This is a genomic window from Gordonia malaquae NBRC 108250 (assembly GCF_000344135.1).
Lineage (GTDB): Bacteria > Actinomycetota > Actinomycetes > Mycobacteriales > Mycobacteriaceae > Gordonia > Gordonia malaquae.
In genome coordinates this window covers 56,898-172,240 of record NZ_BAOP01000002.1, presented here as the reverse complement: position 1 = coordinate 172,240, position 115,343 = coordinate 56,898, and the positions used below count along the sequence as shown (strand labels likewise).

At 67.2% G+C, this 115,343-nt stretch carries 91 protein-coding genes (2 of these 91 cut by a window edge); 64 read left to right on the top strand and 27 right to left on the bottom strand.

Translation table 11 applies throughout. The features are described from left to right. The 8 genes from GM1_RS01455 to GM1_RS01420 all read left to right on the top strand — a co-directional run. Positions 1-24,910 carry the 3' portion of a non-ribosomal peptide synthase/polyketide synthase gene (locus GM1_RS01455; RefSeq protein ID WP_040519235.1) on the top strand. It extends 14,969 nt beyond the left edge of the window, so 24,910 of the gene's 39,879 nt are visible here — the last part of the coding sequence; its start codon lies off the left edge, out of view; its stop codon occupies positions 24,908-24,910. Positions 24,911-24,924: 14 nt separating this feature from the next. Continuing rightward, positions 24,925-38,460: a non-ribosomal peptide synthetase gene (locus GM1_RS01450; RefSeq protein WP_008375991.1), complete on the top strand. Its 13,536-nt coding sequence runs from the start codon at positions 24,925-24,927 to the stop codon at positions 38,458-38,460. Between the two features lie 109 nt (positions 38,461-38,569). After that, positions 38,570-38,791 (top strand): MbtH family protein, encoded by a 222-nt coding sequence (locus GM1_RS01445; protein ID WP_008375990.1) that lies wholly within the window; start codon positions 38,570-38,572, stop codon positions 38,789-38,791. A gap of 263 nt (positions 38,792-39,054) precedes the next feature. After that, positions 39,055-39,402 carry a hypothetical protein gene (locus GM1_RS01440; RefSeq protein ID WP_008375989.1) on the top strand — a complete coding sequence of 116 codons (348 nt, stop codon included), beginning with the start codon at positions 39,055-39,057 and terminating at the stop codon, positions 39,400-39,402. Between the two features lie 55 nt (positions 39,403-39,457). Next, entirely contained in the window at positions 39,458-40,696 is a 1,239-nt protein-coding gene (locus tag GM1_RS01435; RefSeq protein ID WP_157435718.1) for a sensor histidine kinase, read from the top strand. After that, positions 40,693-41,748 (top strand): hypothetical protein, encoded by a 1,056-nt coding sequence (locus GM1_RS01430; RefSeq protein WP_008375987.1) that lies wholly within the window; start codon positions 40,693-40,695, stop codon positions 41,746-41,748. Before GM1_RS01435 ends, GM1_RS01430 begins: the two co-directional genes overlap by 4 nt. After that, positions 41,745-42,911, top strand: coding sequence for a sensor histidine kinase (locus GM1_RS01425; RefSeq protein WP_008375986.1), 1,167 nt, complete (start codon positions 41,745-41,747; stop codon positions 42,909-42,911). Before GM1_RS01430 ends, GM1_RS01425 begins: the two co-directional genes overlap by 4 nt. Further along, a complete protein-coding gene (locus GM1_RS01420; RefSeq protein ID WP_040519233.1) occupies positions 42,896-43,975 on the top strand; it encodes a DUF8320 family protein in 1,080 nt (359 codons plus the stop codon). Before GM1_RS01425 ends, GM1_RS01420 begins: the two co-directional genes overlap by 16 nt. Positions 43,976-44,064: 89 nt before the next feature. Here GM1_RS01420 and GM1_RS01415 read toward each other — a convergent pair whose 3' ends face one another. Beyond that, a complete protein-coding gene (locus tag GM1_RS01415) occupies positions 44,065-44,547 on the bottom strand; it encodes an Rv0361 family membrane protein (protein WP_008375984.1) in 483 nt (160 codons plus the stop codon). 62 nt (positions 44,548-44,609) lie between these two features. Beyond that, a complete protein-coding gene (locus GM1_RS01410; RefSeq protein WP_008375983.1) occupies positions 44,610-45,365 on the bottom strand; it encodes an acetoacetate decarboxylase family protein in 756 nt (251 codons plus the stop codon). 211 nt (positions 45,366-45,576) lie between these two features. Here GM1_RS01410 and GM1_RS01405 point away from each other — a divergent pair, with 211 nt between their 5' ends. The 3 genes from GM1_RS01405 to GM1_RS01395 all read left to right on the top strand — a co-directional run bounded on the left by GM1_RS01405 (position 45,577) and on the right by GM1_RS01395 (position 48,565). After that, positions 45,577-46,227 carry a response regulator gene (locus GM1_RS01405; protein ID WP_040519232.1) on the top strand — a complete coding sequence of 217 codons (651 nt, stop codon included), beginning with the start codon at positions 45,577-45,579 and terminating at the stop codon, positions 46,225-46,227. A gap of 77 nt (positions 46,228-46,304) precedes the next feature. Next, a complete protein-coding gene (locus GM1_RS01400; RefSeq protein WP_008375980.1) occupies positions 46,305-47,489 on the top strand; it encodes a sensor histidine kinase in 1,185 nt (394 codons plus the stop codon). Further along, the gene (locus tag GM1_RS01395; RefSeq protein ID WP_008375979.1) at positions 47,486-48,565 is read left to right on the top strand and encodes a DUF8320 family protein; all 1,080 of its coding nucleotides are present in this window, start codon (positions 47,486-47,488) and stop codon (positions 48,563-48,565) included. The genes GM1_RS01400 and GM1_RS01395 overlap by 4 nt, the downstream gene beginning before the upstream one ends. Here the strand turns inward: GM1_RS01395 and GM1_RS01390 are convergent. Next, positions 48,540-48,995, bottom strand: coding sequence for an SRPBCC family protein (locus GM1_RS01390; RefSeq protein WP_040519288.1), 456 nt, complete (start codon positions 48,993-48,995; stop codon positions 48,540-48,542). The genes GM1_RS01395 and GM1_RS01390 overlap by 26 nt on opposite strands. 227 nt (positions 48,996-49,222) lie before the next feature. Between GM1_RS01390 and GM1_RS01385 the strand changes: the two genes are divergently transcribed. The 9 genes from GM1_RS01385 to GM1_RS01345 all read left to right on the top strand — a co-directional run bounded on the left by GM1_RS01385 (position 49,223) and on the right by GM1_RS01345 (position 55,549). Beyond that, positions 49,223-49,504, top strand: coding sequence for a response regulator transcription factor (locus GM1_RS01385; protein ID WP_223291449.1), 282 nt, complete (start codon positions 49,223-49,225; stop codon positions 49,502-49,504). Positions 49,505-49,520: 16 nt separating this feature from the next. Further along, positions 49,521-50,753 carry a sensor histidine kinase gene (locus GM1_RS01380; RefSeq protein ID WP_157435716.1) on the top strand — a complete coding sequence of 411 codons (1,233 nt, stop codon included), beginning with the start codon at positions 49,521-49,523 and terminating at the stop codon, positions 50,751-50,753. Continuing rightward, positions 50,738-51,802, top strand: coding sequence for a DUF8320 family protein (locus tag GM1_RS01375; protein ID WP_008375975.1), 1,065 nt, complete (start codon positions 50,738-50,740; stop codon positions 51,800-51,802). The genes GM1_RS01380 and GM1_RS01375 overlap by 16 nt, the downstream gene beginning before the upstream one ends. Before the next feature lie 210 nt (positions 51,803-52,012). Continuing rightward, the gene (gene rplN / locus GM1_RS01370; RefSeq protein WP_008375974.1) at positions 52,013-52,381 is read left to right on the top strand and encodes a 50S ribosomal protein L14; all 369 of its coding nucleotides are present in this window, start codon (positions 52,013-52,015) and stop codon (positions 52,379-52,381) included. Positions 52,382-52,384: 3 nt separating this feature from the next. Further along, on the top strand, positions 52,385-52,702 hold the full coding sequence (rplX, locus tag GM1_RS01365; RefSeq protein WP_008375973.1) for a 50S ribosomal protein L24: 318 nt from the start codon (positions 52,385-52,387) through the stop codon (positions 52,700-52,702). A 2-nt stretch (positions 52,703-52,704) separates the two neighbouring features. Next, a complete protein-coding gene (gene rplE / locus GM1_RS01360; protein WP_008375972.1) occupies positions 52,705-53,283 on the top strand; it encodes a 50S ribosomal protein L5 in 579 nt (192 codons plus the stop codon). 1 nt (position 53,284) lies between these two features. Beyond that, a complete protein-coding gene (locus GM1_RS01355) occupies positions 53,285-53,470 on the top strand; it encodes a type Z 30S ribosomal protein S14 (protein ID WP_008375971.1) in 186 nt (61 codons plus the stop codon). 107 nt (positions 53,471-53,577) lie between these two features. Beyond that, positions 53,578-54,489: a LysR family transcriptional regulator gene (locus tag GM1_RS01350; RefSeq protein WP_008375970.1), complete on the top strand. Its 912-nt coding sequence runs from the start codon at positions 53,578-53,580 to the stop codon at positions 54,487-54,489. A gap of 103 nt (positions 54,490-54,592) precedes the next feature. Next, on the top strand, positions 54,593-55,549 hold the full coding sequence (locus tag GM1_RS01345; protein ID WP_008375969.1) for a glycosyltransferase family 2 protein: 957 nt from the start codon (positions 54,593-54,595) through the stop codon (positions 55,547-55,549). Positions 55,550-55,560: 11 nt separating this feature from the next. On the opposite strand, the gene GM1_RS01340 is transcribed toward GM1_RS01345, so the two are convergent. Then, entirely contained in the window at positions 55,561-56,781 is a 1,221-nt protein-coding gene (locus GM1_RS01340) for a pyridoxal phosphate-dependent aminotransferase (protein WP_040519231.1), read from the bottom strand. A gap of 95 nt (positions 56,782-56,876) precedes the next feature. Here GM1_RS01340 and GM1_RS01335 point away from each other — a divergent pair, with 95 nt between their 5' ends. Further along, entirely contained in the window at positions 56,877-58,343 is a 1,467-nt protein-coding gene (locus GM1_RS01335) for an aminotransferase-like domain-containing protein (RefSeq protein ID WP_052005268.1), read from the top strand. Here the strand turns inward: GM1_RS01335 and GM1_RS01330 are convergent. Together GM1_RS01330 and GM1_RS01325 are read right to left on the bottom strand one after the other, a co-directional pair. Continuing rightward, the gene (locus tag GM1_RS01330; RefSeq protein WP_085950650.1) at positions 58,295-59,665 is read right to left on the bottom strand and encodes an AIM24 family protein; all 1,371 of its coding nucleotides are present in this window, start codon (positions 59,663-59,665) and stop codon (positions 58,295-58,297) included. The genes GM1_RS01335 and GM1_RS01330 overlap by 49 nt on opposite strands. Beyond that, entirely contained in the window at positions 59,662-59,901 is a 240-nt protein-coding gene (locus tag GM1_RS01325) for a hypothetical protein (protein WP_008375965.1), read from the bottom strand. Before GM1_RS01325 ends, GM1_RS01330 begins: the two co-directional genes overlap by 4 nt. 93 nt (positions 59,902-59,994) lie before the next feature. Here GM1_RS01325 and GM1_RS01320 point away from each other — a divergent pair, with 93 nt between their 5' ends. Beyond that, positions 59,995-60,690, top strand: a complete 696-nt coding sequence (locus tag GM1_RS01320) for a trimeric intracellular cation channel family protein (protein ID WP_008375963.1) — start codon at positions 59,995-59,997, stop codon at positions 60,688-60,690. Between the two features lie 10 nt (positions 60,691-60,700). Here GM1_RS01320 and GM1_RS23105 read toward each other — a convergent pair whose 3' ends face one another. The 7 genes from GM1_RS23105 to GM1_RS01290 all read right to left on the bottom strand — a co-directional run bounded on the left by GM1_RS23105 (position 60,701) and on the right by GM1_RS01290 (position 69,291). Further along, a complete protein-coding gene (locus tag GM1_RS23105) occupies positions 60,701-60,832 on the bottom strand; it encodes a hypothetical protein (protein WP_263053701.1) in 132 nt (43 codons plus the stop codon). Positions 60,833-60,980: 148 nt separating this feature from the next. Further along, positions 60,981-61,313 (bottom strand): cupin domain-containing protein, encoded by a 333-nt coding sequence (locus GM1_RS01315; protein ID WP_008375962.1) that lies wholly within the window; start codon positions 61,311-61,313, stop codon positions 60,981-60,983. Continuing rightward, positions 61,310-62,524, bottom strand: a complete 1,215-nt coding sequence (locus GM1_RS01310; RefSeq protein ID WP_008375961.1) for an MFS transporter — start codon at positions 62,522-62,524, stop codon at positions 61,310-61,312. The genes GM1_RS01315 and GM1_RS01310 overlap by 4 nt, the downstream gene beginning before the upstream one ends. Further along, positions 62,521-63,270, bottom strand: coding sequence for a respiratory nitrate reductase subunit gamma (gene narI, locus GM1_RS01305; protein ID WP_008375960.1), 750 nt, complete (start codon positions 63,268-63,270; stop codon positions 62,521-62,523). Before narI ends, GM1_RS01310 begins: the two co-directional genes overlap by 4 nt. Beyond that, entirely contained in the window at positions 63,267-63,929 is a 663-nt protein-coding gene (gene narJ / locus GM1_RS01300; RefSeq protein ID WP_008375959.1) for a nitrate reductase molybdenum cofactor assembly chaperone, read from the bottom strand. The genes narI and narJ overlap by 4 nt, the downstream gene beginning before the upstream one ends. After that, a complete protein-coding gene (gene narH / locus GM1_RS01295; protein ID WP_008375958.1) occupies positions 63,926-65,587 on the bottom strand; it encodes a nitrate reductase subunit beta in 1,662 nt (553 codons plus the stop codon). Before narH ends, narJ begins: the two co-directional genes overlap by 4 nt. Next, a complete protein-coding gene (locus GM1_RS01290; protein ID WP_008375956.1) occupies positions 65,587-69,291 on the bottom strand; it encodes a nitrate reductase subunit alpha in 3,705 nt (1,234 codons plus the stop codon). The genes narH and GM1_RS01290 overlap by 1 nt, the downstream gene beginning before the upstream one ends. Before the next feature lie 154 nt (positions 69,292-69,445). Between GM1_RS01290 and GM1_RS01285 the strand changes: the two genes are divergently transcribed. The 8 genes from GM1_RS01285 to GM1_RS01250 all read left to right on the top strand — a co-directional run bounded on the left by GM1_RS01285 (position 69,446) and on the right by GM1_RS01250 (position 76,536). Next, on the top strand, positions 69,446-69,748 hold the full coding sequence (locus GM1_RS01285) for an urease subunit gamma (protein WP_008375955.1): 303 nt from the start codon (positions 69,446-69,448) through the stop codon (positions 69,746-69,748). 10 nt (positions 69,749-69,758) lie between these two features. Beyond that, positions 69,759-70,097 (top strand): urease subunit beta, encoded by a 339-nt coding sequence (gene ureB, locus GM1_RS01280; protein ID WP_008375954.1) that lies wholly within the window; start codon positions 69,759-69,761, stop codon positions 70,095-70,097. Next, positions 70,097-71,806 (top strand): urease subunit alpha, encoded by a 1,710-nt coding sequence (locus GM1_RS01275; RefSeq protein ID WP_008375953.1) that lies wholly within the window; start codon positions 70,097-70,099, stop codon positions 71,804-71,806. Before ureB ends, GM1_RS01275 begins: the two co-directional genes overlap by 1 nt. Further along, positions 71,806-72,474, top strand: a complete 669-nt coding sequence (locus GM1_RS01270) for an urease accessory protein UreF (protein WP_008375952.1) — start codon at positions 71,806-71,808, stop codon at positions 72,472-72,474. Before GM1_RS01275 ends, GM1_RS01270 begins: the two co-directional genes overlap by 1 nt. Next, entirely contained in the window at positions 72,467-73,207 is a 741-nt protein-coding gene (locus GM1_RS01265; protein WP_008375951.1) for an urease accessory protein UreD, read from the top strand. Before GM1_RS01270 ends, GM1_RS01265 begins: the two co-directional genes overlap by 8 nt. Beyond that, a complete protein-coding gene (locus GM1_RS01260) occupies positions 73,204-74,217 on the top strand; it encodes a HoxN/HupN/NixA family nickel/cobalt transporter (RefSeq protein ID WP_008375950.1) in 1,014 nt (337 codons plus the stop codon). The genes GM1_RS01265 and GM1_RS01260 overlap by 4 nt, the downstream gene beginning before the upstream one ends. Positions 74,218-74,239: 22 nt before the next feature. Continuing rightward, complete coding sequence (locus GM1_RS01255) at positions 74,240-74,725, top strand: Fic family protein (RefSeq protein ID WP_008375949.1); 486 nt, start codon at positions 74,240-74,242, stop codon at positions 74,723-74,725. Positions 74,726-74,859: 134 nt separating this feature from the next. Beyond that, on the top strand, positions 74,860-76,536 hold the full coding sequence (locus tag GM1_RS01250; RefSeq protein ID WP_008375948.1) for a purine-cytosine permease family protein: 1,677 nt from the start codon (positions 74,860-74,862) through the stop codon (positions 76,534-76,536). A 61-nt stretch (positions 76,537-76,597) separates the two neighbouring features. Here GM1_RS01250 and GM1_RS21470 read toward each other — a convergent pair whose 3' ends face one another. Beyond that, entirely contained in the window at positions 76,598-78,856 is a 2,259-nt protein-coding gene (locus tag GM1_RS21470) for a serine/threonine-protein kinase (RefSeq protein ID WP_008375946.1), read from the bottom strand. An 85-nt stretch (positions 78,857-78,941) separates the two neighbouring features. Continuing rightward, positions 78,942-79,160, bottom strand: a complete 219-nt coding sequence (locus GM1_RS01240; protein ID WP_075052015.1) for a hypothetical protein — start codon at positions 79,158-79,160, stop codon at positions 78,942-78,944. Between the two features lie 755 nt (positions 79,161-79,915). On the opposite strand from GM1_RS01240, the gene rpsH reads away from it, so the two are divergent. The 11 genes from rpsH to GM1_RS01185 all read left to right on the top strand — a co-directional run bounded on the left by rpsH (position 79,916) and on the right by GM1_RS01185 (position 86,602). Further along, positions 79,916-80,314 (top strand): 30S ribosomal protein S8, encoded by a 399-nt coding sequence (gene rpsH, locus GM1_RS01235; protein ID WP_008375945.1) that lies wholly within the window; start codon positions 79,916-79,918, stop codon positions 80,312-80,314. A gap of 15 nt (positions 80,315-80,329) precedes the next feature. After that, complete coding sequence (gene rplF, locus GM1_RS01230; protein WP_008375943.1) at positions 80,330-80,866, top strand: 50S ribosomal protein L6; 537 nt, start codon at positions 80,330-80,332, stop codon at positions 80,864-80,866. 3 nt (positions 80,867-80,869) lie between these two features. After that, positions 80,870-81,265: a 50S ribosomal protein L18 gene (rplR, locus tag GM1_RS01225; protein WP_008375942.1), complete on the top strand. Its 396-nt coding sequence runs from the start codon at positions 80,870-80,872 to the stop codon at positions 81,263-81,265. Between the two features lie 43 nt (positions 81,266-81,308). Continuing rightward, on the top strand, positions 81,309-81,965 hold the full coding sequence (rpsE, locus tag GM1_RS01220; protein ID WP_008375941.1) for a 30S ribosomal protein S5: 657 nt from the start codon (positions 81,309-81,311) through the stop codon (positions 81,963-81,965). A gap of 2 nt (positions 81,966-81,967) precedes the next feature. Beyond that, positions 81,968-82,147, top strand: coding sequence for a 50S ribosomal protein L30 (rpmD, locus tag GM1_RS01215; protein WP_006895590.1), 180 nt, complete (start codon positions 81,968-81,970; stop codon positions 82,145-82,147). 3 nt (positions 82,148-82,150) lie between these two features. Further along, on the top strand, positions 82,151-82,591 hold the full coding sequence (gene rplO / locus GM1_RS01210; RefSeq protein WP_008375939.1) for a 50S ribosomal protein L15: 441 nt from the start codon (positions 82,151-82,153) through the stop codon (positions 82,589-82,591). Positions 82,592-82,809: 218 nt separating this feature from the next. Beyond that, positions 82,810-84,141, top strand: coding sequence for a preprotein translocase subunit SecY (gene secY, locus GM1_RS01205; protein WP_008375938.1), 1,332 nt, complete (start codon positions 82,810-82,812; stop codon positions 84,139-84,141). Then, complete coding sequence (locus tag GM1_RS01200) at positions 84,138-84,686, top strand: adenylate kinase (protein WP_008375937.1); 549 nt, start codon at positions 84,138-84,140, stop codon at positions 84,684-84,686. Before secY ends, GM1_RS01200 begins: the two co-directional genes overlap by 4 nt. 10 nt (positions 84,687-84,696) lie before the next feature. Next, entirely contained in the window at positions 84,697-85,491 is a 795-nt protein-coding gene (gene map / locus GM1_RS01195) for a type I methionyl aminopeptidase (protein WP_008375936.1), read from the top strand. A gap of 101 nt (positions 85,492-85,592) precedes the next feature. Further along, positions 85,593-86,195, top strand: coding sequence for a hypothetical protein (locus tag GM1_RS01190; RefSeq protein ID WP_008375935.1), 603 nt, complete (start codon positions 85,593-85,595; stop codon positions 86,193-86,195). After that, the gene (locus GM1_RS01185) at positions 86,180-86,602 is read left to right on the top strand and encodes a hypothetical protein (protein WP_157435714.1); all 423 of its coding nucleotides are present in this window, start codon (positions 86,180-86,182) and stop codon (positions 86,600-86,602) included. Before GM1_RS01190 ends, GM1_RS01185 begins: the two co-directional genes overlap by 16 nt. On the opposite strand, the gene GM1_RS01180 is transcribed toward GM1_RS01185, so the two are convergent. The 5 genes from GM1_RS01180 to GM1_RS22710 are packed head-to-tail and all read right to left on the bottom strand — an operon-like array spanning position 86,588 to position 89,913. Then, positions 86,588-87,823 (bottom strand): glycosyltransferase 87 family protein, encoded by a 1,236-nt coding sequence (locus GM1_RS01180; RefSeq protein WP_223291406.1) that lies wholly within the window; start codon positions 87,821-87,823, stop codon positions 86,588-86,590. The genes GM1_RS01185 and GM1_RS01180 overlap by 15 nt on opposite strands. A 53-nt stretch (positions 87,824-87,876) precedes the next feature. Further along, on the bottom strand, positions 87,877-88,329 hold the full coding sequence (gene dtd / locus GM1_RS01175; RefSeq protein WP_008375932.1) for a D-aminoacyl-tRNA deacylase: 453 nt from the start codon (positions 88,327-88,329) through the stop codon (positions 87,877-87,879). A gap of 1 nt (position 88,330) precedes the next feature. Further along, the gene (locus GM1_RS01170; protein ID WP_008375931.1) at positions 88,331-88,960 is read right to left on the bottom strand and encodes an SIMPL domain-containing protein; all 630 of its coding nucleotides are present in this window, start codon (positions 88,958-88,960) and stop codon (positions 88,331-88,333) included. Next, positions 88,957-89,364, bottom strand: a complete 408-nt coding sequence (locus GM1_RS01165; protein ID WP_008375930.1) for a phage holin family protein — start codon at positions 89,362-89,364, stop codon at positions 88,957-88,959. The genes GM1_RS01170 and GM1_RS01165 overlap by 4 nt, the downstream gene beginning before the upstream one ends. Before the next feature lie 39 nt (positions 89,365-89,403). Next, positions 89,404-89,913, bottom strand: coding sequence for a hypothetical protein (locus tag GM1_RS22710; protein WP_040519227.1), 510 nt, complete (start codon positions 89,911-89,913; stop codon positions 89,404-89,406). A 306-nt stretch (positions 89,914-90,219) separates the two neighbouring features. On the opposite strand from GM1_RS22710, the gene infA reads away from it, so the two are divergent. From infA to GM1_RS01115, 9 genes are all read left to right on the top strand, one after another. Beyond that, positions 90,220-90,441, top strand: a complete 222-nt coding sequence (gene infA / locus GM1_RS01155; RefSeq protein WP_007616247.1) for a translation initiation factor IF-1 — start codon at positions 90,220-90,222, stop codon at positions 90,439-90,441. A 30-nt stretch (positions 90,442-90,471) separates the two neighbouring features. Further along, positions 90,472-90,585, top strand: a complete 114-nt coding sequence (gene rpmJ, locus GM1_RS01150) for a 50S ribosomal protein L36 (RefSeq protein WP_024332746.1) — start codon at positions 90,472-90,474, stop codon at positions 90,583-90,585. Positions 90,586-90,758: 173 nt separating this feature from the next. Continuing rightward, positions 90,759-91,127: a 30S ribosomal protein S13 gene (gene rpsM, locus GM1_RS01145; protein ID WP_008375925.1), complete on the top strand. Its 369-nt coding sequence runs from the start codon at positions 90,759-90,761 to the stop codon at positions 91,125-91,127. Next, complete coding sequence (gene rpsK / locus GM1_RS01140; RefSeq protein ID WP_006895581.1) at positions 91,127-91,534, top strand: 30S ribosomal protein S11; 408 nt, start codon at positions 91,127-91,129, stop codon at positions 91,532-91,534. Before rpsM ends, rpsK begins: the two co-directional genes overlap by 1 nt. Before the next feature lie 21 nt (positions 91,535-91,555). Further along, on the top strand, positions 91,556-92,161 hold the full coding sequence (gene rpsD / locus GM1_RS01135; RefSeq protein WP_008375923.1) for a 30S ribosomal protein S4: 606 nt from the start codon (positions 91,556-91,558) through the stop codon (positions 92,159-92,161). 74 nt (positions 92,162-92,235) lie between these two features. Next, positions 92,236-93,288, top strand: coding sequence for a DNA-directed RNA polymerase subunit alpha (locus GM1_RS01130; RefSeq protein ID WP_008375922.1), 1,053 nt, complete (start codon positions 92,236-92,238; stop codon positions 93,286-93,288). A 65-nt stretch (positions 93,289-93,353) separates the two neighbouring features. Then, positions 93,354-94,025 (top strand): 50S ribosomal protein L17, sunset domain variant, encoded by a 672-nt coding sequence (gene rplQ / locus GM1_RS01125; RefSeq protein WP_008375921.1) that lies wholly within the window; start codon positions 93,354-93,356, stop codon positions 94,023-94,025. 62 nt (positions 94,026-94,087) lie between these two features. After that, positions 94,088-94,921 (top strand): tRNA pseudouridine(38-40) synthase TruA, encoded by an 834-nt coding sequence (gene truA / locus GM1_RS01120; protein ID WP_008375920.1) that lies wholly within the window; start codon positions 94,088-94,090, stop codon positions 94,919-94,921. 228 nt (positions 94,922-95,149) lie between these two features. Continuing rightward, the gene (locus tag GM1_RS01115; protein WP_008375919.1) at positions 95,150-95,740 is read left to right on the top strand and encodes a TetR/AcrR family transcriptional regulator; all 591 of its coding nucleotides are present in this window, start codon (positions 95,150-95,152) and stop codon (positions 95,738-95,740) included. An 18-nt stretch (positions 95,741-95,758) separates the two neighbouring features. Here GM1_RS01115 and GM1_RS01110 read toward each other — a convergent pair whose 3' ends face one another. The 3 genes from GM1_RS01110 to GM1_RS01100 all read right to left on the bottom strand — a co-directional run bounded on the left by GM1_RS01110 (position 95,759) and on the right by GM1_RS01100 (position 98,955). Further along, positions 95,759-96,313 carry a hypothetical protein gene (locus GM1_RS01110; protein WP_008375918.1) on the bottom strand — a complete coding sequence of 185 codons (555 nt, stop codon included), beginning with the start codon at positions 96,311-96,313 and terminating at the stop codon, positions 95,759-95,761. Between the two features lie 36 nt (positions 96,314-96,349). After that, a complete protein-coding gene (locus GM1_RS01105) occupies positions 96,350-97,984 on the bottom strand; it encodes an AMP-binding protein (RefSeq protein WP_008375916.1) in 1,635 nt (544 codons plus the stop codon). A gap of 104 nt (positions 97,985-98,088) precedes the next feature. Continuing rightward, entirely contained in the window at positions 98,089-98,955 is an 867-nt protein-coding gene (locus GM1_RS01100) for a LysR family transcriptional regulator (RefSeq protein ID WP_008375915.1), read from the bottom strand. A 124-nt stretch (positions 98,956-99,079) separates the two neighbouring features. Here GM1_RS01100 and GM1_RS01095 point away from each other — a divergent pair, with 124 nt between their 5' ends. Beyond that, entirely contained in the window at positions 99,080-100,333 is a 1,254-nt protein-coding gene (locus GM1_RS01095) for an NAD(P)/FAD-dependent oxidoreductase (RefSeq protein WP_008375914.1), read from the top strand. 13 nt (positions 100,334-100,346) lie between these two features. Here GM1_RS01095 and GM1_RS01090 read toward each other — a convergent pair whose 3' ends face one another. Next, on the bottom strand, positions 100,347-101,531 hold the full coding sequence (locus GM1_RS01090) for a MinD/ParA family ATP-binding protein (RefSeq protein WP_008375913.1): 1,185 nt from the start codon (positions 101,529-101,531) through the stop codon (positions 100,347-100,349). A gap of 117 nt (positions 101,532-101,648) precedes the next feature. Here GM1_RS01090 and GM1_RS01085 point away from each other — a divergent pair, with 117 nt between their 5' ends. From GM1_RS01085 to GM1_RS01060, 6 genes are read left to right on the top strand one after another with little or no spacing between them, the layout of a single operon-like run. Continuing rightward, positions 101,649-101,978, top strand: a complete 330-nt coding sequence (locus GM1_RS01085; RefSeq protein ID WP_075052013.1) for a hypothetical protein — start codon at positions 101,649-101,651, stop codon at positions 101,976-101,978. Positions 101,979-101,983: 5 nt separating this feature from the next. Next, positions 101,984-102,364, top strand: a complete 381-nt coding sequence (locus GM1_RS01080; protein WP_008375910.1) for a YbaB/EbfC family nucleoid-associated protein — start codon at positions 101,984-101,986, stop codon at positions 102,362-102,364. Next, positions 102,361-102,666, top strand: a complete 306-nt coding sequence (locus tag GM1_RS01075) for a type VII secretion target (protein ID WP_008375909.1) — start codon at positions 102,361-102,363, stop codon at positions 102,664-102,666. The genes GM1_RS01080 and GM1_RS01075 overlap by 4 nt, the downstream gene beginning before the upstream one ends. Next, positions 102,663-104,027 (top strand): hypothetical protein, encoded by a 1,365-nt coding sequence (locus GM1_RS01070; RefSeq protein WP_008375908.1) that lies wholly within the window; start codon positions 102,663-102,665, stop codon positions 104,025-104,027. The genes GM1_RS01075 and GM1_RS01070 overlap by 4 nt, the downstream gene beginning before the upstream one ends. Before the next feature lie 25 nt (positions 104,028-104,052). Further along, positions 104,053-104,370 (top strand): WXG100 family type VII secretion target, encoded by a 318-nt coding sequence (locus tag GM1_RS01065; RefSeq protein WP_008375907.1) that lies wholly within the window; start codon positions 104,053-104,055, stop codon positions 104,368-104,370. Positions 104,371-104,403: 33 nt separating this feature from the next. Continuing rightward, entirely contained in the window at positions 104,404-104,703 is a 300-nt protein-coding gene (locus tag GM1_RS01060) for a WXG100 family type VII secretion target (protein WP_008375905.1), read from the top strand. Positions 104,704-104,772: 69 nt separating this feature from the next. Here the strand turns inward: GM1_RS01060 and GM1_RS01055 are convergent, their stop codons facing one another. Next, positions 104,773-105,429 carry a CE1759 family FMN reductase gene (locus GM1_RS01055; RefSeq protein WP_008375904.1) on the bottom strand — a complete coding sequence of 219 codons (657 nt, stop codon included), beginning with the start codon at positions 105,427-105,429 and terminating at the stop codon, positions 104,773-104,775. After that, complete coding sequence (locus GM1_RS01050) at positions 105,426-106,559, bottom strand: LLM class flavin-dependent oxidoreductase (RefSeq protein ID WP_008375903.1); 1,134 nt, start codon at positions 106,557-106,559, stop codon at positions 105,426-105,428. Before GM1_RS01050 ends, GM1_RS01055 begins: the two co-directional genes overlap by 4 nt. Positions 106,560-106,782: 223 nt before the next feature. Here GM1_RS01050 and GM1_RS01045 point away from each other — a divergent pair, with 223 nt between their 5' ends. From GM1_RS01045 to ahcY, 4 genes are all read left to right on the top strand, one after another. After that, positions 106,783-108,351 (top strand): sodium-dependent transporter, encoded by a 1,569-nt coding sequence (locus tag GM1_RS01045; RefSeq protein ID WP_008375902.1) that lies wholly within the window; start codon positions 106,783-106,785, stop codon positions 108,349-108,351. Beyond that, a complete protein-coding gene (locus tag GM1_RS21825) occupies positions 108,348-108,521 on the top strand; it encodes a methionine/alanine import family NSS transporter small subunit (RefSeq protein WP_008375901.1) in 174 nt (57 codons plus the stop codon). Before GM1_RS01045 ends, GM1_RS21825 begins: the two co-directional genes overlap by 4 nt. 77 nt (positions 108,522-108,598) lie before the next feature. Next, a complete protein-coding gene (locus tag GM1_RS01040) occupies positions 108,599-110,179 on the top strand; it encodes an amino acid permease (RefSeq protein WP_081604215.1) in 1,581 nt (526 codons plus the stop codon). Positions 110,180-110,280: 101 nt separating this feature from the next. Next, positions 110,281-111,753, top strand: coding sequence for an adenosylhomocysteinase (ahcY, locus tag GM1_RS01035; protein ID WP_008375899.1), 1,473 nt, complete (start codon positions 110,281-110,283; stop codon positions 111,751-111,753). Positions 111,754-111,830: 77 nt separating this feature from the next. Here ahcY and GM1_RS01030 read toward each other — a convergent pair whose 3' ends face one another. Then, positions 111,831-112,466 carry a dTMP kinase gene (locus GM1_RS01030; protein WP_008375898.1) on the bottom strand — a complete coding sequence of 212 codons (636 nt, stop codon included), beginning with the start codon at positions 112,464-112,466 and terminating at the stop codon, positions 111,831-111,833. A 111-nt stretch (positions 112,467-112,577) separates the two neighbouring features. Here GM1_RS01030 and mtrA point away from each other — a divergent pair, with 111 nt between their 5' ends. The 3 genes in view from mtrA to GM1_RS01015 are tightly spaced (each overlapping or abutting the next) and all read left to right on the top strand, a layout consistent with a single transcriptional unit that may run on beyond the window. Further along, a complete protein-coding gene (mtrA, locus tag GM1_RS01025) occupies positions 112,578-113,255 on the top strand; it encodes an MtrAB system response regulator MtrA (RefSeq protein WP_040519223.1) in 678 nt (225 codons plus the stop codon). Next, the gene (mtrB, locus tag GM1_RS01020; RefSeq protein ID WP_008375896.1) at positions 113,252-114,862 is read left to right on the top strand and encodes an MtrAB system histidine kinase MtrB; all 1,611 of its coding nucleotides are present in this window, start codon (positions 113,252-113,254) and stop codon (positions 114,860-114,862) included. The genes mtrA and mtrB overlap by 4 nt, the downstream gene beginning before the upstream one ends. Further along, on the top strand, positions 114,859-115,343 hold the start of the coding sequence (locus GM1_RS01015; RefSeq protein WP_008375895.1) for an LpqB family beta-propeller domain-containing protein. Its footprint extends 1,243 nt past the window's final position; 485 of the gene's 1,728 nt are visible here — the first part of the coding sequence; it begins with the start codon at positions 114,859-114,861; its stop codon lies beyond the right edge, outside the window. The genes mtrB and GM1_RS01015 overlap by 4 nt, the downstream gene beginning before the upstream one ends.

Genomic DNA, 115,343 nt, shown 5'->3' with positions numbered 1-115,343 from the left:
GGTCACGGATGTCGAGCGGATCGCCCCGATCCGCCCCGACTCGGCCATGTACACGCTCTTCACCTCGGGCTCCACCGGGCGCCCGAAGGGCGTCACGGTGACGCACCGAGCGGCGCTGAACCGCCTCGTGTGGATGCGCGACGACTACCCGATCGACCACAACAGCGTGTTCCTGCAGAAGACACCGATCACGTTCGACGTGTCAGTGTGGGAGCTGTTCCTGCCCGCGATGGTGGGCGCACAACTCGTGATCGCCGAGCCGGGGCGACACGGTGAACCCGACTACGTCGCCGAACTGATCCGGTCGACGGGCACCTCGGTGGTCCACTTCGTTCCGTCCATGCTGTCGGCGTTCAACGACGTCGTCGGACAATCGCTGAGCACGTTGGAGTCGCTGCGCCTGGTGTTCACCTCGGGTGAAGCGTTGACGGCTGCGGCCGCGGCACCGCTGTTCGCGGCGTTGCCGGAGGTGGAACTTCACAACCTCTACGGCCCGACCGAAGCCGCCGTCGACGTGACGGCGCACCGGGTGGCACCGTCGGACGACGTGGTGCCGATCGGCCGGCCCGTCGCGAACACCACCACATGGGTCCTGGACCACCGTCTTCAGGCGGTCCCCGAAGGCGTTCCGGGAGAGCTGTATCTCGGCGGCGTCCAACTCGCGCGCGCCTACGCTGCACGCGCCGACCTCACCGCCGAGCGGTTCGTCGCGAATCCGTTCAGCGAGGACGGCGACCGTCTCTACCGCACCGGCGACCTGGTGCGGTGGGACGCGGGCCGTATCGAATACCTGGGCCGTACCGACTTCCAGGTGAAGCTGCGCGGCCAGCGCCTCGAACTCGGCGAAGTCGAGGCCGTCGTCGCATCGGCTCCGGGTGTCGTCCACGCCGCGGCGACCGTCGTCAACACCGGTGCAGGACAGGTGCTCGTCGGCTACATCGCACCGTCGACAGTTGATCTCGACGCGGTGATCGCCACCGTCGACCAGGCGCTTCCCGAGTACATGCGCCCGACGCACTGGGTGAGCATCGACGCGATGCCGCTCAACTCGGCAGGCAAGGTCGCACGCCGGGAACTGCCCGAACCCGAGTTCGGGACCGTCGACGCCGTCGAGCCCGCCACTGCGGACGAGGCGACCATCGCGCAGGTGTTCGCCGAGATCCTCGGCCTCGAGACCGTGTCGGTCACCGCGTCGTTCTTCGATCTCGGCGGCAACTCGCTCGCCGCGACTCGGATCGCCGCGCGGGTGGGGGAGGCGCTCGGCGTCGACGTCTCCGTCCGTGACGTGTTCGATGCGCCGTCGGTCAGAGAACTGGCCACCGCTGTCGCGGGCCTGGCGCCCGCACTTCCACCGGTCACCGCCGTGTCGCCGCGTCCCGCGCACATCCCGCTGTCGTTCGCCCAGCAGCGCATGTGGTTCATCAACCAGTTCGACCCGGACGTCGCGACATACAACATCCCGTCGGTGATGCGGCTGCGAGGGCGCCTCGACGACGCGGCATTGCGTGCCGCGTTCGTGGCGCTGGTCGAACGCCACGAGATCCTGCGCACCACGTTCCCGTCCGTCGACGGAACACCCGCCCAGGTGATCCACCCGGTCGGCGACATCGCCGCGAAGCTCGATTTCGAGGTCGTCGCGAGCCTCGCGGAGCTCGAGGCCGCTGTGGGAACCGGATTCGACGTCACCGTCGACTGGCCGCTGCGTGTCCGCATCTGGCACGTCTCCGCCGACGAGTGCGTGCTCGCCGTCGTCGCACACCACATCGCGGCAGACGGTGAATCGACCACACCGCTGATCACCGACGTCCTCACCGCGTACGCGGGTGCGCCGTTCACGCCGCTGGACGTGCAGTTCGCCGACTACGCGATCTGGCAGCACGAGTCGCTCGGCGACCCGTCCGACACCACGAGCGTCGCCGGACGACAACTCGACTACTGGCGGACACAGCTCGCGGGACTTCCGGACGTCCTTGATCTGCCTGCGGACCGTCCACGCCCGCAGACCGCGTCGCAGTCGGGCGCTCATTCGTCGTTCACTGTGCCCGCGGAGCTCGCGTCGCGCATCGAGTCGATCGCGTCGACGACGGGGACAACCCCGTTCATGGTGCTGCACGCAGCGCTCAGCGTGCTCCTCTCGCGTCTCACCGCGACCGACGACATCGCCGTCGCCACCCCTGTCGCCGGTCGTGGACAAGCTGCTGTCGATCCGCTGATCGGCATGTTCGTGAACACGTTGGTTCTGCGGTCCCGTATCGACCCGACTGCGTCGTTCACTGAGCTTCTCGCACAGGTCCGAGTCACCGATCTCGATGCGTTCGGCAACGCCGACGTGCCGTTCGAAGTGATCGTCGACGCCGCCGACCCCGTCAGAAGCGAGGCGTTCGCGCCGCTGGCCCAGGTGATGCTCGGTCTCGACCAGCAGCGCGCCGGCGACGTCATCGAGGCGCCCGGCGGCCTGACCGTGGAACCTGTCGACCCGCCGTCGATCGCGGCACAGCTGGACCTCGCCGTCCACGTCGCCGCGGCTCCCGAGTCCGACTGGGTCGGAACTCTGGTCTACGCCACAGATCTCTTCGACGCCGCCACGATGGACCGGTTCGGCAGTCGGTTCGTCCGACTCCTCGACGGACTCTGCGCCGATCCCGATGCGGCGATCGCCGATGCGCCGATCATCGACGACGCAGATCGGGCGACCGCCGTCGCCGGCGGCGTCGGACCGGCAGTGGGTGTCGCGGACTCGACACTCGCCGACGCCGTCGCAGCCCAGATCGAACGGACACCGGACGCGACGGCCGTCGAGTTCGAGGGGCGGAGTGTCTCGTACGCCGAACTCGGCTCACGAGTGTCGACTCTGGCCCGGGACCTCATCAAGGCAGGGGTCGGACCGGACACCGCCGTCGCGATCTGCATCGACCGCGGCGTCGAGATGATGGTCGCGATCCACGCGGTGATCGCGGCGGGCGGCCAGTACGTGCCCGTCGACACCGCCGCGCCGACCGACCGCGCCCGGTACATGATCGAGACGTCACAGGCCCGGGTCCTCCTCGTCGCGGCAGACAACCCGGTCACCGACGTCGTCTTCGCCGCGGCGGAGTCGGGCGCACGCCTGATCAGGGTGGACACGCGAGGTCCCGTCGACGATTCGACGCCACCGGTCTCAGACTCCGAACGCGTGTCGGCGCTGCGGCCCGACAACGCGGCGTACACGCTGTTCACCTCCGGCTCCACGGGCCGTCCGAAGGGCGTCACCGTGTCCCACCGGGCAATCCTCAACCGACTCCGTTGGGGACTGGCCGAGTTCCCGTGGGGACCGTCGGACCGGGTGATCCAGAAGACGCCGTACACGTTCGACGTGTCGGTGCCCGAACTGTTCGGACCGCTGGTCGCCGGCGCGACGGTGATCGTCGCCCGCCCAGGCGGGCACACCGATCCCGACTACATCACCGACCTGCTCGAGCAGTCCGCGGCGACGTCCGTGCACTTCGTGCCGTCGATGCTGGCCGTGTACCTCGACGTGACCGCACAGGAGCGGCTCGACCGCCTCACGTCGCTGAAATGGCTGTTCGCCTCCGGTGAGGCACTGCCTCCGGCCGTTGTTGCTCGCGCACATCGCGCGCTGCCGAACGTCGGCATCCACAACCTGTTCGGACCGACAGAAGCCGCAGTCGAGGTCACCTGGGCGGACGTCACCGACGCGCCCGAGCTCGTCATGATCGGTCGGCCGGTGTGGAACACGTCCGCCCACGTCCTCGACGCGCGTCTGCGGCCTGTGCCCGAAGGCGTCCCCGGTGAGCTGTACCTCGGCGGAGTCCAGGTGGCGCGCGGCTACGCCGCGCAGCCGGGACTGTCCGCCGAACGCTTCGTCGCAGATCCGCTCGGCGAGCCCGGCTCGCGCCTGTACCGAACCGGCGACCTGGTGCGCAGGACATCCGGCGGCGATATCGAGTACCTCGGACGCACCGACTTCCAGGTGAAATTGCGTGGTCAGCGCATCGAGCTCGGGGAGATCGAATCCGTGCTGGCGGCTGCGCCCGGCGTGGTCCACGCTGCGGCCACCGTTGCGACGGCGCCGACCGGTGCGGAGCACCTCGTCGCCTACATCTCGCCGGCCACCGTCGACCTCGATGCGGTACGCGACGCCGTCGCGCATCGTCTGCCCGAGTACATGCGGCCGTCTGTCTGGACGGTTCTGGAGGACATCGCTCTCAACTCGGCGGGCAAGATCGACCGCCGCGCTCTGCCGCAGCCCGACTTCACGGTCGACGAGGCCGAACACGTCGCTCCGGTCGGCGATGTCGAGACACGTCTCGCCGCGGTTGTCGCAGGCGTCATGGGACTCGAGAAGGTCAGTGTCACCGAGAGCTTCTTCGCGCTCGGCGGCGACTCGATCATGTCGATTCAGTTGGCGTCCGCCGCGCGTGCCGCGGGACTCGACCTCTCGCCCCGCGAGATCTTCGAGCACCGTACCGTCCGCGACATGGCGGTGGCAGTCGGCGCCGGCGCAGCAGTGGCCCCGATGCTTCCGGAACTGCCCGGTGCGGGCCGCGGCGCTGCCGTGATCCCACCCGTCGTGTCGTGGATGATCGAACACGCCGAGACTCCGAGCGACTTCGCGGACTTCTCTCAGACCGCCGTCGTCACCGCACCCGAGAATCTGGATCGGGCCGATCTCGAACGACTCCTCGATGCGGTCGTGACCGCACATCCGATGTTGTCTGCGCAGCTCAGCGATGCCTCCGGTATGTGGGAGCTGACAGCGGGCACTGAGTTCGACCCGTCCGCAGCGGTGACGCAGCAACGGGTCGACGCGGTGGTCGGCACGGCCGACTACAACGCAGAGCTCCTGCGGGCGCACGCGGGAGCAGCCGGGCGACTGGACCCGGCGGCCGGCGCACTCGTGCAGGCCGTCCACGTCGTGGATCCGAGCGGTGCGGGCCGGGTGGTCCTGGTGATCCACCACCTGGGCGTCGACGCCGTGTCGTGGCAGTCCGTCATCGAAGATCTCGTCACCGGGTGGGCGCAGTTCACCGAGACGGGGTCGATCGATCTCCGCCCGGAGGGCACCTCCGCCCGTGCGTGGTCCGCGGCTCTCGCCGACCAGGCCCATGACCGGAACTCCGAGGTGGAGTACTGGCTCGATCGAGTGCCCACTGCGCCGACCTCGTTCGGAAGTCCGCTCGATCGGACGCGCGACCGCGAGGCGACCGCCGAGAACGTCCTTCACACCCTGCCTGTCGAGCTCACCGAGAAGATCCTCGGCGCAGTGCCAGAGGCCCTCGGCGGCAGCGTCGACGACGTTCTGCTCGGTGCGCTCGCGCGTGCCGTCCGCGGATGGCAGAACGACCGCGGAATCGCCGACCACGGGCCCGTCGGAGTGCTTCGCGAAGCGCACGGTCGTACCGAGGAACTCCTCGCGACCGGGCCGCGGCCCCATCGCGCCGACCTGTCACGCACCGTCGGCTGGTTCACGACGATCGCGCCGATGATCGTCGACCCGTCCACCGACGTCGTCCACGCGATGAAGGCGGCCAAGGAGGAACGCCTCGGAAGGCCCGACGCCGGAGTCGGGTTCGGTCTGCTCCGCTATCTCGCCGACACCGACCTCGCACAGCGTCCACTGCCGTCGATCCTGTTCAACTTCCTCGGCGCGGGCACAGCAGGCTCTCCCGCGCCTGCGGTCGAACTGCCTTTCATGAGCACCGACTCGCCTGCCTTCCCCGCGACTGTCAGCGGCGGCATGGTGTCACTGGCCGCGTTGACGATCAATGCGGGCACGTCGTCGAGCGCGGACGGTCGTGCCGTCTGGGCCGACTTCCGCTTCCCGAACGCGGTGCTCGACGCGGACGACGTACGCAACATCGCACGCCGCTGGGAGAACGAACTCGCCGCGGCCGCCGGCATCGTCGACGGCGGCACCGAACTCGGCCTGTCGCCGTCCGACGTTCCGGGCGCGCGACTGACCCAACACGACCTCGATGTGCTCTCCGCCGCCCACCCCGGCGCGGACATCTGGTCGCTTGCGCCCCTGCAGCGTGGCCTGTACTTCCAATCGCAGTTCACCAGTGATGATGCCGTCGACGTGTACGTCGTGCAGACCGTCCTCGAACTCGGCGGTCGGATCGACACCGACAGGCTCCACGACGCGGCCCGTGCGCTGCTCGCACGTCATCGAGTTCTTCGATCCGGCTACGTGCCGGTCCCGAGCGGTGAAGTCGTGGCCGTGGTCGATCCGATCGTCGAGCCGGGATGGACCGAGATCGACCTCGGCGAGGCCGCACCCGAATCGGTCGCCGCAGCCATCGACGAGATCCGGGACGCCGAACGTCTTCGGCCGTTCGACCTCGCATCACCGCCTCTCCTGCGTGTTGTGCTCGTGCGTCACGGCGGCGTCGCGACGCTTGTCGTCACCAATCACCACATCCTGCTCGACGGCTGGTCGGGCCCGCTCGCCATGGCGGATCTGCTCGCCCTCTACGCCACCGGGGACACGTTCACAGCTCAGCAGTCGGTCGGGACGGTTGGCGACTTCGCGGACTTCCTGGCACTGCTCGCCGAGCGAGACCGGGCGGCAGGCGTCCAGGCCTGGCGGGAGCTCCTCAGCGCGGTCGAGGGGCCGACACTCGTCACCACCGACGCCGAAGTCACGGCAGACAGTCAGCCGGAGGAGGTCGGAGTTGTTCTCGACGCCGAGGCCTCCGGTGCCGTCGAGGCGGCGGCCCGTGAGCACGGTGTCACGTTCGCGACAGTTCTCCAGTTCGCCTGGGGCGTCCTGCTGTCACGGCTCACCGGAAACCAGGTCGTCACCTTCGGTGAGACGGTGTCAGGCCGGCCGAGTGACTTGGCCGGTGTCGATTCGATGCTCGGACTGTTCATCAACACGCTTCCAGTCGTCGTGGACCTCGATCCGTCGAAGTCGATCGGCGACGCACTCGCGGCCTTGCAGCACGACAAGGTGTCGGTGCTCGATCACCAGCACCTGGGACTTCCGGAGATTGTGGCTGCAGCCGACGCCGTGATCGGATTCGACACTCTCACCGTCCACGAGTCGTACCCCGTCGACGCCGACTCGCTGTCGACGGCCGATGCGGCGCTGACCGGCGGACTGGATATCCGCCATGCACAGTTCAGCGACGCGACGCACTACCCGCTGACGATGTTGACGGCGCCCTACGAGGACGGGTACGTCGTCAAGATCAAGTACCTTCCGTCCGCGTTCGACCGCGACCAGGCTCAGACGTTGGTCGATGCAGTGGTCCGTGTGCTGCACCATGTTGCCGCAGACCCGCACGCGGACCTCGTCGATATCGATCTCACCACCGCGGATGAGAAGGATGCGTTGATCGCCGCGGCGAGCGGCTCGGTCGTCGACATCGTTGAGGAGTCGGTTGCCGACGCCGTCGCAGCTCAGATCGTCGAGACTCCCGACGCGACCGCGGTGATGTTCGAAGAGCGGGAAGTCTCGTACGCCGAACTCGGCGACCGCGTCAACAGCCTCGCCCGCGACCTCATCGCCCTAGGCGTGGGACCCGACGTCGCAGTCGGCGTGTGCATGGACAGGAGCGTCGAGATGATCGTCGCCGTGCATGCGGTCGTCACGGCGGGTGGACAGTACGTGCCGATCGACACCCAAGCACCGACCGACCGTGTGCGGTTCATGCTCGAAACGTCCGCTGCGCGAGTGCTCCTGGTCGACTCGACCGCGTCACCGGTCGATGCGGTCTCCGCCGCTGCTGAACTGGGCATCCGGATGGTCCGCGTCGACTCGTCGGGCCCCGTCCTCACGTCGAGTCCCGTCACAGCCTCCGAGCGCCGCGGAACGATCATGCCGGACACGGCGCTCTACACTCTCTTCACCTCGGGTTCCACGGGGCAGCCCAAGGGCGTGACGGTCTCCCACAGTGCCGTGCTCAACCGACTGCGCTGGGGTCTGTCCGCGTTCGCGTGGACGGCGGGAGATCGGATCGTTCAGAAGACGCCGTACACGTTCGACGTGTCCGTGCCCGAGCTCTTCGGTCCGCTCATGGCAGGCTCGGCCGTGGTGGTCGCGTCGCCGGGCGGTCACGCTGACCCGAGGTACATCGCGTCGCTCATCGCGACGTCGTCGGCCACATCTGTTCATTTCGTGCCGTCGATGCTGTCGGTGTTCCTCGACGTCGTCGACGCGGAGACGCTCGGTTCGCTGACCTCACTCAAGTGGCTCTTCGCTTCCGGAGAAGCGCTTCCCCCGGCGACGGTCGCCGCCGCACACCGACTTCTTCCGCATGTCGAGATCCACAACCTGTTTGGCCCCACTGAGGCTGCGGTCGAGGTGAGCTGGGACGACGTATCCGATGCGCCGGCACTCGTCACCATCGGCAACCCCGTGTGGAACACCTCCCTGCTGGTGCTCGACGCGCGACTTCGGCCGGTCCCGCAGGGTGTGCCAGGCGAGCTGTACCTGGGCGGACGCCAGCTTGCTCGCGCATACGCGGGCCGCCCGGACCTCACCGCGGAACGGTTCGTCGCCGACCCGTTCGGCGAACCGGGCGATCGCCTCTACCGCACGGGTGACCTCGTGCGTCGTACGAGCGACGGCAAGGTGGAGTACCTCGGGCGAACCGACTTCCAAGTCAAACTCCGCGGCCAGCGGATCGAACTCGGCGAGATCGAGTCGGTCATCGCGGGAGCGGACGGCGTGGTGCACGCTGCGGCGACAGTCGCCAGCGCGCCGGGCGGCGGTGAACACCTGGTCGCGTACGCGTCGCCGTCGACCGTCGACCTCCAGGCGGTCCAGGCGGAGATCGCTGCGGCACTACCCGAATACATGCGTCCCACCGTGTGGATGCTGATCGACGACGTGGTCCTCAACTCCGCGGGCAAACTCGACCGCCGTGCTCTGCCGGAGCCGGTCTTCGCCGCGACAGCCGATGAGATGGTCGCCCCGTCGACCGACGCCGAACGCAAGGTCGCGAGACTGTTCGAGGAGATCCTCGGACTCTCCGAGATCAGCGTGACGTCGTCCTTCTTCGAACTCGGTGGCAACTCGCTTTCGGCGACCCGGATCGCCGCGCGTGTCGAGGAGGTGCTCGACGTCGAGGTCTCCGTCCGTGACGTGTTCGACACACCGACGGTGCGGGACCTCGTGAACGCACTCGCCGGTCGCACCGCAGCGTTGCCGCCGGTGACCGCGGTGGTCCCGCGGCCGGATGTGATTCCGTTGTCGTTCGCGCAGACTCGCATGTGGTTCATCAACCGCCTCGAACCCGAGTCGCCGGTGTACAACCTGCCGGCCGTGCTGCGCATTCGCGGAGCACTGGACGTCGACGCGCTGTACGCAGCGGTGATCGACGTCGTCGGCCGACACGAGGTGCTGCGCACGACTTTCCCCGATGTCGACGGAGTTCCACGTCAGGACATTGCACGCAAGTCGGCGGTCGCCGCGCGCTTGGACTGGGCGATCGTCGACTCGCAGGCCGAGATCCAGGCTGCGGCGATGGAGGGCTTCGACCTCGTCGCACAGTGGCCGGTCCGTGTCCGGGTGTGGGAGATCTCGTCGAGCGAATTCGTTCTCGCCGTCATCACCCACCACATCGCGTCTGACGGCGAGTCGCAGTTGCCACTCGTCAGCGACCTGTTGACCGCGTACATGGCACGCGTCGACGACGAGGCCCCGGCATTCACGCCGCTGCCCGTCCAATACGCCGACGTCGCCCTGTGGCAGCACGACGTCCTCGGATCACCTGAGGACGGCGACTCGGTGGTCCACCGTCAACTCGACTACTGGCGTGATCGCCTGGCCGGCCTGCCCGACGTACTGGACCTGCCCACAGATAGGGCCCGGCCGCAGATCGCGACCCACGACGGGCGCAGCCTTCGGTTCGAGATCCCCGGGGAGATCGGTGATCGACTGGAAGCGGTGGCGAAGGCTCGTGGTGCGACGCCGTTCATGGTCCTGCACGCAGCGTTGGCGGTAGTTCTGGCGCGGCTGTCGGCGACCGACGACATCGCCGTCGCGACACCCGTCGCCGGACGCGGTCAGCGTGAACTCGACGCGCTCGTCGGGATGTTCATCAACACTCTCGTGTTGCGTGCGACAGTCGACCCCGGGATGTCGTTCGACGAACTCGTCGATCAGGTTCGGGCGTCCGACCTCGATGCATTCGCCCACTCCGACGTCCCGTTCGAATCGGTCGTCGACGCGGTCGACCCGGTCCGCAGCGAGGCGTTCGCGCCGCTCGCACAGGTGATCCTGTCGTTCGCTCCGGGAGCATCCGTCACCGATGTGGATCTGTCGGTCGCGGGCCTGGACATCGAACCGGTCGAGACCGAGCACCTGCCGGCGCAGGTCGACCTGTACATCACGGTCTCGCCTCGCGACGGCGGTGACTGGGCCGGATCGATCACCTTTGCAACGGACCTGTTCGACACTTCCACGGTCGAGCAGTTCAATCGGCGCTTCGTCGCCGCACTCGACGGCTTGACCGCCGCACCGGCCGCGGCCGTGGGCGACGTGTCGCTGCTGACCGAGGCGGATCTGGCTGCGGAGGCGGCGCTGGAGTGGGGTTCGGAGAGGGGACTGCCCGCGATCGCGTCGATTCCGGAGGCGGTTGCGGCGCAGATCGCGCGGACCCCGGACGCCACCGCGCTGGTGTTCGGCGACCGCGAGGTGACGTACCGCGAGTTCGGCGACCGAGTGAACTCTTTGGCGGCGGAGCTTGTGGCGGCGGGCGTCGGCCCGGATGTGGCGGTCGCGCTGTGCATTCCGCGTTCGGTGGAGATGATGGTCGCCATTCACGCGATCCTCGCGGCGGGCGGCCAGTACGTGCCGGTCGACACGGCGGTGCCGGGTGATCGTGCCGAGTACATGCTGACCACTGCCGACGCCAAGCTGCTGCTCGTCGCCGATCCGGTCGACGTGTCGGACGTCGTGTTCGCTGCGGCGTCGAGCGGCGTGCGCCTGGTGCGGGTGGACGCTTCGGGGCCGGTGGATGCGTCGACGCCACCGGTCTCTCGATCGGTCGGTGGTGATTCCGCTGCGTACACGTTGTTCACGTCGGGTTCGACGGGTATGCCGAAGGGTGTGACCTTGTCGCACGAGGCAGTGTTGAACCGCCTGTGGTGGGGACTCGACGAGCTGCCGATCGACGAGACCGATCGGATTCTGCAGAAGACGCCGTACACGTTCGACTGTTCGGTTCCGGAGCTGTTCGCGCCGTTGATCGCCGGCTCGACGCTGGTGGTGTTGAAGGCCGGGGGCCATCTGGAACCGCAGTACGTGGCGTCGGAGATCGCTCGCACGCGGGCGACGATGGCGCATTTTGTTCCGTCGATGCTGTCGGTGTTCCTCGAGGTTGTCGGAGCCGAGCGGATTCGTGAGTTGGATTCGGTGCGGATCGTCTCCTGCACGGGTGAGGCGTTGCCTCCGTCGATGGCGGCGCAGGTTCGTGAGATCTGGCCGGACATCGACTTCTACAACCTGTACGGGCCGACCGAGGCAGCCGTGGAGATCACGTACGAGAAGATCGGTGCGATCTCGGCGGACGACCCGACGGTGCCGATCGGTGTGCCGATGTGGAACTCGTCTGCGGTCGTGCTGGACTCGCGTCTGCGGCGGGTGCCGACGGGTGTTCCGGGAGAGTTGTATCTCGGAGGCGTCCAGTTGGCCCGCGGGTACGCTGCGCGTGGTGGGTTGACTGCGGAGCGTTTTGTCGCCGACCCGTTCGGTGAGCCGGGTGCACGCCTGTACCGCACGGGCGACCTCGTGCGCCGGTTGGCAGACGGTGGGCTCGAGTACCTGGGCCGTACGGACTTCCAGGTGAAGCTGCGGGGTCAGCGCATCGAGCTCGGGGAGATCGAGGCCGTGGTGGCCAGTGCGCCGGGAGTGGTGCACGCGGCGGTGACGGTCGCGGCGGCTCCGGGCGGAGGTGAGCATCTCGTCGCGTACGTCGCGGGTGCTCAGGGCCAGCATGTTTACGTCGACGGAGTCAAGGCCACGGCGGCGAAGGCACTGCCTGCGTACATGGTGCCGACAGTGTGGATGGTGCTTGACGACATCACGTTGAACACGGCCGGCAAGATCGACCGCAAGGCGTTGCCTGCACCCGAGTTCGGGTCGTTGGACGCGGAGTATGTCGCCCCTGCATCGGAGGTGGAGGCTGCGGTCGCGCAGGCGTTCGCCGATGTCCTCGGTGTGGACAAGGTGTCGGTGACGGACGACTTCTTCGACGTCGGCGGTAACTCGTTGTCGGCGATGCGTCTGGTGGCGCGCGCAGGCGCGGCACTCGGCGTGGAACTGTCGGTGCGTGATCTGTTCGACGCCCCGTCGGTGCGTGAACTGGTCGAAGCGTCGGGCGGCAAGTCGGCTGCACTGGCGCCGATCGTCGCGGTGGACCCGCGACCGGACGTGATCCCGCTGTCGTTCGCGCAACGCCGGATGTGGTTCATCAACCAGCTCGACACCGACTCGCCCGCCTACAACCTGCCGTCCGTGCTGCGCGTGCGCGGGGAGTTCGACCCCGACACGTTGCACGTCGCAGTCCTCGACCTGGTGGCGCGGCACGAGTCGTTGCGGACCACCTTCCCGGCAGTCGACGGCGAGCCGCGACAGAAGATCGCCAGGGCGTCGGCGGTAGCCGCGCGTCTGGACTGGGGCATCGTCGACTCGCTCGCCGAGATCGAAGAGGCGGCGGCCACCGGCTTCGACGTGACACGCCAGTTCCCGATTCGCGTGAGGGTGTCGGAGATCGCTCCGGATGAGCACGTGCTCGCACTGATCACTCACCACATCGCCTCCGACGGCGAGTCGATGACCCCGATGATCACCGACCTGGTGACCGCCTACCTGGCACGCGTCGAGGACGCCGAACCGCAGTTCGCTCCGTTGACCATCCAGTACGCGGATTACGCGCTCTGGCAACAGGATCAGCTCGGCTCACCCGACGATCCGAACTCGGTCGTCGGGCAGCAGCTCGCACACTGGCAGGGACGCCTCGCGGGCCTGCCCGACCTGGTGGAGCTGCCCGCGGACCGGCCACGTCCGGCGGTGGCCAGCCGCCGCGGCGACAACGTCCGATTCGAGATTCCGGCGGACGTCGCCGCGAGGATCGCTGAACGTGCCCACGAGCACGGGGCGACGCCGTTCATGGTGGTGCACGCCGCACTCGCTGCGATGGTCGCCCGGCTGACCGCGCAGGACGACATCGCGATCGGGACACCGATCGCCGGTCGCGGCCACGCCGAACTCGACCCGCTGATCGGCATGTTCGTCAACACCTTGGTGCTGCGCACACTCGTCGAAGGCAACGGCAGCTTCGCCGAGTTGCTCTCGGCGGCGAAGAACGCCGACCTGGACGCGTTCGCGAACGCCGACGTCCCGTTCGAGACGATCGTCGACGCTGTGAACCCCGCGCGGTCGGACGCCTTCGCGGCGTTCAGCCAGGTGTGGCTCACCTTCGACCAGTCGACCCTGCCGGAGATGGCGGGAGCGAACCTCGCAGCCGGTGAGATCGGCGGCCTCGCCGTCGAACCGGTCGACACCGGGGTGAACCCGGCCCGCGTCGACCTCCTGGTTTCGATTGCACAGGGCGCCGACGGCGAGGGATGGCAGGGCGCGATGCGCTATGCCACCGACCTGTACTACGCGTCGACCGTTCAGCGGTTCGCCGACTATCTGGTGAGCATCCTCGACGCGGCACTGGCCGACCCGAGTCTTCCGGTCGGCGATCTGCCACTGGTGGAACTCGACCGCGGCGCCGTGCCGTCCGCCGTCACGCCGGTCGCGGCGAACCCGGGGCGCGAGTACCGGGTGACCGATCCGCTCGACGGCGCACCGGGCGCCCCGAACGGCGCCACGGGGCCGATGGTCGTCAGCGGCCTCTCCACCGAGCCGGTTCTGCTCCGCGACATGTTCGCGCGTGCAGCAGCCGAGTTCGCGTCGCGACAGGCCGTCGTGGACGCGACGGGGATGGTGCTCACCTACTCCGATCTTGATGCACGATCGAACCAGCTCGCACGATGGCTGATCGGCAAGGGCGTCGGCACCGAATCGCTCGTGGCACTCGCCATCTCGCGGTCCGTCGACCTGCTGACCGCCATCTGGGCGGTCGCCAAGACCGGCGGCGGTTACGTTCCCGTCGATCCGACCTATCCGGCCGATCGTGTGCAGGCGATGATCGAGGATTCCGGCGCGATGCTCGGGCTCGCAGTCGCCGCGTCCGGCGACCTTCCGGACGAGGGCTTCGACTGGCTGCGCCTCGACTCCACCGAGGTCGTGGACGCGATCGACAGCGCGTCCACGGCATCGATCACCGACGCGGAGACCATCGCGCCGGTTCGGATTCACAACACCGCCTACGTGATCTACACATCGGGATCCACGGGCCGCCCGAAGGGCGTCGCCGTGACCCACGCGGGCCTGGCGAACTTCGCAGAAGAGGAGCGTCGCCGCTCGAGCGCCGACGAATACGCACGAGTCCTCGGCTTCGCGTCGCCGAGCTTCGACGCGTCGGTCCTCGAGTACCTGCTCGCCACCGTCTCCGGAGGTGTGCTGATCTATCGGCCCGACGACGCCGTCGGCGGACCGGTCCTGCAGGACTTCATGATGAGGCAGGCCGTCACACACACGTTCCTGACCCCGACGGTCCTCTCGACCCTGGAATCGGCGGGCCTGCCCGCGCTGCGCGTCGTGTACGCCGGCGGTGAAGCCGTCCCGGCCGCGCTGCGCGACGAATGGTCGCAGATGCGTCGGATCCAGAACCTGTACGGGCCCACCGAGACCACCATCGGTGTCACCATCAGCGAACCGATGCAGCCGGGCACACCGGTCTACCTCGGCGGCCCGATCAACGGTGTGGGTCTGCTGATCCTCGACAACCGCCTCAAGCCGGTCCCGGTCGGGGTACCCGGCGAGCTGTACGTGGTCGGCAACGCGGTGTCACGCGGCTACCTGGACCATCCGGGCCTCACCGCGGTCCGGTTCGTCGCCAACCCCTACGGCGTTCCCGGCGACCGGATGTACCGCACGGGCGACGTGGTCCGGTGGCGCAAGGGTGACACCGGCCAGATGGTCATCGAGTACTCGGGCCGCAGCGACGACCAGGTGAAGCTGCGCGGTCTGCGCATCGAGCTCGGCGAGATCGAGGCCGTCATGGCCTCGCATCAGGCCGTCGACTCCGCAGTAGTCGTCGGAGTAGGAGGCTCGGTCGCGACCGCACTCGCCGGGTACGTCGTCCCCCGAACGTCGAGTGCAGTCGAGACGATTGATGTCGCGGAGCTGAAGGACTTCCTGTCCGAACGACTCCCGTCGCACATGGTGCCCGCATCGATCACGGTCCTCGACGCACTGCCGTTGACGCCGGTCGGAAAGCTCGACAAGCGGGCGCTGCCCGCGCCGGTGATCGAGGCGGCCGTCTACGTAGCACCCGCGACCGACGCCGAACGGGCGGTCGCCGCCGTGTACGCCGACCTCCTCGGCACCGACCAGGTGTCGGTCACGGAGAGCTTCTTCGACCTCGGCGGCAACTCACTGTCGGCCACGCGAGTCGCGGCTCGCGTCTCCGACGCCCTCGACGTCGAGGTGTCGATCCGCGACGTGTTCGACGCACCGAGCGCTCGTGAACTCGCCGCAGCCGTCGCAGGTCACGGTTCCGCATTGCCGCCGGTGACAGTCGTCGACCCGCGACCGGAACAGGTACCCCTGTCGTACGCGCAGCAGCGCATGTGGTTCATCAACCAGTTCGACCCGAGCCTGCCGACGTACAACGTTCCGATCGCCCTCCGACTGTCCGGACCACTCGACGTCGATGCACTGCACGCGGCGTTCACCGACGTCGTCGATCGTCACGAGGTGTTGCGGACTACCTTCCCGGCCCTCGACGGTGTGCCGTACCAGCAGATTCACCCCGCCGGTGCGGGTCTCGACTGGGCCGTCGTCGACGGTCGTGACGGCATCGAGGCGGCTGTCTCGACGGGATTCGACGTGTCTGTCGACCTGCCGCTGAGGGCACGGATCTGGGCGGCTGCGGAGAACGAGCACGTCCTCGCAGTGGTCGCCCACCACATCGCGGCCGACGGCGAGTCGATGGCGCCGTTGATCACCGATGCCGTGATCGCCTACCTCGCACGGGTGGGCGGCCGTGCCCCCGAATTCGCGCCGTTGCAGGTGCAGTTCGCCGACTACGCGATCTGGCAGCGTGAAGTCCTCGGCTCCACCGCCGACGCGGACTCGGTGCTCGGCCGTCAGCTCGCGTACTGGACTGAGCGTCTCGCCGGGCTGCCGGACGTGCTCGAACTACCGTCCGACCGTCCGCGTCCGGCGGTGGCGTCGGAACAGGGCGGCAGCGTCGAGTTCACCGTGCCGGCCGAGGTCGCCGACCGAGTGTTCGACCTGTCCGCGACCACCGGGGCCACCGCCTTCATGGTGGTGCACTCGGCTCTCGCCGCTTTCCTCGCCCGGATGACCGACACCGAGGACATCGCGGTGTCGACACCTGTCGCCGGCCGCGGGCACGCGGCGCTCGACCCGCTCGTGGGCATGTTCGTCAACACCCTCGTACTGCGATCGGTGGTCGACCAACGACAGTCATTCAGCGAGCTGCTCGAACAAGTCCGCGTCGGTGACCTCGACGCCTTCGGAAACGCCGACGTCCCGTTCGAGACGATCGTCGAAGCGATCGATCCGGTGCGCAGCGAGGCGTTCGCGCCCCTCGCACAGGTGATGCTGACGTTCGCCCAGGGCAGCGGCCCGTCGTTCGACGACACCGACGGCGCCCTCGGCGGACTGAGCATCGCGCCGGTCGAAGACATCGTCCCGCCGGCGAAACTCGACCTCGCCGTGAATCTGGCCGTCGCCGAAGACGGTGAGGACTGGGCGGCGTCGTTCACATATGCCACCGATCTGTTCGACGAGTCCACCATGGAGGAGCTCGCGACCCGATTCGTCGCACTGCTCACCGAACTGACCGCCGATCCGGAGTCGCCGATCGGCGACGCCCCGCTGATCCCGCTCGACGAGCAGCGCGCCATCGCCGACGCGTCGTGGGGTGAGATCGTCGACGTCCCGGCGTTCGCGACGATCGGCGACGCCGTCGCCGCGCAGATCGCGGCGACACAGGACGCCGTCGCGCTCGCCTTCGACGGACGTGAGGTCTCGTACGGGGAGTTCGGCGCCCGCGTGAACACCCTGGCGCGGGAACTGACCGCGGCCGGAGTCGGCCCCGACGTCGCCGTGGGCGTGTGCCTGCCGCGGTCGATCGAGATGGTCGTCGCCGTCCACGCGGTGATCGCCGCGGGCGGACAGTACGTGCCCATCGACACGGCAGCCCCCGCCGATCGGGTCGAGTACATGATGTCGACTGCAGGCGCCGCGCTTGTCCTCACCTCGACGGGAGAGGCGCCCGCACCGGTCGCTGGTCTGGCGGGCGTGCCCGTGATCTGCGTCGACGCCTCCGGCCCTGTTCCCGCTGATCCGGGTCCGATCACCGAGTCGTGCGCCGCAGACGACGCCGCGTACACACTCTTCACGTCCGGTTCGACAGGACGGCCGAAGGGCGTGACCGTGTCGCACCGCGCCGTTCTCAACCGTCTGTGGTGGGGCCTCGACGCGTTCCCATGGGCCGGCACGTCCGACACCTCGGGCGGCGACCGGGTGATCCAGAAGACGCCGTACACCTTCGACGTGTCGGTGCCGGAACTGTTCGGACCGCTCCTGACCGGCGCCACCGTGGTCATCGCGAAGCCGGGCGGTCACACCGACCCCGAGTACATCGCCGATCTCATCGAGGAGACGGCCGCGACGTCGGTGCACTTCGTCCCGTCGATGCTGTCGGTGTTCCTCGACGTCGTCGATTCCGACCGACTGTCCCGACTCACGTCGCTGAAGTGGGTGTTCGCATCGGGTGAGGCGCTGCCGCCCGCGGCGGTCGCCGCAGCCAACGCCGTGTGGCCGCACGTGCAGATCCACAACCTGTTCGGCCCCACCGAAGCGGCCGTCGAGGTCGGCTGGGCCGACGTGTCCGACGTCCCTGCGCTGGTGACGATCGGTCGACCCGCGTGGAACACGTCGATGGTGATCCTCGACTCCCGCCTGCAGCAGGTACCGGTGGGTGTGCCCGGCGAGCTGTACCTCGGCGGCGTTCAGGTGGCGCGCGGCTACGCGGCGCAAGCCGGCCTGACCGCTGAACGCTTCGTCGCCGATCCGTCCGGAGCGCCGGGCTCTCGCCTCTACCGCACCGGCGACCTCGTGCGGCGAGGCCTCGACGGGAACATCGAATACCTCGGCCGTACCGACTTCCAGGTGAAGCTGCGCGGTCAGCGCATCGAGCTGGGTGAGATCGAGTCCGTGCTGGCGAGTGCACCAGGAGTGGTTCACGCAGCCGCGACTGTCGCCACCGCGCCGGGCGGCGGTGAGCATCTCGTCGGGTACCTGTCTCCGTCGACGGTCGACCTCGACGCCGTCCGCGACGTCGTCGACGCGGCACTGCCGGAATACATGCGTCCGTCGGTGTGGTCGCTCATCGACGACGTCGTTCTCGGCTCGGCGGGCAAGCTCGACCGCAAGGCGCTGCCCGAGCCCGACTTCACGACCACGGTCTCCGACTACGTGCCACCCGCGACCACGATCGAAGAGACGCTGGCGTCGATCGTCGGCGGTGTGCTCGGGCTGGAGCGGGTGAGCGTCACCGAGAGCTTCTTCGCACTCGGCGGCGACTCGATCATGTCGATCCAGCTGGCGTCGGCCGCACGCGGTGCGGGCCTGGAGCTGTCGCCACGTGAGATCTTCGAGAACCGCACCGTCCGGGCGATGGCGGCAGCAGTCGCCGACGACTCCGCGCGGCTGCCCGTGCTCGCGGAACTGCCGGGTGGCGGTGCGGGCGACTCGGCGATCCCGTCTGTCGTCTCGTGGATGATCGAGCTCACGGGCGGCACGTCGAGCGCGGTCTCCGCGTACGCCGACCTCTCGCAATCGGCCACGTTGACCGCACCGAAGGGTCTGGACCGCGACGGTCTCGCCGAGGTCGTCGACGCGGTCGTGGCCGCGCACCCGATGCTGGCGGCGCGCCTCACCCCGGCGTGGACGCTCACCGCGGGAGCGGGTGCGGCCTTCACCGACCTCGTCTCCGTCGACCACGCTGTCGGATCGGACGAGTACACCAGTGCTCTGCACGATGCGTTCGCCGCGGCGTCGCGGCGACTCGACCCGACGAGCGGATCGCTCGTGTCGGCGATCGCCGTGATGGACCCGACCGGCGACGGTCGAGTGGTCGTGGTGATCCACCATCTCGGCGTCGACGCCGTCTCGTGGCCGATTCTGATCGAAGACTTCGTGACCGCCTGGGCGCAGCGGGCATCCGGCGTTCCGATCGCGCTGCGTCCAGAGGTGACGTCGGGCCGTGCGTGGTTCGGTGCGATCGCCGCACAGAAGACCGAACGGCTCGTCGAGGCCGATTACTGGCTCGACCGACTCCCGGAGACCGCCACCGACCTCGGGGGCGTCCTCGACCCGGAACGCGACACGATGGGCACCGAACAGTCGGTGATCCACAGGGTGTCGCCGGCCGTCAGTGAAGCGCTGCTGACCACTGTTCCCGAAGCCTTCGGGACTCCCGGCGCACAGGGCAGCGCCAACGATGCGATGCTCGGTGCACTGGCCCGCGCGGTCCGGTCGTGGCAGGCCGACCGCGGCATCGTCGACGACGCGCCCGTCGGGTTCCTCGTCGAGACTCACGGACGCGACGAGGCGATCGTCGCACGCAGCAGCGATCCGCATCGCGCCGACCTGACGCGAACCGCCGGCTGGTTCACCACGATCGCGCCGATCTCGGTCGATCCCGGCGCCGATGCGGCGCACGCGGTGAAGGCGGCGAAGGAGGAACGTCTCGGACAGCCGGACGCCGGAGTCGGATTCGGTCTGCTGCGCTACACCGAGGGCTCTGAACTGGGCGCGCGGCCGTTGCCGAGCATCGGGTTCAACTTCTTCGGCGCAGGCCGCGCCGGATCGTCGTCTGACGAGACACCCGAACCGCTGGCGTTCTCGGGAGCAGTCGACGCGCCGTCGTTCCCGCCGTCCGCGACCGGGACCATGCCCGTCCTGAACGCACTCAGTGTGAACGTCGGGACCGCGGTGGTCTCGGATCCGAGCGGGAATCAGCGAGTGCTCTCGGCGAACTTCTCGTTCCCGTCGGCTCTGCTCGACACCGATGCCGTCGCCGATCTCGCCCGACGCTGGGAGCACGAGCTCGCCGCAGTCGTCGACACGGCTGAGTCCGGTCCCGGACTGTCGCCGTCGGACGTTCCCGGCGTGGCCGTGACACAGGCGGACCTCGACACTCTCGACCTCCGGTTCCCCGGGGCGGCCGTGTGGCCGCTGACGCCGCTGCAACGCGGTTTGGCATTCCAGTCCGAGCTCACCTCTTCGCAGGTCGACGTCTACGTGACGCAAGCGGTCCTGACGCTGGGCGGAAGCTTGGACGTCGAGAAGCTGCGACGTGCTGCGACCGACCTGCTCGCTCACCACCAGGTGCTGCGGACGGGATACGTTCGCACGGAGTCGGGGGAGACCGTCGCCGTCGTCCCCGATCACGTGGACCTGCCGTGGTCGGTGATCGACCTCGACGAGAAGTCGGCCGAGGCCACAGCCGAGCGCGTGAAGGACATCGCGCGCAGACAGCGTCTGCTCCCGTTCGACCTCGAGGCGCCGCCGCTCATCCGGTTCGTCGTGGTCCGTCAGGCAGAAAGCTACAGCTTGGTGGTCACGAACCACCACATCCTGCTCGACGGATGGTCCGGACCCCTGGTCCTCGCCGACGTGCTGGCCTTGTACGTGACCGGGTCGCCGTTCACCGCAGCGGCCGGAACCCCGTCGGATGGTCAGCGGACCGGCTTCGGCGACTACCTCCGGTACATCGCGGACACCGACGAGGAAGCCGGACTCGCGGCCTGGGCGCAGGTCGTCGCACCGCTCGACGACGCGACCCTCGTCGCGGTGGGCGCCGAAGCGTCGTCGGACGCGATGCCTCGCGACCTCACCGCCACCCTCGACGCGGAGGCGACCAAGGCAGTTGAACACTTGGCGCGCGCTCAGGGCGTCACCTTGTCGACGGTGCTGCAGGCGGCCTGGGCCGTTCTGCTGTCGCGGCTCACCGGCAACCGTGTCGTCGCCTTCGGCGAGACGGTGTCGGGTCGTCCGGCGGACCTCGACGGCGTGGAGTCGATCGTCGGCCTGTTCATCAACACATTGCCTGCCGTGGTCGACGTGGATCCGCACGCGAGCGTCGCCCAGGTGCTCGGGCGACTCCAGCAGGCGAAGGTGTCGGTGCTCGACTACCAGCACCTCGGCCTCCCGCAGATCACGGCGCTCACAGGCATGCCGACGCTGTTCAACACGCTCACCGTCCACGAGTCGTACCCGGTGGACAACGAGTCGCTGTCGACCGCAGACGCATCGATGACCGGGGGACTCGAGATCCTCGGCGTCGATGCGACCGATGCGACGCATTACCCGCTGAACCTCGCGACGATGATGTCCGGCGATCTGCTCGCGCTGAAGCTCAAGTACCTGCCGTCGGCGTTCGACGACGAGCAGGCGGCGATGCTGTCGGCCGCAATCGTTCGGATCCTCACGTCGATGGTCGCCGACCCGCAGGCGCTGACATCGTCGATCAGCTTGCTGACCGACGAGCAGGCCGCAGGTCTCACGCCGGTCGGCGGAGGCGACGGCACCGAGCCGGTCCTGTTGGCCGACATGTTCTCCGGGGCGGCCGCAGCCCATCCGGCCCGGGTCGCGGTGACGGACGCCGACGGTGGATCGCTCACCTACGCTCAACTCGACGAACGCTCGAACCGGCTGGCCCGAGCGCTGATCAGCCAGGGTGCGGGCGCGGAGACACTGATCGCACTGGCCATTCCGCGGTCTGTTGAACTGTTCACCGCGGTATGGGCGGTCGCGAAGACCGGCGGCGGGTACGTGCCCATCGACCCGGACTATCCGGCCGACCGCGTCCGCGCGATGGTCGAGGACTCCGGCGCCACGTTCGGTCTGCGGACACCGGCGTCGGGGCAGTTGCCGTCGACGGGCTTCGACTGGTTCGACCTGTCGGGCTTCGACCTCACGGAGCTCGGCGGAGACCCGATCGACTCGAGTGAACTGCTGCGACCGGTCCGGACCGCGAACACCGCGTACGTCATCTACACCTCCGGCTCCACCGGCAGGCCCAAGGGCGTGTCGGTGACGCACTCCGGTCTCGCGAACTTCGGCGCCCAGGAGTCGGTCCGCCTGCGCGCAGGCGATGCACCGGTGGTGCTCGGCTTCGCATCACCGAGTTTCGATGCGTCCGTCCTCGAGTACCTCCTCGCGGTGCGGAACGGCGGCACCCTCGTGTACCGCCCCGCAGACGCCGTAGGCGGTCCCGCGCTCGGCGAGTTCATGGCGGCGCAGAAGATCACGCACACGTTCCTCACACCGACGGTCCTGTCGACCGTCGACGCGTCGACGCTGCCCGATCTGGTGTCGCTCGCGGCCGGTGGTGAAGCGGTCCCGGACGGCGTCGTCGAACAGTGGTCGGCGCACACCGACATCCGCAACCTGTACGGACCCACCGAGACCACGATCGGCATCACGATCAGCGAGCCGATGGCCGCGGGCCGGCCGGTGCGCCTCGGACCTCCGATCGGCGGTGTCGGCCTGCTGGTGCTGGACGCCAACCTGCGTCCGGCGCCCGTCGGCGTGTCCGGCGAACTGTATGTCGCCGGATGTGCGCTGTCGCGCGGTTACCTCGATCGCCCGGGCCTCACCGCCGAACGGTTCGTCGCGAACCCGTTCGGCGAGCCCGGCGACCGCATGTACCGCACCGGTGACGTGGTCCGGTGGGTCGTCGATCGTGCGGGCGCCCTCGTGGTCGAGTACTCGGGTCGCAGCGACGATCAGGTCAAACTGCGTGGTCTGCGTATCGAACTCGGCGAGATCGAAGCGGTCCTGGCGTCGCATCCGTCGGTCGAGACGGCGATCGTCGTCAGCACGGGCGGTTCGGTCGCGACGGCATTGGCGGGCTATGTCGTGGCCTCCACTGACGTCACCGTCGCCGACCTGCGAGACCACCTCGCGACCCGACTGCCCGCCTACATGGTGCCGTCGACGATCACGCTGCTCGACGAGCTGCCCCTCACTCCGGTCGGCAAGCTGGACAAGCGCGCCCTGCCCGAGCCGGAAGTCGTCGTCGAGGAGTCCGTCGCCGCGGCGAACGACACGGAAGCAGCGATCGCCGCGGTGTTCGCCGACGTGCTCGGGATCGACGGTGTGAGTGTCACCGCATCGTTCTTCGATCTCGGCGGCAACTCCCTGTCGGCGACCCGCGTGGCGGGCCGCGTCGGGGAGGCCCTCGGCGTGGACGTGTCGGTGCGCGAAGTGTTCGAGGCGCCGTCGGCCCGCGACCTCGCCGCCGCGGTGGCCGATCGGGCCGCCGCACTCGCCCCGGTCACCGCGATCGTCGACCGACCCGACCGGATTCCGCTGTCGTTCGCGCAGTCGAGGATCTGGTTCATCAGTCAACTCGAACCCGAGGCGCCGACCTACAACATCCCGATCGGCTTGAAACTGACAGGAGACCTGGACGTCGACGCATTGCGCACCGCGATCGGCGACGTCGTGGCGCGACACGAGGTGCTCCGCACGTCGTTCCCGGCACACGAGGGCGAACCGTACCAACGGATCCATCCGGTCGATTCGTCTGCCGCTGTTCCCGACATCGCGATCGTCGACACCCACGAGGAGCTCCTCGCGGCCGCCACCACCGGTTTCGACGTGTCCGGGTCGGTGCCGTTCCGCGTCCGCCTGCAGTCCACGAACGGGGAGTGGATCCTCCTCGCGGTGCTTCATCACCTTCTCGGTGACGGTGAATCCATGCGGCCCCTGGTCACCGACATGGTGACCGCGTACCTCTCGCGCAGTCGAGGTGAGACGCCGCAGTTCACGGACCTGCCCGTCCAGTTCGCCGACTTCGCGATGTGGCAGCACCGGGTACTCGGCGACCCGTCCGACACGGGGTCGGTGATCGGCCGTCAACTCGAGCAGTGGGCGGACCGCCTCGCAGGGGTTCCCGACGTGATCGACCTGCCTGCCGACCGGCCGCGGCCCGCGGTGGCATCCGGGCGAGGGGAGATGGTGAGCGTCGACATCTCCGCGCCCATCGGTGCGAAGGTCGCCGACGTCGCACGCGATCACGGTGTCACCCCGTTCATGGTGGTGCACGCCGCGCTCGCAGTGCTGATGTCCAGGTTGTCGGCAACCGACGACATCACCGTCGCCACGCCGATCGCCGGTCGCGGCCAATCGGTGCTCGACGATCTCGTCGGCATGTTCGCCGGGACGCTGGTGCTCCGCACCGGAGTCGAGCCGGGCATGTCGTTCGCCGACCTGCTCGATGAGGTCCGTGACGTCGACCTGGAAGCGTTCGCGCACGCCGACGTGCCGTTCGAGGCCGTCGTGGAGAGGGTGAACCCGACGAGGTCCCAGGCGTTCTCGCCACTGGCCCAGGTGATGCTGACGATGGTTCAACCGGGCCCCACCGGCCCCGTGTTCAGCGGGGACATCGAGGTGACCCCTCTCGAACCGCTCGCCGTCGCCGCGCAACTCGACCTGCAGTTCGCGGTGGCAGCCGTACCAGGAGGAGACTGGCGGCTGAACCTGGTCTACGCGACCGACCTGTACGACGAGGTCACCGTCACGGCAACCGCCCGACGGTTCGTGGCGCTGCTCGACGCGTTGACCGCGTCGCCGTACGCCCCGGTGGGCGCGGCGCCGCTCCTCGCCGACGGTGAGGCGGACGAACTCGTCGACTGGTCGACGGGAGCACCGTCGCGGGCACGGCCGGAGGTCACCCTCGCCACGATGATCGACCCCCGCCTGACAGACAACCGACCGACCGAGACCGACAAGTGAAGGAGACAGAGCAGGTGCCGAACGTGGTAGGGCTCGCAGCAACGTCGTCGAACCGGACGGCGTTGGTCTTCGGCGATCGGCGACTGTCGCAACGCGAGTTCGCCGGACGTGTCAGCGTGCTCGCCCGTCAGCTGATCACCGAGGGCGTCGGGCCCGACGTGGCCGTCGCCGTCGTGATGCCTCGTTCAGTGGAACTCCTCGTCGCCATCCACGCGGTCACCGCGGCAGGCGGCCACTACATGCCGGTCGACACCGACGCGCCGGCTGACCGCGTGGAGTACCTGCTGTCCACATCTGCGGCGAAGATCGCCCTGGTCAAAGCGGGCGCCGTGCTCCCCGCGGGCCTCGGGGCGGTGCAACTCGTCGAGGTGGATGCCGACACGGCCGTCGACCTCGACTCGGCGACCGCCGCACCGGTCACCGACGCCGACCGCATCAGCCCTCTGCGTGGTGATCACGCCGCGTACACCCTGTTCACCTCGGGATCGACGGGACGTCCCAAGGGCGTGACGGTCTCGCATCGCGCGATCGTCAACCGCCTCGAATGGATGCGCGACTGGTACTCCCTCGACGCGACCGACGTGTTCCTGCAGAAGACACCGGTCACGTTCGACGTGTCGGTGTGGGAGCTGTTCCTGCCGTTCACCGTCGGCGCGACACTGGTGGTAGCCGAACCCGACCGCCACGGCGATCCCTCGTACATCGCGGACGTGATCGAGTCGAAGAGTGTCACCGCGATTCACTTCGTGCCGTCGATGCTCTCGGCATTCGCCGATGTGCTCGGCGAGAGGCTGACCGACCTCACGTCTCTTCGGGTCCTGTTCACCTCGGGAGAAGCCCTCACCACAGCCGTCTCCAGGGCCGTGCTGACGGCCCTCCCGCAGCTCGAACTGCACAACCTGTACGGGCCGACCGAGGCCGCCGTCGACGTGACCGCACAGCAGGTCACCGTCGACGACCCGACCGTCCCCATCGGCGTTCCCGTTCCGCACACCAGCACATTCGTCCTCGACCCGCGGCTCCAGCTGGTGCCGCGCGGTGTCCCCGGTGAGCTGTACCTCGGCGGAGTGCAGCTCGCACGTGGTTACGCGGCACGACCCGACCTCACCGCCGAACGGTTCGTCGCCGACCCGTTCGGCGAGCCGGGCGACCGCCTGTACCGAACCGGCGATCTGGTCCGCTGGAACTCCGCGGGACGGATCGAATACCTCGGCCGCACCGACTTCCAGGTGAAACTTCGCGGCCAGCGACTCGAACTCGGCGAGATCGAGGCCGTCGTGTCGTCCGCGCCCGGGGTGGTGCACGCCGCAGCGTCTGTCGCGAAACTGCCCGCGGGCGACCAACTCGTCGCGTACCTCGCTCCGCGAACCGTCGACGTCGACGCGGTCAAGGCCGTCGTCGCCGCGCGACTGCCCGAGTACATGCGTCCCACCGTCTGGATGACCCTCGACGAGATGCCACTGGGCAGCGCGGGCAAGGTCAACCGCCGGAAGCTGCCCGCACCCGAGCTGGTCGCCGCTGAACACGTCGAACCGGCCGAGGGTGTCGAGACACAGATCGCCCTCGTGTACGCGGCGGTGCTCGGCGCGGATCGAGTCAGCGCAGCCGAATCGTTCTTCGACCTCGGCGGAAACTCGCTCGCCGCCACTCGACTCGCAGCACGGATAGCAGCCGCTCTGGACGTCGATGTGACCGTCCGCGACGTCTTCGACGCACCGAGCGTCCGCGAGCTGGCAGCGGCGCTCTCCGGTCGCGGGCGCAGCGTGGAGGCACTGACCTCCCGCGAACGCCCACAACGGCTACCGCTGTCGACGGCGCAGCAGCGCATGTGGTTCATCAACCAGTTCGACACCGACTCCGCCGCCTACAACATCCCGATGGGACTCGCACTGAGCGGAGAGATCGATCTCCCCGCTCTCGGTGACGCACTCGGCGACGTGCTGGAGCGCCACGAGGTGTTGCGCACGATCTACCCGTCCGACACCGATGGACCGTTCCAACAGGTGCTCGGCGCAGATCAGGCGCGCGCCGCATTCGTGTGGGCGGAGTCCGCAGACCTCGACGGGCTCGTCGAATCGGCGTCACGCGGTTTCGACGTCAGTGCCGACCTCCCGATCCGCGGCGCCTTCCGGCAAACCGAGACCGGCGCCGACTTGGTGATCACGGCGCACCACATCGCGTTCGACGGCGAGTCGACGCCGGTGTTCGTCCGTGACCTCCTGGCGGCCTACCTGCGGCGAACCGGTGCCGCTGCGGAGCCCCAGCCGCCGTTGGACGTGCAGTACGCCGACTTCGCGCTCTGGCAGCGCGACGTGCTCGGCAGCTCCGACGACGTCACCTCCCCGTTGGGGAGGCAGACGGCATACTGGCGCGAACAGCTCGTCGACCTGCCCGCCGTCACCGATCTCCCGATGGACCGCTCCCGCCCGGCCGTGCTCGACACGGCGGGCGCCGTCCTGAGCGTCGACGTCGACGAGGCGCTCGCAGCAGGCGTCGACCGACTCGCACGTGCGCACGGCGCCACCGGATTCATGGTCACGCACGCAGCGTTGGCCATCACCGTCGCCCGACTCGCCTCCACGACGGACGTCGTGATCGGTTCACCCATCGCCGGCCGCACCGACGCCGCCCTCGACGACCTCGTCGGCATGTTCGTCAACACCCTCGTCCTGCGCACCCCAGTCGACTCCGCACAGACCGTCGCCGACTTCCTCGACGAGGTGCGCAGCGTCGACCTCGACGCCTTCGCCAACGCCGACGTCCAGTTCGACGACCTCATCGACGATCTGGCGCCGGAACGGTCCACCTCGCACCAGCCGCTCGTGCAGATCGCGTTCACCCACACGGCCGCGAACAATCGGGCCGATCTCGGCCCCATCGAACTCCCCGGACTGACCGCGTCCCCATTGAGCACCGCAGAGGCGTTCGCGAAGTTCGACCTCACCGTGGCGGTGTCCGAGGCGACCGCGGAACGTCCGATGCGGGCCGACTTCCTGTACGCCACCACGCTCTTCGACGAAGCGACCGTCGCGCTGATCGCCGACGCCTGGGTACAGGTGATCGCGGCGATGATCACCGACGCGGCGATCGCGACCGGCGACATCGACCTCGTCGGAACACCTCGCGTGGTGAAGTCGCGCAATTCCGTCGGCGGCACCACTCCGGCGATCGACGGTGGCGCCAGCGTGCCGGCACCGCTTCCCGACCTCCTCGCCGCACGTCATGTCGATCCGAGCCACCCGGCGCTGATCTGCGACGGCCAGACCGTCTCGTACGGCGAGTTCGATCAACGCACAGACGCCGTCGCGCGCACCCTGATCGGTCGGGGAGTGCGTCCCGACGACGTTGTCGCGGTCGGCCTCGAACGCTCGATCGCCTCCGTCGTCGCCGTGTTCGGCGTCATCAAATCCGGTGCCGCGTATGTGCCGATCGACCCGGCGTACCCCCAGGATCGCATCGACTACATGGTCTCCGACTCCGGTGTGCGCCTCGGCCTCACCGACGCCGCTACCCGCCCCCGCCTCGGGGAAGGCGACTGCGAGTGGATCGACGTCGACTCCCTCGCAACCGGCTCGTCGAGTGCGACCGCGACGCTTCCCGTCACGGCCGTCTCCGTCGACAATCTCGCCTATCTCGTCTACACGTCCGGATCCACGGGCCGACCCAAAGCCGTCGGCGTGAGCCACCGGGGTATGGCGAACTTCATCGACCAGTTCCGCGAGGTCAGCGGGACTCCCGCCGACGCGCCCGACACACGTGTCCTCCACGTCGCATCACCCAGCTTCGACGCATCGGTACTCGAGATGATGTGGTCGATCGGACTCGGCCACACCCTGGTGATCGCTCCCGCCTCCGAGTACGCCGGCGACGCCCTCGGCCGCGTCCTCGACCGCGACGCCGTCACAGACACCCTCATCACTCCCACAGTCCTCGCCACCGTCGACCCGGCGCGCGGTCGAACCATCCGCAACCTGGTGACCGGCGGTGAGGCGTGCCCGCCCGAACTCATCAACCGCTGGACCACACCGACCGGCGCGACCCGCACCACACCGACCGGCGCGACCCGCACCATGTACAACTTCTACGGCCCGTCCGAGGCCACGGTCTGGTCGTTGACCGGTGTCTCGGTTCCGGGGCAGCCGGTCACCATCGGACATCCGGTCCGCGGGTTCGCCGCGTACGTCCTCGACAACCGCCTGCATCAGGTGCCCCGCGGAGTGGTCGGGGAGCTGTACCTCGCATCCGACGACTCTCTCGCTCGCGGCTACCTCGGACGACCGGGTCAGACGTCGGGCGCATTCGTCGCCGACCCGTTCTCGAGCACCCCGGGCGCGCGGATGTACGCCACCGGCGACCTCGTACGCGTGAACAGCCGGGGAGAGGTCGAGTTCGCGGGCCGCGCCGACCACCAGGTCAAGATCAACGGTCAACGTGTTGAACTCGGCGAGATCGAAGCGGTCCTGCAGTCGCTTCCGTCGGTCGACTCGACAGTCGTCATCGGCGCGAAGGACGTCTCCGGCCGCAGCAGGCTCGTCGCCTACCTCGTTCCGGCCGCAGGCCAGACGATCGACACCGGCGCGGTGCTCGCCGAGGCCGGACACCGGCTCGCCGCTCACATGGTTCCGCACGTGGCCGTCGTCCTCGACGAACTGCCTCTGACCCCGGGCGGAAAGCTCGACCGTCGCGCGCTGTCACTGCGCGCCCCCGACGAACTCGACGGAGTCCTCGGCGGCGACAACGACATCGTCGCCCCCGCCTCCGCTGCCGAAGAGGCGCTGGCGGCGATCGTCTCGGGCCTGCTCGGACGGGACCGCGTCGGCGTCACCGACTCGTTCTTCGGCATGGGCGGCGACTCGATCATGTCGATCCAGCTCGCGTCCGCAGCCCGAGCGGCAGGCATCGAGCTGACGCCCCGTGAGATCTTCGAACACAAGACTGTTCGCGGGATGGCACGTGCCGCAGCCGCAGGCGCGATCCGACTCCCCATGATCGACGAGCCGGGCGGCGCCCCGACCGGCTCGATGCCGCTGCCGCCCATCGTGTCGTGGCTGATCGACGCGTCACCGACACCGACAGACTTGAACGACTTCAATCAGGCGATGGTCCTGACCGCGCCAGACGGCCTCACCGTCGACCGCCTTGCGGCAGTGCTCGGCGCGGTCGTCGACGCACACCCCATGCTGTCGGCTGTCCTCGAACGCGGAGTCGACGGGCACTGGACCCTCACCTCGGGAGGCCCGTTCGACCCCGCGTCCGCGATGTCCACCGCCGACGACATCGTGGCCGCGCACGCAGCCGACGCGTCACGTCTCGACCCGTCCGCCGGGGCGATGGTCCGGGCGAGCATCGTCGGCGACCGAGTCGTCCTCACCGTCCATCACCTCGCCGTCGACGCCGTGTCCTGGCCGATCCTCATCGAGGACCTCGTCACCGCATGGGCGCACCACTCCACATCACAGCCCGTCAGTCTCCGCTCCGAGGTGTCGTCGGCTCGTGCATGGGCGACGGCCCTCGATGCACACGCCGCAGACCGCGCCGGCGAACTCGATTACTGGCTGGCACGCGCCCCGCACACGGCGAACCCGCTCGACTCCGCTCGCGGAGCGGGCCGCGGCGTCGAGAAGGGCGCCTACTCGGCCACCGAATCATTGGTGCACCGGGTGGAGCCCGCCATCGCCGCACCGCTGGTCTCCGAGGTCCCCGACGCCTTCGGCGGCGCGACGACCGACGTGCTGCTGGCGGCGCTCGCGACGGCGGTCCGCGACTGGCAGTCCGCCGTCGGCATCGCCGACGACGGTCCCGTCGCGATCCTGTCCGAGGGCCACGGCCGGTATGAGGACGTGCTCGCCGACGCCGAGAAACCGACCCGGGCCGACCTGTCGCGCACCGTTGGATGGTTCACCACGATCGCACCGATCCTCGTCGACCCGGCACTGGATCCGGTGCACGCGGTGAAGGCGGTCAAGGAGGAGCGACTCGCCCAGCCGGGACACGGCGTGGGGTACGGACTGCTGCGCTACCGAGCGTCCACTGAACTGTCGACACGGCCGCTCCCGTCGATCGCGTTCAACTACCTCGGCGGATCGGGAACGGTCGTCGACGGACCCGAGCCCGCCGAGTCGGCGCAGGACGTCGGCTTCCTGCCCGCCCCCGATGCGCCGTTCCTCCCGTCGGTCATCGACAGCGGGCTGGAAGCGATGGCGCCCCTGGTCATCAACGCCTCGACCGTCGCAGGCCCGGACGGGCCCACCCTGTCGGCGGACTTCCGGTACAGCTCGACGATCCTGTCCGGCGACGACGTCAGGCAGATCACCGAGAACTGGACGCGCACGCTCGCCGAGATCGTGGCGGCCTCCCGCACCGACGTCGGGCTCTCTCCGTCCGATGTCCCCGGCAGCGGTGTCACCCAGACAGACCTCGACACCATCAGCGCGGCACACCCCGGATGTGACATCTGGCCGCTCACGCCGCTGCAGCGCGGACTCTACTTCCAGTCGCAGCTGGCAGGGGCGGACGCCGTCGACGTGTACGTGACGCAGGCGGTGCTGCATCTCGACGGCGACGTGGACACCGATCGGTTGCACCGCGCGACGAACGATCTGCTGGCGCACCACCGGTCGTTGCGGTCGGCGTTCGTCCAGACGTCGAGCGGAGCGGTCGTGGCGGTGGTTCCCGAACGCGTCGACGTCCCGTGGCGAGTGGTCGAGGTCGACGACTCGGCGCAGACCGCGCACATCGCCGCCGCCGAGAAGCTCGTGCCGTTCGACATGTCGGTCGCACCACTGCTTCGGGTGGTGCTCGTCGGCCACCCGGACGGCGCGAGTGTGGTCATCACCAACCATCACATCCTGTTCGACGGCTGGTCCGGCCCGCTGGTGATGGCGGATCTGCTCGCGCTCTACGCGACGGGCGCGGCGTACACCGGTCTCGCCGGCTCGTCCGGCAACGACTTCGCCGATTACGCTCGGCGGGTCGGCAGGGCCGACCACGAAGCCGGCCTCGACGCGTGGCGCGACGTGCTCGCACCGATCGCCGAACCGACCCTCGTCGCCGCACAGGTGGAGGCAACCGCCGACACGATGCCGCGGGACCTGCGGGTACCGCTGGGCGCCGACCTCACCGAGGCGATCGAAGGACTGTCACGCCGCAGCGGTGCGACGGTGTCGACCGTCCTGCAGTTCGCGTGGGCGCTGCTGGTCTCGCGGTACACGGGCAACCGGGTCGTGACGTTCGGCGAGACGGTGTCGGGCCGCCCCGCGGATCTCGACGGTGTCGAGTCGATGGTCGGCCTGTTCATCAACACGCTGCCCGCCGTCGTCGACGTCGACCCGAACGCTCAGGCCGTCGACGTCCTCGCCGCGCTGCAAGCGGACAAGGTCAAGGTCCTCGATCACCAGCACATCGGCCTGCCCGAGCTGACCGCGCTCACCGGGCTGCCGACGCTGTTCGACACGTTGACGGTGTACGAGTCGTATCCCGTCGACACCGACAGCCTGGAGAACGCCGACACCGAGTCGATGGGCGCAGGCCTGACGATCCGCGGCGCGGAGGTCACCGACGCGACGCACTACCCGCTGAACCTGGGGGCGGCGCCGACCGCCGACGGCATCCTGCTGACCCTCAAGTACATGCCTGCCGCGTTCAGCGACGGCCAGGCGCAGGTGTTCGCGGACGCGCTCGGACAGATCCTGACGGTGATCGCAGCCGACCCCGAGCGCCGCGTGGGCGACATCCCGCTCGTCGCGCACGAGTCGCTGGCGGGCGCCGTGCTGCCCCCGCCGGCGGACGCGGTGAGCCCGGCTCGGTTCGTCGACATGCTCGCCGCCCGCGACCTGGACCCGGCACATCCTGCGATCATCGCGGGCGACGAGGTGATCTCCTACGCCGAGTTCGAGGCGCGCACCAACCGGGTCGCGCGCCGTCTCATCGCCGAGGGGGTCGGCGCGGGCGACGTCGTCGCCGTTGTCATCGACAGGTCCGTCGAATCGGTGACCGCGGTGTGGGGTGCGGTCAAGACCGGCGCGGCGTTCGTCGCGATCGACCCGACGCACCCGGACGAGCGCATCGCAGGCATGCTCGACGACACCCGATCACCGATCGGCATCACGGTCCCCGGCCACGTCGACCGGTTGTCGGGATTCGACACGCGGTGGCTGCTCGTCGACGACCTCGCCGCGTCCGGTGTCGGCGAGGACGACGTGACCGACGCCGAACGCAACGGAATCGTCCACCTCGACGATCTCGCGTACCTGATCTTCACATCGGGCACGACGGGCCGACCGAAGGCCGCCTCGAACATCAACCGAGGCCTGGCGACTCTCGCCGACCGGCTCGCCCAGATCACCGGGACACGCACCGACCACGAGCACACGCGGATCCTGCATCTGTCGTCGCCGAGTTTCGACGCCTCGTTCTTCGAGATGATCTGGGCCCTCGGCGCCGGACACACGATGGTCGTCTCACCCGCGTCCGACTACGCGGGCCCGGCACTCGACACGATTCTGCGGGAACACCGGATCACCGATCTCGTGTTGACTCCGTCGGTGCTCGCCACCTTGGACGTCGGGAACGCCGTCGACCTCCGCAACCTCATCGTGTGCGGCGAGGCCTGCCCGCAGGAACTCTCCGACGAATGGACGTCGGCGGGCAAGAACATGTTCAACTTCTACGGGCCGTCCGAGGCGACCGTCATCTCGTCGACGGCGACCCTGCGGCCGGGCAAGCCGGTGAACATCGGCACCTCCGTGCGCGGGTTCACCGGGTACGTCCTCGACTCGCGCCTGCAGCCGGTGCCGCACGGGTTCGTCGGCGAGCTCTATCTCTCGGCGCCCGCCGGCCTCGGCCGGGGTTACCTGCGCCGACACGGACTGACCGCCGAGCGCTTCGTCGCCGATCCGTTCGCAGGCGACGGCGGCCGCATGTACGCGACAGGCGACCTCGTGCGGATCAACGACGCCGCCGAACTCGAGTTCGCCGGTCGCGCAGACTTCCAGGTGAAGATCGCGGGCCAGCGCATCGAGCTGGGGGAGATCGAGACCGTGCTGCGTGAGCAGCCCGGTGTGGTGTCCGCGGTGGTCGTGGGTATCGGGGAGCCCGCGAACGCACTGGCCGCGTATGTTGTGGGCGGCGACCTGACGGTCGACGACCTGCGCACGGCGGCACGTCATCGACTGCCCGCGTTCATGGTGCCTGCGAGCATCATGGTGATCGACGAGATCCCGATCAACAACGTCGGCAAGCTCGACCGTCGTGCGCTCCCCGCACCCGAGTTCGCCGACGCCGAGCACGTCGCGCCGACAACACCGGACGAGGAGACGGTGGCCGCGGTGTTCGCCGACGTCCTCGGGACCGACCTGGTGAGCGTCACCGCGTCGTTCTTCGACCTCGGCGGCAACTCGCTGTCGGCGACCCGTCTGGTCGCTCGGGTGTCGGAGGCTCTCGGCGTCGACGTGTCGGTGCGCGACGTGTTCGGCTCTCCGAGCGTTCGCGACCTGGTGGCAGAGGTATCGGGCAACCGAGCCGCACTCGAGGCGATCACCGCCGTCCATCCGCGACCCGAGCGGATTCCGGTCTCGTTCGCGCAGCAGCGCATGTGGTTCATCAACCAGCTTCAGCCGGATGCCGCGACGTACAACGTGCCCGCCGTGGTCTCGCTGTCGGGGCCGCTCGATGCGGAGGCGCTGCACGCTGCGCTGCTCGACGTGATCGGCCGACACGAAGTGCTGCGGACTTCGTTCCCGTCCGACGACGGGGTGCCGTTCCAGCAGGTGCACGACATCGCGACCGCGAAGGAGATGCTCGACTGGAGGGTCGTCACCGACACCTCCGAGGTGGAGCGCGTCGTCACCGCAGGGTTCGACCTCGCGCGAGGTCTCCCGATCCGTGGACGTCTCCTCACCACCGGAGACGACGAGCACGTGCTCGCGCTCGTCGCACACCACATCGCCGCCGACGGCGAATCGGTGCGGCCGCTCGTCGCCGACCTGATCTCGGCGTACGCGGCCCGGTCAGAGAATCGTGCCCCGGTGTTCGTCCCGCTCGACGTGCAGTACGCCGACTTCGCACTGTGGCAACACCGTGTGCTGGGAAGCCCGGACGATCCGCGTTCGGTTCTCGGCGGGGAACTGGCGTACTGGACCGATCGGCTCGCGGGCCTGCCCGATGTGCTGCGTCTCCCGACCGATCGTCCTCGCCCCGAGGTCGCGTCTCATCGAGGCGCGACGGTCCCGCTGCGCGTTCCCGCCGACGTCGCCGCGCGGGTGGCCGCCTTCGCAGCCCAGCGGTCAGTCACTCCGTTCATGGTCATTCACACCGCGCTGGCCGCGGTGCTCGCGAGGTTGTCCGGAGAGTGCGACGTCGCCATCGCGACACCCACCGCGGGCCGAGGCCGGCGTGAGATCGATCCTCTCGTCGGCATGTTCGTGAACACGCTCGTCCTGCGGACGACGATGGATCCCGACGACTCGTTCGACGGCCTTCTGACGCGTGCACGGGCTGCCGACGTCGACGCGTTCGCTCACGCGACAGTGCCCTTCGAGGCGATCGTCGAGGCGGTGAATCCGACACGGTCGGAGGCGTTCTCGCCGCTGGCCCAGGTGATTCTGTCGTTCGGCGACAGCGGTGACAGCGGCCCGGTCGAGCTCGGAGACTTGACGGTCCGACCCGTCGACGCTCCGGAGAAGCCCGCCCAGTTCGACCTCGCTGTTGAGCTCGCGGCAGGCTCGGGCGACTGGACCGGCTCGCTCATCTATGCGACAGAGTTGTTCGACGCTTCGACCGTCGCACGATTCGCGGACATGTTCGTCACCGCCCTCGACGCCGGAGCGACCGCGCCGTCGACTCCGGTGTCGGCGCTTGTGCTCGGCGACGGCCCGGCCGACCTGCCTGCGCCGAACGTGGACACCGTGAACGCCGGGCGCAGTCTGGTGGGCCTCTTCGCGGACACCGTCGCCGAGCACGGTTCGAACAGTGCGGTCTCGGACGGCGCCCGGGCATTGGACTACACGGAGTTGAATGCTCGGTCGTCGGCGATCGCCGCATCGCTGCAGCACACCGGGGTCCTCCCGGGCGACCTGGTGGCTGTCGCCACCGACCGCAGCGTCGATCTCGCCTCGTCGATCCTCGGTGTCCTCAAGGTCGGCGCGGGCTACCTCCCGTTGGACACGTCGAATCCGGAGGATCGGCTGCGGTTCATCGTCGAAGACGCGATGCCGTCGGCGGTGATCGTCGACGCCTCCACCGCCGGACTCGGTCTCTGGTCGTCGCTGCCGCCGCAGGTGGCCGTCGTCACCGTCGACGACCTCGTCGAACGGGGGACCGGCGCAGACGTCGATCCACCGACGATCCAGCCGGACGCACGTGCCTACGTGATCTACACGTCGGGGTCCACCGGCCGTCCCAAGGGCGTAGAGGTGACGCACCGCGACGTCGTGACACTGATGGATGCGGCCGCGGACGACTTCGTGTTCGAGTCGACGGACGTGTGGACCATGTTCCATTCGTACGCGTTCGACTTCTCGGTCTGGGAGCTGTGGGGGCCGCTGCTGACGGGCGGCCGGCTGGTGGTCGTCGATCGACTGCTCGCACGTGATCCCGGAGCCTTCGTGCGGTTCTGTGCGGACGAGTCGGTCACGGTGCTGTCGTTGACCCCGTCGGCGTTCTACCAGTTCGCTCAGGCGCGTCGTGATGTCGGCGACGTCGATCTGTCGTTGCGATACCTGGTGTTCGGCGGCGAGGAGCTGAACTTCGAGTACGTGCGTCGCTGGTTCGACGACTTCCCCGCCGGTTCCCCGAGCGTCGCTACTCGTTCCCCGAGCGGAGTCGAGGGGCCGGTGCTGGTGAACATGTACGGAATCACTGAGACGACGGTGCATGTGACGTTCCGTGAGCTCGACCCGGCGACTGTGCGAGCGGACGACGCGAGCTTCGTCGGCAGGCCGCTCTCATCGTTGGGGCTGTGCGTTCTCGACTCCCATCTCCGACCGGTGCCCGACGGTGTGGTCGGCGAGATGTACGTGACCGGAGGTCAGTTGGCCCAGGGCTACCTGAATCGTCCGGGCCTGTCGTCGGAGCGGTTCGTGGCCAACCCGTTCGGCCCTGCCGGGTCACGGATGTATCGGACCGGCGATCTCGCTCGTCGGGTGGGCGACGACATCGCCTATCTCGGGCGCGGTGACGCACAGGTGCAGTTGCGCGGCTACCGGATCGAGTACGGCGAGATCGAAACCGCGATGGCGGCAGCCGACGGCGTGACCGGAGCTGCGGCGTCGGTGGTGGACATGCCCGGGCGCGGCGAGCAGCTGATCGGGTACGTCGTGACCGACGTGGTGGTCGACGCCGCCGCGATCAGGGCTGCAGTGGGCCGTGCCGTCCCCGCGTACATGGTGCCGGACGCGATCGTGGCCGTCGACGACTTGCCGCTGACCGCCAACGGAAAGCTCGACCGTGGTGCGCTGCCGGTTCCGAATGCGTCCGACGCGGTGACGTCGGTCGACTACGTGGCCCCGGCGAATCCGGTCGAGACCGCGATCGCAGAGGTGTTCGCGGACCTCCTGGGCGTGGAGCGCGTCAGTGCGACGGCGTCGTTCTTCGACGTCGGCGGAAACTCGTTGTCGGCCACCCGCGTCCGGTCGCGGTTGAGTGAGCGCAACGGGCTGGTCGTGGAACTGGCCTGGCTGTTCAGCGATCCGACGCCACGTGAACTGGCTCGTCGCCTGCAGGAGGGCGGAGCGGAGGCGAACGACGTCGTGATCGCGCTGCGCAGCGACGGTTCGAGGGCTCCGCTGTTCTGCGTCCATCCCGCCGGGGGTCTGGCGTGGTTCTACGGAGGTCTGCTGCCATATCTGCCAGACCGGCCGGTGTACGGCCTGCAGGATCCTCACGTCGTGGCGGGGGAGGACTCGTTCACTGACATCGCGGAGCTCGCGGACCGCTACGTCGACGAGATTCGTGCTGTGCAGCCCGAGGGTCCGTACAACATCCTCGGTTGGTCCATCGGAGGTGTCATCGCGTTCGCGATGGCCAACAGGCTCGAGCGTGAGGGCGAGAGCGTCGGCTACCTCGGTGTGATGGACGCTCAGCCGGACGATCCGGAGTCGATCGCGGCTGCGGTTCAGGCACGAGCCGAGCGGACCGGCGCTGATGCGGACGAGATGGCGACCGACGAGGTGATGGACGTTCTCGGCGGGTGGCGCACTCTGTTCGATCTCGACGACGATGTCACCGCGGAGAGCACGGAGGACCTGACCGAGTTGATCCGTTCGCAGATCGCGGGCATGGGTCTGTTCGGGGAAGGGCAGGTCGAGGCCATCATGGACAGCTTCGCCTCGGCGCCGGACCTCGCGGTCACACTCCGTCCCGAGCCGTTCGCCGGGCGGGTCCAGGTGTTCGTTGCGACAGCCGACAAGGCCGATCCGGAGAGCGTCGCCGGAGCCTGGGCGCCGCACGTCGAAGGCGTCGACGCTCACTACGTTCAGACCCACCATCTCGGGATGACGGACGCTGAGTCGCTCGCCGTGATCGGCCCGGTGATCGATAGGGCGCTCGAGTGACCTGACAACCAACGGCCCGCGGGTCGGACAGTGATTTACTAGAAAGCAGTGACGGTCGATCCGACGGACGACCTAGTGACGCGCATCAGCGCAGGAGGAAGGACTGGCAATGACCAACCCGTTCGACGACGAAGACGGCCGTTTCTACGTTCTGGTGAATGCCGAGAACCAGCATTCGCTGTGGCCCACCTTCGCGGACATCCCCGCAGGATGGACCAAGGTGTTCGGCGAGGATTCGCGTGCGGCGTGCCTCGAGTACGTCGAGACCAATTGGACGGACCTGCGCCCGCAGAGCTTGATCGACGCCATGAATAGCGACAAGTCAAGCTGAGTGTTACCTCATCTTTCAATGTGTGATGGACATCTCACTTCAATAATGAACCGGCGACACGCTAGCTAACTGCAACATTTCCGCTGGTCACGTGGTCCACTGGAATCTGACAACGGTGATGGCACGAATGGTGGGCGAATCGGGCACAGAAACGACCTAGCTCCTACTGACGAGTTAAGTTACGCTTTCGTAGGAGGGCGAAACAACGTTCTACCAGCCAGAACGGTTAGCAAGGACTAACCGAATCAACGGAGGACCGAGCGATGAGCACGATCGCACAGAGTGGCCGCGACCAGTGGATTGCCGACCTCTGCGTGCACCTCGCCGATCGTGCCGAGACCGCAGGCTGGATGGTTGCTGTGCGTCACGCAGGCGACTCGGTGACCTTCGATGCGCTGACCGTTTCCCTGAATGACTACCGGCGTGTCGTCGGCACCCAGGGCATGTCCCTCGAGAGCGCCCTGACGGCCGCTCTCTGCACCGCGCTGCCCGGACTCGTCGCCCTCGAGCCTGCCGAGCAGGCGCGTGCCCTCACCGAGATCGTGGGATGGCTCGGACGCGAAGTCCCCGAGCCCACCGTCGGACGTCCCGCGCTCCGCTCGGTCTCCTAGACCCCGGCCAGGAGTAACTGCTCCGTCGCCCCGAGTCGCGTGAAAGTATGGGGCGATGACCCGCACAGCGCCTCAGGCGGAGCCCCGGCTGCGGGTGCCGCAACTGCGGCCTACGGGACGTACGGCGTCGGAGACTCTTCAAACAGTCGGTGCCGGCATGGTCGGCGGCGGCTACCTGTTCTATGTGTTCGCTGCGGCCGGTTCCCTCACGGCTTTCGGTGACCTCGTCGACCCCTGGTGGCTGCCGCTCAGCATCGTCTTGGTGGTGGCCAGCGGACTCGCTCTGATCGCTGTCGCCGTCGCAGCTCGCCCCGATCTCCTCGGGCGTGTCGCCATCGGATGCGCGGTCGCCTACCTTCTGATCATCGGATCGTGGTTCGTCGCCTGGAACGACCGCACCGTCGAACTCGACTCGGGCAGCCAGACGATCGTCATCTGGATCAGCATGCTGCCCGAACTCGCCAGCATCTCGCTCATGATCGGTCGTCGCCCGGTGCTCGCGGTCGTCAACCTCATCGTGGCCGTCGCACTCAGTGAAGCGACGTCCGCGCTCGCGTGGACCGGTCAAGTCGACTACCGGTTCTGGACCCAGGCGTTCTGGTCGATCGCCTTCGGCGGCGTGTACCTGATGCTGACCGCCGCCGCCGTCGTCTTTGCGCAACGACTCGACACGGCCCGCGCCGCCACCATCACCACCGCCAGAGACAGAGCGAACGAAGACCTCCACGACGTCGACCGCAGGCGACTGGACGCGTTGGTCCACGATCGGATCATCGCATTCCTCCTCGCCTTGCGACCGGGAGTCCCTGAGCCGTCGCTGCGAGCGGCTGCCAGTGGGGTGATCGACGAACTCGACCACTGGTGGGATCCGACCGCGGGGCAGTCCGATCTCCTCGACGGCCGGGAGTTCATCCAACGCATCCGCACCACGGCGGCATCACTGGGCGACGCGGTGACTGTGCGCGGTGACCTCGATCCGAACAGTGCCGCGCAGTTCGACGCCGAAGTGACCCAGGCGCTTCTGGACGCCACGGGCGAGGCGATCCGAAACTTCTACCGCCACGCAGGCTCCGACGCGTCATGCGTTGTCATCGCGGCGGTGTCCGATGCGGCGATCACAGTGACGATCGCCGACGACGGGGCAGGGTTCGATCCGTCGGCCACCCGGGCAGGCAGACTCGGCCTGTCGTTCGGCATCACCGGCCGCATGGCGTCGATCCGCGGCGGATCGAGCAGCATCGTCAGCGCACCGGGCCACGGGACCAGGGTTCGACTCCAGTGGGAGCGACAGTGACCGGCTCCGGTGATTTCCTCGAGAACCTTCCCGGCCGCTGGATCGCAGGCGGCATCCTCGCGATCTACTTCGTCGCGCTCGCTGTTCGGACAGTCGTCAACGGCCGCCTCGCCGACTTCACCGCGGTGACCTGGGTCGGAACGACCCTTGCGTTCGTACTGCTCGCGATCGCGATGACGGTCACCGCCAGTTCGGCGACGTCGGCCCTCGCCGACTGGCAGGCAGGCGTCGTCTGCGGCGCGGTGGTCGTCGCGGTGGGCGCAGTGTGGGGATCGGCAGCGCTCCTCGGCTCCGAGGCGCTCGGCCCCTTCCAGACGATGCTGTCGACGGCCACCATCGTGCTCGTGGTGTTCATGATGCGGGGCCGACTCCTGCTCGCGTGGGTCGTCGTCGCCGTCAACACGGTGATCGGTGTGATCGTGGGGCCGCTCACCGGGTCGCCGACATGGCTGAACGCAGTTCTCCCGCGCGCCAGTTTCACCATGCTGTTCATCGCAACAGGAGCCGCGCTGCTCCTCGCACCGCAGGTCGCCGAACTTCACGCGCTGTCGGCCCGCCGACGAGCCGATCGCAAGGGAGTCGACGACGTCCGCGAGGACATCGCCGCCCGAGACGTCCGCATCCGGCGCATCGACGCCCGCGTCCGACCGTTGCTCACCAAAGTCGTCGACGGTCACCCGGTGACCGACGACGACGTCACCGACGCGCGTCTCATCGAGGCCCGTCTGCGCGACGGCATTCGTGGCCGGGCGCTTGATGTGCCGCGTGTGCGCCGAGCGGTGTGGGACGCCCGCCGTAGTGGAGTGTCGGTGACCGTCCTCGACGACGGCGGCTTGACCGAACTCGACACCGCGCGCGCCGACGCGGTCGTGGACGCGGCGGCGCTTGTGCTCGAAGAAGAACTCGCCGGGCTGTCCGGAGGCGACGTCGTCGCCCGGATCGCACCGCCCGGTCGTGATCCGATAGCCACCGTCGGTGTGGTCTCGGGAAGCGTTCGCCGCCGAATCGAACTGACTGTCGACGGTCGGATCCGCCGCGTGGTGCAGTCGTGAACGTCTACCGGATGCGGCGTGCCGCGGCGCTCACCGTGTCGATCAGCACCCTGCTCGTACCGTTCATGTCGATCGTTCCGGCGATCATCGCAGGCAAGGGCGTGACAGAGGCATGGTGGACGCCGACGTCGTTTGTGCTGATACTCGGCGCAGCGATCGTCATGCTGATCGCCGCGGTCCCCGAATCGGGTCGGTCACACGCGCTCTTCCGGTCTGCGGTTGTGCTGGCGGCGGCCAACCTGGCCGCTCTCATGTTGTGGTTTCCCGCATGGACACATCTGGACTACACCGGATTCGGCTCACCGCCGGTGTGGTCGGCGAACACCGTCGTCCTGCCCGCGGTGGCGCTGGCGACATTGGTTCCCATCCGCTGGGCGGCCGCCTACACGGTGGTCGGGCTCGGCATGCTGGCCGTCGCTCAGCAGCGGGCCGGGTTCGGCGGTCACGGCGCCGACGCATACTTCAACCAGATGATGACCGCATCCCTGATGGCGGTGTTCCTCGCGATGCTCGGGACCGCCATGGGCATCGCACGCGCCGTCGACGCGACTCGAGCCGTCGTCCTCACCGAGAGTGTCGCGGCCGCCGCGAGCGCCGCGCGAGTCGAGGAACGACGACGCCTCGACGTGGTCCTGCGCGACAAAGTGATCGCCGTGCTCCGCGACATAGCGCCGGGCACCCCGGACGACCGTCATCAACGGCAGGCTCGTGCAGTTCTCGATGAACTCGACGGCGCGGACGTCGACCCACTGGCCGCGGGGATGGTGACGCCCTCGGACGCAGTCGTTCACTTGAGAGAAGCCGTCATCGCTTTCGGCGATCACCTGCTGGTGTCCGTGGAGGCGACCGACGACGCCGCCGATCTACCGGTCTCCGTCGTCGACGCAGTCGGCGCGGCGCTCGTCGAAGCAGTCGGGAACTCGGTGGTCCACGCCGGGCCGCGAGCGTCGACCGCCGTCGTCGGGCTCATCTCCGAGGCGGGAGTGCGGGTCCGGGTAGTCGACGACGGGTGCGGCTTCGATCCCGATCGCATCGCTCCTGACCGATCGGGGATCGTGCTCGGCATTCAGCAGCGGATGGATCTGCTTCCCGGGGGCTCCGCAGTGGTCGACGCGGCACCGCTCGACGGGACGATGGTGTCCCTGGAATGGAGCCGACAGTGACCGGCGCCGAGACGGTGCAGATCCCCGTCATGTTCGGTCTGCGGACCCGGCGTCTGCGGGTGATGCTGATCGTTCTGCTCGGCGCCTGCGCGATCACCCGGATGACGGCGTTCGGCGACCCTCGTCAAGGGTGGCAGTGGGTTCTCGAGGGCGTGGGCGCCGTCGCGTTGTGGGCGAGCGTGTTCACGGTGGTCCGCGGAGACGAGGACCCGCTGCCGCCCGCGGATACCGCCGCAGTCGCAGTGTTGGCCACCGGAGGGCTCGGTGCGGCGTGGTGGGCCACCCCCGAGGGTGCGGGCTTGTGGGTGCAGCCCGGCGCACCGCTTGTCGTCTTCGCCGTCGTCGCGGGGCTCCTCTCACTGCGTGGGCGCTCGCGCACCGCGTGGGGAAGCAGCGTCGTCGCGGTGGCGATGGCTGCAGTGTGGTCGCTGCAGCACGGTGGGACCCTCGTCGCGGGAGGCCAGTTGACGTTGCGGATCGCGGTGTCGTTGTTGCCGTCGACACTGATGGCCGTCCTGATCCGACCGATGCTGCATCTGACCGCGGTTCTGGAGGCTCGCCGCGCTCAGACGATGCACGCGATGGCGGTCACCAGCGCCACCGTCTCCGAGCGAGCCGACCAGCTCGAGCAGTTCGACGCCGAGGTGCGTCCGTTCGTCCAGCGTGTGGCCGACGGGGAGGTGTTCGACGAGGAGTCGGCGGCCCGTGCTCGACTGCTGGAGGAGGACCTTCGCGACTCCGTCCGCGGCCGCGGCTGGCATTCTGCGCTCACGCGGGAATGCCTGGCCGACGCCCGTCTGCGTGGTATCGCGGTCCGCGTGTTCGATGACAGCTCAGACGGCGCGGTCCTCACTCCGGAGGATCTCGGGGTGCTGCGCAGCGGACTCGCCGGCGTCCTGGCGTCGGTCGAGAGCGGAGCGGTCACCGCCCGCATCCTGCCCTCGGGCCGAGGGTGCGTCGCCGTCATCACCACGGTCACCGTCGACGACATCGAGCGCATCGTGTGCAGTCGGGACGGCGGAAAGCTCCGGTGGACGGCGGGGGAGGTCGTCGCGTTCGCCTGATGGTGAAACGGACTCGCCACATTCATCCGAAACGACGACGCGCCCTCACCCGGCATGGGTGAGGGCGCGTCGCGTCAGAGCGTGGAGTGTCAGCGCATCATGGAGACGAGCATGGTGACGGCTTCCGAGCCGAGCTTCCAGGTGCCGTCGACGTTGACGAACCCGAAGTTCATGTCGATCGCGGCAGGCTGGTGGGGACCCTTGACTGCGACGACCGCGGTGGCCTTGTCGCCGTCGACCTTCACGGACTTCACCGTGTAGATGTCGGGGGTGTAGCCGGCCTTCGCGGCCTTCTTGTTGTAGTCGACCAGCTTGGTCTGCACTGACGGGTCGGTGAACTGGACGAGTCCCGCGAGCTCGGCCTCGGGCGTGTTCGCGTCGAGTGCCTTGCGCAGGGTGGTCTGCGCCTGCTCGACGGTCAGTTCGGCGGACTGTGCGGCCGACGTCGACGCCGATGCGTTCGAGTTGCTGCTGTCGTCGCTGCTGGAGCAGCCGGTGAGCGCGATCGCTGCGCCTGCGGCGAGGGCGACGGCTGCCACGAGCGGGCGGCGGAAGGTGGAGCTGAGAGTCATGCGGGGTCCTTTCGTGTAAGGCGAACCTAACACATCGCGGTCTCCTGAGCTGCGGTGGGAGTTCAGGCGCGGGTCAGCACGACGGCGTCCTCGAACCGCATCGACAAGTCGGACACCGAACTCGACATGATCGCGTGCCGCGACAGCTTCAGTCGGCGCAGTTCGTCGGCCATCGGGTGATCACCGAGCCGCAGTGCGGCTCCGCCGATCCGGGTGCGCGTCCCGGTGGTGGACGTCAGGCGCCACGGAGTGCGCCTGGTGACCCCGTCGAGTTGTGCATACGACTGCAGAACGGCCTCCGACGAGTTGTCGGGAACACCGATGCCGCGCCGCACGGTGAGTTCGGCGATCAGCTTTCCGTCCTGGCGGACGCTTCCGGTCTTGGTCGGAGACGTGTGGTCGACGTCGAAATCCGCCAGGACCTTCGGGAATCCCCAGATGCCGCGCCCCGCAGCCAGCGTGAAGTCGCCGTCGACGGGGAGTTCGTGGATCAACGCGTGAGCATCGCCCTTGACCAGCGACCGGAGGGCGCCGAACGTCGACGGGCGCGCGCCCGTGGGGTCCTCGACGAGGAAACAGACGCCGAACTCGTTGTACGGGCCGAGGTCGCCGTCCACGTAGTCGACGAACACGAGCATGCACATGGTGCGGCCCGGACGGATCTGGAGCGGCTTCAGGTCGGAATCGCCGCGCTCGGCGATGGCGCGATCGACGGCAGTCGCAGACGCGGAGAAGCCGGCCATGAAACAGCGTGCGGAACGGATCTCGACGGGCATCATCACCGGGGTGCCCAAGACGGTGTGGCTCGAATCAGTCATGGTCCGACGCTACGGTCTCGAGTGCCGGATTGGAACCAGTTCGAGGACTAGTGTCGCGTTCCGGAAATTCCGTCTAGGAATCTCCGAAACACGACACTAGGGCACAAAGTCCCTACTCGTGCGCCGAGTGCCGGGTTTTGTCGGTGGAATGGACTACGTTGAAAGCGGGCCTCGCGGGCAGGACGAGGCTGGCAGTGAGGGGAAGCACGACATGACGGCGGTGCGCGTGGGGATGGTCGACGACCATCCGTCACCGGTGTGGGGAATCGATCGGATCTTGGAGCCGCACAACGACCTCGACTTCGTGTGCGCCGCGGCGACCGTCTCTGAACTGCTGTCGAAATCATCCGATCTCGACGTCGTGATCCTCGACCTCCGCCTCAACGACGGCACGACGCCGCGTGAGAACGTCGAACGTCTCGCCGACCTGGGCATCGGCACTGTTGTGTACACCTCCGGCGAGCATCCGGACCTCCTGCGGTCCGCCGCACGTGCGGGCACACTCGGTGTGGTGCTGAAATCGGCGTCCGAGGACGAGATCCTGCACGCGGTCCGGAGTGCGGGCGCGGGCGAAGAAGTCCTCACAACCGAATGGGCCGCAGCCATCGACGGCGACCCCAACCTCGACGCCGTCGACCTCAGTCCCCAGTTGCAGCGCGTCCTGACGCTGTACGCCTCGGGTGGCACCTCGGTGAGCGTCGGACGTGAACTCGGTGTCGCGGCCGACACCGTCAACGAGTACCTCAAACGCATCCGCCAGAAGTACGCGGACGCGGGTCGCCCCACCCGTACAAAGCTCGACCTGTTCAAGCGAGCCGTCGAAGACGGCTGGCTCCCGATGCCGCACCGCGGTCGCGATTGACGCACGCATCGTCTGTTCGGACGATGCGCAGTCCACACGCCTGATCAGGGCTCCTGACCAGGATTAGTGTTGCCGTCGTGACAGCGGCGCAACGGGCGAGCGAACACGACCGGATCCTGGTCGCGATGGCACGTTTCATCGGAGCGGGCTTCTGCGCGTATCTGCTGACGTCGTTGCCGCTCATCGGCCAGCCGCCTGGACTCACCGCAGGTTGGTTCACGCCGGTCGGGCTGCTCCTGGCGTTCGGCCCCGGGCTGGCCTTGCTCGCGGTCAGTTTCGTTCCACCGTTCAGACGATTCATCGCGCCGTTGGCGATGGCGTGCGCCGTCGGGTATCTCGCGGCGTCGGCGCTCTGGTTCGCCGCGTGGTCGGGAACCGTCGTCGACGCCGAACGCGTGTCGTGGCTGATGTCGTTCTCGGGGCTTCCCAGCATGGCATGGATCCTGGTTCGTCCGATACGCGAGGCCGTGGTCGTCCTCGCCGCGTCGTCGGCGATCGCGGCCGTGATCACTGACGTCGCACGCTCGGACGTCATCGAGTCGAACGTGGTCATCGAGACTGTCTTCCCCATCGCGTTCACACTGAGTTTCATGCTCGCCGCAGGCCAGGTCGTTCGCACCGGAGCACTACTCGACCGGACACGCGCGAGCGCCATCGCAGCGGTCACCGAATCCGCGGCGGCCACCGCACGCACAACCGAACGCGAACGGATGAACGCACTCATCCACGATCAGGTGATCGCAACGCTCCTGGCCGCGACAGTCGTCGCCCCCGATGAGGACAAACGGGGCCGACAGGCGAGGATCGCGGTTGCCGAGTTGGAGTCGACCGCGGGCCAGACGAAGCAGTCGGTCGCCGAGTACAGCGGACTCGAAGCCGTCGCACGGATCCGCGGAGCCGCGTCGGCCATCGACCACGGGGTGCCGGTTGTCGTCGAACAGGAAGAGCGGGCTCGGACAGCCGGAGTGCCCGCGGCAGCGGTCGACGCGTTCGTCGAGGCGACAGGGGAGGCGCTGCGGAACAGCCTGCGTCACGCGGGCCCGAACACAGATCGAATGATCGTCGTCCGGTCTGTCGTCGACGCGCTGTTCGTGTCGGTGACCGACGACGGTGTCGGCTTCGACCCCGGAAAGGTGCCGCCTGAACGCCTCGGCATCGAGGTGAGCGTCAGGCGCCGCGTGGCAGCAGTCGACGGTGCCTGGACCCGGCTGCGTGCCGAACCGGGAACCGGTGTCACCGTGCAGATGGGCTGGGCGGCATGACAGACCTCACATCGATCTCGACGGCGATCGACGGGCTGATCCGACAAGCGCCGCGGCGGGACGCGTCGACGCTGATGGGCATGCAGCGCGGGTGGGCAGTCGCCGTGGCAGCACTGATCTGGACGGTGTTCGTCGTGATCGGTCTGGTGGCAGGCGGTGTGACGAACCCGGCGCTGTTTCTCCTGGCGATGACGGCGCTCCTCGCGGGAGTCGGTGGGGTGCTCTTGGCGCCGGGTGATCCGATGGAGTGGTGGGCGACGATCCCGACAGTCCTCGCGCCGACCGCCGCAGTGGTCATCGCGATGCCGGGACTGGTGGAGCGGCCGCCGATGGCATACGGCGTTCTGACCGGGGGCGGAGTCGTCATCACGGCGTTCACGACGGTCCGCGGCCGAATGGGCGCGGCGTGGGCGGGCTACGTGTTGTCGGCGGCTGTGGGAGTCGGTCTCGATCGTTACGTCGAACCCAATCCCGCGGTCGTCGCGGCGATCGGGCCGAACCTGGCGGTGATGCTGATGGCGACCGTGTTCGCCGCGATCCTGCGCCCACGAGCCAGGGCCGTGTACGCCTTGCGGGAGCAGACGGTGCGGGAAAGCGCGGCGAAGGCGGCAGAGGAGGCCGCGGTCGCGGTGCGCGTGCAGCAGTTCGAACGACTCGACTCGCAGGCCCGGCCTCTGCTCGACCAGATCGCACGCGGGGGCGCGCTCGACGAGGAGACGTTGCGTCGCTGTCTGCTCGTCGAAGCTCAGCTTCGCGATCTCATCCGAGCACCCACGTTCGACGACTCCACGACCGCTGACGCGGTCTGGTCCGCGAGGTCGAAGGACGTCCGGGTCCTTCTGCTCGACGACGGCGGTGTCGACCGCCGGGAGATCGACGCCGCAGCAGGCGCCGTCCGGCGGTTGCTCATCGGAGTCCTGGCCGGCGCCGAACCAGGCGCGGAGGTCACCGCACGGATCCTCCCGCCCGGGCGGCAGGACTTCGCAACCGTGGTGGTCGCGACAGGCGATCGAGTGGAGAGGTTCGCCGTCGACGCGTCGGGAGACGTCGTCAGCGCTGCCCGGCGGCCTGCTTGAGGGCCTCGAGTCCGCGCTGGAAGTCCTTGCCGATGGCCTTGTCGAAATACAGCATCCCGCCGATCGACATGAGCAGGTTCCGCGAGCCGGACATCGTCCACGTGACGCGGGTGCCGTCCCCTTCGGGAGTGAGCTCGAAGGTCGCGACGTTCTTGGCCGCGAACGGAGCAGTGAACAGCAGATCCACCACGATGCGCGTGGCGTCCGACGACACGATCGTCATCGTGCCCGCACCCGCCTTCGAGTTGCCCGCCCACTCGTAGGTCGCCCCGACCCCCGACTCGGGCCCCGAGTAGGTGCGGCGCAGTGCGGGGTCGAGGCCCTCCCACGGCGACCACTGCTGCCACTCGCGGAAGTCGTTGATCAGCGGGTGAACGGTCTCGGCGGGAGCAGGAATCACGATGGATCGGGAGTTCGAGAACGAAGGCATGCCGCACACACTAGTGCGCGCAGGCCCCGATGTCTGGCGACCCACCTTTCGGTGTCCCCAGTTCTGGGTCTACCGGGACGTGTCGTGTGTTCGTACGGTTGACGACAAGCCTGGAAGAGGTTCGTCCGGGTCGATCATCATTCGTCGGGGAGTTAGCAGGGAGGTCACCGGTGACTGTTGCAGAAATTGATCCGTTCATCGATGCGGACACGGTTTCGGCACCGACGTTGAGAGAAGTCGTCGAGAGCGCACCGACGCTCACCGTGGTGGGCGGGCCGCTGGTCCGTCCCGCGCTGTCGACCCGCGAGGTGGAAGTTCTCCTCGCCTGGCTCGCTGCCGAGTCGAAGGAGGACGCAGCCGCTCACCTGTTCATCTCGGCGTCGACGGTGAGCACACACATCTCCAGAATCCGTACGAAGTACTCTGCGGTGTCCCGCCCGGCACCGACCAAGGCGCATCTGCTCGCTCGAGCTTTGCAGGACGGCTACACCACGCTCGACGTCTGGTGACACCATTGTCTCTGTGGTGACCGCACAGACGCTGACTCGGCTCCGCCCGCAACCTGACTTCTCAGGTCGCGGGCGGAGCCGTCTGCGTGTCGATGCGAGTGAGCACGTGCGCATCCTGGTGGTGATGGCGACGTTCGTCGGTGGCGGATACGTCGTGTACGCGTTGATCACCGTGCCGATGATGGTCGCGCAAGCCGAGTCGACCGTCGCCGCGTGGTATCCGCCCGTCGGCGTGGCTCTGGGGATGGGGCCGGGGCTGATGCTGCTCGGCACACGGTTCGTCACCGCGCAGGTGCGGTGGATCACGGTCTGGGTCCTGCTGTCGCAGGTCGGGGTGGTCGCTGCCGGGCTGGTGTGGGGAGCTGCAGGAATCGGTTCGTCGCCGCTGCCGGCGATCTGGATGCTCGACTTCGTCGGACTGACCGCCGTCGCCGCGTGCCTGGTCTGCACGATTCCGCAGTCGCTGGGGTTCCTCGTGCTCGGCAAATCCATAGCCGCGTACGTGGCACTCGCTCACCAGGATCCTCCGGATGTAGCCGACATGGTTCGTGAAGCGGTGTTCGGCGTCGTGTTCACAACGCTGTTCGTGTGCACGGCGGTGATGGTGGTGCGGTCGGGCGCGGCGCTGGACCGATCTCGATCGAATGCGGCCGCGCTTGTCGAAGCGCACGTCCGGAACGCTGAACTCGCCCGTTTCGACGGGCTCATCCACGACCATGTGATCTCCACGCTCGTGGCAGCAGGATCGGATCCGAGCGACCCGCGAGTCGCCGCCTTGGCGGCGTCCGCCCTCGACCGGCTCGACGCCCTGGCCGACGACCACGTGTACGACGACGAACACGTTTCACACATGGAGACGGTCGCTCGTCTGCGGACCGTCATCGATCCTCAGGTCGACACCGTGGTCAACGTGCCGGACGGGTCCACGCTGCGCTCCATGTCCGGCGGGGTGCCTGCGGCTGCCGTGCGTGCACTCGCTGAAGCGGTCGGAGAAGCCGTGCGCAACAGTGCTGTCCATGCCGGGCCGGACGCCGAACGCGCCGTGGTGATCACCGTCGACGCCGACCATGTGGGTGTTGCGATCATCGACGACGGCGTGGGCTTCGACCCTTCGGCCGTCGCTGTGGACCGCCTCGGCTTGGCGCTCAGCGTGCGCCGCAGGCTGGAGACCCTGCCCGGCGGCCGAGCGAGTGTGCGGAGCACGCCCGGCACCGGAACCATGATCGAGGTGTCATGGACGCGGCCCTGATCGAACCGCCGGAGGAACGGCGCTGGTGGCAGTCCGATCAACGTGAAGACACGTCGGCCGTCATCGGCCTGCAGTCGGGTTTCGCCGTTGTCGCGTTGGGGACCACCTGGGCGGTGTTCCTCATGTTGGGCCTGATGAGCGGTGGCGTCGAGCGGACCTGGCTCTACCTGGTGATGTTCGGTGCGATCGGTGTTGCGTTCGGGCTGTTGTTGTTCGCGCCGGGCACGCCGGCGGCATCATGGGCGACTGGTGGGGCAGTGATAGCCGAAGTGGGTGCCGCCGCAGCGTTCGTCTGGGCCATCGTCCCGGTCGACCGAGGTGCGATGATGCCGTTCGCGGGCGCGACCGCGGTGATCGGCGCGCTGTTCTGCCTGCGGGGGCGCGTCGTGAGCGGGTGGGTGTCGTTCGGGCTGGTCACCGTGGTTCTCGGTGTGCTCGGGCGGCAACGCGCAGACGCCCTTCACTACGTCACGGAACCGCAGAGCGGCAATCTCGGAATACTCGTGATGATGACCGTCTTCGCGGCCATCATCGGTCCCCGCGCGGAACAGATCTTCGCGCTGCGCAGGCAGGCGACGCGGGAGAGCAAGGCGCTCGCGGTCCGCGCCATCCGGGATCACGAACTGGCCCGACTCGACGATCGTGTCCGACCCCTGCTGCGGCGCATCGCCGCAGGCGGCGCGCTCGACGACGCGGAGCTGGTCCACTGCCGCCTCGTCGAAGCGCAGCTCCGGGACCGGATCAGGGCGCCGGGGCTCGACGTACCGGCAGTCGCCGACGCGGTCTGGACCGCGCGGGAACGGAACGTGCGGGTGGTCCTGCTCGACGATCGGGGCGATCGAGCCGCACTGTCGGGGTCGGAGGACGGGGACGGGCGACTCGACCGCGCGCGAGCCGTGGTCGTCGCGACACTTCTCGACTCGTCGAGCGGCGACCACGTGACCGTCCGACTGCTCCCCGAAGGGCGACAGACCTTCGCGACGATCACCGTCGCGTCCGACGGCGGTGTGACCCTGCGTGAGCTCGACGGCGCCGACCAACCTGTGTGAAGCCGTCGAATTTGGCCCTGACCGGGACATTCGCCTACACTTGAGCGGTTGCCTGCGGTGCGTGCACCGCGAACCGACTTGCGAACCCATTGGGGTCGATCTGCTTTCCGCGGAGAAATTCCAGGGAGGCGCATGTTTTGGTGGCGACAGACCGTGCGCGTCGGGTCGGAAATCCGGCGGGCATAGAAATCCAGGTCAAGGAGACAAGCAGTGATTCAGCAGGAATCCCGCCTGCGCGTCGCCGACAACACCGGTGCGAAGGAAATCCTTTGCATCCGCGTGCTCGGCGGTTCGTCGCGGCGTTACGCCGGCGTTGGTGACGTCATCGTCGCCACCGTCAAGGATGCCGTCCCCGGCGGCAACGTGAAGAAGGGTGAGGTCGTCAAGGCCGTCATCGTTCGCACCGTCAAGGAGCGCCGTCGTGCAGACGGCTCGTACATCAAGTTCGACGAGAATGCCGCAGTCATCCTCAAGAACGAGACCGACCCCCGCGGTACCCGCATCTTCGGACCGGTCAGCCGCGAACTTCGCGACAAGCGCTTCATGAAGATCGTTTCGCTCGCACCGGAGGTGATCTGATTCATGAAGGTCCACAAGGGTGACACCGTCATCATCGTGTCCGGCAAGGACAAGGGCGCCAAGGGCAAGGTCATCGAGGCCTACCCGCAGCGCGACAAGGTCCTCGTCGAGGGCGTCAACCGCATGAAGAAGCACGTCGCTGAGTCGGCGAACGAGCGCGGTGCCAGCTCCGGCGGCATCGTGACCCAGGAAGCCCCGATCCACGTCTCGAACGTGATGGTCGTGGACTCCGAGGGCAACCCGACCCGCGTCGGATACCGCGTTGATGAAGAGACCGGCAAGAAGGTCCGCATCTCGCGCAAGACCGGGAAGGACATCTGAACATGACCGCATCTGAGAAGGTTCAGCCTCGCCTCAAGCAGCGCTACCGCGCCGAGATCAAGGACTCGCTGAACAGCGAGTTCAACTACGCCAACGTGATGCAGATTCCGGGCGTCGTCAAGGTCGTCGTCAACATGGGTGTCGGCGACGCCGCCCGTGACGCCAAGCTCATCAACGGCGCTGTCGCCGATCTCGCTCTGATCACCGGCCAGCAGCCGGAGATCCGTCGCGCACGCAAGTCGATCGCACAGTTCAAGCTGCGTGAGGGCATGCCGATCGGCGCCCGCACCACGCTTCGCGGCGACCGCATGTGGGAGTTCCTCGACCGCCTCGTGTCGATCGCCCTCCCGCGTATCCGCGACTTCCGCGGTCTGAGCGACCGTCAGTTCGACGGCAACGGCAACTACACGTTCGGCCTGACCGAGCAGTCGATGTTCCACGAGATCAACATCGACAACATCGACCGGCCGCGCGGCATGGACATCACCGTCGTCACCTCGGCCACCAACGACGAGGAAGGCCGCGCGCTGCTGCGTGCCCTGGGCTTCCCGTTCAAGGACAACAACGCTAAGGACAACTGACATGGCAAAGAAGGCTCTGGTCAACAAGGCCGCCAAGAAGCCGAAGTTCGCCGTGCGTGCCTACACGCGCTGCAACAAGTGCGGCCGCCCGCACTCGGTCTACCGCAAGTTCGGCCTGTGCCGCATCTGCCTGCGTGACATGGCTCACGCCGGCGAGCTGCCGGGTGTGCAGAAGTCCAGCTGGTGACTTCTCGCGGGCGCTGAGCGTCCGCACACGGAACTTCATGTTCTCGGCCCCGTCTCCTCTGGAGGCGGGGCCGAGGCGCTTTCCGGAAGTCGTGGGATGATTGTCGGGTGCCTCCCGCCCGCCGTCCGTCGCTCGATCAGCTCGGAACGTTTCTCCACGTCTTCCGCGCGGGAACGTTCAGCGAAGCCGCGTCTCGGAGCGGACTCTCGCAGCCGACGGTGACGTCGCACATCCGGAATCTGGAAGAGCACTTCGGACGCGACGTGTTCGTCCGCACGACAACAGGTGCGGAACCGACGGTGTTCGGTCGGGAACTCGCGAGTCAACTGGCGGTCCACCTCGATCAGATCGACCGGATCGTGGCCGATGAGGCGTCGGCGACAGGTCTCCGCGAAGTGGTTGTGGGAGGTCCCCACGAGTTCCTCGTCACCTGCCTGATCCCAGCGCTCGGCGGTGTCGGCGACCGTCTTCCCCGGATCAGATATGTTCCCGACTCGTCCGCCGCTCTCCTCCAGGCACTCGAAGCGGGGTCGGTCGACATGGTCGTGTCGACGGTGCGGCCCCGAGGCGCCACGTTCGCCGTGTCGCCGATCGCCGACGAGGAGCTCGTCTTGGTCGCCTCTCCGCGCCTCGACGTTCCGGTGGGCTCACTCGCCGAACTGTCGGCGGCGCCGTTCGTGGCCTTCAACCGGGAACTCGCCATCATCCGGCGGTATTGGAACACCGTGTTCGCTGCCGAGCCCGTCTTCGATGCGAGTGTCGTGGTCCCCGACCTCGTCGCGGTGAAGGCCGCTGTCGTCAGCGGGCGCGGAATATCAGTGCTTCCTCGGTATCTTGTCGCCGACGAACTCAGGTCGGGTCGACTGATCCAGGTCCACGAGGTGGACGAGCCTCCGATCAACACCGTGTTCCTCGCGATTCGACGGGAGTCGATGGAACGACAGGACCGGGTCGCAGATGCGGCCGGAGTGGTCCTCGGCGCGGTCAAAACGTATGTCGCTCGCGATCAGACAGAGTGAACCGACGGTTCCACGGCGTGCTCGACAGGGATCCGGCCTCCTGGCAGCGCGACTGATGTCCAAATCAATTCGATCTGACTGTTCGAGACCATAGTCGGTTTGGATGAACCTGCTGTGCGCTCAGTCACGTGAGCTTTGTCGGCGGTGGAATGTCCGTAACATCCGCAGGGAACAGTCAGTCGGGGAACGTGGGGGAACTGTGGTCGCGATCAGTGTTGTGATTCCGATGTACAACGAGCAGGACGAGATCGCCTCGTGCCTTGATGCGCTCATCGACCAGACTCGTGCGGCCGACGAGATCCTCGTCGTCGACAACAACTCGACCGACGAGTCGGCCGCCATCGTCGCTGAGATCGCCGCGGCACATCCGACCGTCCGTCTGATCCACGAGCCTGAGCCCGGATGCCATGCCGCTCGTGCCGCGGGCTACGACGCGGCGTCGGGGGATGTGATCGCTCGGACCGATGCCGACACCCGGGTGGATTCCCGATGGGTGGAGGCGATCGAGTCGTTCTTCACCAGCGAACGGGGCGCCGAGTTCGCAGCAGTCGGCGGCGTCGCGACGATGTACGAGGTCCCTCCGTTCCCCATGTTCGCCGAGCGGCCGCTGCCTGCCGCAGCAGCTGACGGGATCGAGGTGAGCTCGTTCTCCGGTCCCAACCACGCGCTGCGCAAGACGGCATGGCATGCGGTTCGAGACTCGGTGACGCGTAGGCAGGACGTCTGGGAGGACTTCGATCTCAGCCTGGCCCTGACCGAGCGCGGCAAGAAGATCTTTCTCGACCCGAACATGAAGGTGAAGACGTCGGTGCGGACTCTCCGTGCGTCGCCGATTCGAAACCTCAGGTACATCACGGGGAACGTGAGAACGGTCAAGGCACGTGGTGCATCGGCTTCGACCATCCGCGCCGCCCGAGTGAATGCCCTTGTCAGGTTCGGCTCGTTCACGTGGCTGTGGCTGCTCATTCGACCGTGGGATGAGGACACCCGAACATGGCGTCCGCATCGACTCCTGCGTCGGCCATCCGACCTTCACGATGACGTCACAAAGGTGCGTTGACGCGCGGCGCTTCACCGCCGTCGACGGTCCAGGTAGGCGGCGATCGATTCGACGGCCCAGTCGAGCACGTCGTCGTCGGGGAGGCACACGATCCGGAAGTGGTCGGGTTCGGGCCAGTTGAAGCCGGTGCCGTGCGTGACGAGGACGTGCTCGGTCCGCAATAGATCGAGCACGAGGGCTTCGTCGCTGTCGATGCCGAACATGTCCGTGTCGAGTCGGGGGAAGCAGTAAAGAGCCCCCCGGGGTGGAACGCAGCTCACTCCGGGGATGGCGTTGAGAGCGGCCGACGTTCGCTTCAACTTGCGCGCCAGGGCGCCGCCGGGGTCGATGACGTCGGAGCCGAGGGTCGAGCCCTGCGCGAGAGCGACCGGGATCGCGTGCTGTCCGACGACGTTCGGGCAGACCCGCATGTTCGACAGCAGCGTGATCCCCTCGAGGAGATCACCGGCGCGGTCGAGCGGACCTGTCGCGACGACCCATCCGGCTCGGTAGCCGCAGACCCGATAAGACTTCGAGAGTCCGCCGAATGTCAGGCACAGGACGTCGTCGCCCGCCGTGCGCGCGGCGTGGTGATGGCGGGCGTCGTCGAAGACCAGATCCTCGTAGATCTCGTCGCTGAGCAGAACGAGGCCGTGGCGGCGCGCGACATCGGCGATCCCGCGGACCGTCTCCTCGCTGTAGACGGCACCGGTCGGATTGTTCGGATTGATCATCACGAGCGCGGTCGTTCGCGGCGTGACCTTTGACTCGATGTCCTCGACGGACGGGTTCCAGCCGTTCGATTCGTCCGCCAGATAGTGGACCGGCACCCCGCCGGTGAGGTTCACCGCGCCGGTCCACGTCGGATAGTCCGGCGCGGGGACCAGGATCTCGTCGCCTGGGTTGACCAGCGCCTGGAGTGTCAGCGTGATGAGCTCGCTCACTCCGTTGCCGAGGAACACGTCGTCGGCGGACACGGTGTCGCCGACGTGCTTGCGGTAGTGGGCGGCGACGGCCTCGCGGGCTTCGGGGATCCCGCGTGAATCGGAGTACGCCTGTGCCCGGTTCAGGCCTGCTGCGACAGCGTCGACGATCTCGGGTCGCGCCTCGAGCCCGAACGGGCGCATGTTCCCCAGGTTGAGGCGCAGCACGTCGTGGCCGTCGGCTTCGAGGCGCATGGCCTCGGTGAGAATCGGGCCGCGGACGTCGTAGCGGACGTCGCGGAGGCGGTGAGACTGTTTGTACATCGTCATGGTTCTCATTTCACACGGTAAGTGGATGATCAGATAGATCCACAAATGCGAGATTTAGTAGGACCACTTGTCGATCATTGGAATACTCTCGACGCATGGCTCGCTCACGTGGTTCCGGATCACTGATGCTGCCCGGTGTCACCGGATCCGAGGATCTCGTGAATGCGATCATCGACCAGATCGCCGACGGCGTGCTTGTCGACGGCGACACCATTCCGTCAAGCCGTGTACTCGCACAGCAGACAGGTCTCTCGAGGGGGACCGTGGTCCGGGCGTTCGACGAATTGGCTGCGGCCGGATTCGTCTCCGCCGAACACGGCTCCGGCACCAAGGTGAGCGCAGGAGCGACGCAAGCGGCCCGCGCGGGGGCTCGTACCCGCGGACGCGGCGTGCCCCAGACGCGCGGCGTCGTCGCACCGCGTCGTGGACGGTCACGCCGCGACCTGCGGCCGGGTGTCCCGGATGCGACGTTGGTGGACGACCAGGCGTGGCGCCGGGCGGTTCGGGCCGCCGCATCCGCCGGGCTGTCCGGGCTCAATCCCTGGGACGAACCGAGTCCGGCTCTCCAGGCGGCGCTTGCCGTCCACCTGCGGCGGCATCGCGGATTGTCTGCCGCTGAGCCGCTGCTGTTCGACAGTTCACGTTCGTCGATCGCGGCGCTGTGCTGGGCGTTCTCGACATCCCGAAGCGATGGGCGGACGCCGTCGCAGATCCAGTTCCACATCGAGGACCCCGGGTACCGAGGGGCTCTGCTGATGGCTCGAGAGCAGGGCCTCGACGTGCGGTTCCACCCGGCCGATCCCGACGGCATGGACGCCTCCAGGCTCGGCGACGAACCGGGAATCGTCTTCATCACGCCGGCCCACCAGTACCCGCTGGGGCACCGGATGAGCGTCGACCGTCGGGTCGCTCTGGTCGAGTGGGCGCGCCGAACCGGATCGTTGATCGTCGAGGACGACTACGACGGCGAGTTCCGCTATGGCGTGGCGCCGTTGCCTGCTCTGGCCACACTGCCCGGCGGACGTGAGCACGTGGCGTACGTCGGGACGTCGTCGAAGTCGGTGTCGCCGGACCTGCGGGTGGCGTGGTGTCTCCCGCCCGGCGAGCTGACTCGCGACGTCCAGCGCTGGCTCGCTGTCCACCGACGTGGTCCGTCGGCGTTGCCCGCTGACGCGTTGGCCGAATTCATCACCTCGGGTGCGATGGATCGTCACCTGGCGCGGGCGGCTCGGGTGTACAGCGACCGCCGCTCGAAGTTGGTCGCGGCGCTCGCCGAGGCGTGCCCCGATCTTGCGGTCACCGGAGTCGAAGCGGGCCTGCACCTATGCGTCCTGCTGACCGATTGCGACGACGAGAGCGTCGTCGCCGCACTGGAAGCGACAGGATGGCGGGCTCGGTCGTTGAGCAGTCAGTCCGCGGAGCGGCGTGTGTCAGGTCTGGTTCTGAACTACGCACGCCTGACCGGTCGGGACGCGGTGGAGTTCGCCCACACGTTGGGAGAGGTACTCGTCCGTCACCGACCGAGGAAACCGCCGAGCATGCCGCCGACGCCCGCGTCCTGACCCTGACCGGTGCCGCCGATCATTCCGCCCGGAGGCTGCTCGGACGGCTGGACGACGACGAAGCCCTGGCCTGCGAAGGCGAGCGTGAAACGCTCTCCAGTACTGCGGCCCATCAAGGTGCCGAGGCCGAAGCTGTCGTTCGTCTTCACCGATGTCCGAAGGCTCGACGACCACGCGACCGCGGCCTGAGGATCGGCGAAGGTGTCGCCTGCGACGTTCAGGACGACGGGCGTGCCGTTGGTCGTGATCGCGATGCGGCCACGGCCGGTGAAGACACAGTTGAACATGCCCGCGTTGCTCATCGAACCGGCGCCGTGCATGCGCTCCACGTTGTACTGGAGCGTGGAGTCGAAGGCGAGGACGTTGGCGCCGTTGATCGTCAGACCGTCGGATCCGTCCAGATCGATCAGGTGCACTTCACTCGCGTTGTCGGCGAGGAACAGATCACCCTGGCCGGTCACCTTCATCAGGGGCACGCCTTCGCCGGTCATCGCCTGCCGCATCATCCGGCCGATGCCGCCCGCGCCGAGCGCCTCGAAGTGCAGATTGCCCTGGTAGGCGACCATGGATCCCTGGCGGGCCATGATCTCGCCGTTCATGCCGACGCGGCACATCTTGCTGCCCTGCTTGGCGATGCCGTGCGACTGCACCTCGGCGTGTGCGGGATTGAACAGTTCGCTCTGCATGGAGGCTCCAGACGGACGGGCGACGGCCGGGTTCGGTACCGGCGCGGCAGGGGCGGGCGGGGTGTGAGTTGGTGTCGGCGGCCACGGCTGCGGATCGGCGACACGAGGCTGCTGCGGAACGGGATCGGGGTCGTCGACGGTGATGCCGTACGCGGTCGCCAGGCCGGCGAGCCCGGTGTCGTAGCCCTGACCGAGAGCCCTGACCTTCCACGCGTCGCCGCGGCGGTACACCTCGAGGCAGACGACCGCCGTCTCACTGGTGAGTCCGGGGACGACGAAGTCGGCGACGGGGGTGCGGTTCGCGTCGAAAAGAGTGGCCTGCAGAACTCCCGCGGTGGCGAACGACGTGGGTCCCGTGCCGTCGAGACTCGCGGTGACGGCGATCGTCTCGATCGTGCCTTCGACGGCCGTGGTGTCGATGGTGACGACATCCACCTGGCCTTCGTCGCGGTACTGCACTCCGCGAGCCGAGGGTTGGTTGTAGAACACGAAGTCGGCGTCGGAGCGGACCCGCCCCGCACTCGTCAGCAGGAGGGCCGACGTGTTCACCGGAGACGCGCTGCGCACCTGGATGATCACCGTCGACGACGGCAGCGGCTGGTTCTCGCCGGGGGACAGAGATCTCACTCGACTCAGCCTACCGAGGTGCGCGCGCGGCGACCTTTCACGAGATAGACGACGGGCAGGACGCCTGCCGAGTTGACCGCCGAGAGGCCGACTCCCCACAGCCACTTGGGGCCGTTCACCTCGGCGGCGCTCCGGCTCGCGAGATCACGGCCCGCCCACACCCGTAGAGCGGCGTCCAGTGCGCTTCCGGCGATGATCAGACTCTTCTGCCGGGTGGTGAGATCAGTCCACTTCTTCTTGGCCATGCGCGTCTCGCCTTCTCGTCGAACCGGGTCGCCCCCATCGTATGCGGTCGGATGGCAGATACTCGTACACGTGGATGACGGACGGGGTGAACCGTGAGTGCAGCGCAGACGATCGTTCTGGCCGGCGGGATCGACGACGCGGCGTCGCTGGTCCATCAGATCGGCGAGATGGTCGGGGTGGTCGCGTTCGCCGCGTCCGGTGCACTGCTCGCCGTCCGGCGGAACCTCGACATCGTCGGCATCGTGTTCCTGGCGGTCACCACGGCGTTGGGCGGCGGAGTGATCCGTGACCTGCTCATCGGCAACACGCCGCCGGTGGCGTTCACCGACTTCGAGTTTCTCGCGGCCGCCGCGGCCACCGGTCTGGTGATCTTCTTCTGGCATCCGCCCGCCATCTTGCAACGATGGCCGCTCGACGTCACCGACGCGGTCGGGCTCGGACTGTTCGTGGTCACCGGCACCGCGGTCGGCTACGCATGGGGGGTCGGTGCACCGGCGGCGGCGCTGCTCGGGCTCACAACGGGCGTGGGCGGCGGCATCATCCGCGACATGCTGTCGGGGAAGGTCCCCGCGATCCTGCGCACCGACGAGCCGCTGTACGCGATCCCGGCGTTCATCGGGGCGGTCCTCACCACAACACTGATGCATTTCGACTGGTACCGGCCGTGGATAGGCCTCATCTGTGCGGCGCTGATCACCGTCGGACGTCTCGCCGCCTTGAAGTACAGGTGGCACGGGCCGCGACCACACTACGTCGCCCGTCGCGCCCACGACGCAGACGGTCAGTAGCCGGTCGGGTTCACTCCGTGCCTCGCCAGCCATGGCGCGGTGTCGCGAGTCCGGAGTCGGCCAGGCGACGGATGTCGCCGCGCGAACCGGTCGGTGGATGCGACGTCGGGTAGACGCCCGGGCCGTCGTGAGGCGTGCTCACGGCGCAGGCGTTCGATGATCTGATGTCGAACATGCACATCGGGGTTATCGTCGTCGAATCGGCGGATGTGACAACCAGGGGCAGGACTGTCACATTTTCGACCTCGGCGGCACGGAGTGGTCGGCACGGCGCGTCGCGGAACCCGTCGTCAGTGGGACAGCGCGACGGTGAGGAGTACCGCGGAATCGGTGTCCGCGATCAGACCGTGCCGCACGTCGGGAATATCGGTGAGATCGCCCGCGACACCCGTCCACTCGCCCTCCTCGCAGGTCAAGCGCACTGTTCCGCGGAGGACCTGAAGGGTCGCCTCACCTGGGCTCTCGTGGTCGGACAGGCGGCTCCCGGCAACGAGAGCAATGACCGTATGGCGCAGCGCATGCTCGGCGTGGCCTCGCACCGTGCGTGCACTGCGGCCCGACGACTGCGTGCGGGCTTCGGCCAACAGGTCGTCGGCGAGCGCGGTGAGGGATGTGGCCGTCATTGCTCTTCCGTCCGATCGGTTGAGCTGGAGATGCCGAACACCGTGAACAGGCATGCGGCGGAGGCGAAGGCCACCAGAAGCGCGAGGCCGATGGTGTACGAGTGTGTCGTGGCGTTGTACGTCGCGCCCATCACGAGTGGCGGGAAGAATCCGCCGAGGCCTCCCGCTGCGCCCACGATCCCGGTCACCGCGCCGACACGGGAAGGCGGCGCCTCCTTGGCCACCCAGGTGAACACCGCACCGGAACCGAGCCCCATCATGATGGCCATCAGTATGAAGTCGACGGCGGCGAGGCCGGAGTCCAACGACGGCTTGGTGATCATCCAGACCGCGAGGACGGCTGCGCCTCCGCACGAGATCGCGGTGATCAGCCGTGCTCCGAATCGGTCGGACAACGCGCCGCCGACGGGCCGAGCGATGACGGCGGCCACTGCGAACGCCGCGGTTCGGGCGCCCGCGGACGCCAGGTCGTGGATGTCGTAGACGTCGTTCAGATATGTCGGCAAGTAGGTGGAGAACGCAACGAACCCGCCGAACGCGGCCGCGTACAAGAACGACATCTGCCAGGTGATGGGCAGTTTGAGCGCGTCGATCAACTTGGGCAGCGGCGGTTCGGTGTTCGGGACGAACGACGGCGCGTCGCGCAGGCCGAACCAGCAGACAGCGGCCATGACGACAAGTGCGACGGCGATGACGATGTGCGCAGCCGTGTATCCGAACCAGGTCACGAACCGCGGTGTGAAGAACGCCGACAACGCAGTTCCGCCCATGCCCGCGCCGAACACGCCGGTGGCGAACCCGCGCCGTGACGGCTCGTACCAGTCGTTGAGAAATGGAATCCCGACGGCGAAGGTGGTGCCGCCGATGCCGAGGAAGAAGCCGATCACCAGAAGCATCGGGTACGACTCGAGACGGCCTGCGACGGCGACCAGCACAACGAACGGCGCAGTCAGCAACAGCAGTGCCGGGAACATCACGCGTCCACCGAAGCGCGGCGTCAGAACACCTGCGACGATGCGCCCGAGCGATCCGACGAGGATAGGGACGGCGACCAGGATCGATTTCTGTGAGGCGGACAATCCGAGATCTGCGGCGTAGCGGACGCCGAGCGGCGCGATCATGTTCCAAGCCCAGAAACTGATCGCGAAGCCGAGCGTCGCGATCACCAGGTTGCGTGTCTGCGCACGCGGGAATGCTGTCGTGGTGGTCATCTGTCCTTGTCCTTCACTCCGATCGGCGCCCACCCGCGTCGAGCAGGTGCATTGCCGGGGGCGGTCCTGGAGTCTCTGCTTCGATAGACGATGTACGGCCGGAACAGGTAGTGGATCGGCGCTGTGAAGATGTGCACGAGCCGGGTGAACGGCACGAGGACGAACATTCCCATGCCGATCACGACGTGGAGATGGAAGCGGAAAGGCGCCGCCTCCATGGCGGTGACGTCGGGATTCAGCAGGAACACCGACCGGAACCACGGGGACACTGTCTCCCGGTAGTTCACGCCTTCCCCGTGCGGATCGATCATTCCGACGACGGTGATGTAGGTGCCTGCCAGCAGCGCTGACACCAGCACGGCGTACATCAACTTGTCGTTGCGCGTGGTCGCCATGAAGACGGGTCCGACGGTGCGGCGTCGATAGATGAGGATCGCGACACCGACGACCGTCGCCACCGCGGCGATCAGGCCGCCGATGCCCGCGACCGCGTGATAAGCGGTCTCGGTGATCCCGACGGCGTCGGTCCACGACTGCGGGATCACCAGGCCGACGGCGTGACCTGCGATCACCGCGAGAATCCCGTAGTGGAACAGCGGGGACCCGATGCGTAGCAGCCTGGACTCGTAGAGCTCCGACGACCGGGTGGTCCACCCGAACTTGTCGTAGCGGTATCGCCAGATCGTCCCGCCGATCACCGATGCGAGGGCGAGGTAGGGCAGCACTCCCCACAGGAAGACGTTCATCGGCCGACACCCGCTTCGGTTCCGGTGTGCAACGGCAGCAGTCGAGGATCGAACGGTTCCAGGCCGACGGACTCGGTCTCGGGACTCCGCGGTCGCATGGCCTGGGCCGACGCCCGGTCCGGCGGCGACTGCCCAGGCAGCGTCGCGCACACTGCGGCGAGGACGTGGGCGTATGGCGATGCTTTGTCGAGGAGCGCGAACCGGATCAGTTCCAGTGCACCACGATGCTCGGTCAGCAGTTCCACGCCGCGGACCGGATCCACCCGGGCCGCGAACTCGAGCACGATCGGCAGGTGGTCGGGCAGTTCACCGTGCAGATCGACGACGAACCCCGAGTCCCGGTACAGCCGCTTGAACGACGCCAGCGTCTCTCCGCGGCGACGGGTGTCGCCGTCGGACCAATACGAGAGATACAGGGTCTGACGCTGCGACAGATCGAACACGTCGACGTACTGCTGTTGGAGGCGGCCGGAGAGCTGGCTCAGGAACGCATGGAGTTCGGCGGCGGCGGGCCCGCGCGGCTGCTCGCTCAGCGCTGCGTGCAGCATGTCGGCGCGCGAGAACAGATCGTCGTCGGGGTACCGCAGACACATGGACGCGATCAGGTGCGTCACCCGGTGATCGGCGGTCTCGGGGCGAGAGCGCATACGGAACTTCATCGGCTCGCCCTCCTCTCGGGGTACAGCCCGTCGGGTGCGCCGTTGCCGTCCCAGTTCAGCAGGTTGGTGCGGCCGCGCAGTGCGTCGTCGCCGGTCGGGAGGTCGGAGGTCTGTCGCTGCTGCAACGCGTGGAATGTCTCCACCGACACCGGTGTGGGACGGCCGCTCGCCTCGCCGAACACGCCGGAGTCGTACATGCCCGGTCCTCCGTCGTAGTCGAGGGAGCACGCGAGCTCCTCCAACTCGGACGCCTGCTCGTGATGAGCGGTCGGAATCACGTATCGGTCCTGGTACTTGGCGATCGCGAGCAACCGGTACATCTCGTACATCGTCTGCTCGGACATGCCGACGGACGCTGGAATCGACGCGTCCGGTTCCCGGCCGAGGTTGATGTCCCTCATGTACGAGCGCATCGCGGCCAGCACTTTCAACACGTGTTCGACGGTCCCGACGTCGCCCGCGGTGAACAACTCGGCGAGATACTCGAGCGGGATGCGCAGGGTGTCGATCGCTCCGAACAGGTTGTGCGGGTCCTCGGCATCGTGCCCCTGCTCGGACAGCAGGTCGACGATCGGGGACAGCGGAGGGACGTACCAGACCATCGGCATCGTCCGGTACTCCGGATGCAGGGGCAACGCGATCCGATACTTCTTGGCGAGTGCGTAGACGGGACTGCGGCGGGCCGCGTCGAGCCAGTCGTCGGCGATTCCGCACGCCTTGGCGTCGGCGATCACCTGCGGATCGGTCGGATCGAGCATGAGACCCAGCTGCGCCTCGTACAGTTCTTTGTCGTCGACCGATGCGGCCTCGGTGACGCGGTCGGCGTCGTACAGCACCAGCCCGATGTAGCGCAGCCGCCCGACACACGTCTCGGCGCAGACTGTGGGCTGCCCGACTTCGATGCGCGGGTAACAGAACGTGCACTTCTCGGCTTTGCCCGACCGGTGATTGAAGTAGATCTTCTTGTACGGGCAGCCGGTCACGCACTGCCGCCAGCCTCGGCACCGGTCCTGGTCGACCAGCACGATGCCGTCCTCAGACCGTTTGTAGATCGCCCCCGACGGGCACGAGGCCATGCACGACGGATTGAGGCAGTGTTCGCAGATCCGCGGCAGGTAGAACATGAACGTCTGCTCGTAGGAGAACTTGATCGCCGCCTCCGACTCGGCGCGCAGCTTCGCGACGATCGGATCGAGTTCGGCCGCGTCGGGACCGCCGCCCAGGTTGTCGTCCCAGTTCGCCGACCACGTGACCTTGGTGTCCTCGCCGGTGATCAACGACTTGGGTCGGGCGACCGGGAAGTCGTCGCCCAGGGGAGCGTTGACGAGCTTCTCGTAGTCGTAGGTCCACGGTTCGTAGTAGTCGTCGAGTGTCGGTTGCACCGGACTGTGGAAGATCGTCAGCAGCTTCTTCAACCGGCCGCCCGCCCGCAGGCGGAGCTTTCCCTGGTTGTTGAGAGTCCATCCGCCGCGCCAGGCGTCTTGGTCCTCGTACCGTCGGGGATATCCCTGTCCCGGGCGAGTCTCGACGTTGTTGAACCACACGTACTCGGTGCCTGCGCGATTGGTCCATGCCTGTTTGCACGTGACCGAACACGTGTGGCAGCCGATGCACTTGTCGAGGTTCATCACCATCGCGACCTGCGCCATCACTCGCATCAGTACGTCACCTCCTGGCTGCGCTTGCGGATCGTCGACACCACGTCCCGTTGGTTGCCTGTCGGTCCGAGGTAGTTGAACGCGTACGAGAGTTGTGCGTAGCCGCCGATCAGGTGCGACGGCTTCACGAGAAGCCGAGTGGCGGAATTGTGGATGCCGCCGCGCCGTCCCGTAGCCTCCGACTTCGGGACGTCGATCGTCCGCTCCTGCGCGTGATGGACGTAGCAGACGCCTGCGGGCATGCGGTGACTGACGACGGCTCGTGCCACGTACACGCCGTTCGCATTCACGCACTCGATCCAGTCGTTGTCGGCGACGTCGATCGACGCCGCGTCCTCCGCCGACAACCAGCACGTCGGGCCGCCGCGGGAGAGCGACAGCATCAGCAGGTTGTCCTGGTACTCGGAGTGAATCGACCACTTGTTGTGCGGCGTGAGGTACCGCAGCGTGATCTCCCGTTCCCCAGTCGGCCCGAGCTTCGGTTCGCCGAACAGTCGATGCATGTCGAGCGGCGGGCGGTAGATCGGCAACTGTTCGCCGATGTCGATCATCCAGTCATGGTCGAGGTAGAAGTGCATCCGCCCGGTGAGGGTGTGGAACGGCTTGTCACGCTCTATGTTCACGGTGAACGGCGCATAGCGCCGCCCGCCGGTCTCCGAACCCGACCACTCCGGTGAGGTGATCACGGGCACCGGTGCGGCCTGGGTGTCGGCGAACCGGATCCGCTTCTCCTCCGAACCCGCGGCGAGGTCGACGAGTTCCCTGCCGACTCGCTTCTCGAGTTTCTCGAATCCGTCGACCGCCAGTTGTCCGTTCGTGGTGCCGGAGAACAGCAGGATCGCTTCGGCGAGTTTCGCATCGGTGTCGATGGCCGGGCGTCCCTGACCGGGACCGGACGGCATCACTCCGTTCGACGCGGCGAGCGTCGGGATCTGTGATCCGACATCGTAAGTGATGTTCTTGACCGTGAAACCGAGGTCGTCGGCGAGTGGACCCACCGTGGCGAGCTTGTCTGCGATAGCGGTGTAGTCGCGCTCGACGAGCGCGAACGTCGGCATGTTGACCCCCGGCCTCCCGGGATTTCCCGACTCGCGCCAGTCGACGACTCGACCGTGGGGTTGTGCGGTCTCGCCGGGTGTGTCGTGCTGGACGGGCGTGCTGACCAGATCGTGACGAGTGCCGAGGTGGACTTCCGCCTGCTTCGAGAACTCCTGCGCGAGCAGATGGAACAGGTCGAAGTCGGTCTTGGCCTCCCACGCCGGGTCGATCGCCGGGCTGAAGGCGTGCACGAACGGGTGCATGTCCGTCGAACTCAAGTCGTGTTTCTCGTACCAGGTGGCCGCAGGCAGGACGATGTCCGAGAGCAGCGTGGTGCTCGTCATCCGGAAGTCTGCGGACAACAGCAGGTCGAGCTTGCCCTCCGGTGCTTCGTCGTGCCATCGGACCCCGGTCGGGTGCGGGGTCTCCGGGTTCTCGGTGCCGAGCACATTGTGGTGTGTGCCGAGCAGGTGACGCAGGAAGTACTCGTTGCCTTTGGCCGATGACCCGAGCAGGTTCGATCGCCACAGGACCAGAGTCCGAGGCCAGTTCTCCTCCGCGTCGACGTCGGAGATCGCTGGTGTCAGCGTGCCGTCTCGCAAGCGTTCGGCGACGTACGACGCGGCGTCGGGCGCCTCACCGGCGTCGACCGCGGCGCGAGCGCTCTCGGCGACGTCGAGCGGGTTGTCGCTGAACTGCGGGTAGAAGGGCATCCAGCCCAGGGCCGCCGACTGCGCGATCGCGTCGGCGGTGTGCATTCCGTCGAGCGTGCCTCGCGACAGCGGTGAAGCGAGGGTCGACGTGGAGTACCCGTCATTGCGCCACTGGTCGGTGTGCATGTACCAGAACGACGTACCCGGCTGGGTACGTGGCGGCCGGGACCAGTCGAGGCCGTTGGCGAGGGAGATCCACCCGGTGATCGGACGGCATTTCTCCTGGCCGACGTAGTGGGCCCACCCGCCTCCGTTGCGGCCCATGCTGCCGGTGAGCAGCAGCATCGACAGGATGGCCCGGTAGGTCGCGTCCCCGTGGAACCACTGGCAGATTCCTGCCCCCATGATGATCATCGAACGGCCGCGGGACTGCTCGGCGTTGGTCGCGAACTCGCGGGCGACGCGGATCGCGGCCTCGGCGGGCACACTCGTGATCTCGGCCTGCCACGCAGGCGTGTACGGGCTGGTCGGGTCGTCGTATCCGGTGGGCCACCGGCCGGGAAGTCCGTCGCGACCGACGCCGTATTGAGCCAGCATCAAGTCGAAGACGGTCGTGACCAGGTGACCGTGCACGCGCCGGGCCGGTACTCCACGGACGAGCACCGTTCCGCTGCCGTCGGGGGCGTCGAACGAAGGGAAGCTCACCTCCAGCGGTTCATGGTCGACGTCGAACAAGCTCATCAACGGCGTGACGCCCTGCAGATCGAGATTCCACCTGCCCTCGCCAGACTCCGCGTACCGGAACCCCAAGGACCCGTTCGGGACCACCGGGTCGCCCGTCGCCGCGTCGATGAGCACGGGCTTCCACTGTTCTTCGGACGCCTGCCCGCCACCGTCGAGTTCGTCCGCGGTCACGAACTTGCCGGGGGCCAGGGCGCCGTTGTGCTCCTCGAGGCGGATCAGGAACGGGAGATCGGTGTATTTGGCCGCGTACTCGGAGAAGAACGGTGTGTGCTTCTCGACGTAGAACTCACGAAGGATCACGTGCCCCATGGCCATCGCGAGGGCGGCGTCCGTACCCGCTTGCGCGGGAAGCCACTCGTCGGCGAACTTCGTGTTGTCGGCGTAGTCGGGGGAGACCGTCACGACCTTGGTGCCTCGGTAGCGCACCTCGGCCATCCAGTGGGCATCCGGTGTGCGGGTGACCGGGACATTGGAACCCCACATCATCAGATATGACGCGTCCCACCAGTCGCCGGACTCGGGGACGTCGGTCTGGTCGCCGAACACCTGGGGGCTCGCCACCGGAAGGTCGGCGTACCAGTCGTAGAACGACGTCATGACGCCGCCGATCAACTGGATGAACCGGGTGCCGACACAGTGGCTGACCATCGACATGGCGGGGATGGGAGAGAAGCCGGTGCACCTGTCGGGGCCATGGGTCTTGATGGTGTGCACGTGTGCGGCGGCGGCCATCTCGATCGCTTCGTCCCAGGAGACGCGGACCAGGCCGCCTTTGCCGCGTGCTCGCTGGTAGGAGCGCCGTCGAATCGGGTCGCCGACGACGTCGGCCCACGCGAGCACCGGGTCGCCGCCGAGGCGGCGCTTCGCCTCCCGGAACATCTCGACGAGCACACCGCGGGCGTACGGGTGTCGCACCCTCGTGGGTGAGTACGTGTACCAGGAGAATGCCGCGCCTCGCGGGCAGCCGCGCGGCTCGTACTCTGGGCGGTCTGGGCCGACGGACGGGTAGTCGGTCTCCTGCGTCTCCCAGGTGATGATGCCGTCCTTGACGTACACCTTCCACGAGCAGGATCCGGTGCAGTTCACTCCATGGGTGGACCGGACCACCTTGTCGTGGCTCCACCGATCGCGATAGAAGACGTCGCCTGCTCGTCCGCCTTCGCGGAAGACGGCTCTGCCGTCTCCCGTCTCGTCCCACCTCGTGAAGAATCGACCCACGTCGAGCAGCGCTTGCGCCGCTGGACCCTGCACATCGTGAGACGTCGGCATACTGGGGACGTTAGGCCTAGTCTGCGTAGTTCGTGTGCACTCGGGCAGAAGTAGGGACGAAAGGCTCACTCGTCAGCGCTCCGCTGACCACACGATCGTCTATCGCTGACCGGCCGGGACTGCCGGCCGGCGGAGAACGTGGCACTATCGCAGGATGCATTTCACGCCTGCTGACACCGAGAAACTCCTCTTGTCGGTGGCGGGCATGGTCGCCCGCGATCGCCGTGATCGGGGAGTGAAGCTCAACCACCCCGAAGCCGTTGCACTCTTGACCACCTGGGTGCTCGAACGCGCTCGCGAAGGCGTCCCGGTGACCGAACTGATGGAGACCGGCCGGACGGTCCTCGGACGCGACGAAGTGATGCCGGGCGTCGCCGAGATGATCGACGACGTCCAGATCGAGGCGACCTTCCCGGACGGCCGCAAGCTCGTTACCATTCATCACCCGATCGACTGAGGAGACGACCATGGCGTCGACCCCACGTTCCTCCGGCCCCGGCGCGGTCCGGGTGAAGCCTGGAACCATTGAACTCAACGCCGACCGGACGGCGGACGAGAGGCGCGAGATCGTCGTCGTCAACACCGGCGACCGCCCGGTCCAGATCGGGTCCCATCTGCATCTTCCCGATGCCAACACCGCACTCGACTTCGACCGTGACGCCGTCGACGGGTTCCGCCTCGATGTCCCGTCGGGCACGTCCGTGCGATTCGAACCCGGGGCGTCCAAGCGCGTGGCGGCCGTCGCATTCCGTGGGCGACGACTCGTTCCCGGCATTGTGATCCGAACCGAAGAGCGGAGCAGCTGATGGTGAGCATCGATCGTGGAACGTACGCGTCGCTGTACGGCCCGACAGCCGGAGACCAGGTCCGTCTGGGTGACACCGACCTCTGGATCGAGATCGAGCGTGATCACACAGTCGGTGGCGAGGAGGCCGTGTTCGGCGGCGGCAAGTCGATCCGCGAGTCGATGGCGCAGTCGACGGTCCCGAGCAGCGAGGGTGCGCTCGACACCGTCATCACCAACGTCATCGTGCTCGACTGGTGGGGAATCGAGCGCGCAGATGTCGGAATCAAAGACGGACGGATCGTCGGCATCGGACGGTCGGGGAACCCGGACATCGCCGACGGAGTCCACCCCGACCTGGTGATCGGACCGTCCACCGACGTCATCGCGGGCGAAGGCAAGATCCTGACCGCGGGTGGTATCGACTCCCACGTCCACTTCCTCTCCCCGTCACAGGCTCACGAAGCACTCGCCACCGGCCTCACCACGCTGATCGGCGGCGGAACCGGGCCGTCCGAGGGGTCGAAGGCGACCACGGTGACACCCGGACCGTGGCACCTGCACCAGATGCACCGCGCGCTCGATGCGCTGCCGGTGAACATCCTCCTGCTCGGCAAGGGCAACACGGTGTCGTGGAGAGGCCTGGAAGAAGAGGCCCTCGGCGGGGCCGCCGGGTACAAGGTCCACGAGGACTGGGGGTCGACGCCAGCCGCGATCGACGCGTCTCTGCGTGCGGCTCAGGAGTGGGGCCTGCAGGTGGCGCTGCACTCGGATTCGCTCAACGAGGCGGGCTTCGTCGACTCGACAGTCGACGCGATCGCGGGTCGGAGCATCCACGCGTTCCACGTCGAAGGCGCTGGCGGCGGTCACGCACCAGACATCCTGTCGATCGCGAGCCTGCCGAACGTCCTGCCGGGATCGACCAATCCGACCCTTCCGCACACGGTGAACACTGTTGCCGAACACCTCGACATGCTCATGGTGTGTCATCACCTGAACCCCGCGGTGCCCGAGGATCTGGCGTTCGCCGAGTCGCGGATCCGTGCGACGACGATCGCGGCGGAAGACATCCTCCACGATGTCGGCGCACTGTCGATCACGTCGTCGGACGCGCAGGCGATGGGCCGGATCGGTGAGGTCATCACCCGCACATGGCAGGTCGCGCACGTGATGAAGAATCATCGCGGACGGCTCGATGAGCCGGGCGGCGACGTCGCCGACAACCTGCGGGCCAAGCGGTACGTCGCGAAGTACACGATCAATCCCGCAGTCGCGCACGGAATCGACCACGAAGTCGGGTCGATCGAGAAGGGCAAGCTCGCCGACCTCACCCTGTGGGATCCGCGGTTCTTCGGAGTCCGGCCGTCCATCGTGATCAAGGGCGGAAGCATCGTCTGGGGCGCCCTCGGTGATCCGAACGCGTCGATACCGACCCCGCAGCCGGTCCTGATGCGTCCGACCTTCGGCGACGCGATCGGAGCGGATCTGTCCCTCACATTCGTGTCGCCGTACGCACTCGACGACGGTCTCGCCGGGCGGCTGGGGCTGCGTCGCCGGCTCGCTGCGCTGAAGGACACCCGGGCCACCGGAAAAGCCGACATGAAAGTCAACGACGCGTTGCCGACGATCGACATCCGACCCGACACGTTCGAGATCGCGATCGACGAAGCCGTCGTCACACCTGCACCGGCTGACGTCCTGCCGTTGGCGCAGTTGTACACGATGTTCTGATGGAATCGTCGACCCTGGTCGCGATGTTGTTGGCCGACGGAAGGCTGCCCACCGGTGGGCACGCCTACTCGGCGGGACTGGAACCCGCGATGATGGGCGGGCTCCCGGCGTCATCGGTCCCGGAGTTCCTCCGCGCGCGGGCTGTCACGTCGTCGCGTGTGGAGGCCGGGACCGCTGTCGCGGCCCGTCATGCAGTGCTCACCGGCGCGGACGTCCGGTCGGTCGACGCCGCGTGGGCGGCGCGCACGCCCGCACCCGCGGTGCGCGACGCGTCGATCGCACAGGCCAGGGGATACCTCCGGTTGGCGGTCCGCTTGTGGCCTGCTGCCTCGTCCCTGGCGCAGATGCGGGGCGCGTCGTGGTCGCCGAGCAGGTCCGTCGTGGTCGGCGCCATCGCTGCGGAGGCCGGGCTGGGCGCCGACGAACTCGTGCGGGTGGTGATCTACGACGAGGCGGCCACCGCGGCCGGAGCGCTGTTGAAGCTCGATCCGCGGGATCCCGCAGAGACGACGAAGTGGATCCTCGACACGTGCGAGTACGCCGAACATCAGGTCGCGAGTCTCTCGACCATCACCGAACCGGCCGGGATTCCCGGCGCCGGGACCCCGCAGAGCGAAGAGTGGGCACAGCGGCACTCGCGCGCGACGCATCGGCTGTTCCGTGCCTGAGCCGGTGCTCCGCGCCACGGTCGGGGTGACCGCCGCACCCGGCCGTGCCCGTGTCGCTCTCTCGGCGGCAGTCGGCGCGACACTGGTCCCGAGACTCCTGCACCGCACCGAGAACTCCGCGCGTGTTGCACTCGTCGCGGGCGGCGCAATGATCCTCGGCGGCGACACCATCAGCCTCGACATCCACGTCGGCGCCGGCTGTCTCCTCGAACTCAGCGAGGTCGGCGGGACCGTCGTGTACAACGCGGACGGCGTCGAATCCTGGTGGACCACCCGAATCGTTCTCGACGACGGCGCCAGGCTCGTCTGGCGCGGCCTGGAGACGGTGATCTCCGACGGCGCCGACCTGCACCGCCGGACCGACATCACGATGGCCGAGTCGGCCCGCGCGGTGATCCGGGAGGTCACCGTGTTCGGCCGATCCGGCGAGCGTGGCGGCAGGCTTCTTCTCGAGAGCGCCGTCACCTGCGGCGACACTCCGCTCCTGGTGGAGTCGCTCGACGTTCGCGGTGATCGTCCGCAGCCCGGAGTGCTCGGCAGACATCGGGTGATGGAGTCGGTCCTGCTCGCGGGAATCCGCGACAGCCGATCATCCGACGTCGACGCCTGCGATGTGATGGACCTGGCGGGTCCTGGCGCATTGGCGCGTCACCTCGGCGAACACCTGCACGAGAGTCCACTCGATCCGACATGGGACCGATGGACGAGAACCCTGATGGAGGACCTCACATGACGTCGACGACTCGTACCGGGACAGTCCGCGATCCGGGCTGGCGGTGGGCGGTCGGAGTGATCGTCGGCCTGCATCTCCTCGGATGGGGTGCTCTGCTGCTGCTGGTCCTGCCGTCCGGGGTCAGCTACTCGACGAGTGGGCCTGCGGCCCTCGCCGTCGGCCTCAGCGCGTACGCGCTCGGTCTCCGGCACGCGTTCGACGCCGATCACATCGCCGCCATCGACAACACCACGCGTCGGTTCGTCGACCGCGGACGCCCGGCGTCGACCGTCGGGCTGTGGTTCTCTCTCGGCCACTCGTCGGTGGTGTTCCTGCTGTGTCTGGCACTCGTCGTCGGGATCGGGGCGCTCGGTCGGGCCGTGTCCGACGAGGAGTCCGGCCTGCACCAGTTCACCGGTGTGTGGGGCCCGATGGTGTCGTCGATCTTCCTCGTGGTGATAGCGGTGATCAACGTATGGTCGCTGCGTCGCAGAGACACGGACGACGCCGCGCCCGGCGGTCTGATGTGGCGTCTGCTGGGTCGTTTCGAGGCCGCCGTCGACCGTCCGACGCGCATGTACGGCGTCGGTTTCGTGTTCGGATTCGGGTTCGACACAGCCACCGAGATCGGCCTGCTCGCATTGGCCGGGACCGCGACACTCGGCGCTGTCCCCTGGTGGGCCGTGCTCACACTCCCGATCCTGTTCGCGGCGGGAATGTCGTTGCTCGACACCGTGCAGGGAGCGGTGATGCGCCGCGCCTACCAGTGGTCGCCCGCGGGGGAGCGGTCGCGACTCTTCTCGTACAGCGCGTTGATGACGTGGATATCCGCGGCGGTCGCCATCGCGATCGCCGGAGTCCAACTGTCGGCCCTCGCAGTCGACGAGTTCGGCTGGCACGGCCTCTTCGCGTGGATCGGCGGCGCCGACCTCGAAACACTCGGATTCTGGTTGACGGGAGTCCTCCTCGCCATCTGGGCCGCAGTCTTCGTCGCGTCGCGGCGCGACCTGCTGCCCAACAGAACTAGCTGAACTAGCTAAGAAGGATGGCAGATTGGCTAGTTGTTACTTGCTCACGATCCATCCGTTCATCGACGGCAACGGACGGATTGCGCGGGCACTGACGAATGTCCTTCTTCACGACGTCGGGTACGACGTCACGCGGTACGTCTCGTTGGAGGTATCCATCGCGAAGTCTGCGGATGGGTACTACGCCTCGTTGCTGGCATCGACGGCCGGCTGGCACGACGCTGAGCACGATCCCTGGCCGTGGCTCCGATACTTCATCGGACTTGTCTCCGCGACATACGCGGAGTTCGCGGCGGTGACGGGGGCCGCCCGATCAAGTGGGAGCAAACAGGAACGTGTTCGTGAGTACGTGCTCAGCCATGCGCCGTCGGTGTTTCAGATCGCGGATGTGAGAACTGCGCTTCCGGGGGTCTCGGATCAGACCATCCGGATCGCATTGAACGCGCTCCGTTCCGAAGGGTTGGTCGAGGTCGACTCTGTCGGGCGCGGCGCGACCTGGACACGTCGATGAGCTGTCGTTGCCATCCGCCCGTAACAACGCGGCGCGTTCTGTATCGCCGACGAAACACTTCCGCACCGTCGTCGTGACACCACCTGCATAACTTTCCTCTCACCGGAATGTTTCTGGCGGTGAGTGGAGGTTTGATGACGGATCAGTTGACGCGGGTCGCACCCGCGCAGGGCGCCGAATCAGGTGCGCTGAAGGAGACCCTGGAGGACTACACCCTGCGGTTCGCGCCGCGCAGCTACCGCAAGTGGAGCGGTGCGGTCGTCGCGACGTCGGCGCTGGGTGGCATCGCCTACCTCGCCGACTTCTCGATCGGCGCCAACATCGGCATCGCGCACGGCACCGGCAACGCGTTGTGGGGCATCGGCCTGTTCGCCGCGGTCATCATCGCGACGGGCATCCCTCTCGCGTACTACGCGGCCCGCTACAACCTCGACCTGGACCTGATCACGCGCGGCAGCGGGTTCGGCTATTACGGTTCGGTCGTCACGAACTTGATCTTCGCGTCGTTCACCTTCATCTTCTTCGCCCTCGAGGGCTCGATCATGGCGCAGGGTCTGCACCTCGGCTTGTCCGTCCCGTTGCCGGTCGGATATCTGGTGTCGACGCTGATCGTCCTCCCGCTGGTCATCTACGGCATGAAGGCGCTCGCCAAACTCCAGGTGTGGACGACGCCGTTGTGGCTGGTCATGATGGTCGGGCCGCTGATCTATCTGCTGGCGGCACATCCCGGTTCGGTGAGTGAATTCCTCGCGTTCTCCGGTGTCGACGAGAACGGCGCACCTCGCGGCGAAGGCGTCAGCTGGGCGGGCATCATGCTCTGCGCAGGCGTCTGCCTGTCGCTGATCGCTCAGATCGCCGAGCAGATCGACTACCTGCGCTTCATGCCGCCGAAGACTCCGGAGAACAAGCGCCGCTGGTGGTCCGCCGTGCTGATCGCAGGCCCGGGCTGGGTGCTGTTCGGCGCGGTCAAGCAGATCGTCGGTCTGTTCCTCGCCGTCTACCTGATCGCCAACGTCGCCGACGGCGCGGGCATCGCGAACCAGCCTGTTCACCAGTTCCTGATCACCTACGAGGAGATGATGCCGCACTGGCTGGCGATGACCCTCGCCGTGATCCTCGTGGTCATCTCGCAGATCAAGATCAACGTCACCAACGCCTACTCCGGCTCGCTGGCCTGGACCAACTCGTTCACGCGCGTCACCAAGACTTACCCGGGACGCCTGGTGTTCGTCGTGGTGAACCTGGTCATCGCGCTCGTTCTCATGGAAGCGAACATGTTCAGCTTCCTGTCGGAGCTGCTGAACTTCTACGCGAACTGCGGCATCGCCTGGATCGTGGTGGTCGCCACCGACATCGTCGTCAACAAGTACCTGCTCGGCATCAGCCCCAAGCACCCGGAGTTCCGCCGCGGCATGCTGTACGCGGTCAATCCAGTGGGCTTCGTGTCCGTGATCGTCGCCGCCGGCGCGTCGATCGCAGTGTTCTTCGGACTGTTCGGCGACGGCATCGCGCCGTTCTCGCCGCTGGTGGCCGCCGTCCTCGCGATGCTGCTGCCTCCGATCCTGGCGGTCGCGACCAAGGGGCGCTACTACCTGCGTCGCACCGATGACGGGATCGATCTCCCGATGTACGACGAGCACGGCAACCCCAGCGACGAGAAGCTGCTGTGCTGTGTCTCCGGCGTCGAGTTCGAACGCCCCGACATGCTGGCCTCCGCGGTCCCCGCGGCCGACGGCTCCAAGCAGTACATCTCCTCGCTGGCCCTGGCCTGCGACAAGACCGGGCTGCACGTCCTCCCGGAGCAGCGCTGACCCCGGTTCGACATCACGCGTGTAGATCGTTGCCCGATTCGGGTGACGATCTACACGCGTGTCAGGTCAAGCGACGGCCGTCGAGCATGACGGCGGGGCCTGCCGCGACGAGATCGTTCACGTCGTCGCTCGACGACACTCCGGCCTGCCATCGGAGCGTGCCGTCGGCGTTGTACACCTGCAGCAACTCCGACTCGAAGTCCGTCGCCACCGCGACGCGATCGCCGTCTGTGCCCAGGATCGACTTGAAGTACCCCGCGTCGAAGACCGCGAACGATCCGTCGTAGCAATCGATCCAGCCGTGCGTCACGGCCGTCTCGCCCTCGGACCGGCGGACGATGATCTCGACTTTGGTGCCGAAGCCGGCCTTGATCTCCACCGAGTGCCATTCGTTCACCGACCACAACTGATTGCCGGTCGCCGGGTTGAACGCGGCGACTTCGCCGCCACGAGACAGAACGGGGAGGGACGGCACCGTGGCCGCCTCGCTCTGCCTGGTCACCGTCCATCCGGTGGCATCGCCGGTCCGTCGACCAGTCGCGTCGAAGATCGCGACCTTGCGAGTGTCAGGTTCGGAGCCGGCGTCGCCTTCCTGGACGACGAAGCCGGTCAGCGCGCCCTGCCAGATCAGGTCGGCCGAACCGAGGGTCGTGTCGCGCCGATATACGATCTCGCCGTCTTCGACCCGCCGGAGAGTGGCTTCATGGCCGACGGTCACCGCGACCACTGGCGACGAGTCCTGCGTCGAAACCCGGACTGGACCCTCCGTGGGCGGCACGGACCAGCGCTTGCGGCCGGTCGTGTCATAGGCGACGACGCCCTCCTCTGCCGTGACGGCGAATACGTCGCCGGACTTGGTCACGAACGGGTCGAACCGCGTCTCGAAGTCGAGGACTCGCGACGTCCCCGCCACCAGATCGACGAGCATGGGGAAGTTGCCGTTCCCCGGACTCCGACTGACCGCGCACATCGCAGCCTTCTGGTCGGCGCTGATCGCGCAGCCACTCGGGCTCGCCATCCCGGCAGGCAGGGTGATGGTGCGAGTGGTCCGCCCTGATTCGGCGTCGACGAGTGCGAGCTTCGCGTCCGAACCCGGGCCGCTGACCATGAGGACCATGGAATCGGTACCGCCGAGCACATCCGGCAACGAGAATCCGGGCTTGTCCGGCCACGACCATCTCGGGGCTGTCGGCTTGGTCGCCAGCGACGCCAGTTGTCGGGTCGCCGTAACCCTTTTCAGGCCCGTTGCTTCGTCGGACGGTCCAGTGCCCGAGTTCTGAGCACTTCGGCTCGGAGCGATCCCGTGAGGAAACGCCCAGATCGCCACGACGGCGACGGCGAGCACGGCGACGATCGCACCCACGATCAGCCCGATGTGAGGACGACGCTTCGTCACGGTTGCAGACCGGACCTCGGTTGGTGCGTACGCCGAGGGAGGCGGCGTCTGTTGCACGGTCTGGGCGTCTAGGGGAGCGACGGGTGTCGGGGCCGGGGTCAGCGTCAATGCGTGGGCGAGCGCGGCAGCGAACGTCCGACTGTCGTCGAACCGATGCGCCGGGTTCTTCGCGAGTGCGCGATGCAGGACGGCGTCCACCTCGGGGGACAGGCCGGGCTGAGCTGCGGCGGCGCTCGGCGGCGGAGTCTGCACGTGTGCCATCACGACCTGGGTCGGCGTCGCCCCACTGAACGGCGGCCTCCCTGCGATCAGCTCGAACGCGGTGCACGCCAGCGAGTACTGATCCGAGCGGGCGTCGATCGGCTGTCCGAGCAACTGTTCCGGTGACGCGTACAAGACGGTGCCGAGGGTCATTCCGGTGCCGGTGAGCTGGGACGCATCGCCGGCGAGGTGAGCGATCCCGAAGTCGGTGAGCAGAGCGCGTCCGCGGCGGTCGAGGAGGATGTTCGCGGGTTTCACATCGCGGTGCACCAGGCCGGCCGCAGCGGCGTCGTCGAGCGCCTGTCCGACTTCGCCGATGACACGGGCTGCTTCGAACGGGGGCAGCGGACCGCGCTTCAGCGACGTCGAGAGGTCCTCGCCGTCGATGTACTCGAGGGCGATCCACAGTCGACCGTCGGTTTCGCCTCGGTCGTGGATCTTCACCACGTGCGGATCGCTCAGGCCCGCGATGACATCGGCCTCCCGCTCGAACCGCTTGCGGAACTGGTCGTCATCGGCCAACGGTGCGGCCAGCACCTTGAGTGCGTCACTTCGTGGAAGCCGCGGGTGGCGGGCGAGAAACACCTCGCCCATACCGCCCGCTCCGAGCAGTCGTTCGATCGTGTAGCCGGCGAAGACGTCCCCGGGGCTCAGCTCGCTCATGCGCGGAACGATAGCGGATCGTCGCGAAGGTTCCCGCGTGCGAATGACACCGGTGACCCCGGCCTTGTTCCGAGCCTCGTGACCGCTATGTGGTCACGCGGCTCGGAGCAAGGTGCAGGACGGTGAGCGACACGGCGTCGGCGTGGCCGAGCCGCCCGTCGAGTTCCACGACTACGCCCCATTCGGGATAGTCGAGGTCGCGAAATCCGGGCCGACCGACGCCGGTAGGAGCCTGACGCAGAGGAGCGGGCAGTCCGTGGGCACGTTCGACGGCGCACCCGCGGCGGAGCGACGGTCGCGACAACCGCGTCGTCGTAGTCGGAGCGGTAGTGGACGACGATCCCGTCCACCTGCCGAAGGTTCCGTCGGGCGTCGACCGCGACATGAATCGGCCCGGCCGTCGAACCCTGTCCGGTCAGCAGCATCCACGAAGAACCGTGGGACAGCGCCGACGGCGTGGTGTGCAGCAGCGCGCACCAGGCGCGCTGCACCCAGGTGAGGGGCCCTGTGTGCGTCACGTAGACGCCGTCGAACACAGCCACCCACGCGCGTCGCCGCAATCGCCGTCGGACGTACGCGGAGTCGAGACCGCAGTCGAGCACCTGGCGTCGGCTCACCACCCCGGATTGATCGTGAATCACCTGGTCCAGGCGCACCAACGCCCGCTGATCGTCCCCCATCCGCTCAGTGTGAACCAGAGCGGCGATGAAAAGAGACCCATCCGGCGATCTGTGGATACCGGACAGTAGCCCTTGTTCCGAGCCTCGTGACCGCTATGTGGTCACAGGGCTTGGAGCGAGCAGTGAACGATGCCGCAGGCCCGTCGATTCGACTCTGGCCAGCAAGTTCCCTACACTTGTGTGGTTGCCCGGGTGAAGTGTGCCCCCGGGAGCCACAACTTCATAGCTCACGGGTGCCGGCGAAAAGCCAATGGCATCGGTAGGCGAGAACAATGCACAACTATCCACTTCGTGGAAGGCCCACCGGCGAACAGGCGGAGAAATCCGCAGGTCACTGCTGTATGGGAACCGCTACGAGAAAGGTTGACGGTCAACAACCATGACCATGACTGATCCGATCGCAGACTTCCTGACACGTCTGCGCAACGCCAACTCGGCGTTCCACGACGAGGTGAGCCTCCCGTCGTCGAAGATCAAGGTGAACATCGCCGAGATCCTCAAGCGCGAGGGTTACATCACCGACTTCAGCGTCGAAGACGCAGAGGTCGGCAAGAAGCTCGTCGTCACCCTGAAGTACGGCCCGAGCCGGGAGCGCAGCATCGCTGGTCTCCGTCGCGTCTCGAAGCCGGGTCTCCGGGTGTACGCGAAGTCCACCAATCTGCCTAAGGTCCTGGGCGGCCTCGGCGTGGCGATCATCTCCACGTCGTCCGGTCTGCTCACTGATCGCCAGGCTAAGAACCAGGGCGTTGGCGGCGAAGTCCTCGCCTACGTCTGGTAGGGGAGCGTAGAAACAATGTCGCGTATTGGTAAGAATCCCATCGCAATTCCCGCCGGTGTCGACGTCACGATCGACGGCCAGGACGTGAAGGTCAAGGGCCCGAAGGGCGAACTGAACCTCACCGTCTCCGAGCCGATCACCGTGACGAAGGAAGAGAACTCCATCGTCGTCGCCCGGCCCAACGACGAGCGCCGCAGCCGTGCCCTGCACGGCCTCTCGCGCACTCTCGTCAACAACCTCGTGATCGGTGTCACGCAGGGCTACACCACGAAGATGGAGATCTTCGGTGTCGGCTACCGCGTCGCAGCCAAGGGCAAGGACCTCGAGTTCGCCCTCGGCTACAGCCACCCCGTGCCGATCGAGGCACCGGAAGGCATCACCTTCGCAGTGGAATCGCCCACCAAGTTCTCGGTCTCGGGCATCGACAAGCAGCAGGTGGGCCAGATCTCGGCGAACATCCGCCGCCTGCGTCGCCCCGACCCGTACAAGGGCAAGGGCGTCCGCTACGAAGGCGAGCAGATCCGCCGCAAGGTCGGAAAGACGGGTAAGTAAGACATGAGTGAAACAACCGTTCGTAAGCCCATCGGCAAGGACGTCTCGACCCGTCGTCGCACCGCGACCAAGCGTCGTCACTTCCGCCTGCGCAAGAACATCTCCGGCACGGCAGAGCGTCCGCGCATGGCCGTCAAGCGCAGCAGCCGTCACATCCACGTGCAGCTCATCGACGATCTGACCGGTCGCACCCTGGCGGCAGCCAGCACCATCGAGGCCGACGTCCGCGCGGCCGGTGGCGACAAGTCGGCTCAGGCAGCCAAGGTCGGAGAGCTCGTCGCAGCTCGCGCCAAGGCTGCAGGCGTCGAAGCCGTCGTCTTCGACCGCGGTGGCAAGGCGTACCACGGCCGCATCGCGGCTCTGGCCGACGCCGCCCGTGAGGGAGGCCTGAGCTTCTAATGATGATCACGATCGACATGACCAACAACGGAGGGGACATCTGATGCCCGGACGTCAGCGTGACGGCGGCAACGGACCCGCCGGAAACAACAACAGCAACGCCAACGGCGGCAACGAGCGCGGCCGCGGCCGCGGCGATCGTCGCGACAACCGCGGCGGACGCGAGCGCGAGGAGAAGAACCACCTCGAGCGCGTCGTCACCATCAACCGCGTCTCGAAGGTCGTCAAGGGCGGCCGTCGCTTCAGCTTCACCGCTCTCGTCGTCGTCGGCGACGGCCAGGGAATGGTCGGCGTCGGCTACGGCAAGGCCAAGGAAGTCCCCGCGGCGATCCAGAAGGGTGTCGAGGAGGCTCGTAAGAGCTTCTTCCGCGTCCCGCTGATCGGCGGCACCGTGACCCACCCCGTCCAGGGTGAGGCCGCAGCAGGCGTCGTCATGCTCCGCCCGGCCAGCTCGGGTACCGGTGTGATCGCCGGTGGCGCCGTTCGCGCCGTCCTCGAGTGTGCAGGCGTCACCGACGTTCTCGCGAAGAGCCTCGGCTCGGACAACGCGATCAACGTCGTCCACGCCACGGTCGCCGCACTGAAGATGCTGCAGCAGCCTGAAGAGGTCGCTGCTCGTCGCGGACTGACCGTCGAAGAGGTCACCCCTGCCGGCATGCTGCGCGCACGCGCCGCTGCCGCCGCGAACAAGGGAGCATAACCATGGCTGAACTCAAGATCACCCAGATCAAGGGCACCATCGGTACCAAGAAGAACCAGCGTGACAGCCTGCGCACCCTTGGTCTCAAGGGCATCCGCCAGACCGTCACCCGCGAGGACACGCCGATCAACCGCGGTCTCATCAACGTGGTCCGTCACCTCGTGACAGTCGAAGAGGTTTAAGTCATGACCATCAAGCTGCACCACCTTCGCCCCGCACCGGGTGCGAAGACCGAGAAGACCCGCGTGGGTCGCGGTGAGGGCTCGAAGGGTAAGACCGCAGGCCGCGGCACCAAGGGCACCAAGGCGCGCAAGAACGTCCCCGCACGTTTCGAGGGCGGCCAGATGCCGCTGCACATGCGTCTGCCGAAGCTCAAGGGCTTCACCAACCGCAACCGCGTGGAGTACCAGGTCGTCAACGTCGGCGATCTGTCCGCACTGTTCCCCGAGGGCGGCGCCATCGGTGTCGACGAGCTCGTGGCAGCCGGTGCCGTTCGTAAGAACGAACTGGTCAAGGTGCTGGGCGAAGGCGAACTGACCGTTGCGGTGAACATCACCGCCAACAAGTTCTCCGGCTCCGCCAAGGAGAAGATCGTCGCCGCCGGCGGCACCGCCACCGAGCTGTAAAGACGTCGGTGAATCTCTGATCACGCCGGTCAGGTGAGCAAACGCGGGACGTACACCGTCCTGTGGGTGCTCACCTGACCGTCGCTGATTGGATGACTGTTAGAGTTCGTGGGGGCATTCTCCAAGAGTGAGTGCCCTGCAATCTTTTCGAGTGTGACGCCCCGACCACGCCGAGGCCGCACAGGCCCGCATGTTTCAGGTGCTTATAGGAGGACTTGGTGCTTTCCCCCCTCGTGGCGACCTTCAGGACGCCCGATCTGAGGAAGAAGATCTTCTACGTCCTCGGCATCCTGGTGCTGTACCGCCTCGGTACGACCATGCCGTCGCCGGGCGTCAACTTCAAAGAGATCGACCGATGCGTCGAAGCCGCCAGCCGCGGCGACTCCGGTCAGATCTACTCGCTGATCAACATGTTCTCCGGCGGCGCGCTGCTGCAGCTGTCGGTGTTCGCGATCGGCATCATGCCGTACATCACGGCCAGCATCATCGTTCAGCTGCTCACCGTCGTCATCCCGCGGTTCGAGCAGCTGCGTAAGGAAGGCCAGTCCGGCCAGAACAAGATGACGCAGTACACGCGTTACTTGACGCTGGCACTTGCCGTGCTTCAGTCGACGGGCATCGTCGCGCTGGCCGCCAGCGGCAACCTGCTGCCCAGCACCGGCCCGGACTGCAACTCGCAGGACATCATCTCCGACCGCTCGATCTTCGGTCTCGTCATCATCATCATGGTGATGACCGCAGGCGCGATGCTCGTCATGTGGTTCGGTGAGCTCATCACCGAGCGCGGTGTCGGCAACGGCATGTCGCTGATGATCTTCGCGGGCATCGTCGCCCGCCTCCCCTCCGAGGGACGCAACATCCTCAACAGCAGCGGCGGCCTTCGCTTCGGTCTCGTCTGCGTCGCGATCCTCATCATTCTGATCGCCGTCGTGTTCATCGAGCAGGGCATGCGCCGGATTCCCGTCCAATACGCCAAGCGCATGGTCGGCCGCAAGATGTACGGCGGATCGTCGACGTACATGCCGATCAAGGTGAACACCGCGGGCGTCATCCCGGTCATCTTCGCGTCGTCGCTGCTGTACATCCCGCAGCTCATCCTCCAGCTGACCAACCAGAACAGCACCGAGGTGGCCGGCTGGCAGGTGTGGATGCAGGACAACCTGATCAACCCGTCCAGCGTCTTCCACATCGTCACGTACTTCCTGCTGATCGTGTTCTTCACGTACTTCTACGTGGCTGTCACGTTCAACCCGGAAGAGCGCGCCGACGACATGAAGCGCTACGGCGGATTCATCCCGGGCATCCGACCCGGCCGCCCGACCGCCGAATACTTGGGCTACGTGCTCAACCGGATCACGCTGCCCGGTTCGCTGTACCTGGGCATCATCTCGATCCTCCCCAACCTCTTCATGGACATCGGAAGCGGCAGCGCTGCGAACATCCCGTTCGGCGGCACCGCCCTCCTGATCATCGTGGCCGTCGGCCTCGACACCATCAAGCAGGTCAACAGTCAGTTGATGCAACGCAAGTACGAAGGGTTCCTCAAGTGAGACTTGTCATTCTCGGTCCCCCCGGCGCAGGTAAAGGCACTCAGGCAGAGTTGCTGTCGGAGTCGCTCGGCATTCCGCACATCTCCACCGGTGATCTGTTCCGCGCCAACATCTCGCAGGGCACCCCGATCGGCGTCGAAGCGAAGAAGTACCTCGACGCAGGCAATCTCGTTCCGCCGGAGATCACCATCAACATGGTGCGTGAACGTCTCGCTGAACCTGACGCCTCAAACGGATTCATCCTCGACGGCTTCCCCCGCTCGACCGAGCAGGCGGTCGCTCTCGAAGGCATCCTCGACGACCTCGGCACCGCACTCGACGGCGTTCTGTCGTTCGAGGTCGACGCCGACGTGGTCGTCGAGCGCATGCTTGCTCGCGGGCGCGCCGACGACACCGAAGAGGTCATCCGCAACCGCATGTCGGTGTACGCCGCTGAGACCGCTCCGCTGCTCGACCACTACGCGTCGACCGTCAGTCGTATCGACGCCGTCGGTGACGTGCAGGAAGTGCACCAGCGCGTCCTGACCTCGCTCGGCAAGGCCTGACCGGACGCCAGTGGGATTCCGCAAACCCAAGGCCGTTCCGTTCCGTACGGCCGGTGAGCTCGACGCGATGGCGGCGGCAGGCGAGATCGTCGGCGCCGCGCTCGTAGCGGTGCGCGAAGCAGCCGCCGTCGGTGTCAGCACACTCGATCTCGATCAGGTCGCCGAGGCGGTGATCCGCGATGCGGGCGCCGTGCCGTCGTTCAAGGGCTACCACGGTTTCCCGGGATCGATCTGCAGCTCGGTCAACGACGTCGTCGTCCACGGCATACCGTCCAAGGACGTCGTCCTGGCCGAACACGACCTCGTCTCGATCGACTGCGGCGCCATTCTCGACGGCTGGCACGGCGACTCGGCGTGGACCTTCGGTGTCGGCGAACTGTCGACGCCGGACCACGAGCTCAACGAGGCGACTCGCCTGTCGCTGGAAGCCGGAATCGCCGCGATGGTCGACGGAGCGCGTCTCACCGACGTCTCCGCGGCCATCGAACGGGGCACGATCGCCGCGGGCGAGAAGTTCGGCAGGCGGTTCGGCATCGTCGCAGGCTACGGCGGCCACGGCATCGGCCGTGAGATGCACATGGAACCGTTCCTCCCGAATGAGGGCAAGCCGAACCGTGGTCCGCGTCTGGTGATCGGATCGACGCTCGCCGTCGAGCCGATGCTGACGCTCGGCACTGAGGACACCACCGAACTCGACGACGGCTGGACGGTCGTCACCGACGACGGAACACGCGCGTCGCACTGGGAGCACACCGTGGCGGTCACCGCCGATGGACCGCGGATCCTCACCACACGCCCGGCCTGACGCAGCACTCGACGGTCTGTGAACCGTTCGACTGACAGTGCAGTGCGCGTCGTGCTGCGTGCGATGATCTCCTCTATTCCGGTACTGCGAGGAGGCCCCCGATGACGTATCCGTACGGAGATCCGCGCCGCGGTCCGGGCACACCCGCGTGGGGAAATCCGCCGCCGATTCAGAATCCGCACCCGCAGTATCCCTTCCCACAACCCCAGTACCCGCAACCCCAGTACCCGAATCCACAGTTCTCGTACCCGCAGCCGAACGGTGGTGCGCCGCGCGGTCCCCGTGTCGGTGCGCCGATCGCTTGGATCATCGGGATCGTGGCGGCGGTCGTGGTCGTGGTGGCAGGCGTGATCGTGGTTCCTCGGCTCATCGACGGCGGCGGCATCGGCGGCAGTTCGGACGAGGAACAGATCGTCGCGCAGTTCGAGGGCTACGTCGAAGACCTCGGTGCAGGCGACTGGTCGTCGGCCGCGGACCGGATCTGCCGTGAATCGCCTATGCGGCCGATCGTTCAGGGACTCGGGCTCTTCTCCCAGACCGTCGGCGAAGGACGGACCCTCGACTTCGGGATCGACGTCCAGAACATTCAGATCAACGGCGACGACGCCACAGTGCAGGCGACGTTCGACTTCCCCGGGCTCGAGAACGCTCCCATGCCGGGAGCGGCGAAGAAGGTGGACGGCCAGTGGTGTCTGATGACGTGATGTCGGCACGCATGCGGATGATCATGTGGCTCGGGGCAGCGGTGGCGGCGGCGGGCGTGCTGGTGGGCGTGCTGGCGCTGGCGAGACCGTCGCCTCCTGCCGCGCCGTCTGACCGTGAGCTCATCGAAGAGCAGGTCCGCGGCTATGTCGACGATCTGTCACGCGGAGCGTTCCTCGCCGCCGTCGGGCGATCATGCTCGGCGACCCCGGTGGCACGCAGCGCGGTCACCGAGCCCCCGGGCGAAGTCGTCGTGCAGTCCACGGCGGTCATCAACGACGTGACGATCACCGGTTCGAGCGCCGTGGTCGACGCAGTCCTGGACACTCGGGGCGTGCGCACCGACCTGCCCATGCGCTTGGAGAAGCACAACGGCGATTGGTGCATCTCGGACCTACCGGGTCACTGACTCCGGTCGGTGGTCTCGACTGCCGCTCGTTCGCTTCGACAGGGCGGTCCACGCTCCCACTGCGAGCACGGCGAACGTGACGAGAACGTACGACGCTCCGATGATCTGCTGCCACCACGACCACGTCAGCTCGCGGTCGTCGCGGGCAGGCATGAGCCAGTGGGGACCCACGTAGAACATCACCAGGGCGGCGCCTGTCGTCAGGCAGAACGGGAGGTCGCGGCGGCCCTTCACGATCGCGTCGAGAGCGACGATGAGGGCGGGCACCGCCCACACCCAGTGGTGGGACCAACTGATCGGTGAGACGAGAAGCACCGCGGCCGCGTTCACGATCAGTGCGGTCGCGAGGTTGCCGTCGGCGAGGAGTCTGCGCATCCAGATCGCCGCGAGGACCACAGCGATCGCGGACAGAGCGATCCACACCAGCGACGACGCAGTCTCGCCGAGGCCGAGACGGAAAGCGAGTCCCTTCAACGATTCGTTGCCTGCGAAGTGCGGTGCGCCGATGCGACCGGTCTCGCGGAGCTTCGTGAACCAATAGGTGTGGGAGTCGCCGGGCATGATCAGCCATGCGACGCCGATCGAGACGATCGTCGAGCAGATAGTCGTCACGAACGCGCGCCAGTCCCGCCTGATCAGGAACAGCAGCAGGAAACCGGCAGGGGTCAGCTTGATCGAGATCGCGATGCCGATCAGCAGGCCGCGCGGCCACTTCTCGGAACGGTTCAGGACGTCGAAGGCGACGGCAGCCATGAGGACGGCATTCACCTGACCGAAGCCGAGCGTCTCGCGGACAGGTTCGAGGAACTGCGCGAAGGCGAGGACGACGAGGACGATCGCGAGGCGGACGCCGCGGTCCATCGTCGGGCGCAAGCGGTCGAGGACCAGCCAGACCGTCAGTCCGATGGACGCGAGCGTCAGCACGAACATGACGGTCGCGGCTGGTGTCGCGGGCATGGCGGCGAACGGCGCGAACACGATGGCCGCGAGTGGGGGATACGTGAACGGCAGGTGGATGTTCCCGTCGAGCGGCGGGAGCGGACCGTAGACGTCGTTGCCGTCGAGGAACGTCTGTGCGCCCAGCCGGTACACCATGAGGTCCAGGTAGCCGTGCCACACACGTAGCGTCAGACCAATCGCGGTAGTGGCGGCGAGAAACACCGCAGCCGCGATCACGAGGGTCCTCGGGGAGCGGTTGCGGAGCATCAGCGGGGTCGGCACCGGGCAAGAATACCAGCGCTGCCTGCGCAAACGCCGAATCGGGCAGGGGTGATTCAGGTCTCGAGCAGGATGGTCACCGGTCCGTCGTTGACCAGATCGACGTGCATGTGGGCACCGAATCGACCCGTCGAGACCGTGGCGCCGAATCCGCGCAGCGACTCGACGACGGAATCGACGAGGGGTTCGGCGGCAGGCCCCGGCGCCGCGGCGTTCCACGATGGACGTCGGCCCTTCGTGGTGTTCGCGTACAGGGTGAACTGGCTGATCACGAGGATCGGCGCATCGACGTCGGCTGCGGCCGCTTGTGGACGGTCGTCGTCGCCGTCGAGGATGCGGAGTCCCCATATCTTGTCGGCGAGCGTACGGGCGTCGGCCTCGTCGTCCTCGTGGGTGACGCCGACGAGCGCGACCAGACCCTGTGCTCCGTCGGCGAGGTCGAGTGAGCCGACGATCTCGCCGTCGACGGTCACCGACGCCGAACTGACTCGTTGCAGAACTGCCCGCATGTCAGTCGTCCAGATAGAACACGACGGTGACCGACGCCGTCACAGACGACGAACCGGCCTGGATCTGCATCGGTGCGGCCATCGCGCGCGCGGCGTACAGCGGTCGGACGTCCGATGCCGGTTCTTCAGTCACGGACTGCACCGCACCGAGACGCGCGCCGGCGAGCATCGCGTACTGCTCGGCGCGGGAGACGGCGTCGGCGAACGCGGCGTCGCGTGCCGCGGCGGCGAGGCCGGTGTCGTCCGAGATCGCGAACGACACGTTCTGGATCCGCGCGGCGTCGCCGCCGGCGCGGGCGGCCGCGGCGAGCACGGTCGGGACTCGCTCCAGATCCCGGAGGACCACCGTCATGGTGTGCGACGACGTGTAGCCGATGATCGGCGCGCCGTTCGGTCCGTGGTCGCCGTAACGCGGCTGCACCGATAGATGGGACGTCTGGATGTCACGAGACGGCACCCCCGCATCGGTCAGCGTCGCGATCAGATCGGCGACCGCTGCGCCCGCGTCCTGCAGGGACACGCCCACGCTGTACGCGTGACATTCCACACCGAGATCCACGTGCATCACATCGGGGACTGTCTGCGCTGCGCCGTGACCGACAACGGTCACTGTCCGGTCCACGTCGGTCACCGGTACAGGTTCTCCGGTCGATCCTTGAGCAGCATCGTGGTGATCCACCCGACCACCGAGATCACGATCGCGCCGAACACGCCGGACCAGAAGATGCCGTCCACCACCAGGCCGACATGGAAGACGTCCGTCGTCAGCCACGACGTGATGTTCAGCATCAACGCGTTGATCACGACGTGGATCAACCCGAGCGTCAGGATGTACAGCGGGATCGACAGGACCTGCACGACGGGTTTGATGAATCCGTTGACCAAGCCGAACACCATGGCAACGAGAAGAACGACGGCGGTCTTCGCCCACCAGGAGCTCAGACCGCCGAAGTCGAAGTAGACGCCGGGGACGATGACGTCCGCGACCCAGAGTGCAAAGCCCGTCAGGGCGCTGCGAATGAGGAATGCGCGCATGAGACCAGTGTTGCACGGGTGGTCATGGGTGCAGGCGAATCAGTACTGGGGAGGCGGTCCCGGCCACTGCTGCTGTCCCTGCTGCGGCGCAGGCGGATACATGTTCGGCGCCGCTGGGAGTCCCGGCTGCTGGCCGTAACCCTGGGGACCGTAGCCCTGCTGCGGCTGTCCACCCGGCTGCTGTGGATATCCCTGCTGCGGTGGGCCGTACGGCTGCTGCCCGAAACCCTGCTGCCCGAAACCCTGCTGCGGGGGATAGCCCTGCTGGGGCATTCCCGGCTGCGGCGGGTACTGCTGCCCGTATCCGGGCTGCTGTTGAGGGTAGCCGCCCGGCTGCCCGTTGGTGTTCGACGAGAACGCACCCATCACACGGGCGCGCTTGGCCGGGTCGCTGAACACCTTGACAAGGACACCGATCACCGCGGCCACGATGATCAGCACGATGATGGTTCCGAACGAGAAGCTCCCGCCGCCTCGACGGCGACGGGCGAGATGATCGACAGCCAAGTCGATGACGGGATCGCTTGAAGCGACGATTTCAGAAATCACGATTCGCCACCCTATGCCGTGCTCTCTCGATGCGACAGAGATCAAAGAGGTGAATCGACCGAACGGAGACCGATCCGCGCGTCGCCAGGCCCGCGGGACGACAGCGGTGGTCGGAGTTGGCTGATACAACACATCTGACGTAGACTCGAACCTCGGTGCGTCGCGCGGGTTCCCGCATGTCTTCGCCCGGGCGTTGTTCACGTCCGGCCGGGGAGGAGCTCGCGTTCAGTGCCACCGTACCGGAAGCACGAAGGATCCAGGCTCGGTAACGCGTGAAAGCGTGTGACCGGGAGAATCGCGGAGGAAATGGCTAAGAAAGACGGAGCCATCGAGGTTGAGGGTCGCGTTGTCGAACCCCTGCCCAATGCGATGTTTCGCATTGAGCTGGAGAACGGTCACAAGGTTCTCGCCCACATCAGCGGCAAGATGCGGCAGCACTACATCCGCATCCTGCCGGAAGACCGCGTCGTTGTAGAGCTCTCGCCCTACGACCTCGCCCGTGGACGAATCGTCTACCGGTACAAGTAACCCCAGAAGTTCAACAAGGAGAACGCTGACGTGAAGGTCAATCCGAGCGTCAAGCCGATCTGCGAGAAGTGCAAGGTGATCCGTCGTAACGGCCGGGTCATGGTGATCTGCGAGAACCTGCGTCACAAGCAGCGTCAGGGCTGATCAGCGCCTTTTACAGGTCGCTTGAAACACACAACTGAATACCGCGTATGAACTTCCAGAACCAGTGTCCGCAGACGCGTGGACACCGACCCCCGGTTCAGAGGCCGGGGCCCGACGCATGAGTTCGGGACGGACTGGAAGCAGACCTCTGAGATACAGAAGGAACGCCCCACATGGCACGTGTTGCAGGTGTGGATCTTCCCCGCGAAAAGCGGCTGGAGATCGCACTCACGTACATCTACGGAGTTGGTCGTACCACCTCCAAGGAGATCATCGCCGCCACCGGTCTCTCGGCCGATCTGCGCGCGAAGGATCTGACCGACGCAGACGTCTCGAAGCTGCGCGAATACATCGAAGCCTCGGTGAAGGTGGAGGGTGACCTCCGTCGCGAGGTGCAGGCCGACATCCGTCGCAAGATCGAGATCGGCTGCTACCAGGGTCTGCGCCACCGTCGCGGCCTGCCGGTCCATGGTCAGCGCACCAAGACCAATGCCCGCACTCGCAAGGGCCCGAAGAAGACCATCGCCGGGAAGAAGAAGTAATGCCTCCGAAGTCACGTAGCGCAGGCCCGAAGAAGGGCACCCGCCGTCGCGATAAGAAGAACGTCCCGCTGGGCCACGCGCACATCAAGTCGACGTTCAACAACACCATCGTCTCGATCACCGACCCCGAGGGCAACGTGATCAGCTGGGCGTCGTCCGGCCACGTGGGCTTCAAGGGCTCGCGTAAGAGCACCCCGTTCGCCGCGCAGCTCGCTGCCGAGAACGCCGCTCGCAAGGCTCAGGAGAACGGCGTCAAGAAGGTCGACGTGTTCGTCAAGGGACCGGGTTCGGGTCGCGAGACCGCTATCCGTTCGCTGCAGGCCGCCGGCCTCGAGGTCGGCACCATCTCCGACGTGACCCCGCAGCCGCACAACGGCTGCCGCCCGCCCAAGCGGCGCCGGGTCTAAGCGGAAAGGAAGAGATAAGACATGGCTCGTTATACCGGCCCCGCCACCAAGAAGTCCCGTCGTCTTCGCGTCGACCTGATCGGCGGCGACGCATCGTTCGAGCGTCGCCCCTACCCGCCCGGCCAGCATGGCCGCGCACGCATCAAGGAGTCGGAGTACCTGCTCCAGCTCCAGGAGAAGCAGAAGGCTCGCTTCACCTACGGCGTCATGGAGAAGCAGTTCCGTCGTTACTACGAGGAGGCCAACCGCCGCTCGGGTAAGACCGGCGACGTGCTGCTCCAGATTCTCGAGACCCGTCTCGACAACGTCGTCTACCGTGCAGGCATCGCCCGCACGCGTCGTCAGGCTCGCCAGATGGTCAGCCACGGCCACTTCACCGTCAACGGTGTCCGCGTGGACGTGCCCAGCTACCGCGTGAGCCAGTACGACATCATCGACGTTCGTCAGAAGTCGCTGCAGTCGACGCCGTTCCAGATCTCTCTGGAGACCGTCGGCGACCGGACCCCTCCGGCCTGGCTGCAGGTGGTTCCGTCGACGCTGCGCATCCTCGTGCACTCGGTGCCTGAGCGTGCTCAGATCGACGTCCCGCTGACCGAACAGCTCATCGTCGAGTACTACTCGAAGTAAATCTGACAGCACACGCTGTTCAGATCCGCTTTCACGCCGTCAAATAGTGGTCGGCACGAAGGAGAAATCACCACATGCTCATCTCACAGCGACCCACCCTCTCCGAAGAGGTGCTGGCCGAGAACCGCTCGAAGTTCACCATCGAACCCCTCGAGCCGGGCTTCGGTTACACCCTCGGCAACTCGCTGCGGCGCACGCTGCTGTCGTCCATCCCGGGCGCTGCGGTCACCAGCATCCGCATCGACGGTGTCCTGCACGAGTTCACCACCGTCCCCGGGGTGAAGGAGGATGTCACCAACATCATCCTGAACCTCAAGGGTCTCGTGGTCAGCTCGGAAGAGGACGAGCCGGTCACCATGTACGTCCGTAAGCAGGGTCCGGGAGCCGTCACCGGCGCCGACATCGTGCCGCCCGCAGGCGTCACGGTTCACAACCCCGACCTGCACATCGCAACCCTCAACGACAAGGGCAAGCTCGAGATCGAGCTCGTCGTCGAGCGGGGCCGCGGTTACGTTCCGGCCGTGCAGAACAAGGCCTCCGGCGCAGAGATCGGCCGCATCCCGGTCGACTCGATCTACTCGCCGGTCCTGAAGGTGACCTACAAGGTCGAGGCCACCCGCGTCGAGCAGCGCACCGACTTCGATCGTCTGGTGCTCGACGTGGAGACGAAGAACTCCATCACCGCGCGCGACGCCCTGGCGTCGGCCGGTAAGACCCTGGTCGAGCTCTTCGGCCTGGCTCGTGAGCTCAACGTCGAGGCCGAGGGCATCGAGATCGGACCCTCGCCCGCCGAGGCCGATCACATCGCTGCGTTCACGCTGCCGATCGAGGATCTGGAGCTGACCGTCCGTTCGTACAACTGCCTCAAGCGCGAAGGTGTCCACACCGTCGGCGAGCTCGTTGCACGTACCGAGTCGGATCTGCTCGACATCCGCAACTTCGGTCAGAAGTCGATCGACGAGGTGAAGGTGAAGCTCCACGGTCTTGGTCTGTCCCTCAAGGACAGCCCGGCCAGCTTCGACCCGTCGCAGGTCGCCGGTTACGACCCGGCCACCGGCACGTGGACGGACGAGGCGTCGTACGACGCCGACTCCGGTGAAGATTTCGCGGAGACCGAACAGCTGTAAGGGCTGCAAGAACCACTACGACTTCCCGGTCGCGAGATCGGTCAGTCCCCTCCTAGGAGAGAGAAATGCCCAAGCCCACTAAGGGTGCCCGCCTCGGCGGGTCGGCCAGCCACCAGAAGGCGATCCTGGCGAACCTCGCCACGGCGCTCTTCGAGCACGGCCGCATCACCACCACCGAAGCGAAGGCCAAGCGGCTCCGTCCGTACGCCGAGAAGCTGATCACCCACGCGAAGGCCGGCCAGCTGGCCAACCGTCGCGAGGTCATGAAGGACATCCGCGACAAGGACATCGTTCACACGCTGTTCGCGGAGATCGGCCCGCACTTCGCCGAGCGTCCGGGCGGCTACACCCGCATCATCAAGACGCTGCCGCGCAAGGGCGACAACGCCCCCATGGCAGTGATCGAGCTGGTTCGCGAGTCGACCGCATCGAACGAGGCCAACCGTGTCGCTCGCGCAGCGGCGTCGAAGGCGAAGGCAGCGGAGGAGGCTCCGGCCGCCGAGGCTCCCGCAGCTGTCGCCGACACCGCAGCCGACGCTCCGGCCGGCTCGCATGAGCCGATCGAAGGCGACGCTGCGCCCGAGGGTTTCCCGATCAAGGGCAACGCTCAGTCGAAGCTGTACCACCGCCCCGGCACTCGTTTCTACGAGTCGACCGTCGCGGAGATCTGGTTCGCCACTGAGGCGGACGCGGAGGCTGCAGGTTACTCCCTGCCGCCGTCGCAGCAGGAAGACTGATTCCTCAGCACGCGCAACTGCCCGCCCTCGTCGATGACGAGGGCGGGCAGTGTCGTCTGCGCATGCGGATCGGGTACGACGGCACCGACTTCTCGGGCTGGGCCACTCAGCCCGGACGGCGCACCGTCCAGGAGACCATCGAGACCACACTGTCCACGGTGCTGCGATCGCCCGTTCGGCTGACCGTTGCGGGCCGGACCGATGCCGGTGTTCACGCATCCGGACAAGTAGTGCACTGCGACGTACCGGTCGACTCACTACAGTCGAGGTCGATCGACGGTGACCCGTCGCGCCTCGTCCGTCGTCTCGCCAAGATGCTGCCGGACGACGTCCGTGTGAAGGCCGTCGAGCAGGTCTCCACGGACTTCGACGCACGGTTCGCTGCACTGGCTCGAACCTACGAGTACCGCCTCGCCGATGCGCTGTGGGGCGCCGAACCGACCTCTGCTCGCATGACTGCGGACTGGCCGCGACACCTGGACGTCGATCTGATGAATGCCGCGTCCGCGTCGCTGGTGGGACTCAACGACTTCGCGGCCTTCTGTCGGTTCCGGGAGGGATCGACGACGATCCGGGAGCTCCAGGAGTTCTCGTGGCGTCGCGACGACGCGGGTGTGCTGGTGGCACGCGTGCGGGCCGACGCCTTCTGTTGGTCCATGGTCCGTTCGCTCGTCGGAGCAGTCGCCGTCGTCGGCGACGGGCGGCGCGATCTCGACTGGTGCGTGGGACTGCTGGCCGAGAGAGAACGATCGGCTCAGGTGCCGGTCGCTCAGGCTCGTGGCCTCTGCCTGATGCGCGTCGATTACCCGCCGGAGTCGGAGTGGGCGGCCCGAAGCGCCCTGACGCGTGATGTACGGGACGAATCGGAGCTGCGCGGCGGCTGCTGCGGGGATTGACCCGGACGCGATCCGCGGGCGGGGCCGGGCCGCGCATCTGCACGGCCCGGCCCTGGTCGGGGCTTTTGGGAGGGAGCCTTAAGCGTGTGATTCAACCGTTCGGGAGACGATCGCAATACATTCCGACTGGTAACGTAATCTATGCCACGGCCCGGATCTCGTCAACCGGGACTGGGGGTGAGAACAGAGACAACCCGGCGATTCGTTCGATCAGGCGAAAGGACGACGATGGCGACCGACACGACAGCTGGGCGTCCACGTGACACTCGCATCGATGCCGCGGTTCTCGACGCAGCGCGAGACGTGATCGCCGAAGTCGGATACGCCGGCCTCACTTTCACCGAAGTAGCCGCACGTGCGGGCACCTCCGTCCCCGCCATCCGCCGTCGCTGGCCCAGCAAGTCGCATCTCGTCCATCGGGTGGTGTTCCCGGTCGAGGTCGCGATCCCGCCTCGGAATCCTCATGCGACCCTCGACGACGAGCTCGACTCGGTCATCGACGGCTGCGCGAGCCTGTTCTCCGACGCCGCGATGCGCCGAGCTCTGATGGGTGTCTTCAGCGAACTGGCCGACGACGACGACCTGCAGCGCGAAGTGACCGACCGCTTGCGATTCGCAGTGTGGGAGGACCTGACCGAACGGCTCACTCTCGCGGCCGCACGCGACGAGGTGACCATCGAGCCCGATCCGTCGCTGCTCATCGAAGCCGCGTTCGGTGCGACCCTGATGGCCGTCATGCTGCGCGGGGTGAAGGCCCTCGACGACCAATGGCGATCGGACCTTCACCGCGCGCTGTGGAGCATCCTCGTTCCCTGCTGATGCGCGACCTTCCCAGTGTCAGGCGATCAGCGCGCGGAACGCATCGGGGAGTTCGTCGTCTGCGAGCTCGCGGAACTCCATCGGCCCACCCGTGTACGAGTCCTCCCCGACGATGTAGAGGTTCTCGTCGAACGGCCAGAAGATCACATTCCGCATCTTGACCAGGTAGTTCTTGGTGACGTCTGCGAACGCGGCCGCGTTCGGGTTCTCAGCCACGTACGCGCCCGGTGAGATCATGGTCAACCAGCCCTCGATGACGATGCAGTCGTCGTCGACGAGCATGCGGTCGCAGTCGAACTCGAGGATGTGGGCGTTCGCCTCGACGAGGTGTGAGTAGTACGCGCGGACGCCGTCGAGCCCCTTGGGACCGACATCGCCCTCCATGTTCCAGAAGTGGTAGTTCGTGGTGGGGCCAAGAGTCCCCATCAGGCCGTCGAGATGGCCCTGGTGCTCGTAGTGCGCATGCTCGAGCATTCGTTCAAGCATCGTGCGGTGTCGGGGATTCGTGGTCCGTTCGATGCGTGCTCGGATGACGTCGCACAGTGCTTCTTGATTGATGGTGATCTTCGACATCGGGGGCTGTCCTTGTCTTCGGTGGTCGGGTGGTTGTCAGTTCGGAATCAGATGGGTGCGGTCGTGTTCGGCGAACGCGGCTTCAAGTGCTGCTCTGGCCCGTGCGTCGAGCGGGACGTAGCGGGCGCCGTCTCGGATCAGCACACGGTCGGGCGTGTGCCATGCGGCCCGGCGCAGCGAGGTCTTGTCGATCTTCCGTGTGGCGGTCAGCGGGAACCGTTCGGTCAGCCGGAGGAGATGCGGCGTCCACTTGGAGCCCATGTCTGGCTGGGCGTCCAGGAAGGCGGCGAATGCGCCTGGATCGAACGACTGATCGGTCTCCAGCGCCGCCATCACCCGGTCGCCGGTCTGCGGATCGGGGACGGCGTAGGCGCTCACGCCGCGGACGCCGTCGAAGCGCGCGATGATGCGCTCCAGCGGGGCCGTGGAGAAGTTCTCCGAATCGACGCGTATCCAGTCGTTGGTCCGACCGGCGAACCAATAGACGCCGTCGGGCGTCCGGTAGGCGAGGTCGCCCGACCAGTAGTCGCCGTCGCGGATCTTCTCGGCCGTGGCTTCGGCGTTGTTGTAGTAGCCCTCGAAGCGGTCGCCGCCGCCGCGGGCGACGATCTCTCCGATGGCCTCCGCACCGTTGAGGAGTGTTCCGTCGGCGGTCAGGACGGCGTCGGGGCACTCTCGACCGTCGTCGTTCACGATCGTCATGCCGAGCATCGGGTTCGGCGTGCCGAGTGCACCACGCGGTGTCGACGCGTCGCGAACGATCACGCACACGCCTTCCGACGAACCGTACGACTCGGTGACTGGTACGCCGAACCGTCGTTCGAACTCTTCGCGGTCGCGTGCGGACGCCTCCGTTCCCCACCCGAACCTGAGCTCGGTTGCGCGTTCCTCGACGCGTTCGGGCTGCGCGAGGATGTAGGCGAGCGATCGTCCGACGTAGTTGAAGAACGTCGCTCCGAACCGCTGCACGTCGGGCAGGAAGCCGGAGGCGGAGAACTTGTCGCGGAGGGCGTATGTGCCGCCGACTCCGAGGATGGGCGCCCACGCACTCATCACCGCGTTGCCGTGGAACAGCGGCATGGCGTTGTAGGCGACGTCATCGCGGCGCATGCCGTGCACGTTCAACATGCCGATGGCGGCGAGTCGCGCCGAACTGCACTTGACGGCCTTGGGCGCCCCGGTCGAGCCCGACGTGAACAGCAGCAGAAGGGTGTGGTTGTCCGGGCCCTCCGCCGTGACGTCCGGTTGCACGTCGAGTAGCCGCCGGTAGTCGTCGGAGTCTGTGAAGACCGAGCGCACGTGGCCGTCGAGGTCGGCGGCCACCTCAGACTGCGACGGGCCGACGATCACGAGAGCGCAGTCGGTGCGGGCGACGTCCGCGACGAGTTCGGCGCCGCGCCGAGTGGGGTTGACGCCGACTATCGTCGCGCCGGCGAGTGCGGCCCCACCGATCAGGAACAGATACTCGGGGCTGTTGTCCATGAGCACGCCGATATGCCACGGCGTGTCGGCGTGCAGCTGGGCGTGCACGGCGCGCATGGCCACGGCTCGTCGTTCACACTCGGCGACGAACTGCGACCAGGTCCACTCGTCGTCGCCGAACAAGAGTGCTGGTGCGTCGTCGTCTCGGCGCGCGCGGAGCAGATCGGCGGTCGTGGTGATGTCTGGCACGGTCGACTCCCGTCGGTAATTACGTTCTATCTCGAAACGAAATTAGCGGCGAGTGTGACTCAGGTCAACTGATAGGGTCCGATTGGTGGGAGGTTCGGCGCAGATCAGTTCCGGCGGAACCCGCCCGACAGCTCGGTGAGGAGCTCTGCCACCAGGGCGTTCGGCTTCGCATCCACCCGCAGGACGGCGGACACGGGCAGGGTGAAGCTCAAACTGCGTCTGCAGGAGATGCCCGGCTGCAGCGGGTCCTCGTACAGCACGGTCCACGCCTCGGGGCGATTGACGAGTTCGAACGCCACCGAATGGCCCTCGCGGATCTCCGGACCGAACCGAATCTCCGCGTCGGCGCGATTGAATGCCTGCTGGACAAGCCGGTGGAGGAGCACCTGGCGCTCGGGTGGCGGGAGAAGCAGGGGATAGGCGGCGAGATCGTTCGGACTTGGCGCCTGCCCGCCCGCGGCCAACGGGTGGCGCGAGTTGAACGCGATCACTGGCTGGTCCACCCACAGGGGATCCAGATACAGGTTGTCGCGGTCGACGGTCCCGCGGATCAGTGCGAGATCGGCCTCCCCTGACGCGACGGCGTCGATGCGTTGTGTGAACGGTTTGATGAGGAAGTCGATCTCGGCCTCCGGGTGCTGTTCTCGGACCGCGGAGACAGCGGCGAGGGCGGAGCGGGCGAACGACATGTTGGCTGCGATCCGAACCCGTTCGGGGCGCGGCGCGGTGGCGGCGATCGCTGCGTCGCGCATCGCCAAGAGGTCTCGGGCGAACGGGAGTAGAGTCTCTCCGGCCTCGGTGAGCCGGACGCGACGCTGACTGCGGTCGAACAGTTCGGTGCCGAGCTCGCGTTCCAGGGCGGCGACCTGGTGGCTGATCGCGGACTGCGACACGAAACAACGCTGGGCGGCGCGGGAGAAGCCGCCGGTCTCCGCAACGGCGGCCACATACTCGAGCTGTCGAAACTCCATTCCGTCATTGTATGAACAAAGCAGATTGAAACCAGTAGGTATCGCCTGTTCGACGAGCTTGTTGATGCGTGATGGTTCTAGCACCCTGGTTGTAGAAGGTTCCACCCGATAAGGAGTGAGGGAAATGCGCACCACGGACGTCGTCGTCATCGGTTCCGGATTCGGCGGACTCGCCGCCGCCAAGCGGCTCGCGAAGTCGAAGGTCGAGACCGTGCTGATCTCGGCGACCGATGAGCACCTCTTCCAGCCGCTGCTGTATCAAGTCGCCACCGGTGTACTGGAGTCGGAGGAGATCGCGCCGAACATCGCCGACGTTCTGGCGAGCCGCGACAGCGTCTCGGTGGTCCGTGGATACGTGACCGCCGTCGACGCGCAGAACAAGGTGATCACCTACCGCACCGACGCCGGAGTCGAAGAGCTCGGCTACCGCAGCCTCGTCGCCGCTGCCGGAGTGGCCCAGGGCTACTTCGGGCACGATGAGTGGGCCGACCGGACGTTCTCCCTCAAGACCCTCGACGACGCCGTCACGCTGAGGGCGCATCTGCTGGACTGCTTCGCGCAGCCCGCGGGCGAAGCCGACGCGCACACCTACGTCGTGGTCGGAGCAGGCGCGACCGGTGTGGAGATCGCAGGTCAGATCCGCGAGCTGAGCACCAGGCACTTCACCGACGTGCCCGCGAAGGTGTACCTCGTCGAGGGCGCGGACGACGTTCTGCCGGTGTACGGCGGGAAACTGTCGACGTTCGCCCGCCGCACCCTCGAGCGCTCGGGCGTCGAGGTGCTCACCGGCACCGTCGTCACCGACATCAGCGACGGTCGGGTGACTGTGCGCAGCGGAGCCGACGAGCGGGTTCTCGAGTCTCGGACCGTCGTCTGGTCGGCCGGTGTGCAGGCGACCGGGCTGGCGAAGGTGATGGCCGATGCCACCGGGTGCGCCACCGATCGGGCCGGGCGTCTCCTCGTGAACGACGATCTGACTGTCGGCGACCGCGACGACGTCTTCGCCATCGGCGACATGACGAGTCTCAAGGGCTACCCGGGACAGAGCCCGGTCGCCATGCAGCAAGGCAGGTTCGTCGCCGACGTGATCCGCGGCAAGAAGCCCTCCGGCACCGAGTTTGTGTACCTCGACAAAGGCAGCATGGCCGTTGTCAACAGGCACAACGCGGTGGTCGACGCCCCGTTCGGGATCACGCTGACCGGTGCCCTCGGCTGGATCACGTGGCTCGGTGTCCACCTGTACTACCTGGTCGGATTCCGCAATCAGGCCGCGGCCGTCGCCTCCTGGTTCAGGTCGTTCGTCGGGCGTGCCCGCCCGGGATTCGCGCAGGTGGTCCCCGCCTCCTCGACCGAGGTGGAGGACCGTTCCGCGGCCTGAACCGGTACTCGGGTCACCCCTCGAACGGCGGCCGTCGTCGAAGGGCGGTGCCGCCGAAGTCGTCGGCGATCGTCGCCGCCAACTCCACGAACGACCGCTTCGCCGCCTTGCCGAGAAGATCGAGATCGACGTCGGCGCCTTCGGCGAGGTGATCATCGAACGCGACGGTCTGCACCGCCCGGCACCGCGTCAGGAAATGCTGCGTGAGGTTGCCGATGTCGATCGACGACGACCCGGGCCGCGCCGAACTGAGCACGACGACACACCGCGGGATCAGGTGCCCGTAACCGTGCCCGTGCAGCCAGTCGAGCGTTGCCCCCGCACTGCGTGCCCCGTCCAACGCGGGTGAGCTGACAAGCACGATCGCGTCCGCCAGATCGAGGACTCCACGCATGGAGCTGTTCGACATTCCGGTGCCGCAGTCGGTCAGGATGATGTTGTAGAACCGCTGAAGGATCGCCATGACGCCGCGGTACTCGACGTCGTTGAAGGCCTCCGCCGCGGCGGGGTCTCGTTCGGAAGCGAGCACTTCGAGACGGCTCGGGGCCTGCGACGTATGAGCGCGGACGTCCGAGTAACGGGCGACCACCGGATCGGCGAGCAGATCGCGGACAGTCGACGCCGTCTGCGTCGGGACACGCTGCGCCAACGTGCCGAGGTCGGGGTTGGCGTCGACGGCGATCACCCGATCGCCGCGCAGCGATGCGAACGTCGACCCGAGTCCGACGGTCGTCGTGGTCTTGCCGACTCCGCCTTTGAGCGACAGGACCGCGATGCGGTAGTCGCCGCGGACCGGCTGTCGGACGCGTTCGAGCAGGTCGCGGTACTCGAGGTCGGCCGGCGACTCGCCCGGATTGACAGCGCCCGCCGTGAGCGTGTGGACCGCACGCCGCCACCCGTGCGCGGGAGCGCGCCGAGCCTTCCGGATCAGTCCGACCTCGTCCAGTGTCGGACCCATCGGGCCGCGCTGGACCGGAGGCGGGGCGGGTCGGGGAGCGGGCGTTGCCGACGGCGGACGGACCGGAACCGGGATCGGGGCGGGTGCGGGAGTCGATCCCGGCGGAACGATGCCGGACAGATCCATCTCGCCCGGCGCGAATCCGTGGTCGACCGTGGGCGTCTGGTGCAACGTCGCAGGTCGGAGCCATGGCGGGGACTGCGGATCGTGGGCGGTGGGCGCGCTCTGGTCGGTCGTCATGGATCCCCCTGGGTACGTGAACGCGGGCAGTGGCCGGAACGCTACTCCGGCATAAACGCGACATGCCCGTAGAAAACGAAATGGAACCGAAATCGCCTTTCGTGCGTCTGACCTTTCATGAGGACCACAAACGAGAACTCCGACAGCGCAGACGGCCTGACGACGGTCAGATCCCGTGGAGGCGGTATCAGTGTGACGTGCACGTCGACCGGACTGCCCGTCGCAATACGGCTCGAACCGGCGCAGTGCAGACGAGATCCGGACGGGCTGGCCGCCGACATCCTCGCCCTGTGCCGGTTCGCAGGCGTCACCGCCGGGGTCCGCAGGCGTGCCGCGCTCACGCAGCAGGGCGTCCCGGACGAGACGTTGTCGCTGCTGGGACTTCCGTCGCGTGCCGACCTCGTCGCCTCAGAGGAGCGACTCGATGCCGCAGGGGCACGACGATGATCACGATGGACGAGGTTCAACAGCGGGCTGAACGTCAGCTCCAGGCACTCGAGGGCGTGCATGCTCGGCTGAACGAGCTCTCGGTCACGGAGACCAGTGACGACGGTCGTGTCACCGTCGACGTCGACGTGACCGGTGCGATGACGGGCCTGACACTGCTTCCCGGGGCCGGAAGCGGCCAACCGGCTGCGCTCGCCGATCTCATCGTGCGGACCGCGGTACGGGCTGCCACCAGGGTTTTCACCGAACGAGCCGACATCATGGCCGCCTTCGTCGCAGACTTCGCCGAACTCGCCGGGACGGATGCGCCGGGCGTGTCGATGGAACCGAACGGCGATTCCGTGCGTCCAACCTTGCAAGAACCCCAGTCGGAGGAGCGAGCATGAACGGACAGGTGCACGTGGTGCCTGCGGCACTCGAGGCTTTCGGATCGACCTCGGCCGCGCTCGGCGCCGCGACAGCGGGCGCGGCGGCTGCCGATGTCGCACAGGTCGCCGCGATGACAGCGGCATTCGGGCTGATCGGCCAGGAATTCCTCGCAGCGTACGCCGTCGCCGAATCGAATCACCTGCGGGCCGTCAGCCAGATCGCCGCCGTCCACTACGCGACCGCAGCGGCCGCGGCGGCGGGCCTGGCCGACTTCACCGCGACGGACATCGCCGCCGGAACGCGATTGGGACCCCGATGACCTGCGACGAGCCGTCGGACAGCGCGTTCACCGTCGGGGACGTGCTCGCACCGTCGGGGATCACCGCGCTACTCGATCGCCCGGTGACCGACGTTCTCGACGACCTCGGCCTCGACCCGACACCGGCACCGCTGCAGGTCCGTTTCCCCGAACTGCCGGGAATCGACCTGCCCGCGCTGCCGATGCTTCCGGGTCTCGACCCGGCCGCGCTCGTCAAACCGATCATCGACCTGCTCGGAACGTTCGGCACCGGCAGACTCTCCGGGCCCGGAAATCCCGTCGAGTCGCTGACCAGCCTGTCCGGACTGATGGACAGCGGCGCGGCAGCCTTGCTCAAGGCGATCTCATCGGTGGACGGCCAATGGCAGGGGACGGCCGGGACTGCCGCGATAGCGAAGGCCTCGAGCACCGCCGCCGAGTCGGGTCTCATCGCGGCACAGGGGACTTCGATGGCTGGTGACGTCACCGTCGCGGCCGGAATCGTCGGGGCGGGAATGACCGCACTGCAGGGAGTCGTCGCAAAGACCGTGGGCCTGCTCGCCGCGACCGCGCCGACTCTGGCGACACCGCCCGGTCAGCTGGCCGCACTGGGGATCGCCGCGGACGGACTCGCTCAGGGGCTCGCGATAGTGGCGTCGACACGCGCTCAGCTGGCTGCGCCGACCGCAAAGCTCGCCGCCACCGGGAAACCGGTCCCGGTGGGGAAGGTCCCGACGCCCGGAGGTGTGCCGTCGGGGGACGCACTCTCCGGGCTGCTCGGTAAGGCCGGACCACTCATCTCCGCAGGACTGTCGGTAGTCGGATCGATGCTCGGCGGGACAACGGGTGCCGCACCGACGGTTACTGCACCGACGGGTGTTGGGCCTCCGATCACCGGGACCAAGGCCACGTGCTGTTCGTCGTGCACGCCGTCGACGGGAACACCGCCGGCATCACCGCAGTCGACGTCAACGCCGCCGACGACCCAGCCGGGGACGGTCAAACCGGCGTCGCTCGGTTCGGTCCCGTCCGGCTCGACGCCGTCGGTCAGCGTGCCTGACCAGCCGATACGGCTCGCCGACTGCCCGACCACCAGCAACGCGAGCGTGTCGGTGGAACCGGCCGAGCCGAAGTCGACGGTGTCCGCAGTGTCGTCGACCGGCACCGGTGGTGTGCCGCTGGCGCCGCTCGCGGCCGCCGGAACGGCGCGTCCCGTCGAGTCGCCGACCATGCGTGCCGTGGACACGGTTCACACGGTCGACGCCGAACCGCACCCCAGCACGTCGGACGCCGATCTGGCGGCGCTGCTCGCGCAGCCGTTCGGCGTCGACGTCGACCTCCGGCTCGTCGCCGGGGACACAGACCTCGCCGAATCCGTCTGATCCGGCGCACAGGAAAGGAACACACATGACCAGCGGACTCAACGTCGACGTCGGTGCCTCCCAGGCATCCGCGTCGTCGATCAAAGGGATCGTCGCCGAGATGCAGGGGATCATCAGCCGGATTCAGTCGTCGGCGGCCAACGGCGTCGGCACCTGGAGCGGGCGAGCGTCGACGTCGTTCGAAGGCTCGCACACCGATTGGCACGGCACCGCGACGCGGCTGCAGCAGGCCCTCGACGAGATCGAGACCAAACTGACGAGCGGCTTCCGCGGCTACGACGATCAGGACGCGTCCGCGGCCGCCTTCGTCGGCGGGTCGACCGGCTCCACGATCAGCATCTGACAACAGACGACACGACAAAGGGGAGGAAGAAGGATGAGCACAGGGGGAGTGATCCGCTATGACTTCGCCGGACTGGACACGCTGTCGGGGGATCTGCGTGGACAGTTTCAGCGACTCGAAGAGCTGTCGGGGCAGCTCAAGCGGCAGGTGACGGCGCTCGCCAGCCACTGGGACTCGGGCGGCGCAGCGTCGTACCAGCAGGCACAGGTCCAGTGGGACCGGCTGTTCGCCGATGCGAGAGCGCAACTCGACGGGCTCGGGGTCGGGGTGTCGAAGGCCGCGTCCCACATGCGTGACACCGACGTCCGCGTCGGACGGTCGTTCAGCGCATGACCGAAGCGCTGCAGTGCACGGACGAGGGGTACGTGCACCGCAGCGCTTCGGCGACGCCGATGGTCGCGCTCAGTCGCCGGTGTGGCCCTGCAGCAGGGTCGCGAAGTCGGTGACCGGTCCGAGGTCGGTGGTGCTTCCACTGCGCCGCGGCGCAGCGCCGACATCGGTCGGCCCGCCGAAGCCCGCCACCGAGCCGCTGGCGACCAGGCGCGCGGCGAGTTCGGCGCCGGCTCGGCTGATGCGGCCGCTCAGCTCGGGTGACCCGAAGTCCTCGGTCGCGGCGAATGTGCCGGTCGGCAAGACGTCGGCCCGCAGATAGGCGAGGAGCGGACGGATCGCGTGATCGATCACGAGCGAGTGCCGCGCAGTGCCTGCGGTCGCCGCAGCCAGGACCGGGACACCGGTCAGGGCGTCCGGGTCGAGGACGTCGAAGAACATCTTGAAGATGCCGCTGTACGACGCCGCGAACACCGGAGTCGCCACGATCAGGCCGTCGGCCTCGGCGATCAGATCCTGTGCCGACCGGACCTTGGGGGACATGACGCCCGAGGTGACGGCGGTCGCCAGGTCACCTGCGAGCGACGCGACGTCGATGTACTCGATGTCGACGCTCTCGCCACGTGCCGACACCGCCGCCGTCACTGCGCCCGCCAACTGTTCGGCGAGCAGACGCGTCGACGACGCAGCGGACACGCCCGCGTTGACGACTACGACGCGCCGGCTCATGCCTGTGCTCCCGCGGTCAGATTCTGCGACGGGATCACCTGGTGGAACGGACTGTCCGGTCCGGCCTCGACGAGTGCGGCGTGGCTCGGCGGATCGGATGGCACATGTGCCGGACGCCGCCGCTCGAACTCGGCGCGCAGAGTGGGGACCACCTCGCGACCGAGCATCTCGACCTGCTCGAGGACCTGCTCCAGCGGAAGACCCGCGTGATCGAGCAGGAACAACTGGCGCTGGTAGTCGCCCGCGTAGTCGGCGAAGCTCAACGTCTTCTCGATCACCATCTCCGGAGTGCCGACGGTCAACGGCGTCATATCCGTGAAGTCCTCCATCGACGGACCGTGTCCGTAGACCGGCGCGTTGTCGAAGTACGGGCGGAACCTGCGCTTGGCCTCGGCTTCGGTCTCGGCCATGAACACCTGGCCGCCGAGCCCGACGATCGCCTGGTCTGCCGAGCCGTGTCCGTAGTGCTCGAAGCGCTGCCGGTACAGATTCACCATCTGCTCGGTGTGCTCCTTATTCCAGAAGATGTTGTTGTGGAAGAACCCGTCGCCGTAGAACGCGGCCTGTTCGGCGATCTCCGGGGAGCGGATCGATCCGTGCCAGACGAACGGCGGCGTGCCGTCCAACGGAGCGGGCGTCGAGGTGTAACCCTGCAGGGGAGTGCGGAACTCGCCCTCCCAGTCGACGACCTTCTCTCGCCACAGGCGACGCAGCAGGTGGTAGTTCTCGATGGCGAGCGGGATGCCCTTGCGGATGTCCTTGCCGAACCACGGATACACGGGTCCGGTGTTGCCGCGCCCCAACGTCACATCGACCCGACCGTCGGCAAGATGCTGCAGCATCGCGAAGTCCTCGGCGATCTTCACCGGGTCGTTCGTGGTGATAAGCGTCGTCGCGGTCGAGAGCTGGAGGCGCTCGGTGCGGGCGGCGATCCACCCGAGCATGGTCGTCGGCGAACTCGGGACGAACGGAGGATTGTGGTGCTCGCCGGTCGCGAAGACGTCGAGGCCCACTTCCTCGGCCTTCAGCGCGATCGCAGTCATCGCCTTGATGCGCTCGTGTTCGCTGACCGTGACACCGGTTGTGGGGTCGGCGGTCACGTCGCCGACGCTGAAGATGCCGAACTGCATGGACTTCTCGCTCTCTCACATTCCGCCGCCTGTCGCGCCGGTCTCGCCAATAGTAACCGGACCGTGGTCCGTTTAATTCCGGCGGTGCCTCGAAGTGTCGTGGCGTCGAGCGAATGAGCGGGGAATTAGTGTTCTCGCACAACGGCTTTCGTGATCCGCTGATCGAATCCACGGTGATGCGCTAGCGTCGTCACGCACCGACAATGTGAAGGGAGTCACAACAGTGACCGAAGTTCAGTCGACCGCCCCCACCGAAGGGCGGGAGACGTGGACCAGTAATCGCGGCTTCATCCTCGCCGCGGTCGGGTCCGCAGTGGGACTGGGCAACATCTGGAGATTCCCGGGTGTGGCCTACGAAGGGGGAGGCGGAGCCTTCCTCGTCCCGTATCTCATAGCGCTCGTCACCGCGGGCATTCCAATCCTCTTTCTCGACTACGCAGTGGGGCACCGTTTTCGCGCGGCTGCACCCTTGGCCTTCCGTCGCATGTGGCGCAAGGCCGAAGCTCTGGGCTGGTTTCAGACCGCGATACTCTTCGTCATCGCGACGTATTACGCGGTGATCATCGCCTGGTCGCTGAGCTACTTCTACTTCTCGTTCGGGACCACCTGGGGCGATGATTCCGCAGGGTTCTTCGTCGGGGAATACCTGAAGGTCGGTGATCCCGGTGTCTCCACTCAACTGGTCGGCGGCGTCGCCTGGCCTCTGCTCGCGGTCTGGGGCGCGATCATCGTGATCCTCGCGCTCGGCGTGGCCAAGGGCGTGGAGAAGCTGAACGTCATCGGCCTCCCGCTGCTCGTCCTCGGCTTTTCGGCGCTGGTCATCAAGGCGCTCACCCTGCCCGGCGCGTCGGACGGCCTCAATGCACTGTTCTCACCGGACTGGAGTGCACTGAGCGACCTCAACGTGTGGATAGCCGCCTACAGCCAGATCTTCTTCTCCATGTCGATCGCGTTCGGCATCATGATCTCGTATGCGTCGTTCCAGCGTCGCAAGGCGAACATGACGTCGTCGGGTCTGGTCGTCGGCTTCGCGAACTCGTCGTTCGAGATCCTCGCGGGTATCGGCGTCTTCTCGACTCTCGGCTTCCTCGCGCACCAGCAGAACGTGGCCGTCGGGGATCTGGAAGGCATCACCGGACCAACACTGTCGTTCATCACCTTCCCCGCGGTCATCTCCGAGATGCCGGGCAGTGCGTTGTTCGGCGCGCTGTTCTTCGGATCTCTCGCCATCGCCGGCTTCACGTCGCTGATCTCCCTTGTGCTCGGCGTGTCCGTTGCGCTCCAGGAGAAGTTCGGCCTGTCCCGCACGACGGCCGCCGTGACAGTCGGCGTGACCTGTGCGATCGTCTCGTTCGCGCTGTTCTCCACCACCACCGGACTCATCGCGCTCGACACCGTCGACCAGTTCGCGAACAACATCGGCATCGTCGTGTCCGCCATCGCGATGTGTGTGATCACAGTCTGGCTGGCGCGCACCATCGAGATGCTTCGGACACACCTGTCCATGGTGTCGACGTTCAAGGTCGGAAAATGGTGGATCCCGGTGATCGGCGTCTACGCGCCGGTGTTTCTGGGCGTGATGTTGATCCAGAAGGTGTACGACCTCATCTCCGAAGGCTATGAGGGCTACCCCACCTGGTATGTCGGCGTGTTCGGATGGGGCACGGTGGCGCTCCTGGTGGTCCTGGCGATCGGGTTCACCGCGATTCCGTGGCGTGGTCGGGACGATGCGTCGTTCCGTGCGTGGCCCGAGATCGACTCCGCAGCACCGGTGACGGGAGGCGTCCGATGACCGGGACTGCGATTGTTCTGTTCCTCATCGCGATCGGAATCGTCTGGGGCGGGCTGATCACCAGCATCGTCTTTCTCATTCGCAATCCCGAAGTCGCCGATCTGCCCGACGTGGACGAAGTGGCCGATGCCGCTCGCGCCGCACAACCTCATCCGAGTCGGGACACCTGAGGTGGCCGGCCGCCAACGTCTCCGCGCGTCGACGCGGAGCGATACAACAGAAGAAGGAGCACACCGTGAGTAACCCGATGTTCCGAGTGAAGTCGGTCGAGCAATCGATGGCCGACACCGACGAACCCGACACAAAGCTCAAGAAAGATCTGACGTCCTGGGACCTCACGGTGTTCGGCGTCGCCGTCGTCGTCGGCGCAGGCATCTTCACGCTGACGGCCCGCACCGCGGGCAACGTCGCCGGACCCGCCGTCTCGCTGGCGTTTGTCCTCGCGGCGATCGCCTGTGCCCTCGCCGCCCTCTGTTACGCCGAGTTCGCGTCGACTGTTCCGGTGGCGGGTTCGGCGTACACCTTCTCCTATGCCACATTCGGCGAGTTCATCGCCTGGATCATCGGCTGGGACCTGATCCTCGAGTTCGCGCTCGCGGCCTCCGTCGTCTCGAAGGGATGGTCGCACTACCTCAACGAGTTCCTCTGTCTGATAGCCGACCGAGATCCGATGACGACGTCGTTCACCGTCATCAGTTTCGGCAACGGTGACGGCACCGGCGCGTTCGAGAGCTTCGACTGGGGCGCGGTCGTGCTGATCGCCGCGCTGACCACGTTGCTGGTGCTCGGCACCAAGATCTCATCGGTGGTGTCGCTCGTCTTCACCGCGATCAAGGTGTCGGTGGTGCTGCTTGTGATCATCGTCGGTTCGTTCTACATCTCGACCGACAACTACTCCCCGTACATTCCCCCGTCGGAGCCCAAGGGTGAGGGCGGCGCATCCGGCCTCCACCAGACGCTGTTCTCCATGATGACCGGCGGCGAAGGCTCCAACTTCGGCTGGTACGGCCTGCTCGCCGCCGCGTCGCTCGTGTTCTTCGCGTTCATCGGCTTCGACGTCGTCGCCACCACCGCGGAGGAGACCAAGGACCCGCAGCGTTCGTTGCCTCGAGGCATCCTCGGATCGCTGGCGATCGTCACCGTCCTCTACGTCGGCGTCACCCTCGTTCTCACCGGCATGGTCAAGTACACGAAGCTCGCAGGTGAGAACGCCACGCTCGCCACGGCATTCGGCGAGCACGGTGTCACGTGGGCGCAGTGGCTGATCGTCATCGGTGCGCTCTCCGGCCTCACCACCGTCGTGATGGTCATGCTCCTCGGTCAGACTCGCGTCGGATTCGCGATGGCCCGCGACGGACTGTTCCCGCGTGGTCTGGCAAAGACCGGGAATCGGGGCACTCCGGTGCGCATCACCCTGATCGTCGGCGGCGTGTCCGCGTTCCTGGCGGGCTTCCTTCCGATCGGCGAACTCGAAGAGATGGTCAACATCGGCACCCTCTTCGCCTTCGTGCTGGTCTGCGTCGGCGTGGTCGTCCTGCGACGCACCCGCCCGGACCTCAAGCGCGGATTCCGTGTCCCGTTCGTGCCGCTGGTCCCGATCCTCGCGGTCCTGGCCTGCGCATGGCTGATGATCAACCTGAGCGCCTTCACCTGGATTCGATTCCTGATCTGGATGGTGCTCGGTGTGGTCGTCTACCTTGCCTACGGTGCGCGGCACTCGGTCCTCGGCATGCGGGAACGCATGGAGTTGCCAGGGTATGCGCCGGCCGACGCTGCGGCCGATTCGTCGAGTACGGATCTCACCAAGTCGTCAGGGGACGACTCCTGACGTAGCCTCGTCGAGAGAAACAACGACCGTACCGGTCGCCCGAGCTGGGCGACCGGTACCGTCGTTCGAGACGAAAAGACTTCACGATCGAGAGGGATCAGATGACCGCGCCTTCGGACGCTTTGACCAGCGAGACCATCAACGGGATCGAGTTCAAGGTCGCCGACCTGTCGCTCCACGAGTACGGCCGCAAGGAGATCCGCCTCGCCGAGCACGAGATGCCCGGCCTCATGGAGCTGCGCCGCGAGTACGCCGACGTCGCGCCGCTCAAGGGCGCCCGCATCTCCGGTTCGCTGCACATGACCGTGCAGACGGCCGTCCTCATCGAGACCCTCACCGCGCTCGGCGCCGAGGTCCGATGGGCGTCGTGCAACATCTTCTCCACCCAGGACCACGCGGCGGCCGCGATCGTCGTCGGACCGCACGGCACCCCGGAGGAGCCCAAGGGCGTCCCGGTGTTCGCGTGGAAGGGCGAGACGCTCGAGGAGTACTGGTGGGCGGCCGAGCGCATGCTCACCTGGGACGGCGAGCCGGCCAACATGATCCTCGACGACGGCGGTGACGCCACCATGTTGGTGCTGCGGGGCGCGGAGTTCGAGAAGGCGGGCGTCGTCCCGCCGGTCGACGACAGCCACCCGGCCGAGTACAAGGTGTTCCTGGAACTGCTGCGCCGCTCGCTCGCCGAGGACGCAGGCAAGTGGACGGCCGTGTCGGAGTCGGTGCAGGGTGTCACCGAGGAGACCACGACCGGTGTCCTCCGCCTTTACCAGTTCGCCGCCGCAGGCGACCTGAGCTTCCCGGCGATCAACGTCAACGACTCGGTCACCAAGAGCAAGTTCGACAACAAGTACGGCACCCGCCATTCGCTGATCGACGGCATCAACCGCGGCACCGACGTCCTCATCGGCGGCAAGAAAGTGCTGATCTGCGGCTACGGCGACGTGGGCAAGGGCTGCGCCGAATCGCTCGCCGGGCAGGGTGCACGGGTCCAGGTGACCGAGGTCGACCCGATCAACGCACTGCAGGCGCTGATGGACGGTTTCGACGTCGTGACTGTCGAAGACGCGATCGCGAACGCCGACATCGTCATCACTTCGACCGGCAACCTCGGCATCATCACGTTCGATCACATGAAGCAGATGAAGAACCAGGCCATCCTGGGCAACATCGGCCACTTCGACAACGAGATCGACATGGCGGGCCTCGAGTCCGCCGAGGGCCTCACGCGCATCAACATCAAGCCGCAGGTCGACCAGTGGGTGTTCCCCGACGGCAAGTCGATCATCGTGCTGTCCGAGGGGCGCCTGCTGAACCTCGGCAACGCGACCGGCCACCCGTCGTTCGTGATGAGCAACAGCTTCTCGAACCAGGTCATCGCTCAGATCGAGCTGTGGACCAAGAACGACGAGTACGACAACGAGGTGTACCGCCTCCCCAAGCACCTCGATGAGAAGGTCGCGCGCATCCACGTCGAAGCTCTCGGCGGCACGCTGACCAAGCTCACGAAGGAGCAGGCGGAGTACATCGGCGTCGACGTCGAAGGACCGTACAAGCCGGAGCACTACCGCTACTGACCCCGACGAGGGTTTCCGAGGTGTTCAACGACAAACGAGGCACGCATGCGTGCCTCGTTTGTCGTTGAACACCTCGTTCAGGAAAGCAGCGACATGACCGCGGCGACGGCGTCGTCGTCGGCGGCGTGCGACCAGTCCGACATCCAATTCGCGGACGCGAGATCGGTGTAGGCCGCATAGACCGCCGACTGCAGGTCGCCGTCGCGTTCGTAATGGTCGACGGGACGGTCGGCGTCGGACGCGGCCCGGCCGGAGGCGCGTGCCATCGCGACCTCGGGCGGGACTCCGAGCAACAGTTGGTGGTCTGGCACGGGGACCCGGAACCGACCGAATTCGAGATCGGACACCCAGTCGACGACGGAGGACGACTCGATCTGCTCGCCGAGCCTGGCCGCGCTGTAGGCGGCGTTCGACGCGACGTACCGATCGCAGATGACCAGGTCGTGCTCGCGACACGCGGCCTTCAACGCCGCGCCGGCCGCCGCGCGGTCGAGGGCGAACAGCAGCGCCATCGCGTACACGCTGTTCCGCAGGTCGCCGTGCGCGCCGTGCAGGGCTTCGGAGGCGAGGTCGGCAGTGATCGATTCGCCGTATCGGGGGAATGTGAACGTCGCCGTTCGTGCGCCGCGCTCCTGCGCGGCCGCGTGAATGCGCCCGACAATCGTCTGCTTGCCTGCTCCGTCCAAGCCCTCGATCGCCACCAGAATGCCCACGCGGCACAGTGTACGACCCGATCGGCGGCCCGTGCCGGAGGCGAGGGCCGGGCCGGGCCGGTGCGTGTCGGAACCCCACCGGCGGCGCGGGAGGTGACACCATTGATCCTCATGAAGCCACGCGTCCTGGTCGTCGACGACGACGCCGCCCTCGCCGAGATGCTGACCATCGTGCTTCGCAACGAGGGATTCGAGCCGTTTGTCGTCGGTGACGGGACGCAGGCGCTGACCGCGGTGCGTGAAGTGCGCCCCGACCTCGTCCTGCTCGACTTGATGCTGCCCGGCATGAACGGGATCGACGTCTGTCGGGTCCTGCGGGCCGACTCGGGTGTCCCGATCGTCATGCTGACCGCCAAGTCGGACACCGTCGACGTAGTCCTCGGCCTCGAGTCCGGGGCCGACGACTACATGGTGAAGCCGTTCAAGCCGAAAGAACTCGTCGCACGCATCCGCGCTCGACTCCGGCGCACGGAGGACGAGCCCGCGGAACTCCTGTCCATCGGCCCCGTCGAGATCGACGTCCCCGCCCACAAGGTGACCCGCGACGGCACGATGATTTCCCTGACCCCGCTCGAGTTCGATCTCCTCGTCGCTCTCGCCCGCAAGCCTCGCCAGGTGTTCACCCGCGACGTGCTGCTCGAACAGGTGTGGGGATACCGACATCCGGCCGACACCCGCCTGGTGAACGTGCACGTTCAGCGTCTCCGCGCGAAGGTGGAGATCGACCCGGAGAATCCCGAGATCGTGCTCACGGTGAGAGGAGTCGGCTACAAGGCCGGCCCGCCATGAGCGGTCGCCGCCGGTTGAACCGGCTCGTCATCAGCACCCAACGCGCGGCTGGCTCGATCGGCCGCGCGTTCGGTTCGCTGTGGTCCCGTTCGCTCCAGTTGCGGGTCGTCGTGTCGACCCTCGCGTTGTCATTCGTTGTGCTGCTCATCCTCGGGTTCCTGCTGATCAGCCAGATCACCGGCCGACTCCTGGACGCGAAACAGGCCGCGGCCACCGAAGAGGTCGACCGGGCACGCGGCATCGTCGAACGCGTGCTGTCATCGAGCGACACCAACTCGTCGCCGCAGAACGCGATGGCCAGGGCGCGCTCCCTGCTCTCCGACAGCGATGCCGAGTCGGGGTCCGGGGCCTCGGGGATCGGCACCTTCGACAGCGTGCTCACCGTCAGCAAGAACGGCGCCGTGAGCGACGAACTGTCGGTCGGTCCGGTCCGAGAAGTGCCGAAGGGCCTGCAGTCGATGGTCGGAGGCGGGCAGGTCGCGTACCAGTACACCTCCGTCGAGCGGAACGGCGAGACCGTTCCGGCGCTCGTCGTCGGCACACCCGTCGAGACCCCGATGCAGGGCCTCGAGATGTACCTCGTGTTCCCGCTGTCCGGTGAGCAGAACACCGTCAACCTGGTCCGTGGAACTCTGCTCGCAGGCGGAGTGGTCCTCCTCGGCCTGCTCGCGGCGATCGCCTGGCTGGTGTCGAGACAGGTGATCGCACCGCTGCGCGCGGCATCGCGGATCGCCGTCAGGTTCGCCGACGGCCGCCTCGCCGAACGCATGCCGGTGCACGGCGACGACGAGTTCGCGCGACTCGCGGTCAGCTTCAACGACATGGCCGAGAGCCTGTCGAAACAGATCACGCACCTCGAGGAGTTCGGCGGGTTGCAGCGGCAGTTCACCAGCGACGTCAGCCACGAACTGCGCACGCCGCTGACCACCGTTCAGATGGCCGCCGACATCCTCTATGAGAGCCGCGACGACTTCGAACCGATGCAGCGACGGTCCGTGGAGCTGATGTCGAAAGAGCTGGAACGCTTCGAGATGCTCCTCACCGAACTCCTCGAGATCTCCAGGCACGACGCGGGCATGGCCGATCTCGCCGCCGAACGGATGGACATGGCCATCCCGATCGACGGCGCGGTCTCCACCGTCACGCACCTCGCCAAGGAGTCGGGCACCGAACTCGTCATCAACCTGCCGTCCGAGCCGGTGTTCGCCGAGATCGACCCGCGGCGCGTCGAACGAGTCCTCCGCAACCTGCTGGCCAACGCCATCGACCACGGCGAGCACAAGCCGATCACTCTCACGATGCGCTCCGACGGGGACGCGGTCGCCATCACCGTGCGCGATCAGGGCATCGGCCTGCGACCAGGTGAGGAGAAGCTCGTCTTCAACCGGTTCTGGCGATCCGACCCGTCGCGGGTCCGCCGGTCCGGCGGCACGGGCCTCGGGCTGGCGATCAGCATCGAAGACGCCAGGCTTCACGCGGGCAGGCTCGAAGCGTGGGGGGAACCCGGGGTCGGCTCCTGTTTCCGATTGACGCTGCCCCTCGTCCGCGGACACAAGCTTCTCGGCAGTCCATTGCCGTTGAAACCGTCATCGGAGGTCCAGCGATGATTCCCCGTCGGCGCAGGATCGCAGCGTTGCTCCTGGTCTTGGCGACCCTGTTGACGGGTTGTGTGGCGATCCCGGACGATTCGGCGCCCCAGCCCATCGAGGCTTTCAGCCGTAAGGACCCGTTGAACGCGGTGCCCGTGCCCCGACGGTCGGACGATCCCGAGACGCTGGCCCGCAATTTCGTGCGCGCGATGGCCGATCCGACCGCGGGACACAAGGCCGCCCGAAAGTACCTGACCGCCGCGACGTCGGCGAAGTGGGACGACCAGGGAGACATGACGATCGTCGACAACGTCAGCGTGGTGGTCGACGAACGCACGGAGAGCGCTGTCCGTCTCCGCATCACCGCGGACCAGGTCGGCACCCTCAGTTCCGCCGGTCAGCTCCTGCCTGCGTCCGGGACCATGGTGATCCCGCTGTCGATGGCCAGAACGGCGTCAGGATGGCGGATCAACGGCGATCTCCCACGGGGAGTCATTAC

What these genes read in the sequence shown, in the direction of transcription:
- GM1_RS01325 (WP_008375965.1), bottom strand. Translation starts at nt 59,901, where the DNA reads ATGGCCAAGAAGAAGTGGACTGATCTCACCACCCGGCAGAAGAGTCTG.
- GM1_RS01340 (WP_040519231.1), bottom strand. Translation starts at nt 56,781, where the DNA reads ATGACGATGTACAAACAGTCTCACCGCCTCCGCGACGTCCGCTACGAC.
- GM1_RS01130 (WP_008375922.1), top strand. Translation starts at nt 92,236, where the DNA reads ATGCTCATCTCACAGCGACCCACCCTCTCCGAAGAGGTGCTGGCCGAG.
- GM1_RS01285 (WP_008375955.1), top strand. Translation starts at nt 69,446, where the DNA reads ATGCATTTCACGCCTGCTGACACCGAGAAACTCCTCTTGTCGGTGGCG.
- ureB (WP_008375954.1), top strand. Translation starts at nt 69,759, where the DNA reads ATGGCGTCGACCCCACGTTCCTCCGGCCCCGGCGCGGTCCGGGTGAAG.
- rpsD (WP_008375923.1), top strand. Translation starts at nt 91,556, where the DNA reads ATGGCTCGTTATACCGGCCCCGCCACCAAGAAGTCCCGTCGTCTTCGC.
- GM1_RS01055 (WP_008375904.1), bottom strand. Translation starts at nt 105,429, where the DNA reads ATGAGCCGGCGCGTCGTAGTCGTCAACGCGGGCGTGTCCGCTGCGTCG.
- rplX (WP_008375973.1), top strand. Translation starts at nt 52,385, where the DNA reads ATGAAGGTCCACAAGGGTGACACCGTCATCATCGTGTCCGGCAAGGAC.
- GM1_RS01405 (WP_040519232.1), top strand. Translation starts at nt 45,577, where the DNA reads ATGACGGCGGTGCGCGTGGGGATGGTCGACGACCATCCGTCACCGGTG.
- rpsM (WP_008375925.1), top strand. Translation starts at nt 90,759, where the DNA reads ATGGCACGTGTTGCAGGTGTGGATCTTCCCCGCGAAAAGCGGCTGGAG.
- GM1_RS01080 (WP_008375910.1), top strand. Translation starts at nt 101,984, where the DNA reads ATGGACGAGGTTCAACAGCGGGCTGAACGTCAGCTCCAGGCACTCGAG.
- GM1_RS01310 (WP_008375961.1), bottom strand. Translation starts at nt 62,524, where the DNA reads ATGACCACCACGACAGCATTCCCGCGTGCGCAGACACGCAACCTGGTG.
- ahcY (WP_008375899.1), top strand. Translation starts at nt 110,281, where the DNA reads ATGACCGCGCCTTCGGACGCTTTGACCAGCGAGACCATCAACGGGATC.
- infA (WP_007616247.1), top strand. Translation starts at nt 90,220, where the DNA reads ATGGCTAAGAAAGACGGAGCCATCGAGGTTGAGGGTCGCGTTGTCGAA.
- GM1_RS01050 (WP_008375903.1), bottom strand. Translation starts at nt 106,559, where the DNA reads ATGCAGTTCGGCATCTTCAGCGTCGGCGACGTGACCGCCGACCCCACA.
- GM1_RS21470 (WP_008375946.1), bottom strand. Translation starts at nt 78,856, where the DNA reads ATGAGCGAGCTGAGCCCCGGGGACGTCTTCGCCGGCTACACGATCGAA.
- GM1_RS01420 (WP_040519233.1), top strand. Translation starts at nt 42,896, where the DNA reads ATGGAGCCGACAGTGACCGGCGCCGAGACGGTGCAGATCCCCGTCATG.
- GM1_RS01335 (WP_052005268.1), top strand. Translation starts at nt 56,877, where the DNA reads ATGGCTCGCTCACGTGGTTCCGGATCACTGATGCTGCCCGGTGTCACC.
- GM1_RS01435 (WP_157435718.1), top strand. Translation starts at nt 39,458, where the DNA reads ATGACCCGCACAGCGCCTCAGGCGGAGCCCCGGCTGCGGGTGCCGCAA.
- GM1_RS01165 (WP_008375930.1), bottom strand. Translation starts at nt 89,364, where the DNA reads ATGCGCGCATTCCTCATTCGCAGCGCCCTGACGGGCTTTGCACTCTGG.
- rplO (WP_008375939.1), top strand. Translation starts at nt 82,151, where the DNA reads ATGACCATCAAGCTGCACCACCTTCGCCCCGCACCGGGTGCGAAGACC.
- GM1_RS01260 (WP_008375950.1), top strand. Translation starts at nt 73,204, where the DNA reads ATGACGTCGACGACTCGTACCGGGACAGTCCGCGATCCGGGCTGGCGG.
- GM1_RS01395 (WP_008375979.1), top strand. Translation starts at nt 47,486, where the DNA reads ATGACAGACCTCACATCGATCTCGACGGCGATCGACGGGCTGATCCGA.
- GM1_RS01110 (WP_008375918.1), bottom strand. Translation starts at nt 96,313, where the DNA reads ATGTCGAAGATCACCATCAATCAAGAAGCACTGTGCGACGTCATCCGA.
- GM1_RS01115 (WP_008375919.1), top strand. Translation starts at nt 95,150, where the DNA reads ATGGCGACCGACACGACAGCTGGGCGTCCACGTGACACTCGCATCGAT.
- GM1_RS01275 (WP_008375953.1), top strand. Translation starts at nt 70,097, where the DNA reads ATGGTGAGCATCGATCGTGGAACGTACGCGTCGCTGTACGGCCCGACA.
- GM1_RS01250 (WP_008375948.1), top strand. Translation starts at nt 74,860, where the DNA reads ATGACGGATCAGTTGACGCGGGTCGCACCCGCGCAGGGCGCCGAATCA.
- rpsE (WP_008375941.1), top strand. Translation starts at nt 81,309, where the DNA reads ATGCCCGGACGTCAGCGTGACGGCGGCAACGGACCCGCCGGAAACAAC.
- narH (WP_008375958.1), bottom strand. Translation starts at nt 65,587, where the DNA reads ATGCGAGTGATGGCGCAGGTCGCGATGGTGATGAACCTCGACAAGTGC.
- rpmD (WP_006895590.1), top strand. Translation starts at nt 81,968, where the DNA reads ATGGCTGAACTCAAGATCACCCAGATCAAGGGCACCATCGGTACCAAG.
- GM1_RS01410 (WP_008375983.1), bottom strand. Translation starts at nt 45,365, where the DNA reads ATGACTGATTCGAGCCACACCGTCTTGGGCACCCCGGTGATGATGCCC.
- GM1_RS01445 (WP_008375990.1), top strand. Translation starts at nt 38,570, where the DNA reads ATGACCAACCCGTTCGACGACGAAGACGGCCGTTTCTACGTTCTGGTG.
- GM1_RS01375 (WP_008375975.1), top strand. Translation starts at nt 50,738, where the DNA reads ATGGACGCGGCCCTGATCGAACCGCCGGAGGAACGGCGCTGGTGGCAG.
- GM1_RS01390 (WP_040519288.1), bottom strand. Translation starts at nt 48,995, where the DNA reads ATGCCTTCGTTCTCGAACTCCCGATCCATCGTGATTCCTGCTCCCGCC.
- GM1_RS01290 (WP_008375956.1), bottom strand. Translation starts at nt 69,291, where the DNA reads ATGCCGACGTCTCACGATGTGCAGGGTCCAGCGGCGCAAGCGCTGCTC.
- rplQ (WP_008375921.1), top strand. Translation starts at nt 93,354, where the DNA reads ATGCCCAAGCCCACTAAGGGTGCCCGCCTCGGCGGGTCGGCCAGCCAC.
- mtrB (WP_008375896.1), top strand. Translation starts at nt 113,252, where the DNA reads ATGAGCGGTCGCCGCCGGTTGAACCGGCTCGTCATCAGCACCCAACGC.
- GM1_RS01270 (WP_008375952.1), top strand. Translation starts at nt 71,806, where the DNA reads ATGGAATCGTCGACCCTGGTCGCGATGTTGTTGGCCGACGGAAGGCTG.
- GM1_RS01075 (WP_008375909.1), top strand. Translation starts at nt 102,361, where the DNA reads ATGAACGGACAGGTGCACGTGGTGCCTGCGGCACTCGAGGCTTTCGGA.
- GM1_RS01345 (WP_008375969.1), top strand. Translation starts at nt 54,593, where the DNA reads ATGAACCTGCTGTGCGCTCAGTCACGTGAGCTTTGTCGGCGGTGGAAT.
- truA (WP_008375920.1), top strand. Translation starts at nt 94,088, where the DNA reads ATGCGGATCGGGTACGACGGCACCGACTTCTCGGGCTGGGCCACTCAG.
- GM1_RS01065 (WP_008375907.1), top strand. Translation starts at nt 104,053, where the DNA reads ATGACCAGCGGACTCAACGTCGACGTCGGTGCCTCCCAGGCATCCGCG.
- rpsK (WP_006895581.1), top strand. Translation starts at nt 91,127, where the DNA reads ATGCCTCCGAAGTCACGTAGCGCAGGCCCGAAGAAGGGCACCCGCCGT.
- GM1_RS01315 (WP_008375962.1), bottom strand. Translation starts at nt 61,313, where the DNA reads ATGACGGCCACATCCCTCACCGCGCTCGCCGACGACCTGTTGGCCGAA.
- narI (WP_008375960.1), bottom strand. Translation starts at nt 63,270, where the DNA reads ATGAACGTCTTCCTGTGGGGAGTGCTGCCCTACCTCGCCCTCGCATCG.
- GM1_RS01190 (WP_008375935.1), top strand. Translation starts at nt 85,593, where the DNA reads ATGACGTATCCGTACGGAGATCCGCGCCGCGGTCCGGGCACACCCGCG.
- mtrA (WP_040519223.1), top strand. Translation starts at nt 112,578, where the DNA reads ATGAAGCCACGCGTCCTGGTCGTCGACGACGACGCCGCCCTCGCCGAG.
- narJ (WP_008375959.1), bottom strand. Translation starts at nt 63,929, where the DNA reads ATGAAGTTCCGTATGCGCTCTCGCCCCGAGACCGCCGATCACCGGGTG.
- dtd (WP_008375932.1), bottom strand. Translation starts at nt 88,329, where the DNA reads ATGCGGGCAGTTCTGCAACGAGTCAGTTCGGCGTCGGTGACCGTCGAC.
- GM1_RS01355 (WP_008375971.1), top strand. Translation starts at nt 53,285, where the DNA reads ATGGCAAAGAAGGCTCTGGTCAACAAGGCCGCCAAGAAGCCGAAGTTC.
- GM1_RS01040 (WP_081604215.1), top strand. Translation starts at nt 108,599, where the DNA reads ATGTTCCGAGTGAAGTCGGTCGAGCAATCGATGGCCGACACCGACGAA.
- GM1_RS01085 (WP_075052013.1), top strand. Translation starts at nt 101,649, where the DNA reads ATGAGGACCACAAACGAGAACTCCGACAGCGCAGACGGCCTGACGACG.
- GM1_RS01070 (WP_008375908.1), top strand. Translation starts at nt 102,663, where the DNA reads ATGACCTGCGACGAGCCGTCGGACAGCGCGTTCACCGTCGGGGACGTG.
- rplR (WP_008375942.1), top strand. Translation starts at nt 80,870, where the DNA reads ATGAGTGAAACAACCGTTCGTAAGCCCATCGGCAAGGACGTCTCGACC.
- rplF (WP_008375943.1), top strand. Translation starts at nt 80,330, where the DNA reads ATGTCGCGTATTGGTAAGAATCCCATCGCAATTCCCGCCGGTGTCGAC.
- GM1_RS01095 (WP_008375914.1), top strand. Translation starts at nt 99,080, where the DNA reads ATGCGCACCACGGACGTCGTCGTCATCGGTTCCGGATTCGGCGGACTC.
- rplE (WP_008375972.1), top strand. Translation starts at nt 52,705, where the DNA reads ATGACCGCATCTGAGAAGGTTCAGCCTCGCCTCAAGCAGCGCTACCGC.
- GM1_RS01090 (WP_008375913.1), bottom strand. Translation starts at nt 101,531, where the DNA reads ATGACGACCGACCAGAGCGCGCCCACCGCCCACGATCCGCAGTCCCCG.
- GM1_RS01415 (WP_008375984.1), bottom strand. Translation starts at nt 44,547, where the DNA reads ATGACTCTCAGCTCCACCTTCCGCCGCCCGCTCGTGGCAGCCGTCGCC.
- GM1_RS01100 (WP_008375915.1), bottom strand. Translation starts at nt 98,955, where the DNA reads ATGGAGTTTCGACAGCTCGAGTATGTGGCCGCCGTTGCGGAGACCGGC.
- GM1_RS01440 (WP_008375989.1), top strand. Translation starts at nt 39,055, where the DNA reads ATGAGCACGATCGCACAGAGTGGCCGCGACCAGTGGATTGCCGACCTC.
- GM1_RS21825 (WP_008375901.1), top strand. Translation starts at nt 108,348, where the DNA reads ATGACCGGGACTGCGATTGTTCTGTTCCTCATCGCGATCGGAATCGTC.
- rpsH (WP_008375945.1), top strand. Translation starts at nt 79,916, where the DNA reads ATGACCATGACTGATCCGATCGCAGACTTCCTGACACGTCTGCGCAAC.
- GM1_RS01060 (WP_008375905.1), top strand. Translation starts at nt 104,404, where the DNA reads ATGAGCACAGGGGGAGTGATCCGCTATGACTTCGCCGGACTGGACACG.